At 64.6% G+C, this 115,343-nt stretch carries 95 protein-coding genes, 1 tRNA gene, 4 other RNA genes and 1 riboswitch (2 of these 101 only partly in view); of the genes, 41 read left to right on the forward strand and 59 right to left on the reverse strand.

Annotation, left to right across the window (positions count from 1 at the left end; all coding sequences use genetic code 11):
- From ABQZ00_RS13935 to trxC, 4 genes are all read left to right on the forward strand, one after another.
- Nucleotides 1-253: the 3' portion of a chemotaxis protein CheB gene (locus tag ABQZ00_RS13935; protein ID WP_323517355.1), read on the forward strand. It extends 332 nt beyond the left edge of the window; the window shows 253 of its 585 coding nt (coding positions 333-585); its start codon lies off the left edge, out of view; it ends in the stop codon at nt 251-253.
- Nucleotides 250-1,374 (forward strand): hybrid sensor histidine kinase/response regulator, encoded by a 1,125-nt coding sequence (locus tag ABQZ00_RS13940; protein WP_323538022.1) that lies wholly within the window; start codon nt 250-252, stop codon nt 1,372-1,374. The genes ABQZ00_RS13935 and ABQZ00_RS13940 overlap by 4 nt, the downstream gene beginning before the upstream one ends.
- Nucleotides 1,375-1,761: 387 nt before the next feature.
- Nucleotides 1,762-2,127 carry a DUF1428 domain-containing protein gene (locus ABQZ00_RS13945; protein WP_055845481.1) on the forward strand — a complete coding sequence of 122 codons (366 nt, stop codon included), beginning with the start codon at nt 1,762-1,764 and terminating at the stop codon, nt 2,125-2,127.
- Nucleotides 2,128-2,308: 181 nt separating this feature from the next.
- Nucleotides 2,309-2,755, forward strand: a complete 447-nt coding sequence (gene trxC / locus ABQZ00_RS13950; RefSeq protein WP_323521855.1) for a thioredoxin TrxC — start codon at nt 2,309-2,311, stop codon at nt 2,753-2,755.
- A gap of 94 nt (nt 2,756-2,849) precedes the next feature.
- On the opposite strand, the gene ABQZ00_RS13955 is transcribed toward trxC, so the two are convergent.
- Nucleotides 2,850-5,210 (reverse strand): TonB-dependent receptor, encoded by a 2,361-nt coding sequence (locus tag ABQZ00_RS13955; RefSeq protein ID WP_323538021.1) that lies wholly within the window; start codon nt 5,208-5,210, stop codon nt 2,850-2,852.
- A 288-nt stretch (nt 5,211-5,498) separates the two neighbouring features.
- Here ABQZ00_RS13955 and ABQZ00_RS13960 point away from each other — a divergent pair, with 288 nt between their 5' ends.
- A complete protein-coding gene (locus ABQZ00_RS13960) occupies nt 5,499-7,148 on the forward strand; it encodes a glycoside hydrolase family 43 protein (protein WP_323538348.1) in 1,650 nt (549 codons plus the stop codon).
- Nucleotides 7,149-7,373: 225 nt separating this feature from the next.
- On the opposite strand, the gene ABQZ00_RS13965 is transcribed toward ABQZ00_RS13960, so the two are convergent.
- From ABQZ00_RS13965 to ABQZ00_RS13990, 6 genes are read right to left on the reverse strand one after another with little or no spacing between them, the layout of a single operon-like run.
- Complete coding sequence (locus ABQZ00_RS13965) at nt 7,374-9,329, reverse strand: response regulator (RefSeq protein ID WP_323538020.1); 1,956 nt, start codon at nt 9,327-9,329, stop codon at nt 7,374-7,376.
- Nucleotides 9,319-10,194: a sensor histidine kinase gene (locus tag ABQZ00_RS13970; protein ID WP_323538019.1), complete on the reverse strand. Its 876-nt coding sequence runs from the start codon at nt 10,192-10,194 to the stop codon at nt 9,319-9,321. The genes ABQZ00_RS13965 and ABQZ00_RS13970 overlap by 11 nt, the downstream gene beginning before the upstream one ends.
- Nucleotides 10,191-11,201, reverse strand: coding sequence for an ATP-binding protein (locus ABQZ00_RS13975; protein ID WP_115512249.1), 1,011 nt, complete (start codon nt 11,199-11,201; stop codon nt 10,191-10,193). The genes ABQZ00_RS13970 and ABQZ00_RS13975 overlap by 4 nt, the downstream gene beginning before the upstream one ends.
- Nucleotides 11,192-11,590: an ATP-binding protein gene (locus ABQZ00_RS13980; protein ID WP_115527336.1), complete on the reverse strand. Its 399-nt coding sequence runs from the start codon at nt 11,588-11,590 to the stop codon at nt 11,192-11,194. The genes ABQZ00_RS13975 and ABQZ00_RS13980 overlap by 10 nt, the downstream gene beginning before the upstream one ends.
- Nucleotides 11,590-11,952, reverse strand: coding sequence for an STAS domain-containing protein (locus tag ABQZ00_RS13985; RefSeq protein ID WP_115527335.1), 363 nt, complete (start codon nt 11,950-11,952; stop codon nt 11,590-11,592). Before ABQZ00_RS13985 ends, ABQZ00_RS13980 begins: the two co-directional genes overlap by 1 nt.
- Before the next feature lies 1 nt (nt 11,953).
- Nucleotides 11,954-12,796, reverse strand: coding sequence for an STAS domain-containing protein (locus tag ABQZ00_RS13990; protein ID WP_323538347.1), 843 nt, complete (start codon nt 12,794-12,796; stop codon nt 11,954-11,956).
- A 660-nt stretch (nt 12,797-13,456) separates the two neighbouring features.
- Here ABQZ00_RS13990 and ABQZ00_RS13995 point away from each other — a divergent pair.
- Nucleotides 13,457-14,557 (forward strand): NADH:flavin oxidoreductase/NADH oxidase, encoded by a 1,101-nt coding sequence (locus ABQZ00_RS13995; RefSeq protein ID WP_323538018.1) that lies wholly within the window; start codon nt 13,457-13,459, stop codon nt 14,555-14,557.
- 382 nt (nt 14,558-14,939) lie between these two features.
- Here ABQZ00_RS13995 and ABQZ00_RS14000 read toward each other — a convergent pair whose 3' ends face one another.
- From ABQZ00_RS14000 to ABQZ00_RS14010, 3 genes are all read right to left on the reverse strand, one after another.
- Nucleotides 14,940-17,264, reverse strand: a complete 2,325-nt coding sequence (locus ABQZ00_RS14000) for a tetratricopeptide repeat protein (protein WP_323538017.1) — start codon at nt 17,262-17,264, stop codon at nt 14,940-14,942.
- Nucleotides 17,265-17,288: 24 nt separating this feature from the next.
- Nucleotides 17,289-19,157, reverse strand: coding sequence for an ATP-binding protein (locus ABQZ00_RS14005; RefSeq protein WP_323538016.1), 1,869 nt, complete (start codon nt 19,155-19,157; stop codon nt 17,289-17,291).
- A 223-nt stretch (nt 19,158-19,380) separates the two neighbouring features.
- On the reverse strand, nt 19,381-20,736 hold the full coding sequence (locus tag ABQZ00_RS14010; RefSeq protein ID WP_323538346.1) for a helix-turn-helix transcriptional regulator: 1,356 nt from the start codon (nt 20,734-20,736) through the stop codon (nt 19,381-19,383).
- Between the two features lie 902 nt (nt 20,737-21,638).
- On the opposite strand from ABQZ00_RS14010, the gene ABQZ00_RS14015 reads away from it, so the two are divergent.
- Complete coding sequence (locus ABQZ00_RS14015) at nt 21,639-22,424, forward strand: response regulator transcription factor (RefSeq protein WP_055845518.1); 786 nt, start codon at nt 21,639-21,641, stop codon at nt 22,422-22,424.
- A 708-nt stretch (nt 22,425-23,132) separates the two neighbouring features.
- Here the strand turns inward: ABQZ00_RS14015 and ABQZ00_RS14020 are convergent.
- The 13 genes from ABQZ00_RS14020 to murJ form a co-directional block, all read right to left on the reverse strand.
- Complete coding sequence (locus ABQZ00_RS14020) at nt 23,133-23,519, reverse strand: DUF805 domain-containing protein (protein ID WP_055845522.1); 387 nt, start codon at nt 23,517-23,519, stop codon at nt 23,133-23,135.
- Nucleotides 23,520-23,802: 283 nt separating this feature from the next.
- The gene (gene radA / locus ABQZ00_RS14025) at nt 23,803-25,194 is read right to left on the reverse strand and encodes a DNA repair protein RadA (protein ID WP_115527328.1); all 1,392 of its coding nucleotides are present in this window, start codon (nt 25,192-25,194) and stop codon (nt 23,803-23,805) included.
- 198 nt (nt 25,195-25,392) lie between these two features.
- The gene (locus ABQZ00_RS14030; RefSeq protein WP_323521840.1) at nt 25,393-27,273 is read right to left on the reverse strand and encodes a M61 family metallopeptidase; all 1,881 of its coding nucleotides are present in this window, start codon (nt 27,271-27,273) and stop codon (nt 25,393-25,395) included.
- Between the two features lie 170 nt (nt 27,274-27,443).
- Entirely contained in the window at nt 27,444-27,779 is a 336-nt protein-coding gene (gene cyoD / locus ABQZ00_RS14035; protein ID WP_005989936.1) for a cytochrome o ubiquinol oxidase subunit IV, read from the reverse strand.
- Nucleotides 27,779-28,411, reverse strand: coding sequence for a cytochrome o ubiquinol oxidase subunit III (gene cyoC, locus ABQZ00_RS14040; protein ID WP_181112921.1), 633 nt, complete (start codon nt 28,409-28,411; stop codon nt 27,779-27,781). The genes cyoD and cyoC overlap by 1 nt, the downstream gene beginning before the upstream one ends.
- Nucleotides 28,408-30,408, reverse strand: coding sequence for a cytochrome o ubiquinol oxidase subunit I (cyoB, locus tag ABQZ00_RS14045; RefSeq protein ID WP_055845528.1), 2,001 nt, complete (start codon nt 30,406-30,408; stop codon nt 28,408-28,410). The genes cyoC and cyoB overlap by 4 nt, the downstream gene beginning before the upstream one ends.
- Complete coding sequence (gene cyoA / locus ABQZ00_RS14050) at nt 30,408-31,343, reverse strand: ubiquinol oxidase subunit II (protein WP_115512260.1); 936 nt, start codon at nt 31,341-31,343, stop codon at nt 30,408-30,410. Before cyoA ends, cyoB begins: the two co-directional genes overlap by 1 nt.
- A gap of 360 nt (nt 31,344-31,703) precedes the next feature.
- Nucleotides 31,704-31,779, reverse strand: a tRNA-Thr gene (locus ABQZ00_RS14055).
- A 140-nt stretch (nt 31,780-31,919) separates the two neighbouring features.
- Entirely contained in the window at nt 31,920-32,870 is a 951-nt protein-coding gene (gene ispH, locus ABQZ00_RS14060; protein WP_115528229.1) for a 4-hydroxy-3-methylbut-2-enyl diphosphate reductase, read from the reverse strand.
- A gap of 66 nt (nt 32,871-32,936) precedes the next feature.
- Complete coding sequence (gene lspA / locus ABQZ00_RS14065) at nt 32,937-33,455, reverse strand: signal peptidase II (protein WP_115561604.1); 519 nt, start codon at nt 33,453-33,455, stop codon at nt 32,937-32,939.
- Nucleotides 33,456-33,684: 229 nt separating this feature from the next.
- Nucleotides 33,685-36,516, reverse strand: a complete 2,832-nt coding sequence (gene ileS / locus ABQZ00_RS14070; RefSeq protein WP_323538015.1) for an isoleucine--tRNA ligase — start codon at nt 36,514-36,516, stop codon at nt 33,685-33,687.
- A gap of 6 nt (nt 36,517-36,522) precedes the next feature.
- Nucleotides 36,523-37,611 (reverse strand): bifunctional riboflavin kinase/FAD synthetase, encoded by a 1,089-nt coding sequence (locus ABQZ00_RS14075; RefSeq protein WP_323538014.1) that lies wholly within the window; start codon nt 37,609-37,611, stop codon nt 36,523-36,525.
- 271 nt (nt 37,612-37,882) lie between these two features.
- The gene (gene murJ / locus ABQZ00_RS14080) at nt 37,883-39,487 is read right to left on the reverse strand and encodes a murein biosynthesis integral membrane protein MurJ (protein ID WP_323538345.1); all 1,605 of its coding nucleotides are present in this window, start codon (nt 39,485-39,487) and stop codon (nt 37,883-37,885) included.
- Between the two features lie 116 nt (nt 39,488-39,603).
- Between murJ and rpsT the strand changes: the two genes are divergently transcribed.
- A complete protein-coding gene (rpsT, locus tag ABQZ00_RS14085) occupies nt 39,604-39,873 on the forward strand; it encodes a 30S ribosomal protein S20 (RefSeq protein ID WP_002807888.1) in 270 nt (89 codons plus the stop codon).
- Between the two features lie 91 nt (nt 39,874-39,964).
- Here rpsT and obgE read toward each other — a convergent pair whose 3' ends face one another.
- The 3 genes from obgE to rplU form a co-directional block, all read right to left on the reverse strand.
- Complete coding sequence (obgE, locus tag ABQZ00_RS14090) at nt 39,965-41,014, reverse strand: GTPase ObgE (RefSeq protein ID WP_055845546.1); 1,050 nt, start codon at nt 41,012-41,014, stop codon at nt 39,965-39,967.
- 253 nt (nt 41,015-41,267) lie between these two features.
- The gene (gene rpmA, locus ABQZ00_RS14095; protein WP_002807880.1) at nt 41,268-41,528 is read right to left on the reverse strand and encodes a 50S ribosomal protein L27; all 261 of its coding nucleotides are present in this window, start codon (nt 41,526-41,528) and stop codon (nt 41,268-41,270) included.
- A gap of 12 nt (nt 41,529-41,540) precedes the next feature.
- A complete protein-coding gene (rplU, locus tag ABQZ00_RS14100) occupies nt 41,541-41,861 on the reverse strand; it encodes a 50S ribosomal protein L21 (RefSeq protein WP_005989959.1) in 321 nt (106 codons plus the stop codon).
- A gap of 292 nt (nt 41,862-42,153) precedes the next feature.
- Between rplU and uvrA the strand changes: the two genes are divergently transcribed.
- Together uvrA and ABQZ00_RS14110 are read left to right on the forward strand one after the other, a co-directional pair.
- Entirely contained in the window at nt 42,154-45,120 is a 2,967-nt protein-coding gene (gene uvrA / locus ABQZ00_RS14105; RefSeq protein ID WP_055845551.1) for an excinuclease ABC subunit UvrA, read from the forward strand.
- Nucleotides 45,120-45,524, forward strand: coding sequence for an acyl-CoA thioesterase (locus ABQZ00_RS14110; RefSeq protein WP_323538013.1), 405 nt, complete (start codon nt 45,120-45,122; stop codon nt 45,522-45,524). The genes uvrA and ABQZ00_RS14110 overlap by 1 nt, the downstream gene beginning before the upstream one ends.
- Nucleotides 45,525-45,760: 236 nt before the next feature.
- Here the strand turns inward: ABQZ00_RS14110 and ABQZ00_RS14115 are convergent, their stop codons facing one another.
- Nucleotides 45,761-46,225, reverse strand: coding sequence for a copper chaperone PCu(A)C (locus ABQZ00_RS14115; protein WP_323538012.1), 465 nt, complete (start codon nt 46,223-46,225; stop codon nt 45,761-45,763).
- Between the two features lie 23 nt (nt 46,226-46,248).
- On the opposite strand from ABQZ00_RS14115, the gene ABQZ00_RS14120 reads away from it, so the two are divergent.
- From ABQZ00_RS14120 to ABQZ00_RS14135, 4 genes are all read left to right on the forward strand, one after another.
- Nucleotides 46,249-47,019, forward strand: coding sequence for an enoyl-CoA hydratase/isomerase family protein (locus ABQZ00_RS14120; protein ID WP_323521836.1), 771 nt, complete (start codon nt 46,249-46,251; stop codon nt 47,017-47,019).
- A gap of 59 nt (nt 47,020-47,078) precedes the next feature.
- Nucleotides 47,079-47,984 (forward strand): acyl-CoA thioesterase II, encoded by a 906-nt coding sequence (gene tesB / locus ABQZ00_RS14125; RefSeq protein WP_055845560.1) that lies wholly within the window; start codon nt 47,079-47,081, stop codon nt 47,982-47,984.
- 222 nt (nt 47,985-48,206) lie between these two features.
- Nucleotides 48,207-48,710 (forward strand): putative signal transducing protein, encoded by a 504-nt coding sequence (locus ABQZ00_RS14130; protein WP_115512268.1) that lies wholly within the window; start codon nt 48,207-48,209, stop codon nt 48,708-48,710.
- Nucleotides 48,711-48,804: 94 nt separating this feature from the next.
- Nucleotides 48,805-49,998 (forward strand): RNA polymerase sigma factor, encoded by a 1,194-nt coding sequence (locus ABQZ00_RS14135; protein ID WP_323538011.1) that lies wholly within the window; start codon nt 48,805-48,807, stop codon nt 49,996-49,998.
- A 194-nt stretch (nt 49,999-50,192) separates the two neighbouring features.
- Here the strand turns inward: ABQZ00_RS14135 and ABQZ00_RS14140 are convergent, their stop codons facing one another.
- Entirely contained in the window at nt 50,193-50,792 is a 600-nt protein-coding gene (locus tag ABQZ00_RS14140; RefSeq protein ID WP_323538010.1) for an EF-hand domain-containing protein, read from the reverse strand.
- Between the two features lie 39 nt (nt 50,793-50,831).
- Here ABQZ00_RS14140 and ABQZ00_RS14145 point away from each other — a divergent pair, with 39 nt between their 5' ends.
- On the forward strand, nt 50,832-51,746 hold the full coding sequence (locus tag ABQZ00_RS14145) for an arginyltransferase (protein WP_115527318.1): 915 nt from the start codon (nt 50,832-50,834) through the stop codon (nt 51,744-51,746).
- Nucleotides 51,747-51,797: 51 nt separating this feature from the next.
- Nucleotides 51,798-53,027: an endonuclease/exonuclease/phosphatase family protein gene (locus ABQZ00_RS14150; protein WP_323538009.1), complete on the forward strand. Its 1,230-nt coding sequence runs from the start codon at nt 51,798-51,800 to the stop codon at nt 53,025-53,027.
- 259 nt (nt 53,028-53,286) lie between these two features.
- Here the strand turns inward: ABQZ00_RS14150 and purT are convergent, their stop codons facing one another.
- Nucleotides 53,287-54,489: a formate-dependent phosphoribosylglycinamide formyltransferase gene (purT, locus tag ABQZ00_RS14155; RefSeq protein WP_323538008.1), complete on the reverse strand. Its 1,203-nt coding sequence runs from the start codon at nt 54,487-54,489 to the stop codon at nt 53,287-53,289.
- A 127-nt stretch (nt 54,490-54,616) separates the two neighbouring features.
- Between purT and ABQZ00_RS14160 the strand changes: the two genes are divergently transcribed.
- From ABQZ00_RS14160 to ABQZ00_RS14185, 6 genes are all read left to right on the forward strand, one after another.
- Nucleotides 54,617-55,486 (forward strand): SPFH domain-containing protein, encoded by an 870-nt coding sequence (locus tag ABQZ00_RS14160; protein ID WP_115527315.1) that lies wholly within the window; start codon nt 54,617-54,619, stop codon nt 55,484-55,486.
- A 9-nt stretch (nt 55,487-55,495) separates the two neighbouring features.
- Complete coding sequence (locus ABQZ00_RS14165) at nt 55,496-55,780, forward strand: hypothetical protein (protein ID WP_011036335.1); 285 nt, start codon at nt 55,496-55,498, stop codon at nt 55,778-55,780.
- The gene (locus ABQZ00_RS14170; protein WP_055845582.1) at nt 55,777-55,956 is read left to right on the forward strand and encodes a type II toxin-antitoxin system antitoxin; all 180 of its coding nucleotides are present in this window, start codon (nt 55,777-55,779) and stop codon (nt 55,954-55,956) included. The genes ABQZ00_RS14165 and ABQZ00_RS14170 overlap by 4 nt, the downstream gene beginning before the upstream one ends.
- A 331-nt stretch (nt 55,957-56,287) precedes the next feature.
- A complete protein-coding gene (locus tag ABQZ00_RS14175) occupies nt 56,288-56,740 on the forward strand; it encodes a PH domain-containing protein (RefSeq protein WP_323538007.1) in 453 nt (150 codons plus the stop codon).
- Between the two features lie 15 nt (nt 56,741-56,755).
- Nucleotides 56,756-57,553 carry a M15 family metallopeptidase gene (locus ABQZ00_RS14180; RefSeq protein ID WP_323538006.1) on the forward strand — a complete coding sequence of 266 codons (798 nt, stop codon included), beginning with the start codon at nt 56,756-56,758 and terminating at the stop codon, nt 57,551-57,553.
- 171 nt (nt 57,554-57,724) lie between these two features.
- Entirely contained in the window at nt 57,725-59,158 is a 1,434-nt protein-coding gene (locus ABQZ00_RS14185; protein WP_323538005.1) for an FAD-binding oxidoreductase, read from the forward strand.
- Between the two features lie 101 nt (nt 59,159-59,259).
- Here the strand turns inward: ABQZ00_RS14185 and ABQZ00_RS14190 are convergent, their stop codons facing one another.
- The 8 genes from ABQZ00_RS14190 to ABQZ00_RS14225 all read right to left on the reverse strand — a co-directional run bounded on the left by ABQZ00_RS14190 (nt 59,260) and on the right by ABQZ00_RS14225 (nt 64,246).
- Entirely contained in the window at nt 59,260-59,934 is a 675-nt protein-coding gene (locus tag ABQZ00_RS14190) for a DNA-3-methyladenine glycosylase family protein (RefSeq protein ID WP_311239466.1), read from the reverse strand.
- A gap of 1 nt (nt 59,935) precedes the next feature.
- A complete protein-coding gene (locus ABQZ00_RS14195) occupies nt 59,936-60,307 on the reverse strand; it encodes a DUF423 domain-containing protein (RefSeq protein ID WP_323538004.1) in 372 nt (123 codons plus the stop codon).
- A 96-nt stretch (nt 60,308-60,403) separates the two neighbouring features.
- Nucleotides 60,404-61,588 carry a polyketide cyclase gene (locus ABQZ00_RS14200; RefSeq protein WP_055845596.1) on the reverse strand — a complete coding sequence of 395 codons (1,185 nt, stop codon included), beginning with the start codon at nt 61,586-61,588 and terminating at the stop codon, nt 60,404-60,406.
- Nucleotides 61,589-61,955: 367 nt separating this feature from the next.
- The gene (locus ABQZ00_RS14205; protein ID WP_323538003.1) at nt 61,956-62,099 is read right to left on the reverse strand and encodes a transcriptional regulator; all 144 of its coding nucleotides are present in this window, start codon (nt 62,097-62,099) and stop codon (nt 61,956-61,958) included.
- A 7-nt stretch (nt 62,100-62,106) separates the two neighbouring features.
- Nucleotides 62,107-62,250 (reverse strand): transcriptional regulator, encoded by a 144-nt coding sequence (locus tag ABQZ00_RS23855; RefSeq protein WP_104614158.1) that lies wholly within the window; start codon nt 62,248-62,250, stop codon nt 62,107-62,109.
- 7 nt (nt 62,251-62,257) lie between these two features.
- A complete protein-coding gene (locus tag ABQZ00_RS23860; RefSeq protein ID WP_503064281.1) occupies nt 62,258-62,401 on the reverse strand; it encodes a transcriptional regulator in 144 nt (47 codons plus the stop codon).
- Between the two features lie 7 nt (nt 62,402-62,408).
- Entirely contained in the window at nt 62,409-63,050 is a 642-nt protein-coding gene (locus ABQZ00_RS14220) for a response regulator (RefSeq protein WP_005990002.1), read from the reverse strand.
- Nucleotides 63,050-64,246, reverse strand: coding sequence for a sensor histidine kinase (locus ABQZ00_RS14225; protein WP_115553258.1), 1,197 nt, complete (start codon nt 64,244-64,246; stop codon nt 63,050-63,052). Before ABQZ00_RS14225 ends, ABQZ00_RS14220 begins: the two co-directional genes overlap by 1 nt.
- Nucleotides 64,247-64,477: 231 nt before the next feature.
- On the opposite strand from ABQZ00_RS14225, the gene ABQZ00_RS14230 reads away from it, so the two are divergent.
- From ABQZ00_RS14230 to ABQZ00_RS14250, 5 genes are all read left to right on the forward strand, one after another.
- Nucleotides 64,478-65,077 carry a GNAT family N-acetyltransferase gene (locus tag ABQZ00_RS14230; protein WP_323538002.1) on the forward strand — a complete coding sequence of 200 codons (600 nt, stop codon included), beginning with the start codon at nt 64,478-64,480 and terminating at the stop codon, nt 65,075-65,077.
- 2 nt (nt 65,078-65,079) lie between these two features.
- On the forward strand, nt 65,080-65,826 hold the full coding sequence (minC, locus tag ABQZ00_RS14235) for a septum site-determining protein MinC (RefSeq protein ID WP_323538001.1): 747 nt from the start codon (nt 65,080-65,082) through the stop codon (nt 65,824-65,826).
- Between the two features lie 35 nt (nt 65,827-65,861).
- The gene (gene minD, locus ABQZ00_RS14240) at nt 65,862-66,671 is read left to right on the forward strand and encodes a septum site-determining protein MinD (RefSeq protein WP_055845610.1); all 810 of its coding nucleotides are present in this window, start codon (nt 65,862-65,864) and stop codon (nt 66,669-66,671) included.
- A gap of 2 nt (nt 66,672-66,673) precedes the next feature.
- The gene (minE, locus tag ABQZ00_RS14245; RefSeq protein WP_005994583.1) at nt 66,674-66,931 is read left to right on the forward strand and encodes a cell division topological specificity factor MinE; all 258 of its coding nucleotides are present in this window, start codon (nt 66,674-66,676) and stop codon (nt 66,929-66,931) included.
- A 150-nt stretch (nt 66,932-67,081) separates the two neighbouring features.
- Nucleotides 67,082-67,579, forward strand: coding sequence for a hypothetical protein (locus ABQZ00_RS14250; protein ID WP_323538344.1), 498 nt, complete (start codon nt 67,082-67,084; stop codon nt 67,577-67,579).
- Nucleotides 67,580-67,764: 185 nt separating this feature from the next.
- Here ABQZ00_RS14250 and ABQZ00_RS14255 read toward each other — a convergent pair whose 3' ends face one another.
- Together ABQZ00_RS14255 and ABQZ00_RS14260 are read right to left on the reverse strand one after the other, a co-directional pair.
- Nucleotides 67,765-69,063: a sensor histidine kinase gene (locus ABQZ00_RS14255; protein WP_115527305.1), complete on the reverse strand. Its 1,299-nt coding sequence runs from the start codon at nt 69,061-69,063 to the stop codon at nt 67,765-67,767.
- The gene (locus ABQZ00_RS14260; protein WP_323538000.1) at nt 69,056-69,772 is read right to left on the reverse strand and encodes a response regulator transcription factor; all 717 of its coding nucleotides are present in this window, start codon (nt 69,770-69,772) and stop codon (nt 69,056-69,058) included. Before ABQZ00_RS14260 ends, ABQZ00_RS14255 begins: the two co-directional genes overlap by 8 nt.
- Nucleotides 69,773-69,918: 146 nt before the next feature.
- Here ABQZ00_RS14260 and ABQZ00_RS14265 point away from each other — a divergent pair, with 146 nt between their 5' ends.
- The 7 genes from ABQZ00_RS14265 to ABQZ00_RS14295 all read left to right on the forward strand — a co-directional run bounded on the left by ABQZ00_RS14265 (nt 69,919) and on the right by ABQZ00_RS14295 (nt 78,978).
- Complete coding sequence (locus ABQZ00_RS14265; protein ID WP_323537999.1) at nt 69,919-71,652, forward strand: ArnT family glycosyltransferase; 1,734 nt, start codon at nt 69,919-69,921, stop codon at nt 71,650-71,652.
- Nucleotides 71,653-71,751: 99 nt separating this feature from the next.
- Complete coding sequence (locus ABQZ00_RS14270) at nt 71,752-72,516, forward strand: phosphatase PAP2 family protein (RefSeq protein WP_323537998.1); 765 nt, start codon at nt 71,752-71,754, stop codon at nt 72,514-72,516.
- Entirely contained in the window at nt 72,513-74,174 is a 1,662-nt protein-coding gene (locus ABQZ00_RS14275) for a phosphoethanolamine transferase (protein ID WP_323537997.1), read from the forward strand. Before ABQZ00_RS14270 ends, ABQZ00_RS14275 begins: the two co-directional genes overlap by 4 nt.
- A gap of 136 nt (nt 74,175-74,310) precedes the next feature.
- A complete protein-coding gene (locus ABQZ00_RS14280; RefSeq protein WP_323537996.1) occupies nt 74,311-76,329 on the forward strand; it encodes a M2 family metallopeptidase in 2,019 nt (672 codons plus the stop codon).
- Nucleotides 76,330-76,461: 132 nt separating this feature from the next.
- Entirely contained in the window at nt 76,462-78,396 is a 1,935-nt protein-coding gene (locus ABQZ00_RS14285; RefSeq protein WP_323537995.1) for an XVIPCD domain-containing protein, read from the forward strand.
- A 158-nt stretch (nt 78,397-78,554) separates the two neighbouring features.
- Nucleotides 78,555-78,860, forward strand: a complete 306-nt coding sequence (locus ABQZ00_RS14290) for a hypothetical protein (RefSeq protein ID WP_323537994.1) — start codon at nt 78,555-78,557, stop codon at nt 78,858-78,860.
- Nucleotides 78,861-78,902: 42 nt separating this feature from the next.
- Nucleotides 78,903-78,978: non-coding RNA, sX9 sRNA (locus ABQZ00_RS14295), on the forward strand.
- Nucleotides 78,979-79,093: 115 nt separating this feature from the next.
- Here ABQZ00_RS14295 and ABQZ00_RS14300 read toward each other — a convergent pair.
- A complete protein-coding gene (locus ABQZ00_RS14300) occupies nt 79,094-79,498 on the reverse strand; it encodes a hypothetical protein (protein WP_055845632.1) in 405 nt (134 codons plus the stop codon).
- 16 nt (nt 79,499-79,514) lie between these two features.
- Nucleotides 79,515-80,768: a multidrug effflux MFS transporter gene (locus ABQZ00_RS14305; protein ID WP_115553252.1), complete on the reverse strand. Its 1,254-nt coding sequence runs from the start codon at nt 80,766-80,768 to the stop codon at nt 79,515-79,517.
- A 269-nt stretch (nt 80,769-81,037) separates the two neighbouring features.
- Nucleotides 81,038-81,152: riboswitch (glycine riboswitch) on the forward strand.
- 90 nt (nt 81,153-81,242) lie between these two features.
- Between ABQZ00_RS14305 and gcvP the strand changes: the two genes are divergently transcribed.
- The 4 genes from gcvP to ABQZ00_RS14325 all read left to right on the forward strand — a co-directional run bounded on the left by gcvP (nt 81,243) and on the right by ABQZ00_RS14325 (nt 89,478).
- The gene (gene gcvP, locus ABQZ00_RS14310; RefSeq protein ID WP_323537993.1) at nt 81,243-84,131 is read left to right on the forward strand and encodes an aminomethyl-transferring glycine dehydrogenase; all 2,889 of its coding nucleotides are present in this window, start codon (nt 81,243-81,245) and stop codon (nt 84,129-84,131) included.
- A gap of 377 nt (nt 84,132-84,508) precedes the next feature.
- Entirely contained in the window at nt 84,509-86,179 is a 1,671-nt protein-coding gene (locus ABQZ00_RS14315; protein ID WP_323537992.1) for a carboxylesterase/lipase family protein, read from the forward strand.
- A 115-nt stretch (nt 86,180-86,294) separates the two neighbouring features.
- Entirely contained in the window at nt 86,295-87,149 is an 855-nt protein-coding gene (locus tag ABQZ00_RS14320; RefSeq protein ID WP_323537991.1) for an aldo/keto reductase, read from the forward strand.
- A 223-nt stretch (nt 87,150-87,372) separates the two neighbouring features.
- Nucleotides 87,373-89,478, forward strand: a complete 2,106-nt coding sequence (locus ABQZ00_RS14325) for a catalase (protein WP_323537990.1) — start codon at nt 87,373-87,375, stop codon at nt 89,476-89,478.
- An 899-nt stretch (nt 89,479-90,377) separates the two neighbouring features.
- Here ABQZ00_RS14325 and ABQZ00_RS14330 read toward each other — a convergent pair.
- The 7 genes from ABQZ00_RS14330 to ABQZ00_RS14360 form a co-directional block, all read right to left on the reverse strand.
- Nucleotides 90,378-90,454: non-coding RNA, sX9 sRNA (locus ABQZ00_RS14330), on the reverse strand.
- A 59-nt stretch (nt 90,455-90,513) separates the two neighbouring features.
- Nucleotides 90,514-91,239, reverse strand: coding sequence for a PAS domain-containing protein (locus tag ABQZ00_RS14335; RefSeq protein ID WP_311239934.1), 726 nt, complete (start codon nt 91,237-91,239; stop codon nt 90,514-90,516).
- Between the two features lie 134 nt (nt 91,240-91,373).
- Nucleotides 91,374-91,859 carry a hypothetical protein gene (locus tag ABQZ00_RS14340; RefSeq protein WP_115527293.1) on the reverse strand — a complete coding sequence of 162 codons (486 nt, stop codon included), beginning with the start codon at nt 91,857-91,859 and terminating at the stop codon, nt 91,374-91,376.
- A gap of 365 nt (nt 91,860-92,224) precedes the next feature.
- Nucleotides 92,225-94,360: a S9 family peptidase gene (locus ABQZ00_RS14345; protein ID WP_323537989.1), complete on the reverse strand. Its 2,136-nt coding sequence runs from the start codon at nt 94,358-94,360 to the stop codon at nt 92,225-92,227.
- Nucleotides 94,361-94,839: 479 nt separating this feature from the next.
- Complete coding sequence (locus tag ABQZ00_RS14350) at nt 94,840-95,673, reverse strand: transporter (RefSeq protein ID WP_428849001.1); 834 nt, start codon at nt 95,671-95,673, stop codon at nt 94,840-94,842.
- 548 nt (nt 95,674-96,221) lie between these two features.
- A complete protein-coding gene (locus tag ABQZ00_RS14355; RefSeq protein WP_323515790.1) occupies nt 96,222-98,192 on the reverse strand; it encodes an OPT family oligopeptide transporter in 1,971 nt (656 codons plus the stop codon).
- Nucleotides 98,193-98,491: 299 nt separating this feature from the next.
- Nucleotides 98,492-98,567, reverse strand: a non-coding RNA gene (locus ABQZ00_RS14360) — sX9 sRNA.
- 91 nt (nt 98,568-98,658) lie between these two features.
- On the opposite strand from ABQZ00_RS14360, the gene ABQZ00_RS14365 reads away from it, so the two are divergent.
- Nucleotides 98,659-99,159 (forward strand): DUF3757 domain-containing protein, encoded by a 501-nt coding sequence (locus ABQZ00_RS14365; protein ID WP_323537988.1) that lies wholly within the window; start codon nt 98,659-98,661, stop codon nt 99,157-99,159.
- Between the two features lie 24 nt (nt 99,160-99,183).
- Here ABQZ00_RS14365 and ABQZ00_RS14370 read toward each other — a convergent pair whose 3' ends face one another.
- From ABQZ00_RS14370 to lexA, 5 genes are all read right to left on the reverse strand, one after another.
- On the reverse strand, nt 99,184-100,002 hold the full coding sequence (locus tag ABQZ00_RS14370) for an HDOD domain-containing protein (RefSeq protein WP_055846276.1): 819 nt from the start codon (nt 100,000-100,002) through the stop codon (nt 99,184-99,186).
- 347 nt (nt 100,003-100,349) lie between these two features.
- Nucleotides 100,350-103,601 carry an error-prone DNA polymerase gene (locus ABQZ00_RS14375; RefSeq protein ID WP_323537987.1) on the reverse strand — a complete coding sequence of 1,084 codons (3,252 nt, stop codon included), beginning with the start codon at nt 103,599-103,601 and terminating at the stop codon, nt 100,350-100,352.
- Nucleotides 103,602-103,769: 168 nt separating this feature from the next.
- Nucleotides 103,770-105,188, reverse strand: coding sequence for a Y-family DNA polymerase (locus ABQZ00_RS14380; protein ID WP_323537986.1), 1,419 nt, complete (start codon nt 105,186-105,188; stop codon nt 103,770-103,772).
- Between the two features lie 9 nt (nt 105,189-105,197).
- Nucleotides 105,198-105,848: a translesion DNA synthesis-associated protein ImuA gene (gene imuA / locus ABQZ00_RS14385; RefSeq protein ID WP_323523238.1), complete on the reverse strand. Its 651-nt coding sequence runs from the start codon at nt 105,846-105,848 to the stop codon at nt 105,198-105,200.
- A gap of 1 nt (nt 105,849) precedes the next feature.
- A complete protein-coding gene (gene lexA / locus ABQZ00_RS14390) occupies nt 105,850-106,455 on the reverse strand; it encodes a transcriptional repressor LexA (protein WP_323537985.1) in 606 nt (201 codons plus the stop codon).
- Between the two features lie 158 nt (nt 106,456-106,613).
- Between lexA and ABQZ00_RS14395 the strand changes: the two genes are divergently transcribed.
- Nucleotides 106,614-106,835 (forward strand): AbrB/MazE/SpoVT family DNA-binding domain-containing protein, encoded by a 222-nt coding sequence (locus ABQZ00_RS14395; RefSeq protein WP_055845667.1) that lies wholly within the window; start codon nt 106,614-106,616, stop codon nt 106,833-106,835.
- A gap of 8 nt (nt 106,836-106,843) precedes the next feature.
- Nucleotides 106,844-107,269: a type II toxin-antitoxin system death-on-curing family toxin gene (locus ABQZ00_RS14400; protein WP_055846280.1), complete on the forward strand. Its 426-nt coding sequence runs from the start codon at nt 106,844-106,846 to the stop codon at nt 107,267-107,269.
- A 220-nt stretch (nt 107,270-107,489) separates the two neighbouring features.
- Here ABQZ00_RS14400 and ABQZ00_RS14405 read toward each other — a convergent pair.
- From ABQZ00_RS14405 to ABQZ00_RS14430, 6 genes are all read right to left on the reverse strand, one after another.
- Nucleotides 107,490-107,566, reverse strand: a non-coding RNA gene (locus ABQZ00_RS14405) — sX9 sRNA.
- A 59-nt stretch (nt 107,567-107,625) separates the two neighbouring features.
- The gene (locus ABQZ00_RS14410) at nt 107,626-108,930 is read right to left on the reverse strand and encodes a jacalin-like lectin (protein ID WP_323537984.1); all 1,305 of its coding nucleotides are present in this window, start codon (nt 108,928-108,930) and stop codon (nt 107,626-107,628) included.
- 109 nt (nt 108,931-109,039) lie between these two features.
- Nucleotides 109,040-110,365, reverse strand: coding sequence for a histidine-type phosphatase (locus ABQZ00_RS14415; protein WP_323537983.1), 1,326 nt, complete (start codon nt 110,363-110,365; stop codon nt 109,040-109,042).
- A gap of 272 nt (nt 110,366-110,637) precedes the next feature.
- Nucleotides 110,638-113,538 (reverse strand): TonB-dependent receptor, encoded by a 2,901-nt coding sequence (locus ABQZ00_RS14420; protein ID WP_323537982.1) that lies wholly within the window; start codon nt 113,536-113,538, stop codon nt 110,638-110,640.
- A gap of 343 nt (nt 113,539-113,881) precedes the next feature.
- Nucleotides 113,882-114,985 carry a FecR family protein gene (locus ABQZ00_RS14425; protein ID WP_323537981.1) on the reverse strand — a complete coding sequence of 368 codons (1,104 nt, stop codon included), beginning with the start codon at nt 114,983-114,985 and terminating at the stop codon, nt 113,882-113,884.
- On the reverse strand, nt 114,982-115,343 hold the 3' portion of the coding sequence (locus ABQZ00_RS14430; protein WP_115512300.1) for an RNA polymerase sigma factor. Its footprint extends 163 nt past the window's final position; only the last 362 of its 525 coding nucleotides appear in the window; the start codon falls outside the window, past its right edge; the stop codon is at nt 114,982-114,984. Before ABQZ00_RS14430 ends, ABQZ00_RS14425 begins: the two co-directional genes overlap by 4 nt.

The raw sequence follows: 115,343 nt of genomic DNA on the forward strand, positions 1-115,343 counted from the left end.
GATCGACCCCTTGTTCGAATCGGCTGCGGACGTATTTGCCGAGCGTCTGTTGGCGATTCTGCTCACCGGTGCCAGCAGCGATGGCAGTGCCGGCGTGGCCGCAGTGCGCGCAGCAGGCGGCACCGCCTGGATCCAGCTGCCCGACGATGCCGCGTCTCCGCTGATGCCCGCCTCTGCCCTTGCCCACGCCGGTGCCGATGCGGTGCTGACCCTGCAGGCGATCTGCAACCGACTGGAAGTCTTTCACCCATGAATCTCACCACGACCGGCCTTGCTGCGCACGGCGACGAACCCGCCAAGCTCCTGATCGTGGACGATGTGCCGCAAAATCTGGTGGCGATGGAAGCGCTGCTGCAGCGCGATGGCATCCAGGTGCTGTGTGCATCCTCCGGCGCGCAAGCGCTGGAGCTGCTGCTCGAACACGATGTGGCGCTGGCCCTGCTCGACGTGCAGATGCCGGAAATGGACGGCTTTTCGCTCGCAGAACTGATGCGCGGCTCGCAGCGCACCCGGCATGTCCCGATCATCTTCCTGACCGCATCGCCGAACGATCCGATGCGCGCGTTTCAGGGCTACGAAAGCGGTGCAGTGGATTTTTTGCACAAGCCCATCGAGCCCCACGTGATCCTGAGCAAGGTCAATGTGTTTATCGAGTTGTACCAACAGCGCCGGCTGCTCAAGGCGCGCAATGTCTCGCTGGAACGCGCGCTCACGCTCAACGAAACCATGATGGCGGTGCTCACCCACGATCTGCGCACGCCGCTCTCGGTGATCCTGTTGTGTGCGGACAAACTGAGCCTGGACGTCGATGGCGACGGCTCGGCCGCACGCACGCTCGGGCATCTGGAAACCAGCGCGCGGCGCATGGCGCGCATGGTCGAACAATTGCTGGATTTCTCGCGCCTGCGCACCGACGGGCTATCGATGCAGTTCGGCCCCTGCAATCTGGGCGAAGTGGCGCATAGCGTGGTCGGCGAGGTGGCGCAGGCCAACCCGCTCACCACCATCGATCTTCGCACCGAAGGCGACCTGGACGGCGACGGCGACGGCGATCGGCTGGCGCAGGTGGTGTCCAACCTGGTCGGCAATGCGGTGCTGCATGGCGGCAGTCATCCGGTGCAGGTGCATCTGGACGGCCGCGAGCATGACGTGCTGCGGCTGTCGGTCCGCAACACCGGGCACATCCCCGACAGCCTGATGCCGCGCTTGTTCGAACCATTCAAGGCCAGCTTCCATGCCAGCCAGGGCCTGGGGCTGGGATTGTTCATCGCCGATCAGTTCGTCAAGGCGCATGGCGGCACGCTGCAGGCGCGCAACGAAGCCGGCGACGTGGTGTTCGAAGCCAGACTGCGGCGGCACAACCTGGCTGCATGATGGCAGCACGCGCAGGCGGCCAGGCAACGCACTGGCGGCCTGCGACAACGCATGCGGCCACGCTGCGCTGTGCGGCTTGACGCCCGCGCAATGCCCGGCGCATGCGCCCCCGCGACACCAGCCCATCTGGGCGTTGCAGCATCGCAACCGTACCTGGCGCGCGCATCCAACATGGATCGCAGCGCCCTGTAACGCATCGCCGGACTCAACCGCAGCCGATGGAGGTCATGCGAGCGCAAGCAGTGCCAGTCGCCGAAATGCACCGTATGCTCCGCTCGATGCCCTGGTGCCACGCGCCTGAACACGGCTCTCTACGTTCTTCGATCGCACCAACATCTGTTCGTCATCATCAGGCGCACGCCGTGCGTCATGTCAGCGGAGGCGGTTATGTCGTATGTCGATGGGTTTGTCCTTGCAGTGCCCAAGGCCAACAAGGACACGTTTCAGGAGTACGCCCGCATGGGCGATACGATCATCATGGAGTACGGCGCACTGCGCGTGATGGAGTGCTGGGGCGACGATGTCCAGCAGGGCCAATGGACCGACTTCCAGCGCGCGGTAGCGGCCACCGACGACGAGATCGTGGTGTTTTCGTGGATCGAATGGCCGGACAAGGCCACCCGCGATGCGGGCATGCGCAAGATGATGGACGACCCGCGCATGGACCCGGCCGTCAACCCGATGCCCTTCGATGGCAAACGCATGATCTACGGCGGCTTTGTCCCGATCGTGGCGCTTGGGCAATCGGCCTGAGCGAAGCAGCGCGCGATTGCCCGCGCGCTGTCGCCTGGCCGCCGCACACATCATGCGCGGCGGCCGGCCTCCGACACAGAGCCTTCTGCCGTGGTCGCTACACTGACCACATGCAGCCGCATGTGCCGTCAGTGATGTCCGGGCGTCGCGACTGCATTGCCTGTCCATCGGAGACCACCGCATGACCGACGCACCGCTCCTGATCGCCTGCCCGAACTGCGCCGCCATGAACCGCGTTGCGCGCGCACGCCTGCACGATGCGCCCAACTGCGGCAGTTGCCATCGGCCGCTGTTTCTGAGGGCGCCGGTGACCTTGTCGGCAGCGGATTTCGACAAGCACGCCGTGCGCAGCGAACTGCCGCTGGTGGTGGATTTCTGGGCGCCGTGGTGCGCGCCGTGCCTGAGCATGGCACCGCAATTTGCGGCCGCCGCCGCGATGCTGGAGCCGCAGGTGCGGCTGGCCAAGGTGGATACCGATCTGCATCCTGCGCTGGGCACGCGTTTTGGCATCCGCAGCATCCCCACCCTGCTGGTCATCCGCGGCGGGCATGAGATCGGCCGTCATTCCGGCGCGGTGAGCAGCGCGCAGATCGTCAGCTGGGTGCGCTCGGTGCTGGACGGTCGCTGATAAAAAAAGCCAGCTGCGCATGCACGCAGCTGGCCTTCGTCGATGCAGGCACGGCTGCGACGCGTAACGTCGCAGCCCACCGATCAGCTGGCGATCACTGCCAGTTGACGTTGACCGACACGCCCACGATGCGCGGCTCGTTGTACACCGCCGCCATGTAGTTTTCGATCACGCCCTTGACGTTCTTTTCGTTGGTGATGTTGCGCGCGAATGCCGCCACTTCCCATGCACCGTAGCCGCCGGTGTAGCCCAGCTTGAGGCCACCTTCGAAGTTGCCGTCGGCACGGAACTCGGTGGAGTCGTACAGCACAAAGCTGGTCTCGCCCTGCTTGTTCCAGTCGGTGGACACGAAAAACGCGCCGTCGTTGCCCATCGGAATGTCGTAGCGCGCGGCCAGGTTGAGGTTGTACTTGGGCGCGTTGGGCAGCGGGTTGCCGTCGATCTGCGCGAAGGTGTTGGCACCGACGCGGATGGTGGGGTCGTTGACCGTGCACACCACCACGCCGTTGAGCGCGCAGGCCTGCGCAAACACGCGTTTGTCGTTGATTTCGCTATGCAACAGGCTCAGGCCAGCGGTCAGCGACAGGTTGGAGATCGGGCGCCAATCCAGGTCTGCTTCCAGACCGTAGGCCTTGGCCTTGTCGGCATTGAACAGCACGCCGTTGCCGTCCGAATCGTTGCCGTTGAGCTGGATGTCATCGACGGTGTAGGTGAAGCCGCTGACATTCAGACGTAGCCGGTTCTGGAACAGGCTGCTCTTGATGCCGGCTTCCCACGACAGAATGGTTTCCGAATTAGCGGTGGTGAAATCCGAATTGAACACCGCGCTGCGGCCCTGGATGGTGGGGCCGCGGAAGCCGCGTGCCACGCGTGCATACACGCTCAGGTCCGGGTTGAGTTCATACATCGCGCTCAGGTCCCAGCTGGGCTGGGTGTCGGACATGCGCACATCGCGACGGCCGCGGTAGGTCACCGCGCCGGCAGCGGTGTCGGCGGTCTTGAGCAGACGGGTTTCCTTGGTGTCCTTGGTCTGACGGATGCCGGCGGTCAGCGTCAGCGCATCGGTGGCCTTGTAGCTGAGCTGACCGAAGCCGGCCCACGAGGTATTGGTGTTGCGCAGCCGCACCCAGTTGTTGGGATTGCGCGCAGCAGTGCGCAGGAAATATGCACGCTGATAAAAATCGGTGGTGTCGCGGCCATCGAAATAGAACGCGCCCACCTGCCACTGCAGCGCGTCGTCGCCCTCGCTGGCCAGGCGCAGCTCCTGGGTGTACTGATCCAGATCGCGAATCTGCCCCATCGATTGGCCGAACCCGTTCGGCACGCCATTGACCGGATAATTGACCGCCGCACCGCCATCGGTGTCGCCACGGCTGTAGCCGGAGGTGGTTTCGTAAGCGGTAATCGAGGTCAGCGAGACGCCGCCGAAATCGTAGATCGCCTTGATCGAGCCGCCATCGGTCTTGTAGGCCTGCGGGTTGTCGTTGGCTTCGTCGTAGGCCACGCGATCGCGCGGCACGTCGACCTTGTCGCTGCCGCGCGTCACCGCATTGCGCAAGAAAAGCGTGGAGGTGCCGTCGTAATCGCGCGTGTGCACCGAGCCCAGCAGCGAGAACGCATCGTTGGGCTTCAACAGCACCTGCAGGCGCGCATTGCGGTCGTTGTAGCCGCCCATTGCGTCCTTGCGCGGGGTGCGCGTGCCATCGGCGCTGCTGCCGGCAAAGGTGTTGTCCACCCAGTCGTCGCGGTGCTGGTACAACGCCGACACGCGGAACGACAGCACGTCGTTGATCGGCCCGCCGAAGCCGCCATCCAGCGACACGGTGTTGTAGCTGCCGTAGCTGGCGTCGACGCGGCCGGTGTAGGTATCGCCGGGCTTGACGGTGTCGAACTTGACGATGCCGGCGGTGGTGTTGCGGCCGAACAAAGTGCCCTGCGGGCCGCGCAGCACTTCGACCTGGTCCACGTCGTAGACCGGGTTGGACTTGAGCACCACGTGCTCCAGCACCACGTCGTCCTGGATGATGGAGACCGGCTGCGAGGCACCCAGATAGAAGTCGATATTCCCCAGGCCACGGATATAGAAGCGCGGGAAGATGCGCCCGGTGGTGGTCTCGGCGTAGAAGCCCGGCACGCGGCCGGACAGCGCCAGCAAGGTGTCGTCGCCGCCGGCGGTGTACTCGCGCATCGCCGCGCCTTGCACCACGCCCACCGACACCGGCACCTCTTGCAGGTTCTGCTCGCGGTGCTCGGCGGTGACGGTCACCGCGTCCAGCGCGGTGGGGCTGCCCTCGCCCTGGCTGGCCGGCGCCTGCTGGGCCGATGCGGCAGCGGCCATCGAGGCGAGCAGCAGACCGGCGCAGGCGCGTGCCAGCGGCGTACGTTGCGGTGCACGCGCATCCAGATGCGCAACAACGGACCTCAGCGACGGAGAAACAGACGAGTACAACGACATGCGGGTTGATCCTTGGGTAAAGACGCGAAGATGAGTCCGTTCGGCATGGGTCTGCCAGAAGGGGGCGCCGCATGGCGCCGCGCGCACGATATGTCAGCAATGTTGCAGCGAAGTGGCAGGCGTGCCGATCCGCGCCCATCGGCCACGTTGCGCACAGCCATGCCACCACACGCGTGCGGCATGGCAAAACAGCATGCCCTGGCCGGCGGCGAGCTGTCATGCTGCCGCTAGGCTGGCGCTACGCCAGTAGCGCGCATCGGGGGACCTGTCGTGAAACCAATCGGATGGATGCTGGGCCTGATGGCCGCGGTGAGTTGTCAGCTGGCCTACGCCGGCAGCGCACTGATCACCCAGGTGGATTACCAGGGCGATGACGGCGGCCCGTTGCCGACCGAGGCGCAGTACCGCAATCCGGTGGTGGCCGGGTTTTATCCGGACCCGTCCGCGATCCGGGTCGGCGACGACTTTTATCTGGTCAACTCCACGTTCGGCTATTTTCCCGGCCTGCCGGTGTTCAAGAGCAGCGACCTGGTGCACTGGAACCAGATCGGCAACGCGATCGATCGCGCCGACCAGATCGACTACGGCCGCGACGAACTGACCCGTGGCCTGTTCGCCGCCAGCATCAGCCACCACGACGGCACCTTCTACATCGCCAACACCTGTTTTTACTGCGATGGCGGCAACTTCCTGATCACCGCCACCGATCCGGCCGGGCCGTGGTCCGATCCGATCTGGCTCGACGCCAAGGGCATCGACCCGTCGCTGTTTTTCGATGACGACGGCAGCGCCTGGCTGGTCAACAACGATGTGCCCGCCGGCAAGTTGCGCTACGACGGACACCGCGCCATCTGGCTGCAGCAGCTGGATCTGACCCGCATGAAGCTGGTCGGCACGCGTCAGGCGATCGTGGATTCGGGCTTTCAACCGGCCACCAATCCCGAGCACATCGAGGGCCCGCATCTGTTCCGCCGCGATGGCTATTACTACCTCACCGCGGCCGAAGGCGGCACCGGCGAGCAGCATGCGCAGATGATCTACCGTAGCCGCCAGATCACCGGCCCCTACGAGCCCTGGAGCGGCAATCCGGTGCTGACCCAGCGCGACCTGGACCCGAGCCGCAGCGCACCGATCACCTCCACCGGGCACGCACAGTTCGTCGAGCTCAAGGACGGCAGCTGGTGGGCGATGTTCCTGGGCACCCGCCCGTATCAGGGCAACCACTACGCGCTTGGCCGCGAAACCTTCTTGTTGCCGGTGCAATGGCGCGACGGCTGGCCGCAGGTAGTGCCGCATGGCAGCGCTGTGCCGCCGGTGGCCACGCGCCCGGCACTGCCGAGCGGCACCCAGACCCTGCCCACCAGCGGCCCGATGCAATGGAGCGAGCGCTTCCAGGAAGCGCGCGTGCCGATGCAATGGATGACCATCCACCCGCCCACCCAACCGTGGTACCTGCCCGGCCCGCAGGGGTTGCGCATCACCCCATCGCAGGTCGCGCTGGGCGACATCGGCCGCGGCCAACCTGCGTATCTGGGCCATCGTCTGCAGCATCACCACGCCACGCTGGCGGCCAGTGTCGATGGCAGCGCGCTGGCGGCCGGCGAACAGGCCGGTCTTGCACTCGTGGCCAAGGAGAGCCACTTTCTGGCGGCCATGCTGGTGCGCGATGAGGCTGGCGCGTCGGTGGTGCTATATCGCCGCGCCGGCCTGCAGGACCCAAGCATCGGCACCGTGCTGGCGCGTGCGCCGCTGCCCGATGCAACGCAACCGGTGCAGCTGCGCTTTGCGCTGGACGGCGCGCGTGTGCATGTGGATTACGCGGTGGGCAGCGGCCAGTGGCAGACGCTGCTCGAACAGGGCGACGCCACCCTGCTCAGCACCGAGACGGCCGGCGGCTTTCTGGGCGCCACGTTCGGGCCGTACGCGTATTCGCGTTGACTGCCGGCACGCGTACACCGCACTGCCGCGCAATCAGCTCCATGCAGGGCACGCGAAAACCGGCGCGCTCTGTTGCTTGCGTTATCTGCGCCTGGCGCAGGCCTGATCGAACGCGCTACTGCGGATGCGACTTATCGCATCCAGTGCCGCAACAGCAGCGTCGTGCCGCAGCGTCGTCGTATCCGACGTCGCATCCACCCACACCAACATGCAAATCACTGCGCTTTACGCGCGCGCCAGCACGCTGCTGTCGAGCATCTGCCCCACCGTATTGAGCAGATCGTTGAGGCTGAAGGGCTTGGGCAGCAAGGCCATGCCGTCGGCCAGGAACTCCTGCCGCGTGATCGCGTTTTCGGCGTAGCCGGTGATGAACAGAATCGGCAGCCCCGGGCGCAGCGTGCGGGCTACGTCGGCCATGTCGCGCCCGTTCATGCCCGGCAGGCCGACATCGGACACCAGCAGATCGATCTGCACATCGGTACGTAACTGCTCCAGTGCACCGATGGCATCTTCGGCTTCGGTCACCTCATAGCCGGCGTCGCTGAGCACCTCGCTCACCATCATGCGCACCACGTCGGTGTCGTCCACCAGCAGGATGCGCGCGTTGCGCGCCCGTGGCGTTGTCGGCGCCGGTGCCGGCGGCAACGCGCCCGCAGACAAACCGCGCGGCAACAACAACGCCACCGTGGTGCCCTTGCCGATCGCACTGGTGATACGCGCAGTACCGCCGGATTGGCGCGCAAAGCCGTAGGTCATCGACAACCCAAGGCCGGTCCCTTCGCCGATGGGTTTGGTAGTGAAAAACGGCTCGAACACCTGATTGAGAACGGCCGGTTCGATGCCGCTGCCATTGTCGATGACGTTGACCGCCACGTACTCGCCATCATCCAGTTCCGGGTCGTTGTGCGCGGTGTAGGCCGCGGTCTGCACACAGATCGTGCCCTGCCCGCGCAAGGCGTCGCGGGCGTTGATCACCAGGTTGAGCACCACGTTCTCGAGTTGGTTGGCATCGGCAATGGCCACCAGCGAGGTATCGGCAAGCTCCAGCTCCAGGGCGATGTTCTCGCCGATCGAGCGTTGCAGCATGTCTTCGAGCGAACGCACGCGCAGATTGACGTCGAACGGCTGCGCATCCAGCGATTGCTTGCGCGCAAAGGCGAGCATGCGCTGGGTCAGCGCTGCAGCCCGATGCGCAGAGCCGGTGGCAATTTCGGCAAGACGCGGCACACGTTCGATACGGTTGGATTCCACCGCCAGCTGGATCATGTCCAGGCCGGAAATGATGCTGGTCAACAGATTGTTGAAGTCGTGCGCAATACCGCCGGTGAGCTTGCCCAGCGCTTCCATCTTTTGCGCCTGCAGCAGCTGGATTTCGGTGCGCTGGCGTTCGGCGATCTGGTGCGCCAGTTCGGTGGTGGCGGTATCCAGCTCCTGACGCTGCTCGCGCTCGCGCTCGCGCCGCTCGGTGACGTCTTCCACCATCAGCAGGCCCAGATCCGGCTCGCGGTACGGCGACACCCGCCATTCGGTCTCGCACAGCTTGCCATCGCGCAGGATCGACAGCGTGCCGCTCCAGCGCTCGCGCTGCGCCAATGCGCTGGTCAGCGCCTGCACGATGGCCGTTTGATCCAGCCCCGCAGCGTGGATCGCATCGCCCGGCGTGGCGTCGCCGATCAGGCGCTGAAAGGCCGCGTTGAGTTCATGCGTGTGCAGGGCGGCATCGACCACCGCGATCGGCGCGCTGATGTGCTCGAAGATCTCGCGGAAGCGGGCCTCGCTGACCCGCAATGCTTCTTCGGCATTGCGCGCGCGCAACAGCGTACGCAAGGTGGCGACCAGCACATTGGGGTCGACCGGATGAATCAGGTACGCATCAGCGCCGGCATCCAGGCCGGTGATCATGTCGCCGGTGGCGATCGATGCGGCAGACACGTGTACCACCGGCAACAACGCGGTGCGCGGCTCGGCGCGCAAGCTGCGCACGATGTCGAAGCCGCTCATGTCCGGCAGGTTGACGTCCAGCACCACACCGGCAAAGGTCTGCGTCGCCAGCTTGCTCAGGCCTTCGGCGCCGGTGCCGGCTTCGTCGACCACAAAACGGTGATGCTCGAGCACACGCCGCACCGAATAGCGCGTCACCGCGTTGTCGTCGACGACCAGAATGTGCTGCTTACTGCTCAAGTGCCTTCTCCGCTGCCAGCGTCACCGGCAGGACCACGAAAAATTCCGAGCCTTGCCCGACCACGCTGTTGATGCCCACCCGTCCGCCAAGCAATTCGGCAAACCGCTTGCAGATCGCCAACCCCAGCCCGGTGCCGGTCAGGCGCTTCTGCAGCGGCGAGTCCACCTGCACAAAATCTTCGAACAAAGCATCGTGAAGCTCAGGCGCGATCCCGATACCGGTGTCCTGCACGCTGAAGCGCACGTGCTGGTCGCCTTCCAGCTGCGCCAGCACGCGCACCTGGCCTTGCGGGGTGAATTTGAGCGCATTGGAAATGAAGTTGCGCAGGATCTGCGCCAGCTTCTTGTCGTCGGTGTAGAGCATCGGCAGCACCGGCGGATCTTCGAAGATCAGGTCGGTACCGCTGGCGCCAGTGAGCGGACCGAACATGCCGCGCAATGTCGAAAACAGATCCATCAGACAGAACCAGCCTGGCGAGATGGTGATGCGGCCGGCTTCGATCTTGGCCAGGTCCAGCAGGTCGTCGACCATGTCGGTGAGCTCGCGTGCCGAAGTGCTGACAAAACGCACCTGCTTGACCTGCTCGGCATTGAGCGGCCCATCCATACCGTCTTCCAGCAACCGGGTGATGCTCAGGATCGAACTGAGCGGCGTGCGGAACTCGTGGCTCATGTACGACAAAAACCGGCTCTTGAGCTCGGACACGCCGCGCAGCTGTTCGGCCTGCTGGTCGAGCTCGGCGTACAACGCCAACACGCCCTGGTTGGTTTCTTCCAACTCTTCGCGCAAGGCCTGGTTCTGCTGCCGCAACGCGTGCAGTTCGGCCATCGGGTCGATCGCCGATGCATCATCGGATGAAGTCATTGCATGCCTCCCAACCGCATGACGAACACGCATGCATCGTCGCGGCCGCGCGCGTAATCGCGCAACAGCACCGCAGCAACAATACGCGGGTGGCGCGCCAATAGCGCCGGGTGATCGCGCAAATTCCAGCGCGTTTGCAGGCCATCGCTATGCATCACCAGCAGTTTGCCGGCCGCATTCGGGAAGTCGAACGGCTGCGCCTTGCGAAACTGCACCCCGACGATGCCTGGATGCGAAGGCATGCCGCGCATTCCATCGCCATCACAGAGCGATGCAACGATATTGCCCACACCGGCAAAGCGCACCTGGCCGGTACGGCTGTCGAACTGCATCACTGCCGCCGCACCGCCGCGCGTTCCTGACATGCCGGCATGCAGCTGCGCGATCAGTTCGCCAGGCTCGCCACTGGCCGCCGCCGCAACGCGCGTGCCGACATCGGCAGCATCAGCGGCATCCGGCCCGTGGCCCAGGCCGTCGATCAGCACGACCGTCGCCCGCTGTTCGCGGATCGCCAACTGCCAGGCATCGCCGCAGACCGTTTCGTTGTGCAGCGGCACACGCACCGCGCCATACGGCAGATCCAGTTCGGCGCGTTGTTGCGCGAACAACCGCGCCATCACGATGGCGCCTTTTGAATCCGAATATGCGTCCAGCACCTGCGCCTGACGCTGGATCGCACCCAGACCTGTGCCGGGTGTGCCGACAGTGGAATAGCCATCGCGCAGACCGTCTTCGAGCGCAAACCCGGGGCCATCGTCGATGGCGCAGATTTCCACGCCCATGCCTTCACGCGTAGCCACGCGCGACAACTGCAGGCAGCCGCCACGCCCATGCTTGACCATATTGGTGGCAAGTTCGGTAGCCACCAGGGCGACGCGCCCGCATGCGGCTTCATCGAAGGCCAGCGTCTGCGCCAGCGCCGCTGCTTCGCGACGCGCTTGTCCGACCTGGCTGGTTTCGTCGACGCGAAACGCGCGGGTCAGCTCACCGGCGAGGGTCACTTCCATTTGGTGATGGTGACGCGCGTGCCCTTGCCAGCGGCAGTGTCCAACACAAAATCATCCACAAGGCGACGGCTGCCCGACAGGCCGAGCCCAAGCCCGCTGCCGGAGGTCCAGCCGTCAGTCAGCGCAAGATCCAGATTGGGGATGCCCGGGCCTTCGTCGCGGAAGGTCAGCTGCACGCCCTTGCGGATGCCGCTTTCCAGCAGCGCCCAGTCCATGTCGCCGCCGCGACCGTAGATCACGGTGTTGCGCGCCAATTCGCTGGCCGCGGTGATCAGCTTGGTCTGGTCCACCAGCCGCAGGCCGCACTGCACCGCCAACTTGCGCACGGTCTGCCGGGCCAGCACCACATCCTGTTCGGTGCGTACCGTTTGCGAGCCCGTGGTCGCCATCACGACTCGTGATCGGGTTGCTGCAACAGACGCATGCCGCGTTCGACGTTGAGCGCAGTACGCACCGCTGGCAAGGTCAGTCCCAGTTCCACCAGGGTGATCGCCACCGCCGGTTGCATGCCTACCACCACGGTGCGGGCGCCCATCAGCGTCGCCAGCCCGGAGATGGTGCTGATCATGCGCCCGATGAACGAGTCGACGATATCCAGTGCGGAGATGTCGATCAGCACCCCACGCGCGGAGGTGACGCTGATCTTTTCCGACAAGTCTTCCTGCAGCTGCAGCGCGAGCTGGTCGTGCATGTCCACCTGGATGGTGACCAGCAACAAATCGCCCATCCGCAGGATCGGGATGCGCTCCATGTCAGCTCGCCTTGCTCACGATCACACCGGTGCGCTTGAGCGCCAGCGCCAGCGCGTCGGACAGGTTGGCCTTGGTCACGATGCCCTGCAGATCCAGCCCCAGATGCACGATGGTCTGCGCAATCTGCGGGCGCACGCCGCTGATGATGGCATCGGCGCCCATCAGCCGGATCGCGGTGACGGTCTTGAGCAAATGTTGCGCCACCAGCGTGTCCACGGTCGGCACGCCGGTGATGTCGATGATGGCGATCTCCGAGCCGGTGTCGACGATGCGCTGCAACAGCGATTCCATCACCACCTGGGTGCGCTGTGAATCGAGGGTGCCGATCATCGGCAATGCCAGCACGCCGTCCCACAACTTCACCAGCGGCGTGGACAGCTCCAGCATTTCTTCCTGCTGCCGCACGATGATGTCTTCGCGGGTCTTCTGGAATGCCTTGACGGTGTACAGCCCCAGGCGGTCCAGCAGTTCGGACAGCGCCCACAGCTGCTGGGCGAGGTCTTCCGGCGTGCTGGCGTATTCGCGCTGCACCAGCTCGAACAGCACGCGCTTGAGCGAAAAGATGAAGTTGGCGGTTTCCTGCGAATCGAAGCCGCGGGTGGCGCGGTCGCGCGATAGATTTTCCAGGAAGCGACGCACTTCGCTCCACTCGGCACTGTCCAGACTGCTACCGTCGTCCTTCAAGGAAGCGACCAACAGCCGAAGAAAGTCCGCGCCCTGGGCCTGCAGATCCTGCCGGGAGATGCGCGCATCGTTGCCGAGGCCTGCGTCCAGCCATGCGGCCAACAACGCCGCTTCCTGGTCACGGATCGCGTCGATTGAGCGCTGCTGCAATGCCACCATGAGATCACCCGCCAAAGTTAAGAAGGAGATACTGGGCATGCGGGTTGGCCTGCGCCATGACTGACGCGGCGCCCCCACGCCGATGCGCAGCAGAGTAAAGCAATTCAGATTCGGCAACCAGCAACCAAACCTGTAGCAGTCAGAGGACGCTACTGGCGGCAGTTTGACATTGCAGCGCAAGCGCCGAACGTGCACCGGGACACGTCGTTGGAATCGGGAATCGGGAATCGGGAATCGGCATTAGGGTGCTTGGTGTTGGTCGGGAGTGCGCAGGCGCGGACTGCATGTGTGTGATTGGTTGCTGAGACACGTGACTGAGCAACGGCGAGTACCGGTCTCTTGCAAGCTGCATGTCCCGGGCTGCTACGGTTGCTACGGTTGCTACGGTTGCTACGGTTGCTACGGTTGCTACGGTCGCTGCGCGTTGTCGCGCGGGTCTTGCGTATGCGCGCACGCGCCGGGAGCGCGCACCTGGCGCCATTGCGCCGCGAATCTGCCTTTGCTTCTGCACCCACCACGCCATGGCACTCAAGCAACCGTTACCGGCCTCGGCGGTGTGCCCCCAAGCCGCTGCAACGCGGTGTGCTACTGGCAGTGTTTTGATCCGGCCGTCGGCGTGGTCTGATCGCCAACCGCTTTTCCCAAGGTTCCCTCCCCGCAATGTCGTCGCTTTTTTCGCCCTACCAGCTCAAGGATGTCTCGCTGCGCAATCGCATCGCGATCCCGCCGATGTGCCAATACACCGCCGTCGACGGCTTTACCAACGATTGGCATCAGGTCCACTACGCCAGCATGGCGCGCGGTGGCGCCGGGCTGATCATCGTCGAGGCGACAGGCGTGTCGCCAGAAGGTCGCATTACCCCAGGCTGTCTCGGCTTGTGGAACGACGCGCAGGCCGAAGGACTGGCACGCATTGCCGCCTCGATCACCGCAGCAGGTGCGGTGCCCGGCATCCAGATCGGTCATGCCGGTCGCAAGGCCAGCGCCAACGCACCGTGGGAAGGCGACGACCATATCGCCGACGGCGATGCGCGCGGCTGGGACACGTTGTCGCCGTCCGCAGTCGCCTTCGGTGGCGGCCTGTCCAAACTGCCGCGGGCAATGACGCTGGACGACATCGCCCGCGTACGTGGCGATTTTGTCGCCGCCGCGCAACGTGCACGCGATGCAGGCTTCAAGTGGCTGGAACTGCACTTCGCCCACGGCTATCTGGCGCAGAGTTTCTTCTCGGTGCACGCCAACCACCGTGAGGATCGCTACGGTGGCAGCGCCGAAGGCCGCGCGCGCTTTCTGCTGGAAACGCTGCAGGCCGTGCGCGCGGTGTGGCCGGAACATCTGCCGCTCACTGCACGCTTCGGTGTCATCGAGTTCGACGGCCGCGACGAACAAACCTTGGCCGAAGCGATCGACTTGACCCGCGAGTTCAAGCGCAGTGGCCTGGATCTGTTGAACGTCAGCATGGGCTTCAGCACGCCGAATGCGCAGATTCCGTGGGGCCCGGCGTTGCTGGCACCGATCGCCGAACGCGTCAGCCGCGAGGCGCAATTGCCGGTCGCCTCGTCCTGGAACATCGACGACCCCATCGAAGCCAACCGCGTTGTCGCCGATGGGCAGATGGAGTTGGTGATGGTCGGACGCGCGCACCTGGCCAACCCGCATTGGCCGTACCAGGCGGCACTGGCACTGGGCGAAGCGCGTCCGTCCTGGGTGCTGCCGCCGTCATACGCGCATTGGCTGGAGCGCTACGGCAACCGCAGCTGATCGCATGCGGACTGCGACGTTGCCGCTAACGCGGCAACGTCTTGCTCAAGCGAAGGCGTGCCCCGCCCCGCCACGATCGTTGCAGGCACGGGAGGGAACGCTACCTCGCACGTCCGCGCAGACTGCACGGACGGCGCGCAGAACAGCACGCCAATCCCGAATTCCCAATCTCTGCGGCAACCAGCGACACACCGGTTGCACGACGCATTGGACGGCGCGCTAAGAACCGAAGTGTGACAGTGGCAAAGGACCACGCGCATTGAGCGTTGCACGCGCGAGAACCCACGCACCTTCGCACGTCACCGCAGACCGCATAGACGGCGTGCAACGCAGCACGCCAATCCCGAACTCCTAATCCCCAATCCCTGCGGCGTCAGCCGCTCTAAAGCCCGTAGCGCTCCACAGCCTCCAGATGCGGTCGCGTGTCCTGCTCGCAGGCTTCGGCCAACCGCAGCCAGCACATCGGATGCGACCAGCGCGAGGTCGTGCACCGCAGTACGCGATGCAGTTCCTGCGGCGCAACGTTTTCCGGAAGCGCCACGGTGAACAACACGCCTGGCAGCCCGGACGTCGCATCCTCCGGGTCGAATGCATCCGGGTGCTCCGGGTCGACCACGCGATAGTCGTCGCGACTATGCAGCCACGCCTTCCAGCCGCGCGTCTCCATATCTGCACGCAGCGCTTCGATCACCTCGTCGCCAGGGTGGACGCCGTCCACCAGCCAGCTGCTGCCATAGCCACCTGTCTGCAGCACATGCACCTGCGCATAGGTCGGTACGAACCGCGCACGCTCGGCCTCGTCCTCCGGCGCCGGATACAGCAGCTCCGCATCGAACACGACCCAGTCGCCGACATGCTGACGGCGGTGGGCCGGTGCGTTTTCGATGATGCGCGCGGTCACCGGACCGGTGCGGCGCGCGTAGTACTCGCCCACTTCGCCGTCGTCCACGCACCGCACGATCACCCAGCCCCAGTCTTCTTCGACAACCCCGCTGGTGCTGCTCAGCTCCATGCCGATCGCGGCTGCCGACACCCGCACCGCATCCCAGTCCTGCGCGGCACTGGCGGCGGTCATATGGTCCCAATGCGCCGAACGCGGCTCGTCCATCAGTGCGATCAGTTGCCGGTAGACATCGGCCGCTTCCGCAAAGCGGCCGGTGTTGAGGTACATGCGCGCCAGCAGCCCGCGCGCGCCGTGCGAGCCAGGCGAGAGCTCCAGTAGCGCGGTACAAGCCTGTTCCAGCGCCGGCCAATCACCCAACCGTTGCGCAAGCTGGGCCTCGCACCACAGCGCCGCCACCGGCACCTGCGGGCGATACAGCAACGCCAGTCGGCGCACCCCAGCGTCATCGCCACGGCCAAGCAACAGATTCATCAGGCGGAAGGTGGGGCTTGTTTCGCGGTCGGCATGCCGCTGCACGAAATCCCACAACAGCACGATCGCCTGCTCGTCTGCCGCGCAGGCACTCAATGCCGACGCCGCGGTATCGACCAGCTCGGCATCGTCCGGACGCTCGGTCACCGCCTGCAGCAACCATTGCGCTTCGCGCTCGGGATTGCGCACCGCCTCCTCGCCCTGCGCGTTCAACCAGTCCAGCAACTGCGCCGCAGGTACAGGCGCGTCCTCGCCCGCCGATGCGGATGCGATGCGCGCAGCCCACCCATCCAGCGCCTGCGTGGCGCCACGGTCCTGCCGCAACTTGGGCGCATGCGCGCGCGCCAGTGCAAGATGCCGGCGTGCGGTCCATACCGCACCGCGCTGCAGCGCCAGATCCATCGCGAGCTCGGCGGCCTCGATCAGGATGCGATGCGCACCGACCTGCGCGTAATGATCCAGCATGACCTGCAGGCGGCTGCCCAGATCCCAGGTGTTGCGCTCGGGTGCGCGCGAGGTCAGCACCGCCACCGCGCGCAGCCAATGCAGGCGATAGCGCGGCGCCACTTCGCGCCACGGCAGCAACGCCTCCATCGCTTCGTCATCGCGCTGCAACAGCGCCAGCGCACGTGCCTTCTGCAGACGACGCGGCTGACTGCAGTTAGCCCACTCCGCGCCCTCGCGCGCGGCCTCGACTTCGCGCTGTTCGATCAGCGCCAGGGCTTCAGCTGCACGCCCCAACGACAGCAGGATCGAGATCCGCATGTCCGGCACGCCGTCGTAGATCTGGCCGCCGTGCGCCACGATGGTCTGCGACTGCTGCTCCAGATAGCTCAGCGCCGCGTCGCCGCGGCCGTCGTCGAGCAAGGCGTCGGCTTTTTCGCAGCTCAGGCACTGGTAGCACGACCAACTCGGGTCGATGCGGCCCAGGGTTTCATCGCAGACCTCGATGCGCTCTTCCACCCAGCCCGGGCCATCGATGTTGGCGTAGCACGCCGCCAGATCCTGGGTGACACACACCGATTGCGGGCACTCCACCGCATCGGCGCGATGCGCGCGCTCGAACAGTGCCACCGCATCGCCCAAGGCGCGTTCGCCTTCGCATAGATTGCCGACCCGGTTGCGCATTTCCCAATGGCCGACGAACACCTCCAGCCAGGGGTTGGCCAGCGTCTTGCCCAGCGCACGCGCCTCGGGCAACAACGCTTCAGCACGCTCGATCTGCAGATCGCAGATATGGTCGGTCAGGCGTGTCAGCAGCTGCGCATTCTGCGGCTGCCCGGCTTCGCCCAGGTCGTCCTGCAGCTTCTCCACCCAGTTCCAGATTTCCATTGCGTTGTTCCTTGAGTGCGGCGCTCAGCGCGCCAGCAATTGGGTCACGGCCTCGGCAAGATCGCCGAAGGCCTTGTTGAGATCCGAACCGCCCGACTCCGCGCCACCGGCCTGCGGCTGCGCGCGCCCTTGCGCAGAGACAATCACCTTGAGCGCGCGCAGCAAGCGCGCGGCGACCGCGGCCTGCGGGTTGCCGGCACGTTGTGCGGCCAGCAATGCCTGCAGCGCAGGATTGTCGAGATTGAGATACAACCGCTGGGTCTGGCGCGCTTCGATACGCGCAGTGAACTGCCGCGCCAGCCGCAGCGCTGCAGTGGACACCCGCTTGTCGTTTTCGTCCTGCTCCAGCCGGCGTTTGAGTTCCGCCTCGCGGTCGGGCACCACCACCAGCGGCAGCTCTTCAGGGCTGAAGCGCGCCGGCACCAGCGCTTCGCCATCGCCCAGATGCTGCTCCAGCCACGCCAGTTCGTCGGCCGGCAACGTATCGAGATGGAACAACTGGCGGTTGCCATGCTCGGTGCCCAGCTCGACCAGGCGCACGCCCTTGGCCTGCGCCCACCGACGCAAAAACGGCACTACCGCGTAGCGGTTTCCATACGCCACCGGCACGCCCATCGCGCGGAACAACATTTCTTCGAAACCGCTGTCGCTGTCCAGGATCACATGCACCGCGCCACGCGCCGGTAGCTGCTGGGCCGGCAGATCGCCTTGCGAGGTCGGCACGCGCACATGTTCCAGCAGCAAGTCGAACAGACGCTCATCGCACAGCGCCGCACCCAACAAGGCCTCGTTATGCCGCAACAGAATGCGACGCCAGGCTTCGGGCTGTTGCCGCGCCACCTCCGCCAGGCCCTGCACCAGGGCTTCGGACAAGGCGTGCTGCACCGAGCTATAGACCGTATCGCGCTGCAGATCCTCGCGGCTCGCGGTCGGCGTCAAACGGTTGGATTCGATCACTCCGCCGATGAAACCGGCCCACGGCGGCAGCAATTCGCGCGCATTGTCGTCCAGCAACATGCCGCGCAAAAACACCGACAGATTGCGATTGTCACTGGTGCCGTAGGTGGCCCCGTCCTGCACCCATAACAGGCCGACCGCATCGCTGCCGTCGGCCGCACGCACCGGCATGCAGCACAGCGGTTCGAAATTGCGTTCGAAGCGCGCCGCAAACTCGCGTTGCCGGCGCCATGCCTGCACCGGGTGCAACGGCACTGCGTCGTCCATGCGCCACGGCGGCGGCTCCGGATTGATCGGCTGCGCATCGGCACCGACCCAGATCGGCTCGCGCAACAAGGCGCAGTAGCGCGACAGAATCTCGTGCAGGCGCGCGTCCTGCGCCAACGACAGATACTGGTCGTGCAATTCCAGCACCACCTCGGTGCCCACCTGCGCGCGCGCCGGGATCGGGCTGACTGTGTATTGCTCGGCATTGCTGGAGATATAGCAATGACCCAGCGTCGGGCTCTGGTACGAGGTGGTACGCACGGTGACGCGTCGCGCCAGTACGAAGGCCGACAAAAAACCCAGCCCGAACATCCCGATCAGGCCGCTATCTTCGTGGCCTCCCTGGCGCAGCCCACGGGTGTAACCCACACCCACGGTGGCCAGATAATCGTGAATTTCCTGCTGGGTGAGCCCGGCCCCGGTATCGGTAATGCGCACGATGCCCTGCGCCGGATCGGCATGCACATGGATGCGCGCTTCGCCTTGCCAATAGGGCTGTTCCAGGCGGCGCCGCAGGATCGAGTCGTGCGCGTTTTGCACCAACTCGCGCAGCGCGACCACCGGCGTGGAATACAGATGCTTGCTGAGAACGGACATCAGTCCATTGAGATCGACGCCGGCGCGGCGGATCTGTGAGGCGTCCGTCGCCTCGGAGATATGATCTTGCATGATCGTCGTCGTTTCCTTGGCGGCCACGCCCGTCCTCGGACGCGCCTCCTGGGTGGCAGTGCGAGCCGGCAAGGATAGCCGCAAGCCATCCTGGACGCACGTCTCACTTCGGCTTCTGTGCCAGCGTGCGTACAGCTGCGTACGTCCCGCGACCAGCCCGTATCCAGTCGTCGGAAACGACGCGCCACGGCCCGGCGTACATGCCGGGCCGTGGCGCTGTCGGCTAACGTTGCAGGGTTTCCATCGGCGCTTCATTGAAGTGCTGGCGATAGCCTTTGGCCAGCGCTGAACGACTGCCAACGCCCCAGCGGCTGGCCGCCTGCAACACGCTGCCGCAGCCGCCTTCGGCCAGCAGCTCGTCGCGGATGCTCTGCATGCGATACCGCCGTAGCACCTGGGTCGGCGACAGCCCGGTGGCCGACTTGAACGCCTGCTGCAAGGCACGCCCGGTCACACCGATCTGCGCGGCCACTTCATTGATCGACAGGTCCGAGCGGTGGGCATTGGTGATCATGTAGCCGTAGGCACGGCGGTACTTGGCCGGCAGGCGCGCGGAGATATCGTCGCTGACGTGCGCCGGGGTGCCGCTTTCCAGCAGACGCGGTGCCTGCACTTCGCTGCGCAGGCATTGCACCGCACCCAGCGCGTAGCGGTTGTACAGCAGCAGGGCCTGCTCGGTACGGCCCAGCGCCTGGCTGATCTTGGCCTGGCAGTACTCGAACTCCAGATTCCAGCGCGGCGCGTGATGCCGGCCGGCCCCGGCCAGGGCACGCTCGGCCAGATCGGCGCGGCCTACCGCCAGTGCAGCCAATGCCAGCTCCACCTGCGCATCCTGCCGCGCGCAGGGCGGGCAACCGGTTGCCGCGGCCGGCAGCGCATCGATCTGCGCGTCGAACCCAAAGGTGTCGCCGCCAGCGATCCGCAGCAGGTTGCGCACGTGGCGCATCCGCTGCGCCAGCACCGGCATGCTCTCGGCCAGATCGGCGATACAGGCACGCAGTTCGCTGGGCTCAAAGGCATGCGCGGCGTCTTCCTGGCGCAGCGTGGCCTGCCAGAACACGTGGTCGCTCATGCGGTCGGCACGACGGATGCGCAGCTGCGCAATCATGTCCAGGCGCAGCGCGGTGGCAACGCGCAACCAGCCCGAGGCACCGGTTTCCAGCTCGGACAGCGACTCGCGCGCACGCTCCAGCGTCTGCAGGGCCAACGTGCTCTGGCCGAGGTGAAAGTGGGTCAGCGCCTTGCCAAGCAGACCTTCGCCGCATAAGCAGGCCGGCGTATCGCGGTCCATCGCAAGCTGCGCGAAGCAGTTCAACGCCGCACTCAGACGACGCTGGCTCAGCATCAACCAGGCGGTATTGCGGCACGAGAGCAGCCGCAGCTGCCGCTGTTGGCCGCGCATTGCCTTCAGCGCATGGCGGTATGCATCTTCGGCTTCTTCCTGGTATTCGAGAATCAATAGGGCATCGCCGCTGGCGCCCAGCAGGCTGACCTCATCGTCGGGGCCATCGGGTGTTCCCTGGCCATCACGGCGTTGTTGAAGATGTTGCAGACCTTGCGGCCAGGCACCAACCAGCATCCTGCTTGTATAGGTAGGAAGACGATCTGCGTAAGACAACGCAGAAATCGCTGCGAAGTAGGTTGAAAGGATCATGCCGGGCTCTCTCTTGGGGGGACGAGCAAAAACAAACAATGCGCAGCTCTCACTGGCGCAAACGATTGTATGCAGCGGATCCAATGGAATTTCCCACCTGCAAGCACCGCAAAAATCAAAAAACCTCACTCTGTCTTCCAACGCTTCTGCCGTGCGTTTTGCATATGCGGCATTCTTTTCTGCAGAGCGTGCACATTGTCTAGCGCAGGACATTTCCCACCATCCGAACACGTACGGACGTCGCGCTGCTCCCGGATAGCGCAGCGCCGTCCCGCAACGTCTGCCAACGCACGGTCTGGATGCGGATTCTGGGGTGTTTGAATCGATTTCGGCATGCGCGACAGGCGCACCCTAGTCACGCAGCTGCGGGCACGTCCCGCTCATAACGAAAGTAACTTTCGTGTTACCTGCCCAGATGAACCTATTCCCTAAGCGCGGCGGGTTCGCCGTAATCGCAATACCTTGGTCTAGACCTTTCCAAACCAATTTTCTACTGCCCATCCGGACAAACATGTCCAGACACGGCGCGTGGATATGCATGCATCGGCTTATACATACCCAAGATGTAAGAGCTGCGTTGCGTATAGATGAGCGCAAGCTAAAGCGCACCGACCCAAACCCGAAGAAAAGTGCGTAGCAGTGAAACTTTCTGCCGCTGGAATGGTACATACCATTCGTCCGACCTCGGTCAGACCCTCCCCCCCTTCGCAGCCGGATGGTATGGCAATGCACTTATCTCTCTCTGTGGATTTTGTGGCGACGCCTGCGGCCCGTGATCGGCACCGCACGCACGACTGGTACGTGTGCCGTCATGGGAAGGCTGGCTGATGCACGGTAATCCTCCCGGCAAGCATGGATCGGCTTTCCTGTTGACGCAGGACGCGCGTCTGGCATCGCAGGTCAACGCGAGCCTTGCCCCGCTGGGGCCACAATTTGCAGTGTTTTCCGATGAGCTGGAGCTGTTGCGCTCCTTGCGGCATTCGCCCTGCGAACTACTGATTTTTGATGCGACCTGCGTCGCCTCGGACGATAGCTCGGTCCTGGCCTGGCAGCGCTGCCACAGCGGTCATCCCACGCCGCTGATCGTGCTGGGACGTTTCGACTGCCCTGACGACATCCTGGCCTGGTACCAAGCCGGCGCACAAGAAGTGTTAGCGCTCCCATTCAATTCGTGCGAACTCCAGGTGCGCGCGGCATTGGCGATTGCCCCTGCACCCCAGACCTGCCAGGAATCGCAGCACCTCACCGTCGGCCCGTATCAGCTGATACGCGAAGAAAACACCGTCTATCTGCACGGCAAGCCGATCGTGCTCACCGCGCGCGAGTTCTCGATTGCCTGGATGCTGTTTTCCAGCCCCGGCGTCTGTTTCCGCCGCTGCCAGCTCGCCAAGGCGGTCTGGGGTAGCCATACCGAGTTCACCGATCGCACGATGGAGCAACACATCTACAAGCTGCGCAAGAAATTGCAGCTGTGCAACCACAGTGGAGTGGTGCGCATCAGAACCGTGTATTCGCATGGCTACAAGCTGGAGCTCGCGCTGCAGGAGAGGGACCCGCCAATGCTTGGCAAAAGCGTGGGTTCGAGTACCGGACATCACGCCGCCGCCTGCTGAACGCTGCTCTCGGGATCAGGCCAGACTGATGCAGGTATCGAGGTAACTGCATTGCGGATAGCGACGGTAGTGACATGCATTCTCTAGCGACGGCGTCATGCGGTCTTAGCTGCGATTTTCAGCGTAGTTGAGTTATCCGATTAACTTCATTTTCGAACTATTTAGGCCGACTTGAACAGGAACCGACAGGGGTTCCATCGGCGCAGATAGACTGCAGGCCGCTGCGCTGCTCATGCGCTCTCCCACGCTGGGAATCAGCCAAGTGAGGCGCCTTGCAGGCTTGCCGCCTGGTCCTCTTGCGGAATGCAGCTCGCCCGGTTGCATGCGCAATAAGCACCTGCATTGGCCGAGGTACAACCGATTGCGCTTAGGGCCGCTCCGCTGGAGCAGCTAGCCCAGTGCAGACGCCAAAGGGCAGCTGACAGAACGACTGCGCAACCATCGGGCGGCAACCGGCTCGATGCGGCCACAGCGCGTCGCCGTGATTGCGCCCGGCGATGGCGTGCTCGGTACGCCATGCAATCAGCGCGGCAGCGCAGCCCGTGCTGCAGATCAGCAGGTACCACGCGACATTGCGACTTCTTCGCGCCGTCCAAGCGACCTGACCTGACCACCGCTCGCGACGCTTGCCTGGTCGCTTCAAGCCGCATAAACGACGATGGCGCAGGAATTCCTGCGCCATCGTTCAATCCACTTCGTGCAAAGCGATTACTGCTTCGGGCTCTCGCCGTACTGGTTCGGGCCCGGGGTGCCGTCCAGACACATGAACACGAGGACGACAAAGCCGCCGACGTAGGGGACGAAGCTGATCAGGTAGAACCAACCCGACTTGCCCTGGTCATGCAGACGGCGCACGGTCACTGCAATGCTGGGCACGATCAGCGCCAGCACGAAGATTGCCATGATGGCGCCGACCACCCATGCCAGCGGACCGGGGCCGTTCTCGCCCCCCATCACCGCCGCTGCGATACCAAACATGATGCCCAGCACGACCAGAACGATCACCTGCAGCAGCATGAACATCCAGTATTCCTTGCGACGCGAACGACCTTCGAAGTCGGCGTAACGCTTAAGCGGCAACAACATCCATTCCATCGTGGTTCTCCAGTACGAGCAGTCAGCAGTGTTTGTGATCCGGTGCACAGTGCAACGGGCCGCGCATGGTGCCATAGCCGCACTCTGGTGAAAACGTTTTCTTCACGCCCACATGCAAATTGCCGGGCGCCAGCCGACGGACGGTCGCCGGCTCCGCTGGGGAGCGTCAGGCGATGGCAATGTTCGACGCTGCCTGCTGGCAGCGCCCACTGCGCGAACCCCGCGCTTGGCCGGACAGCCTGCCCCGTCCCTGCCCCAACCCTGACCACGGCGCAGCCGCACCTCAGTCGGCCGCGGCCTCCAGCGCCTGACTCAGCCGCTCCACCGCGATGATCTCCATCCCCTTGATGCTGGCCGTCTTCGGTGCGTTGGCACGCGGCACGATCGCGCGCTTGAAGCCATGGGTGGCGGCTTCCTTCAGACGGTCCTCGCCATTGGGCACAGGACGGATCTCGCCGGACAACCCGACTTCGCCAAAGGCAATCGTCTTCTCGGACAACGGCCGGTCGCGCAGCGAGGACAGCACCGCCAGCAACACCGGCAGATCGGCCGCGGTCTCCTGCACGCGAATGCCGCCGACCACGTTGACGAACACGTCCTGGTCGCCCACCACGATGCCGCCATGCCGATGCAGCACCGCCAGCAACATCGCAAGCCGGTTCTGCTCCAATCCCACCGCCACCCGGCGTGGATTGGACAGTGGCGAGGCATCCACCAGCGCCTGCACCTCCACCATCAGCGGCCGGGTGCCTTCGCGGGTCACCATGACGCAACTGCCGGGCTGCTGGGTACTGCCGCCAGACAGAAAGATCGCCGACGGATTGGAGACCTCCTTGAGGCCCTTCTCGCCCATCGCGAACACGCCCAGCTCGTTGACTGCGCCGAAGCGGTTCTTGAACGCGCGCAGCAGGCGGAACCGGCTGCCGCTTTCGCCTTCGAAATACAGCACCGCATCGACCATGTGCTCGAGCACGCGCGGGCCGGCGATGCCGCCTTCCTTGGTCACATGCCCGACCAGGAACACGGCCGTACCGGTCTCCTTGGCATAGCGCACCAGCCGCGCCGCGCTCTCGCGCACCTGGCTGACCGACCCAGGTGCTGCGGTCAACGATTCGGTCCACAAGGTCTGTACCGAGTCGGCCACGATCAGTTTCGGCCGCGCCACGCTGGCGTGCTGCAGGATGTTTTCGATGCCGGTTTCGGCCAGGGCGTTCAAGCCTTCCAGCGGCAGATCGAGTCGCACCGCTCGCCCGGCTACCTGCGCCAGCGATTCCTCGCCGGTGACGTACAGCACCGGCAGCGTTGAGGCCATGCTGGCCAGCGCCTGCAACAGCAGCGTCGACTTGCCGATCCCCGGGTCGCCGCCGATCAGCACCACCGCACCTTCGACCAGGCCACCGCCCAGCACGCGATCGAACTCGCCGATGCCGGTGGACACGCGCGCCTGTTCGGACTGCTGCACATCCTTGAGCGCAGTGATCTTGGGCGCCTCGGTCTTGCCGGCCCAACCACTGCGACGCGACGCCGCGGGCGAGGCCTTGCCGCCAGGGGTGGCACTTTCCAGCACGATTTCGCTGAGCGTATTCCACACACCGCATTCGGTGCATTGCCCCTGCCATTTGGAGTACTCGGCGCCGCACTCGCCGCAGACATAGGCCGTCTTCGCCTTCGCCATTGTCGTCTTGCCTGTTGTCGTTGATGCGACAGGATAGTGGCTGACGGTCTCAGCATGCGCGACGGCGCTGCATCGCGCGGCCGACATGCGATCGGGGAATTCTGATTCTGCAGCCACAAAAAAGCCGCAGGATCGACGTCCGTCGCCCCTGCGGCTGCGTTGTCGGCATGCGCCTACGCGCGCACATCAGCCATGCACTTACCTGGCCTTGTACAACTCACTCAAACGGTCAGGCGTGCCGGCGATGCGTTCCAGATGCGGATACAGCAGACCACCGTGGTAATCGATGCGCACGGTGTCGTAGCGATCGCCGCGCTTGACCAGCAACTCGATCGGCGCGGTGGTGCCCTTGGCCGCCTTGATCGCGTCCTTGATCACCTCACTGCTGAAGGCGCGGCCGTTGACCGCCATGATCGTGTTGCCTGCGATCAAGCCGGCGTTGAAGGCCGGGCCGTCCCACAGCACATCGCTGATATCGCCCGAGGCTTTCAAAGACAGTCCAAGCGAATAAGTCAGGCTGGCGTCCTTGTCGTCGCTCTCGTCGGCCTTGGTGGCCAGATTCGGCTCCTCGTTGTAGACCAGCTTCCAGCCATTGGCCTCGATGCCGCCGTTCAACGAACCATGCCCGTCCATGCGGCTGCGCAACAGGCTCGCCCAGTCGTAGGCGGCCACGCCGTTGAGCGTGGCGACGATGTCGTCGAAGGTGTATGGATTGACGTCCCAATCGCCGTTCTTCATGCCGAAGAACGCCTTGCCGAAATCGTCGATGGAGCGCTTGTTGTTGGTCAGCGCGCGCAGCTTGCTGTCCACTTCCAGCCACATCATCTGGCCGCCTGAGTAATAGTCCTCGGCCATCTGATAGCTGCGGTATGCCTTGGGACGGCGCATCGACATGGTCGGGTCGTTGGTGGTGTCCTGCACCGTACGCCAGGCCATGCCGGGGCGACCGCGCTCATAGCTCGCCGCCACGCCGGCCAGCATCTCGCGCGCCTGATCCTGCGTCCACAGGCCCGAACGTGCGGACATCACTTCGCCCCAGAACTGGGTCTGGCCCTCGTACAGCCACAGCAGGCTGTCGCCCATTGGCACGTTGAAGTTGGGCGTGGCCAGATCGGCGCCGCGGCGGTACTTGCCGTTCCAGGAATGGTTGAACTCGTGTGCGAGCAGGTCGCGCCCGGTCCAGCTCTTGTCCCACTCGGTGAAATAAGTCGGCACGCCGCTGTTTTCGCTGGAGCGATGATGCTCCAGGCCGATGCCGCCCAACTTCTTGGTCAGCGCCAGCAGGAATTCGTAGTGATCGAAATGCCGCGCGCCGTAGAGCTTGTCCATCTGCTGCACCAGCGAGGCATGCGCCTTGATCTGCTCGGGCTTGGCGTCCAGCGACTTGGCTTCGTCGGCGAATACGTTGAGGTAGACCGGCTGCTTGCCGGCGCTCAGCTCCACGCGCTTGTAATACTTGCCGGCGAACATCGGCGAATCGACCAGATCATCGAAATCGATCGGCTTGAAGGTCACCGTGTCGCCGACGCGGCGCTCGGTTTCCAGCGCCGTGGCATAGCTCCAGCCGGCTGGCAGCGTCACGCTGGCCTGCGCCTTGATGTTGCGTGCGAAAACGCCGGCCGGATACAGCGCCGTAGTGTTCCACTGCAGGTTGAGCATCTCCGGGGTCATCATCACCCGGCCCTGGTTGGGGGCCTGCGGCGAGAGGAACTTGAACTCGGCCACCAGCTCGGTGGCGCCTTGCGGTACGTCCACCTTGAACGCATAGACGTCGAATTGGTCGCGAGTCCATGGCACAACCTTGCCATCGACCTTGATCACCAGACCGGCCAGCTTGTCGATCGGACCGGTGGGCGAGTGGTTGCCGGGAATCCACTGCGGATACAGCAGCGTCATCGGGCCGGGCTTTGCCGGCATTGTGGTCTTGACCTTGAAGATGCGGTGCGCCAGGTCGGTGGCATCGACGTCGATCTTCAAGGTACCGTCGAACGGCACGTCCTGCGGCGGCGCGGTTTGCGCGGCGGCGGGCAACGACAGCGCTGCCAGCAACGACACGGACAACAGGGTGGGCATCTTCATCGCAACTCCGCGGGTGACCTGAAACAGGCAAGCCCACGATGCTAAGCGCCCACCACGGCTTCCCCGTATGCCATTGGTCATGCCGCAGGCAAATTCATGCGCAAAAAAAAGCCGCCAATCGCTGGCGGCCTTCTTCATAACAGCATGACGCGATCCGGCGTGGCGCCGTCTCAATGCATCATGTTGACGTTCATGTTGTGCAGCACCCACAGCGAACCGACGATAACGATGCCGATGATCAGCAGCGAGAACAGGCCCACCTGCACATTGGAGCGCTGCTCGGGTGTGCGATCCATATGCAGGAAGTACACCATGTGTACCAGCATCTGCACCGCGGCCATGACCGAGATCACGACGATGGTGACGCCCTTGGAGAACGCCCCGCTCATCACCATCGCAAACGGGATGACGGTGAGGATGACGGCCATGACGAAGCCGATCAGGTAGGACTTCAAACCGCCGGCATGCGCATCGGCCGCGGTCTCGGTGTGGTGGTGATTGGCCATTACAGCGCTCCCAGCAGATAGACGACGGTGAACACACCGATCCAGATGATGTCCAGGAAGTGCCAGAACAGGCTCAGGCAGGCCAGACGCGTGCTGTTGCGCGCAGTCAGGCCGTTCTTGGAGATCTGGATCACCAGCACTGCCATCCACAACAGGCCCGACGCCACGTGCAAACCGTGGGTTCCGACCAGGGTGAAGAAGGCGGACAGGAACGCGCTGCGCCCCGGGCCGGCACCTTCATGGATCAGGTGATTGAACTCCCAGACTTCCATGCACAGAAAGCCGATACCCAGCAGCGCGGTCACGCCCAGCCAGCCATACAGGCCGGTCATGCTGCGCTTGTGCGCAGAGATCATCGCGAAGCCGAAGCTCAAGCTGCTGAACAACAGCAGGAAGGTTTCCACCAACACGAACTTCAGATCGAACAGCTCCTTGGCGGTCGGCCCGTCCACCGTGGCGCCGGAGAGCACCGCATAGGTGGCGAACAGACCGGCAAACAGCAGGCAGTCGCTCATCAGATAGACCCAGAATCCGAAGACGGTGTTGCCACCGCCGTCGTGATGCTCGTGGTCGTGATCGTGGCCGCCCGCGTGGGCGGCGTGGTCAAGCGTGGTCGAGGAAGCCATGGTCATACCACCTTCGCGGCCTGCGCCGCCTGTTGCTGTTCGAGCAGGGCGAAGCGCGCGTTTTCGATGCGCTCCACTTCATCGGCCGGCACCCAGTAATCGATGTCGTCATCGAAGGTGCGCACGATGAAGCTACCGATCATGCCCACCAGGCCGAGGATGGCCAGCCACCAGATGTGCCAGATCAGACCGAAGCCCATCAGCACGCTGAAGGCACCCATATACACGCCTGCACCGGTATTGCGCGGCATATGGATCGGCTCGTACTTGGACGGACGCACCCAGCCCTTGCCATTCTGCTTGTCGGCCCAGAACTGATCGCGGTCGTCGATGTGCGGCAGCACGGCGAAGTTGTAGAACGGCGGCGGCGAAGAGGTTGCCCACTCCAGCGTACGGCCATCCCACGGATCGCCCGTGTAGTCCATGTGCTCCTTGCGCTTCCACACGCTGTAAACGATCTGCAGCAGATTCAGGAAGATACCCATGCCGATGATCGCAGCACCGGCCGCAGCGACATACAGCCACGGCGCCCACTCGGGATGGTTGTAGGTGCTCATGCGACGGGTCATGCCCATGAAGCCGAGCACGTACAGCGGCATGAAGGCCACGAAGAAGCCGATGATCCAGCACCAGAACGAAGCCTTGCCGATCTTCTCGTTGAGCTTGAAGCCGAACGCCTTCGGGAACCAGTAGGTCAGACCTGCCAGGTAGCCGAACACCACACCGCCGATGATCACGTTATGGAAGTGCGCGATCAGGAACAGGCTGTTGTGCAACACAAAGTCCACGGCCGGAATCGCCAACATCACACCGGTCATGCCGCCGATGGTGAAGGTGATGATGAAGCCGATGGTCCACAGCACCGGCGAGGTCATATGCACGCGACCGCGGAACATGGTGAACAACCAGTTGAAGATTTTCACGCCGGTCGGAATCGAGATGATCATCGTCGTGATGCCGAAGAAGGCATTGACGTTGGCACCGGAGCCCATGGTGAAGAAGTGGTGCAACCACACCACGAACGACAGCACGCCGATGCACGAGGTGGCGTACACCATCGAGGTGTAGCCGAACAAGCGCTTGCGGCTGTAGGTGGCGATCAATTCGGAGAAGATGCCGAACGCCGGCAGGATCAGGATGTAGACCTCCGGGTGACCCCAGATCCAGATCAGGTTGACGTACATCATGGCGTTGCCGCCACCGTCGTTGGTGAAGAAGTGCGTGCCCAGGTAACGGTCGGCACCCAGCAGCGCCAGCGCCACGGTCAGGATCGGGAATGCAGCGATGATCAGGATGTTGGTGATCAACGCAGTCCAGGTGAAGATCGGCATGCGCATCAGGGTCATGCCCGGCGCGCGCATCCGCATGATCGTCACGAAGAAGTTCACGCCGGTCAGCAACGTGCCTAAGCCCGAGACCTGCAACGCCCAGATGTAGTAATCGACACCGACCCCTGGACTGTATTCCAGCCCAGACAACGGCGGATACGCCAGCCAACCGGTCTGCGCGAATTCACCGACGCCGAGCGAGATGTTGATCAACGCTGCGCCGGCCACGAACAGCCAGAAGCTCAGCGAGTTCAGGAACGGAAACGCCACGTCGCGTGCACCGATCTGCAGCGGCACGATCAGGTTCAACAAGCCAGTCATAAACGGCATGGCCATGAAGAAGATCATGATCACGCCATGCGCGGTAAAGATCTGGTCGTAATGGTGCGGAGGCAACACGCCTTCGCCACCGTTACCCGCCAGTGCCTGCTGGGTACGCATCATCGCCGCATCGGCAAAACCGCGCAGCAACATGACCAGCGCCACGATGATGTACATCACGCCGATGCGTTTGTGATCCACCGAGGTGAACCACTCCTTCCACAGGTAGCCCCACAGCTTGTACTTGGTGATGGCGCCCGCGATGAGCAGGCCGAGCAGGCCTGCACCACCCAGCGCGATCATGATGATCGGCTCGTGGTACGGAACCGCCTCGATGGTAAGTTTGCCTAGCATCACTTGTCTCCAGAAGTGCACATGGCGACCGGCTCTGCAGCCGATGCCTCATGGTCGCCATGGCCCTTGCTATGGCCCGGACCATTCATGTATTTGTCGACCAGCGACCGGAACATGCCGTCCTGCACCGACGAGTAGTAGGTGACCGGATACTGTTCTTTGTCGTTGCGATTGGCAGCCAACACCTGATATTCGGCGGCATTCAAGGACGTCGGCGATGCCTTGACCTTGGCCACCCACGCATCGAAGCCGGCCTGATCGACCGCATGCGCCTTGAAGCTCATCTTCGAAAAGCCGTGACCGCTGTAGTTGGTCGACAGGCCGAAGTATTCGCCGGGCTCGTCGGCCACCAGATGCAGCTTGGTTTCCATGCCCGCCATCGCGTAGATCATGGTGCCCAGGTGTGGAATGAAGAACGAGTTCATCACCGTATCGGAGGTGATCTTGAAGTTCAGCGGCGTGTGCACCGGGAACGCGATCTCGTTGACGGTGGCGATGTTCTGATCCGGGTAGATGAACATCCACTTCCAGTCCAGCGACACCGCTTCGATGTTGAGCGGCTTGACGTCCGAATCCAGCGGCCGGTACGGGTCCAGCGCATGCGACGAGCGCCAGGTCAGCACCGCCAGCACCAGGATGATCACGCATGGAATCGACCACACCACCACTTCGATGGCGGTGGAGTGCGACCAATCCGGCTCGTAGCGCGCCTTCGTGTTGGATGCGCGATATTTCCACGCGAACGCAATCGTCATCACGATCACCGGGATGACCACGATCAGCATGAGCACCACGGAGGTGATCAGCAGTTGCTTCTCGTCGTGGCCGATCTGGCCTTTCGGATTGAGGATGGCCGAGTTGCACCCTGCCAACAGCAGGAAGGGCAACATCAGACCTGGACGAAGTAAACGCCCGAGATGTTTCAGCGGAATCATCGGTCGATCCAAGTGCGAAGGAACGCCAGCCGCGCGCATCGTCTCCGGCAAGGGAGATGTCCGACGATGCCCTTCCCTGTTGAAGGCGGGCCCGCGCAGACCGAAGACACGAGTTAGCGCGCTAATTTTAGTCTTTGCTGCACCTGCACGAAACCCATTGGCAATGATCTGCCGCAATAAATGCGCGCAAAATCGTGCGACATGTTGTCGCAGCGCAGCGTAAGCCAGGATGGGTGCCGTGATGGCCGTCGTTGCGGCCTGCAATCGCACTGAAATGCATGCGACAACTGGGTGAAATTGCGCCTGCAGAGGCCAAAAACGCAACTGGGCCGGCCAAGGGCCGACCCAGTGCTGAAGCGATGGTGCCGGAAATAGGAATCGAACCTACGACCTACGCATTACGAATGCGCCGCTCTACCAACTGAGCTATTCCGGCGAGCCGTGCATTGTAGGAGCGGAGCCGGGGGCTGGTCAATCGCCCCAGGGGCTGGCGGCTACCGTGGCCGGCGCCAGTGACGTGGCGGTACCCAAACGCTGCTCACTCTGCCGCGGGCAACATTGGCCACCGCCGCGCAGTCAGCTGACCAGACGCAGCCGCAGTTCCTTGGGCAGTGCGAACACCATCGATTCGGGCTCACCTTCCAGTTCGGACACGCTACCCGCACCCAGCTCGCGCAACCGGGCCAGCACGCCATCGACCAGTACCTGCGGCGCAGACGCACCGGCGGTGAGGCCAATATTCTGCTTGCCGACGATCCAGGCCGGATCGATCTCGCTGGCGTTGTCGATCAAGTACGACTCCACCCCGTCACGGCGGGCGAGTTCGCTCAGCCGGTTGGAATTGGAGCTATTGGGCGAGCCGACCACCAGCACCAGATCGCACTGCCGCGCCAGATCGCGTACCGCGTCCTGGCGGTTCTGGGTGGCGTAGCAGATGTCGTCGTGCCGCGGCCCCTGCATCGCCGGGTAGCGTGCGCGCAGCGCCTCGATGATGCCCATGGTGTCGTCGACCGACAGCGTGGTCTGGGTGGTGTACGCCAGATTTTCCGGCTGATTGATCTGCAGCGTGGCGACCTGATCGATGTCTTCCACCAGATAGATCGTGCCCGGGCCGCGCTCGCGGCTCCACTGCCCCATGGTGCCTTCTACTTCCGGATGCCCGGCATGGCCGATCAGCACCACATCGCGGCCGGCCCGGCAGTGCCGCGCGACCTCGAAATGCACCTTGGTCACCAGTGGGCAGGTGGCGTCGAACACCTTCAAGCCACGGCGCTCAGCCTCCTGGCGCACCGCCTGCGAGACGCCGTGTGCGCTGAAGATCACCGTGGCGTTATCGGGCACCTCGTCGAGCTCTTCGACGAAAATCGCGCCGCGTTGCTTCAGGTCGTCGACCACAAAGCGGTTGTGCACGACTTCATGGCGCACATAGATCGGCGCGCCCAGCGTCTCGATCGCGCGCTTGACGATCTCGATCGCACGGTCGACACCGGCACAAAAACCACGGGGATTGGCGAGCAGGACATCCATGGCGAGCATTCTACGGGAATGGAGAAAGAGGGGTCGGACCAAGCGGGGCGCGTCGGCAACCGGGCTTCAGGGGCGATTCCCGATTCCCGGCTCGCGCTTGCCGCCCTTGTCGAACAGCCCGAACACGGCAATCCCGATGGCACCGCCCACGATGGCCGAGTCGGCGATATTGAATGACGGCCAGGTATGGCTGCCGATGTACCACTGAATGAAATCGACCACGTGGCCGTGCATCAGCCGGTCGATCACATTGCCGATCGCCCCGCCGATCACCAGCGCATACGGCAGCGCGCTGCGCCATTCGCCGCGCGCGGTGCGCGACAGCCAGAACGCCAGCAGGCCGCTGATGCCCACCGCCAACGCGGTGAAGAACCACAGCTGCCAGCCGCCGGCATCGCTCAAGAAGCTGAAGGCTGCACCGGTGTTATAGGTGCGGTACCAGTTCCAGAAGCCGTCGATGACCGGCACCGGGGTGTACTCGGGCAGGCTGGACAGCACCCAGGCCTTGCTCCACTGGTCCAGGCCGATTACGACGGCCGACAGCACGAGCCAGATCAAGGCAGAGGGTTTGGGTCTTGCGGTCATGGAATCACCTTAACTGTTGCTACTCCCGGGTTCGGGAGAAGCTGCCCGGCGGGCAAATCGGCAAGCAACGCCGAATGCGCCATCGCGGCCCTCATCCGGCGCTGCGCGCCACCTTCTCCCGCTTGCGGGAGAAGGAATAATTGGAACGGACTCCCGCTTGCGGGAGAAGGTGTATTGAAACGGACTCCCGCTCGCGGGAGAAGCAATCACGACATCAGAACCAGCGACGCTAGAACCAGCGACGCTCTTCGCCAGGGCCTTCGATATTGCTGACGCAACGGCTGCACAGTTCCGGGTGACGCGCATCGCTGCCCACGCTGGCCTGGTGATGCCAGCAGCGCACGCACTTGGCCTTGGTGGTCGGCTGCGCGCTGACGAAGATGTCGTCGGTACTGGCCGCGGTCACGGTGACGTCGCCACTGATGAACAAAAAGCGCAGCTCCTCGGCCAACGGCTGCCAGCGCGCGGCGGTCTGCGCATCGGCGGCCACCGTGATCTCCGCTTCCAGCGCCGCACCGATGGCGCCATTGGCACGCATCGGCTCCAGCACCTTGGACACCTGCTCGCGCAGGGCCAGCAACTTGTCGACATCCGCACTGGTCAGCGCGGCAGCGGCAGGCAGCGGCGCCAGCCCGTCGTACCAGGTAGCGAACAACACGTTGCCGACATGCTCGCCCGGCAGATACGCCCACAACTCTTCGGCAGTAAAGGTCAGCACCGGCGCCACCCAGCGCACGAACGCTTCGGCTACGTGATACATCGCGCTCTGCGCCGAGCGGCGACCGCGCGCGTCTTCGGCCATCGTGTACAGACGGTCCTTGGTGACGTCCAGGTACAACGAGCCCAGGTCCACGCTGCAGAAATTCAGCAGCGCCTGCACGATCTCGGCGAAGTCGTAGCGCGCGTACGCGGCGACGATCTTTTCCTGCAGCTCATGCGCGCGATGCACGATCCAGCGGTCCAGCAGCACCATGTCGTCCAGCGCCACCAGATGCTGCAGCGGGTCGAAGCCATGCAGATTGCCGAGCAGGAAGCGCGCGGTATTGCGCAGGCGGCGATACGCATCGGCATTGCGCTTGAGGATCTCCTGCGACAGCGACATTTCGTTGCTGTAATCGGCCGATGCGATCCACAGGCGCAGGATGTCCGCGCCGAGGGTCTTCATGATCTCCTGCGGTTCGATGCCGTTGCCGGACGACTTGGACATCTTGCGGCCGTGCTCGTCCACGGTGAAGCCATGGGTGAGGCACTGCTTGTAGGGCGCCGCCTTGTCCATCGCCACGCCGCTCAGCAGCGAGGACTGGAACCAGCCGCGGTGCTGGTCGGAGCCTTCCAGATACAGGTCGGCCGGCTTGGGCAGGCCGCGGTCCACCAACACTGCCTCATGGGTCACGCCGGAGTCGAACCACACATCCAGGATGTCGGTGATCTTGTCGTAGTCGGCCGCTTCATCGCCCAGCAGTTCGGCCGCGTCCAGCGTGTACCACACGTCCACGCCGCCCAGCTCTACGCGGTCGGCCACTTGGCGCAGCAGTTCGGTGCTGCGCGGATGCGGCTCGCCGGTTTCGCGATGCACGAACAAGGCGATCGGCACGCCCCAGGTGCGCTGGCGCGAGATGGTCCAATCCGGGCGGCCTTCGACCATGCCGGCGATGCGCGCCTGGCCCCAGGCCGGGTACCAGGTCACCTGCTCGATGGCCTTGAGCGCATCGGCACGCAGATTGGCCTGCTCCATCGAGATGAACCACTGCGGCGTGGCGCGGAACGCGATCGGCGTCTTGTGGCGCCAGCAATGCGGGTAGCTGTGCTCCATCTTGCTGGCCGCCAGCAACACGCCGGTGTCGCGCAGCGCCTCGATGATGACGTCGTTGGCCTTCCAGATATGCAGACCGGCCAGCACGGTGTCGCCCAGCGGCGGCGTGGAGGGCAGATACACGCCACGCCCGTCCACCGGATTGATCTGCGCGGCGCTGTAGCGCTCCAGCAGGCCGTACTGCTTGGACACCTGATAGTCCTCCTGACCATGACCGGGCGCGGTATGCACGGCGCCGGTACCCTCCTCGGCAGAGACGTGCTCGCCCAGCAGCAGCGGGATCTCGCGCTCGGCATAGAACGGGTGATTGAGGAGCATCTGGTCGAGCACGGCGCCCTTGGCATGGCCATGCACTGTCACGTCGTCCACGCCATAGCGCGCCAGCACCCTGGCCGCCAGGGCCTCGGCCACCACCAGCCAGCGCGGCTGACCGCGATCGGCCGGGCCTTCGACCAGCACGTAATCGAGCTCCGCACCCAGGCTCACTGCCAGCGATGCCGGCAGCGTCCACGGCGTGGTGGTCCAGATCGGCACCGCCACGCTGGTGCCTGCCGGAAGGCTGGCGCCGAACGCAGCAGCGACCGCCGCCGGATCGCGTGCCGGATAGGCCACATCCACCGTCGGCGACACCTTGTCGGCGTATTCGATCTCGGCCTCGGCCAGTGCCGAGCCGCAATCGAAGCACCAATGCACCGGCTTGACGCCGCGGGTCAGATGGCCGTTATCGACCACCTTGGCCAGCGCGCGGATTTCGTTGGCTTCGAAGCGGAAATCCAGCGTCTTGTACGGGTTGTCCCAATCCCCGACCACGCCCAGGCGCTTGAAGTCGCGCCGCTGCAGATCGATCTGCTCGGTCGCGTATTCGCGGCACTTCTGACGGAACTCGGCCGCATCGAGCTTGACGCCGACCTTGCCGTACTTCTTTTCGATCGCAATCTCGATCGGCAGGCCATGGCAATCCCAGCCCGGGATATACGGCGCATCGAAGCCAGCCAGATACTTCGACTTGACGATGATGTCCTTGAGGATCTTGTTGACCGCGTGGCCCAGATGGATCTGGCCATTGGCATACGGCGGGCCGTCGTGCAGCACGAACAACGGGCGCCCTGCCGCGTTGGCGCGCAGCTGCGCATACAGCCCCTCGCGCTCCCAGCGGTCCAGCATCGCCGGCTCACGCTTGGGCAGGTCGCCGCGCATCGGAAATTCCGTCGCAGGCAGATGGAGAGTGGCTTTGTAGTCGTGGGTCACAGGAATCTACCGTTGCGCTGCGTGAGGTGATGTACGGGGATGGTGCGAGGGAGTGGCAGCGGCGGCGTCTGCGTCTGCAGAGCGGTGCGAAGAACTGCCGTGTTGCCCCTCAATGGAAAGACCGGCGGAGCGTGCAACGCTCTCATCGGTAGCAGGCAGTCGCGAGGGGCTCGCTTTGAGCACGGCGCGCGCCTGCTCGGCATCGCGGTGCATCTGCACGGTGAGCGCATCGAGCCCATCGAACTTTTCTTCGTCGCGCAGCTTGGCGACGAATTCGACTTCGATATGCCGGCCATACAAATCGCCCTGAAAATCGAACAGGTGCGCTTCCAGCAATGGCTCCACGCCGGCCACGGTGGGCCGCGTTCCGAAGCTGGACACCGATGGCCACGGCCGCTCGGCTACGCCATGTACCCAGGTCGCGTAGATGCCCGACAACGCCGGGGTGCGCGGAAAACGCAGATTGGCAGTCGGGTAGCCCAGCGTGCGCCCCAGTTGCTTGCCGCGCACTACCCGCCCACCGATGGCATACGGGCGGCCGAGCAATTCGCCGGCAGGCACGAACTCGCCGGCACCCAGCAGCTCGCGAATGCGCGTGGCAGAAATCCGTTCGCCATGCAGGTGCACCGGCGTGATTTCGCCAGCCACAAATCCATGCTGCTCACCCAACGCACGCAGCAAGGTGATATCGCCGCCACGCCGATGACCGAAACGGAATTCCGGGCCGATCCACACTTCGCGTGCACACAGCCGGCCAACCAGCCCCAGGCGTACGAAATCTTCTGCACGCATGGACGACAAGCGGCCGTCGAAACGAATCAGGCCAACGCTGTCGGCACCGAAGTCGTACAGGCCTTCGATCTTGGCGCGCGCCAGGGTCAGGCGCGGCGGCGGCGCGGCCGGGGCGAAAAACTCGCGCGGCAGCGGCTCGAAGCTCAACGCTACCGCTGGCAAGCCCAGCGCACGCGCACGCGCGACGGCGTGCTGCACCAACGTCCGATGCCCCAGGTGCAGGCCATCGAAGGCGCCGATGCAGACCACGCTTCCGTTCGGGAACAGCGTCCCGCCCTCGACGTCTCTAAACAGCCTGCTCATTCCTCGATCCAAACAGATGCCAGCCTTGCGGCCGGCCCTCGCTGATACATAACTTGTAAGTATAGCCGTGCCTGTCAAGCCGCATGGCTCGCACCGAGCGAGCGCAGCGTTACCAACACGCGCGGCCTAGGCAGGCTGCGGCTGGCAATCGGTCCCTGGCCGCACCGTCGGCAGAGACCGGCGCGGACCTGCCACGGCTGTGCGGCCCTTGCCGACTGCAGACACTGGCGGCACTCGCCAGCAGGCCATTGCAGCGTTCGACATCCACGACTCAGTTCTCGCGCAGATGCCGCGGCCGCAAGCCCAACGCCAGTTGCGCGACCACATAGGTCAGCCCGCCACTGCCGACCAGCACCGCCAACCAACCGATACGATCCCACTTCTCCATCACGGTGAACGATGGCAGCCACCACAGCAGGCCCAACAGCACTGTCACCATCGCCGCGCATCCCAGCAGCAGGCGTGCTACATAGCCGCCCCACCCTGGCCGGCGCTGGTACACGCCGGACTTGCCGAGCCAGTACCACAGCAAAGCCAGGTTGAGATAACTCGACAGCGCGCTCGCTATGCCCAGCGCCAGGTGCAGACCCGGCTGCTTGCCCAGCGCCTGCATGACGCCCTGCGCCTTGAGCTCGGGCGGCACCATGATCTGGTAGACCACCGCCAGCAACGCGAAATTGAACACCATGTTGGCGATCAGCGCCGCCACGCCGGCACGCACCGGGGTGCGGGTGTCCTGCCGCGCGTAGAACGCCGGCAGCACCACCTTGAGCATGGCGTAGGCTGGCAGACCGAAGCTCAGGCCGTAGACCGACATCGCGGTCATCCGCGTATCGAAGGCCGTGAACTGCCGATACTGGAACAAGGTCGCCACCAGCGGCTCGGCCAGCAGCAGCAAGCCGAGCATTGCCGGCATCGCGATCAACAGCGTGGTGCGGAAGCCCCAGTCCAGCGCACCGGAAAACGCCGCGCGGTCGGTCTTGACGTGATGGCGCGCCAGCGCCGGCAGGATCACCGTGCCCAGCGCCACCCCGAACACGCCCAGCGGCAATTCCAGAAAGCGGTCGGCCAGCGACAGCCACGACTGCGAGCCATCAGTCAGCTTGGCCGCGATGACGGTGTCCAGCAGCAGGTTGATCTGCGCGATCGATGAGCCGAACAGGGTCGGCACCATCAGGGTCAGCACCTTGCGCACGCCTGGATGTCGCCAGCCCCAGCGCGGCAGGGTCAGCAGATTGATGCCTTTCAGCGAAGGCAGCTGGAACAGCAACTGCAGCATGCCTGCCGCCAGCACCGCCCAGCCCAGCGCGATGATCTGCTTCTCCGGCGTGCCACCCAGCTTCGGCGCCAGCCACACGGCGCCGGCGATCATGCACAGGTTGAGGATCACCGGGGTCAGCGCCGGCATGGCGAACTTCTGGAAACTGTTCAGTGCCCCGCCCGCCAGCGCGGTCAGCGAGACGAATAGCAGGAACGGGAAGGTCAGACGGAACAGATCCACCAGCAGGCCATGCTTGGCCGGGTCGGTATAGACCCCACTGGAAAACAGCGTGGCCAGCGCCGGCGCGAAGATCAGCGCCAGCGCGGTGACCAGCAGCAGCGCTCCACCCAGGGTACCGGCCACGCGCGCCATCAACTCGCGCAGTTCGGCGTGCGGGCGGGTTTCCTTGACCTCGGTGAACACCGGCACGAAAGCGGTGGCAAAGGACCCCTCGGCAAAGAGCCGGCGCAGGAAATTGGGGACCCGGAAGGCCACCCAGAACGCATCGGTCACCGCATTGGTGCCGAAGGTGGTGGTTATGACCTGGTCGCGCACCAGCCCCAGCACCCGCGACACCATGGTCATACTGCTGAATGAGAGCAGGCCTCTCAACATGCCAGGCTTGCTCACGCTGCATCCCTCTTGACAACTGACTTGACGTACATATCTAGGTCCATCATACTTTCGCGCTTGCTTTTTCCACCATACCGATTCTTCAGGAACCCACCACCGTGGCCAATATCAAGTCCGCCAAGAAGCGCGCCAAGCAGACCGTTGTGCGCAATGAGCGCAACACCGGACAGCGCTCGATGCTGCGCACCGCCGTCAAGAAGGTGATCAAGGCCCTTGACGCCAACGATGCTGCAGGCGCCGAAGCTGCTTTCGCCGTTGCTCAGCCCATCCTCGACCGTTTCAGCGCCCGTGGCCTGATTCACAAGAACAAGGCTGCGCGTCACAAGAGCCGTCTGACCGCTCGCATCAAGGCCATCAAGGCCGCGTAAGCGATCAGCTGCGACGTTACCGGAAGCCTGGCTTCCGGTAGCACAGAAAAACCCGGCCTCGGCCGGGTTTTTTGTGTGCCTGTCCGTGCACTCAGCCCGCATTGCGCGCCTCGAGTTCGTCCTCGCGCTGGCGGTCGAAGAATGCCATGACGTCCTTCATGATCGGGAAGGTGCCATCGCGACCCAGCGCGGACACCAGGTACCACGGCGCGGTCCAGCCCAGCTCGGCCACGATGGTTTCGGCAGCGGCACGCGCCTCGTCCTCGAACATCAGGTCGGCCTTGTTGAGCACCAGCCAACGCGGCTTCTTCAACAGCTCGGGGTCGTGGCGCTCCAGCTCACGCTCGATGGTGCGCACCTGATCAACCGGCGACACATCCACACCGCCATCCATCGGCGAAATATCCACCAGATGCAGCAACAGGCGCGTGCGCTGCAGATGGCGCAGGAACTGCGTACCCAGGCCGGCGCCATCGGCTGCACCTTCGATCAGGCCCGGCACGTCGGCGATCACAAAGCTGCGGTAGGCCTCGACGCTGACCACACCCAGATTCGGATACAGCGTCGTGAACGGATAGTCGGCCACCTTCGGCGTTGCCGAGGACACCGCGCGGATCAGCGTGCTCTTGCCGGCATTCGGGAAACCCAGCAGGCCGACGTCGGCCAGCAGCTTGAGCTCCAGCTTGAGCAGGCGCTCTTCGCCCTCTTCACCGGTGGTGGACTGGCGCGGCGCGCGGTTGACCGAGCTTTTGAAATGCATGTTGCCCAGGCCGCCCTTGCCGCCCTTGGCGACCAGCAGGCGATCGCCGTGCTGGGTCAGGTCGCCGATCACTTCATCGGTCTGCACATTGACAACCATGGTACCGACCGGCACCACGATGACGCGATCTTCGCCACCCTTGCCATAGGCCTGGCGGCCCATGCCGTTCTCGCCGCGCTGCGCCTTGAAGGTGCGCTCATGACGGAAATCGACCAGGGTGTTGACGTTCTCGTCGGAGACGATCCAGACGCTGCCACCGGCACCGCCGTCGCCACCGTCGGGCCCGCCAAGCGGAATGAACTTCTCGCGGCGAAAGCCGACACAGCCATTGCCGCCATTACCGGCGGTCACCAGGATTTCTGCTTCGTCGACTAACTTCATGAGCTTACAACCGGGAATTGGGAATAGGGAGTGGGGAATCGGCCAAAGAAAAGCGGCGTGACTCCTGCCAGCGAGCACACTCACCGGCACGACGGCAGAGAGCGAAACGGAGTTAGGAGCCGGCTTTTCCGATTCCCCATTCCCCATTCCCGATTCTCAGCCGTCAAACGAAAAACCCCGCCGAAGCGGGGCTCTCCGTGTCGTTCGCAACCGCGCTGGCGCGGCTACGAACTGGCCTGCATGGAGCGGGCGATTACGCCTCGGCAACCACGCTGACGGTACGACGCTTCTTCGCACCCTTGACCGAGAACTCTACCTTGCCGTTGACCAACGCAAACAGCGTGTGGTCGCGACCCAGGCCGACGCCGGCGCCCGGATGGAACTGGGTGCCGCGCTGACGCACGATGATGTTGCCGGCGTCGATGGCCTGGCCACCAAAGATCTTCACGCCGAGGTACTTCGGGTTGGAATCGCGACCGTTGCGCGAGGAACCTACGCCTTTTTTATGTGCCATGACTGGTTCTCCTTACTTCTTGTCGCCACCGGCGATGCCGGTGATCTCGATTTCGGTGTAGTACTGACGGTGTCCCTGACGCTTCATGTGGTGCTTGCGGCGACGGAACTTGATGATGCGCACCTTGTCGGCGCGGCCATGGGCCACGACCTTGGCGGTGACCGAGGCGCCCTTCAGCGCATCGCCCAGCTTGATGCCATCGCTATCGCCCAGCATCAGGATGGTGTCGAACTTGATCTCGTTGCCTGCTTCGACTTCGAGCTTTTCCACGCGGAGCGTTTCGCCCTGCGCGACGCGGTATTGCTTACCGCCGGTTACCAGAACTGCGTACATGACCAGGTTTTCCTCTGTAGTTATTATGGTCGCACTGACGTGCCCTAGGGCAGACAGGAGCGGGATTGTACTGGCTTAGCCGGTTTCGGGTCAACCTGCAAGCAGGTCAACCGCCGCGCACCGGAATCGGGCGGGTGCAACGCATCATCCGGTCGCCACAACGGCCCGGTCAGACTGGCATTTGGGGCAATTGCCCTCACCTAGGTCGGCGGGTAGGCTGATCGACTGCCACTCATTCCTGCTGAGCACGCTCGCACCACTGCCGGTTCGCCGGCCCGACATCGGATCCCCCATGGCGATGGATTTCATCCGCATCCGCGGCGCGCGGACGCACAACCTCAAGAACATCGACCTCGACCTGCCTCGCGACAAACTGATCGTGATCACCGGCCTGTCCGGCTCGGGCAAGTCGTCGTTGGCGTTCGACACCATTTATGCGGAGGGCCAGCGCCGCTACGTCGAGTCGCTGTCGGCGTATGCGCGCCAGTTCCTCAGCGTGATGGAAAAGCCGGACCTGGACCATATCGAAGGGCTGTCCCCGGCGATTTCGATCGAACAGAAGTCCACCTCGCACAACCCGCGCTCCACCGTGGGCACGATCACCGAGATCTACGACTACCTGCGCCTGCTGTATGCACGCGTCGGTCAGCCGCGCTGCCCGGATCACGGCTTCCCGCTGGAAGCGCAGACCGTCAGCCAGATGGTCGACCACATGCTCACCCAGGATCAGGAACAGCGCTACATGCTGCTGGCGCCGGTGATCCGCGACCGCAAGGGCGAGCATGCGCAGGTGTTCGAACAACTGCGTGCGCAGGGCTTCGTGCGCGTGCGCGTGGACGGCGAGCTGTACGAGATCGATGCGGTGCCGGCACTGGCGCTGCGCCAGAAGCACACCATCGAAGCGGTGATCGACCGTTTCCGTCCGCGCGAAGACATCAAGCAGCGGCTGGCGGAAAGTTTCGAAACCGCGCTCAAGCTCGGCGAAGGCATGGTGGCGGTGCAGTCGCTGGACGACCCGGCCGCAGCCCCGCATCTGTTCTCGTCCAAGTACAGCTGCCCGGTCTGCGATTACTCGCTGCCGGAGCTGGAACCGCGGCTGTTTTCGTTCAACGCACCGGTGGGCGCTTGCCCCAGTTGCGATGGTCTGGGCGTGGCCGAATTCTTCGACCCGGACCGGGTGGTGGTGCATCCGGAACTGTCGTTGTCTGCGGGTGCGGTACGCGGCTGGGATCGGCGCAATGCCTACTACTTCCAGTTGATCGCCTCGCTGGCCAAGCACTACAAGTTCGACGTGGATGCGGTGTGGAACACGCTGCCGGCCAAGGTGCGCCAGGCAGTCTTGTTCGGCAGCGGCGATGAGGTGATCAGCTTCACCTACTTCACCGATGCGGGCGGGCGCACCACGCGCAAGCATCGCTTCGAAGGCATCCTGCCGAATCTGGAACGGCGCTACCGCGAAACCGAATCGCCGGCTGTGCGCGAAGAGTTGACCAAGTACGTCAGCCAGCAGCCCTGCCCTGCCTGCAACGGCACACGCCTGAATCGCGCTGCGCGCAACGTGTTTGTGGCCGACCGCCCGTTGCCGGAGTTGGTGGTGCTGCCGGTCAACGAAGCACTGAACTTTTTCCGTGGACTGTCGCTGCCGGGTTGGCGCGGCGAGATCGCCAGCAAGATCGTCAAGGAGATCGCCGAGCGCCTGGGCTTCCTGGTCGATGTCGGCCTGGATTACCTCACCCTCGAGCGCAAGGCCGACACTTTGTCCGGCGGCGAAGCGCAGCGCATTCGTCTGGCCAGCCAGATCGGCGCCGGCCTGGTCGGGGTGATGTACGTGCTCGATGAGCCGTCGATCGGCCTGCATCAGCGCGACAACGAACGCCTGCTCGGCACGCTGACGCGGCTGCGTGACCTGGGCAATACGGTAATCGTGGTCGAGCATGACGAAGACGCGATTCGACTGGCCGATCACGTGCTGGACATCGGCCCCGGCGCCGGCGTGCACGGTGGCGAAATCTGCGCACAGGGCACGCTGCAGGACATTCTGGATTCGCCACGCTCGCTGACCGGCCAATACCTGTCCGGCAAGCGCCGCATCGAAATTCCCAAGCAGCGCCACAAGCCCAACCCGAAGATGATGCTGCATCTGCGCGGGGCGACCGGCAACAACCTCAAGAATGTCGATCTGGAGATTCCGGCAGGCCTGTTGACCTGCATCACCGGCGTGTCCGGATCGGGTAAGTCGACCCTGATCAACGACACCTTGTTCACGCTGGCCGCCAACGAGATCAACGGCGCCTCGCATACGGTGGCACCGCATCGCGAAGTGGAAAATCTGGACCTGTTCGACAAGGTCGTGGATATCGACCAGTCGCCGATCGGACGCACGCCGCGCTCCAATCCGGCGACGTATACCGGCATGTTCACCCCGCTGCGCGAGCTGTTCGCACAGGTGCCCGAATCGCGTGCGCGCGGCTATTCGCCGGGACGTTTCAGCTTCAACGTGCGTGGCGGCCGCTGCGAGGCGTGCCAGGGCGACGGCATGATCAAGGTGGAGATGCACTTCCTGCCCGACGTGTACGTGCCCTGCGATGTCTGCCACGGCAAGCGCTACAACCGCGAGACGCTGGAGATCCGTTACAAGGGTTTCAACATCAGCGACGTGTTGCAGATGACCGTCGAAGACGCGCTGCGCCTGTTCGAGCCGGTGCCGTCGATCGCGCGCAAGCTGGAAACGCTGATCGATGTGGGGCTGAGCTACATCAAGCTCGGCCAGAGCGCGACCACGTTGTCCGGCGGTGAAGCGCAGCGTGTGAAGCTATCCAAGGAACTGTCGCGCCGCGATACCGGGCGCACCTTGTACATCCTCGACGAACCGACCACCGGCCTGCATTTCCACGACATCGAAGCGCTGCTCGGCGTGCTGCACAAGCTGCGCGACGAGGGCAACACGGTGGTGGTGATCGAACACAATCTGGATGTGATCAAGACCGCCGACTGGATCGTGGATCTGGGCCCGGAAGGCGGCCATCGTGGTGGCACCATCCTGGTGTCCGGCACACCGGAAGACGTGGCCGCGCACGAGGCGTCCTACACCGGGCAGTTCCTGGCCAAGATGCTGCCGTCGGTCAAGGCACGCGAAACCCGCCCGGCCGCAATGGCCAACAAGCCGGATGCGCGCCCACCGCGCAAGGTCAAACCGGAGAAGGTGGCCAAGGTCGCCAAGTCCGCCACCAAGAAAACTGCAAAGAAGAAGGCAAGCTGATGAGCGAACACAAGATCCTGGCACGCATCCCGATCAGCGTGCGTTGGCGCGACATGGACAGCATGGGCCACGTCAACAACGCCAAGTACATTTCGTATCTGGAAGAAGCGCGCGTGCGCTGGATGCTGGGCGTACAAGGCGTCTCGATGACCGACCGCATCGCGCCGGTCGTTGCCGCCACCAACGTCAACTACAAACGCCCGCTGGTGTGGCCCAACGACATCACGGTGGAATTATTCGTCGAGCGCCTGGGCAGCAGCAGCATCACCATCGGCCATCGCATCGTCGACCAGAAGGACGAGGGCGTGCTGTATTCGGATGGCAACGTGGTGGTGGTGTGGATCGATACGCAGACCGGCAAGAGCGCGGCACTGCCGGATCCGGTACGCGCAGCGAGCAGCTGACGCAGACTTGCTCAGATGCAGGTTAGTGATGCACGGCGGCTTCGTTAGCGGGGCCGCCGTTTTTTTGGTGGCGTCCACGGCTGCGAGTGATTGCAAGCCTTGGGGCTCTGGATGCGATGTGGGCGCGTACGATTTCGTCGGCGCCTGGCTTTACTTCGCACCGCACTGACGCATTGCAAGCACAAAGCGCAGGTTGCTGTGCAGCGCCCGATCCGCAACTCGGGGCGAGACGGTTACTACTTCGGCGCGCGCGTCCGTGCCTGTAGCGTGGCCTGTACTTGCCGGCCATCCTGCAAGATAAATAGCACCGGCAACTGTGCGCCCTCCTTCAGCGGCGCCTGCGCCTGCATCAGCATCAGGTGCAACCCGCCTGGCGCCAGCGTTACCACCGCGCCAGGCAACAACAACAGCTCCGGCACGGCACGCATGCGGCTGACCCCATCGGTCTGCAGGGTCTGGTGCAGCGACACCTCGCCAAAGGCGGCGCTCTTGATCCCGGTCATCCGCACTGCATGCGGGCAGTCGTTGTGAAAGCTGCCAAATCCTGCCGCCATGCCCATACCACCGGGCGGCGGAATCCGCACCCAACCGTCCTTGAAGGTCGGCATGCATTGCGCAGATGCGCCTGCACTGACCAGTAGCGCCACTGCGCCAATGACGCTGCGCCGCACGCGCCGCCTGCTGTCACTGCCGTCTATCATGGCCCGACCTCCAGGAGCCCCGAATGAGCATCCAGATCTTAGACCACGGCCGAATTCGTGAAATCCGTCTGGCGCGCCCGCCGGTCAATGCACTGGATACCGCGCTCTGCCAGGCACTGAGCGCGGCCGTGCAGCAGCTGGAAGCCACGGTCGACGGCGTGGTGCTATCGGGCAGCGCACGCATTTTTTCCGGTGGCATGGATGTACCGCACCTGCTGTCGCATGGCACCGACCGCGCTGCACTGCTGGCCAGCTGGACCGCCTTCTTCGATGCAGCGCAAGCACTGGCCAACTGCCCGGTGCCGGTGGTCGCGGCAATCGGCGGCCATGCACCGGCCGGTGGCTGCGTGCTGGCGCTGTGCTGCGACTACCGGGTGATGGCGCGCAGCGCCGATACCGCCCGGCCGTACACCATCGGCCTGAACGAAGTGCAAGTGGGGTTGGCGGCGCCGGAAGGTATCCAGCGGCTGTTGCGCCGCGTGGTCGGTGCGCATCGTGCCGAACGCTTGTTGATTTCCGGCCAGTTGCTACCAGCCGAACAAGCCGCCCAGATCGGCTTGGTGGACGAGCTGGTCGACGGCGAACTGGTCACCGCGCGCGCGGTGGCGTGGCTGCAGGAGCTGCAACAGTTGCCGCGTCAGCCAATGCTGGCCACGCGTGCAGTGGCAAGGGCGGATTTGCGCGCGGCGCTGGCGCCGGAGCTGATCCAGCTGGAGCGCTTCGTCGATGGCTGGTACGCGCCAGATGCGCAGGCCGCATTGCGTGGCTTGGTCGAACGCCTGCAAAAGGCCTGAACGGTGGTACGCAGGCGGCCCGCTATAATCGTGGTCCGTCGCACGCCCAGGCCAGCCCCTTGTCCGCCACCGCCGAACCCGTCGTCTCCGAACTGATCAGCCTGCTATCGCTGGAGCGCCTGGAAGACAATTTGTTTCGCGGCCAAAGCCGCGACATCGGCACCAAGTACGTGTTCGGTGGACAGGTACTGGGCCAGGCCCTGTCGGCCGCGCAGGCCACGGTGGAAAACGGCCGCCAGGCGCATTCGCTGCATGCCTATTTTCTGCGTGCCGGCAATATCGACCACCCGATCGTCTACGACGTCGACCGCACCCGCGATGGCGGCAGTTTCTCGGTCCGCCGGGTCACTGCGATCCAGCACGGCAAGGTGATCTTTTTCTGCGCGGCCTCGTTTCAGGAACACGAAGACGGTGCCGAGCATCAGTCGGTGATGCCAGTGGTGCCGCCGCCGGAAGACATCGAACCGGCCGCACCTCTTGCGCCGGAGGTGCTGGCGAACCTGCCGGCAAAGGTGCAGCGCTGGCTCTCGCGCGGTGGCCCGTTCGAGTTTCGCCACGTATTTCCGCGCGACGAACTCAAGCCGCCCAAGCGCCCACCGTTCCAGCAGATGTGGCTGCGTCTGAACGACCCGATCGGCGACGATGTCGGCCTGCACCAGGTGCTGCTGGCCTACGCCTCGGATTTTCAGTTGCTGGGCACCTCCACCTTTCCGCATGGCATCAGTTATTACACGCCGAATGTGCAGATGGCCTCGCTCGACCATGCGCTGTGGTTCCACCGCCCTTTCCGCACCGACGACTGGTTGCTGTACTCGTTGGACAGCCCCACTGCGCAAGGCTCACGCGGCCTGGCACGTGGGCAGTTTTTCACCCGCGATGGCGTGCTGGTCGCCAGCACCACGCAGGAAGGCCTGATCCGCGTGGTGCCCGAGGGCAGCGCGATTGCCGTGCCGGCCAAGGGCTAGGCGCAGATGGGTGGCGCTACCGTGTCGCGGACTCATCAATCGATGGCGCAGGTGGCGGGCATGCGGCCGGTTCGCCGCGTAGCACGCAAGTGACGCGCCGGCCAGCTCACCGGCGCGCGTGCGGCTCCTTAGTTGCAGCCATCACCCACATCTTTCTTTTCATCTTGAACCGGCGCAGCACTGGCGCCATTTGTTCGGGACCCAACGGCGGTTTCCACCAGCATGCGCAAGATCTTCAGCAGTCAACGTATCGAAACCGCCGAGGGCGTGGCCAATCTATTGCGCAACGCCGGCATCGATGTGCGCATGAGCAATGGCCGCTCGTATGAGAGCAAGCGCACCGGGCAGTTCAGCTACCTGGAGCAAGGCAACGCGCAGGCGTATCCCACCGTGTGGATCGTGCACGCCGACGACCAGCCGCGCGCGCGCGACCTGCTGCGCGATGCACGCCTGCTCGACACCACACGCCGCGATCTGCCGAATGTGGAATACACCTTCCGCGAAGGCGAAAACGGCTCCAGCACCACCGCGCGCAGTTGGGCCTGGCGTATCCGTCTGGTGCTGCTGTTGGTGATCGGCGCGGTTGCGATGTTCGTGGTGATGCGCCATCGCAATGCGCCGGCGCCAGTGGCTCAGCCGGCATCGCAGCAAGCGACGCCGGCCACCGCGACACCGCCTGCGGCAGAGGATGAAGAAGTGCGCGTGCGGATCCAGCCGGTACGCTGAGCAGCTGACGTCAGCACCTGCATCAACCGGCATCGCAGCAGTCACATCCGCCGCTCCCATGCGTCATGCTGGGACCAGGACATGGATTGCGCCGATGCACACCGACACGCTGGACCTGATGTTGCAACGCGAACTGCCGCATGCCGCGGCCGGCTGCCAGCAGGCATACGGCCGCATCGTGCGCGCCTGCCAGAACACGGTAACCGCCATCGCGCTGGCGATCACCCGCGATATCGCCGCCAGCGAGGACATCGCCCAGGAAGCCTTTCTGCGCGCCTGGCAGCGGCTGGCGCAACTGCATCAGCCGGCCAGCTTCCTGCCGTGGCTGCGGCAGATTACCCGCAACCTGGCGCGCGACTGGCTGCGCGCCAACCGGCACCGTGCGCTCAACGGCGAAGCGGCCGACCTCGCCATCGCGATGGCAGCCGACCCGGCCCCCTCGCCCGCAGACCGCCTGCTGCAGGTGGAAGAAGAGATCGCCGCACTCGACATCATTTCTGCATTGCCCGAAGAAAGCCGCGAAACGCTGCTGCTGTACTACCGCGAAGGCCAGAGCTCGCAGCAGGTGGCCTCGCTGCTCGGTCTGAGCGATGCGGCCGTGCGTAAGCGCCTGTCGCGCGCACGTGCCAGCGTGCGCGGCGAGCTGCTGCGCCGGTTCGGCGAGTTCGCCCGTGGCAGCGCGCCCAGCGTTGCCTTCGCCACCGCCGTCACCTCGGCAACGATGCTGGCAGCGCCGGGAACCGCGAGCGCGGCCATCGCATTGGGCGGCATCGGTGGCGCGAGCAAACTGGGCATGGGCGGATTGACCGGCTCTGCCGTCAGCGGTGGCAGCGCGGCGGGCGCACTGAGCGTCTGGCTCGGCATGCCGGCGCTGTTCGCTGCTGGCGCCGTGCTGGTTGCTGGATTCGGCACGTACTGGTCGTGCTGGTATCTGCTGCGCTTTGCGCAGACCGCCGCCGAGGCAGCCGCGATTCGTCGTTTCATGCGCATCGCCACGCTGACCTCGGTGCTGGTGGTGGGCGGCACGCTGCTGTTGAAACATCTGGATACGGGCGCCTGGGCATCGCTGCTGATGCTCTTCGCGGGCATGGCGGTGCTCAACTATCAATCCCTCCGGGTGCTGCCACGCGTCATGCGCCCCATGCTGGAACGCGATGCGCAACGACGCCGCGCCACGCGGGCACCGCTGCTGTATCGCTGCATGTTCAGTCCAGGCGCGACGCTGGTGAGCACCGCGGCCCTCATGCTGCCCATCGTGCAGCACTACATGAAGCTGGGCATGCTCTGATTCTGGCGTAACGTCACCGGCGCAAGCACCAATCGCGAACACTCCGATCAACAAAAAACGGCCTCCTGCTTGCGCGGGAGGACGTTGGTCGATCGGCGCCTTGTTGCGTGTTGCTGTTTACCTGCTGCGTATGACGACAGCGCTGCCGCGTTCGCAGCACGGCGACCGGGTAACGCTCCAGCCACTACAGGAACTCAGTTGCCCGCGGCAGGCTTGGCCGGCATCGGACGCTTGCCGTGATCGCCACGGTCGCCGTGCTCACCCGGGCCACGCGGACCATGCTCGCCGCGCATCTTGGATGCGGCGTCGAACTCGGCCTTGCTCAGCTTGCCGTCCTTGTCGGTGTCGGCCTTGGCAAACCACGCATCGCGATGCTGCTGCATGCGTAGCTCACGGTCGGCGCGATCGACAAAGCCGTCCTTGTTGACGTCCATCTGATCGAAGCGCGCGGCAAACTTCGGGTCGGCCTTGGCTTCCTCGCGACTGATGCGGCCGTCCTTGTTGGTGTCGAATTTAGCCATCCACTCGCCACTTCCCTCGCGACCCGGACCGCGATGACGCGGGCGCTCATCGCGTGAAAGCTTGCCGTCCTTGTTGGTGTCCAACGTGTCGAACTGCGCAGCCAGCTTGGGGTCAGCGGCGGCTTCGCTACGATCGATGACGCCATCGTTATTGCTGTCGAGCTTGCCAGGACGCGGCGCATCGCCGGCAGCAGGCGGAGTGGCGGCGAACACGACGCCGGTGGACAGCGCAGCCAGCACGGCCAGGGCGAGGAAAGGTTTGCGAGACGTCATGAGAAACTCCTGATTGTGGGAACCACACGCGGCACCTGCATGGGCCGCATCGCGTGGGTGGCGCATCCGGAGAGGCCGTGCGCTGCCACCAACACCCACATCAACGAGCCATCGGCGCACACGTTGACGCGCACACCTGGCGTATTCATCCGGCGGACAGTCGCCGCTGTTGCGACGCACAGGCGCTATCCTGCGCGCATGGCCATCCACGCCGACACCCACGACGACCTGCGCCTGTTCCAGACCGGCGAGCATGCCTGCGGCTACTGGCCCGAGCGTCGTGCGCGCGATCTGGTGCTGGACCCACATGACCCGCGCCTGGGCACGATCTATCCGCAGGCATTGGCATGGGGGTTTCGTCGCTCCGGCGACCTGGTGTACCGGCCGCATTGCGAACGCTGCCGCGCGTGCGTGCCGGTGCGCATTGCAGTGGATGCATTTCGACCCGATCGCAGTCAACGCCGTTGCCTTGCGCGCAATCAGGATCTGGTCGTGCGCGTGGTCGCAGCCGAACGCACCGACGAGCAACTCGCCCTGTATCGCCAGTACCTCAAATCCCGGCATCCCGGTGGCGGCATGGACGAGCATGGCGGCACCGAATTCGATCAGTTCCTGATCGGCGGCTGGTCGCATGGGCGGTTTCTGGAGATTCGCGAACCGGCGGTGGCGCATGCACCGGGGCGGCTGCTCGCCGTTGCGGTCACCGACGTCACCGAACATGCGTTGTCTGCGGTCTACACGTTCTACGCGCCGGAGGCGGCCGCGCGCGGCCTGGGCACTTTCGCGATCCTGCAGCAGATTCAATGGGCTCAGCGCGAGCGACGCGCGCATGTGTATCTTGGTTACTGGATCGACGGCCATGCAAAGATGAATTACAAGCGCCGTTTCAGCGCACTGGAAGCCTACGACGGCCGTCAGTGGCGCGGATTACCCGCGACCGCATCGGCGCCGTGAATCGCAGCGCGCGACATCGGCCTGTCGCATCCGGCATGCGAGAATCGCGCGATGATCAGACCTCTTTTGTTGCTTGCGCTGACCGCGCTCTGCGCTGCCTGTACCCATCGCACGCCGGCATTGGCCGCTACCTCCGATAGCGCCACCGGCGACCCTGTGCCGACACAGCTGCGCATCGCCACCTACAACACCTCGTTGTACTCAGACGAGGCCGGCGGCCTGGTGCGCGAACTGCAGGGCGACAGCGCGCATGCACGCAAGATCGCCGCGGTGCTGCAGCGCGTGCGCCCGGATCTGGTGTTGCTCAACGAATTCGATTTCGACCCGGACCACCGCGCTGCCGATCTGTTCCAGCAGCGCTACCTGCAGATCGCCCAGCCAGGCGGCGGCGAGCCGTTGCGTTATCCGTATCGGTATCTGGCACCGGTCAATACCGGCGTGCCGAGCGGCCTGGATCTGGACAGCAACGGCACCGTCGGTGGCGATGGCCGCTCGCGTGGTAACGATGCCTGGGGCTATGGGCTGCATCCTGGTCAGTACGGGATGCTGGTGCTGTCGCGGTATCCGATCGATGCGCAGTCTGTGCGCAGTTTTCAATTGCTGAAATGGAGCGCACTACCGGGCGCATTGCGGCCGCTGGATCCGGGCACCGGGCGTTCGTTCTATAGCGACGCGATCTGGTCGCAGCTGCGCCTGTCGTCAAAATCGCATTGGGACATGCCGGTGCGCACGCCGCTCGGTGTCGTGCATGCGCTGGTGTCGCACCCGACGCCACCGGTGTTCGATGGCGCGGAAAAGCGCAACGCCGCACGTAACCACGACGAGCTCGCGCTGTGGCGTGCGTACCTGGACAACGCCGCCGACAGCAAGCGCTGGCTGTGCGATGACAAGGGGATCTGCGGCGGGCTGGCGGCCGATGCGCACTTTGTGATCCTGGGCGATTTGAACAACGATCCGATCGATGGCGCAGGCCGCCACGACGCGATCCGCGCACTGATCAATCATCCGAGCGTGCTGCAGTACCCCACCCCGCGCAGCGACGGCGGTGCGGAAAAGACCGCCGAATACGCCGCGCAAGGCATCGTGCACACCGGCGACCCGCACCAGGTCACCGGTGACTTCGGCCCGCAAGCCGGCACCATGCGCCTGGACTACGTGCTGCCATCGCACCAGTTCACCCTGATCGGCAGCGGCATCTTCTGGCCGGCCAGCACCGCCCCGGAAGCAGCAATTGCCGATGGCAGCGACCATCATGCGGTGTGGGTGGATGTTGGTTTGTAGCCGGGATGAGGGAGTTGGGATTGGTAACGTCACGTTCTGGAATCTGCCGTACTTCCCAAGCCTGCGATGAAAGGTCCATGGACGCAGGCATTGCTTGCGCTGGCGTTGTAGAGAGCTGACGACAGCTGCACTTCGGCGAGTGACTGCTCGCACAGCTGCCATCGCTGTTGATGGCAAGCGCGTCGACACATGCTTGCAGCTGGTGTTCCGAAAGAAGTGCAGCACCAAGCTGCACTCTTTCAATCAAGCGAAGCGATGCTCAGTCTTGCAGCTGAATCGTCAACGCCGCAGCCGCTAAGCGCGCTTTCTCGCGTGCCGCATCGATACTCTCAGCACGCGCCAACGTGACGCCGACACGGCGGTGGCCGTCTACGCGCGGTTTGCCGAACAGGCGCAGCGCGGTGTCCGGGTCGCGCAATGCATCGGCAACGTTGTCGAACACCGGCACGCCATTGCCGTGCGCAAGCAGCGCGCAGGAAGCAGACGGGCCGCTCTGACGGATGACGCCGCCGTTTTCAGCACCGACCGGCAGGCCGAGGATTGCGCGGGCGTGCAGCGCGAATTCGCTCAATTCCTGCGACACCAGCGTTACCAGGCCGGTGTCGTGCGGGCGCGGCGAGACTTCGCTGAACCACACGTCGTCGCCCTTGACGAACAACTCCACGCCGAACAAGCCCCAGCCGCCCAGATCGTCGGTGATGGCTTTCGCAATCTCCTGCGAGCGCTGCAAGGCGGCAGCCGACATCGGTTGCGGCTGCCAGCTTTCGCGGTAGTCGCCATCCTGCTGCCAGTGGCCGATCGGGTCGCAGTACGAGGTGCCGCCCGCGTGCCGCACGGTCAACAAGGTGATCTCGTAATCGAAATCGATGAAGCCTTCGACGATGCAGCGCCCGGCGCCGGCACGTCCACCGGTCTGCGCGTAGTCCCATGCCGCATCGATGTCGGCCTCGCTGCGCAAGGTGCTCTGGCCTTTGCCCGAGGACGACATCACCGGCTTGACCACGCACGGCAGGCCCACCGCGGCGATCGCATCGCGGTACTCGGCAGCGGTGTCGACAAAGCGATACGGCGAGGTCGGCAGGCCCAGGGTTTCGGCAGCCAGGCGGCGGATGCCTTCGCGGTCCATGGTGAGGCGTGCGGCGCGCGCGGTGGGAATCACGCGCTGGCCCTGATCGCGCTCCAGCGCCACCAGGGTTTCGGTATGGATGGCTTCGATCTCCGGCACGATCAGGTGCGGCTGCTCGGCGGCGATCAGCGCGCGCAACGCGGCAGGATCGAGCATGTCCAGCACGTGCGAGCGGTGCGCCACCTGCATCGCCGGTGCATTGGCATAGCGATCGGCCGCGATCACTTCCACCCCGAAGCGCTGCAGTTCGATCGCCACTTCCTTACCCAGTTCGCCCGACCCCAGCAGCAGCACCCGGGTGGCGGAAGGCGATAACGGCGTGCCGAGAGTAGTCATGAGCGCGGGTCCAGATCGGAAGGGGGCGGCCATTCTAACTGGGCCTTCCGCTCGAACGCTGCCCGCAAATCTTGCATCACTTGATATCACTTTGATATCTTTATTCCAAACTCAAGGACATCCGCTCATGAAAGAGAAGCCGATCAACTCACTGCCTGGCATCCCCGTCATCATCGCCGTCGGTGCGGCGTTCGCAGCCAGCGCCTGGATGCTGCTTACCGTGGCGGCCTCGGCCGAGGCGATTCCGCTCGCGTTGATCGCCACCATCGTGGTGGTTGCCGTCGGCATCTTTTTTCTGGCCGGGCTGTACACCCTGGAACCCAACCAGGCCGCCGTGCTCAGCCTGTTCGGCAAGTATGTGGGCACGGTCAAGGACCCTGGCCTGCGGTGGAACAGCCCCTTTTACGCCAAGCGCCGGGTCAGCCAGCGCGTGCGCAATTTCGAAAGCGGCCGGCTCAAGGTCAACGAACTGGATGGCAGCCCGATCGAAATTGCTGCTGTGATCGTGTGGCAGGTCATGGACGCGTCGGAGGCGGTGTACAACGTCGACGACTACGAAAGCTTCGTGCATATACAGTCCGAAGCGGCGCTGCGCGCCATGGCCACCAGCTATCCCTACGATCAGCACGAAGATGGTCAGATTTCGTTGCGCAGCCATCCGGCCGAAATCAGTGAGCAGCTCAAGCGGCATCTCGACGAGCGCCTGACCCAGGCCGGCGTGGATGTGATCGAAGCGCGCATCAGCCACCTCGCCTATGCACCGGAAATCGCGCAAGCCATGCTGCAGCGCCAGCAAGCCAATGCAGTGATCGCCGCACGCACGCGTATCGTGGCGGGTGCCGTGGGCATGGTGGAGATGGCACTGGCCGAGTTGCAGAAAAACGGCGTGGTGCAGCTGGACGAAGAGCGCAAGGCGCATATGGTCAGCAACCTGCTCACCGTGTTGTGTTCTGATCGCGGCACCCAACCGGTGGTCAACGCCGGCTCGCTCTATTGAGGTGAAACAATGAATGTCATGGTGCCGCTGGTGGTCGCTCTGTCCGGTTTGCCCGCACTGGCGATCGCCGCCTCCATCGGTGCGGACGATGACGACCGCGCACGCGGTCTGGGCCTGCGCTGGGCGCTGATCAGCCTGGTGATCCTGATCGGCGCTGCCTGCCTGTACTGGGCCGGCGACAACCGCGCCGGTATCTATGCGGTGGTGATCGGCATGATCATCGGCGTCAACGTATTGATCGTCTCGATGGTCATGCACCTGCGCCGCCACAGCGGCCGCGGTGAGCGCGAGTGAGCGAAAAGAAGGCCTACCCGCTACGCATCAACGCCGATGTACTGGCTGCTGTGCAGCGCTGGTCCGATGACGAACTACGCAGCCTCAACGCGCAGATCGAATACGTGCTGCGCGATGCGCTACGCAAGGCAGGGCGCTTGCCGAAGCCGCAGGGCGACAAGGAACCGCAGACATGAGCAGGCGCTGCAACGGGCGAAGCGTCGCCGCATCGCTGTCATATCTCCACGCCGTCAACGGCGATGACATCCAGGTCGCGGTGGCCCTACCAAACAACCCCGGCATGCTCGCTGTCAGGCGCCCACACGTATCGCCAAGTGTCACGCCGCAGGTGCCGATCAAGGAAGCCCGATGACGACGTGATCCGGTCAACGCCACGACAACTTTGCACAGCACACGGCACACACCGGTCACCGCCAGCCACCGCACCGACGCGAGTACGCCGTCGCTCCGGTCGCGCCCTACGGGCTTGCGCTGTGGCTATGGCTTCCGTTGCTGGCTGTCGCGTGCGTGATCGTCGTGGTACATGCGGACAATGTCCGTCATGGGCATCCTGCCGCCCTGTACGCCCACCTGGCACTGCTGCTGGCAATCGCAGTGAGCTGCACCGCCGTGCATGCGCGACGCGGTATCCGGCTACAGGACGATCGCTTGATCGTGCGCTCGACACTGTTCACCAAGCAGGTTTCCGTCGACCAGATGCGGCTGGACACGGCGCGCGTGGTCGATCTGGCCGAGCACCCTGCCTTCAAGCCAGGCCGAAAGTCGTTGGGCTTTGGCTATCCCGGTTTCCATTCCGGGCACTACCGCAGCAGACAGGCAGGCCCGGGGTTCTATCTGATCACCCAATCGGCCCGCGTGCTGACCCTCCCACTCAAGGACGGCAGCGTAGTCGTGCTCAGTCCCGAACAGCCGCGCCAGCTGCTACAGGATCTACAGCAACTGGCCGCGCAACGCGCTTAGCCCTACCCTGTCGCGATGCGCCCAAGACTGTCCCTGCTGCTCAACACCACCGCCATCGAACTGGTGCCGGCCGCGATCATGCGCGCGCGCAGCAATGCCGATGCGCGCGTACTGGCGCAGGCCGACTGGCTACTGCGGCGCAAACGCGATGGGCGCTATCTGGCCGCGCAGCTGCCACACGGGCTAATGCCGCTGGTGCCGCGACTGGCGCGCGAACCTGGCCTGGACGAGGCACTGGACCGGCTGCAGGGCGCCACTGCGCATTCCAGCCAAGGCCACGCGGGCGTCCTGGCGGTCGACGGCTTGCAGCATCGCCTGACCCAGCTTGGACTTGTTGCAGATGACTATGTAGAACAGACCGGCCTGCGCCTGATCGCCGAACCTGCAACGTTGCAGTTCGCCGGGCGCGATCGCTTCGGCCGGCCGCTCTGGCTCAGCGCAGGTGCCGTGCGTGCGTGGCATCAGATGCGTGCGGCTGCGCTGCGTGCGGACATCGTGCTCGATGCGATCTCCGGCTACCGCAGCCACGATTACCAACTGGGCATCTTCGAACGCAAGTTCGCACGCGGGCTGACGCTGGAGCAGATTCTGGCGGTCAATGCCGCACCGGGCTTCAGCGAACATCACAGCGGCGATGCGCTCGACATCGGCACTCCGGGCGAACCACCGGCCGAGGAATCGTTCGAGGCCACCACCGCGTTTGCGTGGCTGCGCAGTCACGCGCCGCACTTCGGCTACCGCCTGAGTTATCCGCGCGACAACCCGCACGGCATCGTCTACGAACCCTGGCATTGGCGCTGGCACTCGCCATGAAGCCTGCCGCACGCTGTGTCGTCGCAATGACAGGTCCAACGCGTGAGCGCGCGCGCTGCATCGCCATCACCTCCATAGCCTGCCGATCCCCCAGGCTGTGGTCTGACGCAACACTCGGCCGGCTGCCGCCCGCCGCCATCTGATTCCCAACCCTGCTGGAAACATCCGCTTATGGACGAGCACATCGATAGACAGCGCCGCACCGCCACCGCCGCACTCCTCGGCGCCGGCGTTGCGCTGACCATGCCGGGATGCGGCAAGAGCCCCGACACATCGCTGCAGATCTCCGATATTGCCGGCATCGATCGCACCACGGTCGCACGCATCGCGCGGCCGCGCAGCGTGGACGAGGTGGTCAGCCTGCTACGCGGCAGTACCGGTCCGGTATCCATCGGTGGCGCGCGTTACAGCATGGGCGGACAAATCTCTTCGCCCTCTTCGCTGCACCTGGACCTGCGCGAGCTGGTCGGCCTAGTGCATCTGGATGTCGCTGCCCGACGCATCCGCGTGCGTAGCGGCATGCGTTGGCGGGACGTGCAAAACCTGATCGATCCACATGATCTGGCAATCGCGGTGATGCAGAGCTACAGCAACTTCAGCGTCGGTGGCTCGATCGGGGTCAATTGCCATGGCCGCTACCTGCACGCAGGGCCGATTGCGCACACGGTGCATGCCTTGCAGCTGGTTGACGCAGATGGCCAGATACACGAACTCAACCGCACGAACACTCCGGAGCTGTTCTCCGCTGTCATTGGCGGCTACGGCGGGCTCGGCGTGGTCACCGAAGTGGAGTTGTCGCTGACACTCAACGACATGCTGGAGCGGCGGGTGGAACAAGTGGCGTTGGACGACTACCCCGCCTTCTTCGCCGACCGTATCGCCGCCGACCCACTGGCGGTGATGCACAATGCCGACCTGACGCCGCCGTACTTTGATCGCCCATTGGCAGTGACATGGGTCAGCAGCGATGCCGCACCAACCGATGCCAGGCGCCTGATTCCGCGCGACCTGGACTACAGCCGCGAACAGAATCTGATCTGGGCTGCATCGGAACTGCCGCTGAGCAAGCCGCTGCGCGAGCGCTATCAGACCGCGCCGCTGTTGCAGACGCCGGTAGTGATGCGTCGCAATTGCCAGGCCAGCCTGGATGCGCGTTCGCTGGAACCGCGCACGCGGCGCATGTCCACCTACCTGCTGCAGGAATATTTCGTGCCGGTGCCTGCATTTACTGCATTCGCGCGCGACATGGCCGCAATCCTGCGCCGCAACGATGTCAACGCACTCAATATCTCGATCCGCCACTCGCCTGCCGATACGGTGTCGATGTTGCGCTGGGCACCGCAGCCGGTGTTTTCCTTCGTGCTCTATTACAAGCAGCGCAGCGGCAGCTCGCCTGACAAGGCAACGGTGGCCTGGACCCGGCAGTTGATCGATGCAGCGCTGGCGCATGGCGGCCGCTACTACCTACCCTACCGGTTGCATGCCAGCCAGCAGCAATTTTCCGCCGCTTACCCGGAAGCCGGGTCTTTTGCGAGCGTCAAAAGGAACATCGATCCAGAGCGTCGCTTCCGCAACCACTTGTGGGACAAGTACCTGCCTGGGTGAGTAACGCCGGGAACCGGCCATTACCGGCGCCCAGGACGCCCCTGATAACGCCCCCCGCCCGCTCGCGCCGGCGTGCGCGCTTGTACATCCACCAGGTGCACCTATTCCTGCGAGCGCGGGGTCGGCACTTTCGCCGCGACGCTGAAGTCGGCGATCTTCCATAGATAAAACGCGGCGTAAGTGCGGTATGGGCCCCAGCGTTGCCCGCGCTCGGCAAGTTCCTTCGGGGTGGGCATCTGCTCTTGTTTGTCTACGCGCTGGGCGCCCTTGCGCACACCCAGGTCGTCGATGGGCAGCAGGTCCGGGCGGCCCAGGCGGAACATCAACATCATTTCCACCGTCCAGCGGCCGATGCCGCGTACCGGCACCAGTGCTTCGACGATGGCGTCGTCTTCCATGAAGGCGAGCCGGCGTAACGAGGGGATTTCTCCATCCAGCTCACGCCGCGCCAGATCGCGCAGTGCCAGCGCCTTGTTGCCGGAGACACCGCAGGCGCGCAGCGCCGCATCGTCCACGCGCCCCAGGGTGTCGGCATGCAGACGGCTCGATCCGATCGCCACCTCCACCCGCGCCACGATCGTGGATGCGGCCTTGCCGCTGAGTTGCTGAAACAAGATGGCACGCGCCAACGCGTCCACCGGGTCGAACGGTTTGCGCCAACCTGGCTGCGGAGCGATGGGGCCGATGCGCTTCATCCACGCGCCCAACGCACGGTCGCGCCGGCTCAACTGCGCGAACGCCGCCTCCACATCGAATCCGCGGGCATGCCGTGGCATCTCAACGCCTCAACGCGCCGATCGCCAACACCACCCAGCCCAGAATCAAGCCGACCCCGCCGATCGGTGCAAGGCTGGTCGGCCAGTGCAGCAAGGCGCCGCCAACCAGGCTGCCGGCAAACAGCAAGGTGCCGAGCAACAACAGATACAACCCGACGCGCGCGAGCGCACGCGTTTCGGTGGCGCCCAGCACGACCAGTACGGCGCCGTGCCCAAATGCGTACAGCGATGCCAACTGCAGCCGCGACTGCACCAGCGCGTCGGTCACGCCGTGCGAGGCGTAGGCCGACAGCCCCACCGCGATGGCGGCCAGCAAGCCGCCGCAAAAGGCCAGCAACGAGGGATGTTTCTTGCGACGTTCGATTAAAGACATGCGGGCAGTTTCCGTTGCGGCGCCGTGGCGCAAAAAAAAACGCGCCGCAAGACTGCGGCGCGTTTTCGTCTGGATCAGATCATCGTGGTGAAACGATTACTTGATGGCCCAGTAGACGTCATAGGTACCGTCCTGCGTAAACGACTTGTCCACGCCGCCCTTCCAGGACTCGTACGGACGTTCGGTCACGTCGTTGCCGCCGGTGGCAGACCAGGCACGCAGGGAGCTGCGGACGGCATCCAGGCCGGCCATATGGCCTGCGTAGGTAGCAAATGCCGAACGGTGCGCCTTGGTGCGCTCGTACTTCACCGGGGCTTCGGACGGGATGTTGAGCTTCAGCTCTTCACCCGTTGCGGCAACCGGTGTCGCATCGACAGGTGCAGCAGCTGCTGCGGCATCGTCCTTCTTGGCGTCGGTCTTGGCGGTGTCAGTCTTGGCATCGGCCTTCGGCGCGCCACCGGCACGCTTGCGGACCGGCTGCACGACGTCGAACGCGTACTTGTCGCTGGCAAAGTCGGTGGTGACGATCCGAACCGGACCAGCAGCTTCCAGACCATTGGCGTCCATCACGCGCTTGATCCACTCCTGGTTGTCCTTGATCGACTTCTTGATCGTCTCGTTATCACGATCGATGTTGCCTGCGGTGACGACCAACAGGTCCTCGGCCGGCACATCGACGATCTTGAGATCGCTCAACACCGGCTTGCCGTCCAGCTGCGCGCGGTAGTCGAAGTTCGGCACGGTGGCCAATGCAGTTGCCAGACGCGACAGGCCCAGCTTCAGGTCGTCGCCCACGTGGCGGCTGACATACAAGCCCGCATAACGACCGAACAGGTTCCAGCCGTACTTGACGCTGTAATCCTGGGTGATCTTGACGTTCTTGTTGTTCTTGCCGGTCGGAGCCAGAGTGAAATTGGTGACCTTGTCGTAGCCCTTGGTGGGATCTTCGATCGCGATCTCAACACGCTCGTTCTTGACGGTGTTTTTAATTTCCCAGCTGCCGCTGCCGATATAGCCCTCGGTGGAGCTGTATTCGACGCGTGCACCCTTGCCCTCTTCCGGGCCGGCCAGCTTCAGCTGGATCTTCGGGTCACGCAGCACAAGCGGGTTCCAATCCTTGAAACGACGGAAGCTGTTCACGGTGTCGTAAACAATCGTCATTCTGCGGTTGGTCTCAACACTCTCGGACATCTGCCGCTCCGAGGGCAACACCAAGCCCACCACGACAAACAAGCCAGCCACGATCCCCAAGGCGATCAGGAACTCGATAATACGGGTCATTCAGGAGGTCTCCGGGGCCGATCCCACGGCCGGGTTGAGTGAAGCGAAGCCACCATCCTAGCAGGCTTCGAGAAAGATGTTCAGTTGTGCGACGGGTAGCGCGGTCTTGCGGTGTCATTTAGCGCACGCGGCGCTGTTGCGGAACTGCGCAATCCCAGTCTGTACAAGGGTTTGCGCCAATTGCGCGCAGTCATCATGCACATCGCGCGCTGCGTGCGTGTGATGCCGCATTAGCCAAAGGCATTGAGGGGTGTGTCACCGCCCCACTCGGCGCAACGCAACCGCATAAAAATGCATGCAGGACGGCGATACCGCATCGCGCAGCAATCGCCGTGCAGGGCGGCATTGAGTTACGACGGCAATGCTGTCAGACCAGCGGCAGCTCGAATGCCTTGAGCACCGCACAGGTGCGGTCGCGCGCGCCCAACTTGGACAGGGTGAGCAGGCCCTGCCTGCAAGCCGCAGGCTTGCGCGCCCGCGAACGCCCGGCGCGCTGCGCCGGGCGGGACATCCTGCCGTCAGACCAGTTGCAGCTCGAATGCCTTGAGCACCGCGCGGGTGCGGTCGCGCACGCCCAGTTTGGACAGGGTGAGCAGGCGCTGCCTGCAAGCCGCAGGCTTGCGCGCCCGCGAACGCCCGGCGCGCTGCGCCGGGCGGGACATCCTGCTGTCAGACCAGCTGCAGCTCGAACGCCTTGAGTACCGCGCGGGTGCGGTCGCGCACGCCCAACTTGGACAGGGTGAGCAGGCGCTGCCTGCAAGCCGCAGGCTTGCGCGCCCGCGAACGCCCGGCGCGCTGCACCGGGCGGGACATCCTGCTGTCAGACCAGCTGCAGCTCGAATGCCTTGAGTACGGCGCGGGTGCGGTCGCGCACGCCCAACTTGGACAGGATGTTGGACACGTGATTCTTGATGGTGCCCTCGGCCACGCCCAGCGAATTGGCGATTTCCTTGTTGGAAAAGCCGCTCGCCATCAGCCGCAAGATCTCGGTCTCGCGATCGGTGAGCGGATCGGGCCGGTCCAGGCTGACGAACTCGTTACGCATGTGCTCCAGGCCCGAGAGCAGGCGCTGGGTGACCGCCGGCTGCACCAGCGAGCCGCCGTCGGCCACGGTGCGGATCGCGCCGACCAGCTGTTCCAGCGACACGTCCTTGAGCAGGTAGCCCTTGGCGCCAGCCTTGAGCCCGGCCAGCACCAGCTGGTCGTCGTCGAAGGTGGTCAGGATGATGGTCGGCGGCAGGGTGCCGTTGCGCGAGAGCATCTGCAGGGCTTCCAGGCCGGACATCACCGGCATGCGCATGTCCATCAGCACCACGTCCGGCTGGATCTGCGGAATCTGCTCCACCGCCTGCTTGCCGTCCGAGGCCTCGGCCACCACCTCGATGCCGTTGTCCAGCGCCAGCAGCGAGCGGATCCCCTGGCGCACCAGGGTTTGGTCGTCGACCAGGCACACACGGATCATCAGAACACTCCTTGAGTAACGGCCGCAGGCATCAGTGCCGGCGCGCCTGGAACGCAGATGCGCAGGCCGAAGCCGTCGCCGCGCCGGGTTTGGATTTCCAGCTTGCCACCATACTGGTTGAGCCGTTCACGCATGCCGCGCAGTCCGTTGCCGGGCGCCACCGCATCGGCGCCATGGCCGTCATCGCGGGCGTCGATCAGCACGGTATCCGCATCGCGCCGTACCTGGATCCACAGATTGCGCGCGCCAGCGTGGCGCACCGCGTTGGTGATGATTTCCTGGGTGCAGCGCAGCAGCACGTGCGCCCGCTCGGGGTCGTCCAGGGTCAGCGGCTGGGCGATATCCAGATGAATGTCCAGCGAGGGGACCTGGGTCACCAGCGGGCGCAGCGCCGCTTCCAGATCGATGGCGCCGCTGTCGCGCAAATGGCTGACCGCCTCGCGCACATCGGTGAGCAGCAGCTTGGCCAGGGTGTGCGCCTGACGCACGTGTTCCTGCGCCTGGCCCTCGGTGATGTGGCCGGCCACTTCCAGGTTGAGGCTGAGCGCGGTGAGATGGTGGCCGAGCAGATCGTGCAGCTCGCGCGAGATGCGGGTGCGCTCGTTGATGCGTGCGCTTTCGGCCAGCAGCGCGCGGGTGGCGCGCAGTTCGGCGTTGAGCCGGCGCTGTTCTTCGCGTGCATCGGTCTGCTGGCGCGCCACCAGACTGGTCACGAAAATGAACATCGAGAAACCGCCGTACAACAACGACTGCATCAGCGCAGCGAACAAAGTGAAATCCGGGCGCAAGTAATAGAAGACCGGCAGCACAGCCAGCTGGCTGAGCACCAACCAAGCCACGCCAATGCGCAGCGGCAGCAACCACGGGATCACACCGGCGGCCACCATCATCAGGATGCTGCCCAGCCCGGTTCCGCTTAGATAGCTGACCGCCAGCGCGAAGATCGTGAGCAGTAGCAGGATCAGCCGATCGTACCAATGGGCGTGTCCGCCACCGCTCAAGCCACGGGTCAGCCAGAAGTAGCTGGCGCCAAAGCCGACGAAAACCGTCGACATCAGCAGACCTTCCGCCGCACTGCGGTGGTCGCCCTCTTCGGCAGCGGGCCAATACGTGTACACCAACGGCATGGCGATCATCGCCCAGGTGAACAGGCCGGCGAAGCGCAGGACGCGCGTATGACTGAGGTATCCCAACATGCTGGCATCTTAGGCCCAAGCGCCGCCGCTGCCCTCTTGCCGGAAGTCATGCATGCACGTGTTCGCCTGCAAGCACCCGCCCGCCAGGCCGAATTTGCGCATGCGCGTTGCCCTGCGCGAAGGCGACTTGCGCGCCGGGGCGCACGCGGCGGGTCGCCGCTTCAGGCCACGCATGTAATAATCCGACGCAGATCCGATTTCGGATCGAGAGCGTTACCCCACGGAGTCCCAATGTCGATCGTCATCCGCGACGTGCGCGAGCACGAGCTCGATTCCGTCCTGGCCCTGAACAACAATGCCGGACTGGCGATCCTGCCGCTGGATTCAAACAAGCTGCAACGCTTCTACGAACAGGCCGAATATTTCCGCGTCGCCGAGCGCGACGGCAACCTGGCCGGTTTCCTGGTCGGGTTCGGGAGCGGCAGTACCCATGACAGCAGCAATTTCGCCTGGTTCCGGGACCGTCATCCGGAATTTTTCTATATCGACCGCATCGTGGTCGCCAGCCGCCGTCGCGGCGGTGGCGTCGGGCGGGCGTTCTATGCCGATGTGCAGAGCTACACCGAGCTGCGCTACCCGCAGCTGGCTTGCGAGGTGTTCCTGGACCACGGCGCCGATGCGGCGTTGCTGTTCCATGGCAGCTTCGGCTTCCGCGAGGTCGGCCAGAACACCATGCCCGACGTGGAGGTGCGCGCGAGCATGCTGATGAAAGACATGAGCAGCTATCCGTGGGTCAAGGAGACCTATGGCGGCAAGTTGCCCGAAGAATTGCCGTGGGTCGGCCGGCCGCGGCATGCCGCCGCCACCGACAACTCATCGACGGGGAGCTGAGCGTGTCGAGTGTGAATGTGGATTTTGAACAGGCCGGCGAACTCAAGATTGGTCAGGTGGGCATTGCCAACCTGCGCGTGCGGACCCTGGATGTGCCGCGCCTGGTGCAGGAAATGCACGAGCGCGTGACCCGCGCGCCCAAGCTGTTCGGGCGGGCGGCGGTGATCCTGGATTTCGGCGGCCTGTCGCAGGTGCCGGACGTGGCCACCGCCAAGGCGCTGCTGGATGGCCTGCGCGATGCCGGCGTGCTGCCGGTGGCGCTGGCTTACGGCACCAGCGAGATCGACCTGCTGTCGCAGCAACTCGGCGTGCCGCTATTGGCCAAGTTCCGCGCGCAATACGAGCCGACCGCGGTCAGCCCACCGCCTCCACCGCCGCCGGCGGCACGCGCCGAACCCGCAGCGCCGGCCGCGCGCCCGGCGCCGGGCCGCATGCAACGCAATGCGGTGCGTTCGGGCCAGCAGCTGTACGCGGAAAACTGCGACCTGACCGTACTCAATACGGTCGGCGCCGGGGCGGAGGTCATCGCCGACGGCAGCATCCATATCTACGGTACCCTGCGTGGCCGCGCTCTGGCCGGCGCGCAGGGCAACCCGGACGCGCGCATCTTCTGCCGCGACTTCCACGCCGAACTGGTCGCCATCGCTGGCCACTACAAGGTGCTGGACGATGTTCCCATGGACCTGCGTGGCAAGGCCGTCCAGGTCTGGCTGGAGCAGGATCAGATCAAGATCGCTGCGCTTGATTGACGCGGCCCAACCACAGAAATATTCGGAGAAATCCTTTGGCTGAAATCATCGTAGTCACCTCCGGCAAGGGCGGCGTCGGCAAGACCACCACCAGCGCGAGCCTGGCCTGCGGGCTGGCACGGCGCGGCAAGAAGGTCGCCGTCATCGACTTCGACGTCGGTCTGCGCAACCTGGACCTGATCATGGGCTGCGAGCGGCGCGTGGTGTACGACTTCGTCAACGTCGTGCATGGCGAAGCCACGCTCAAGCAGTCGCTGATCAAGGACAAGCGCTTCGACAACCTGTACGTGTTGGCTGCCTCGCAGACCCGCGACAAGGATGCGCTGACCCAGGACGGCGTGGAGAAGGTGCTCAAGGACCTGGCCGCCGACGGCTTCGAGTACATCGTCTGCGATTCGCCGGCCGGCATCGAAAAAGGCGCGTTCCTGTCGATGTATTTCGCCGACCGCGCCGTAGTGGTGGTGAACCCGGAAGTGTCCTCGGTGCGCGACTCCGACCGCATCATCGGCCTGCTCGATTCCAAGACCCGCAAGGCCGAAGAAGGCAAGACGGTGCCGGCGTTCCTGTTGCTGACCCGCTATAGCCCGGGCCGCGTGGAAGGCGGCGAGATGCTCAGCATCACCGACGTGGAAGAAGTGCTGGGGCTCAAGGCCATCGGTGTGATTCCCGAGTCCGGCGACGTGCTCAACGCCTCCAACAAGGGCGAGCCGGTGATCCTGGATGGCGAGTCCCCGGCCGGCCAGGCCTACGACGACGCGGTCGCCCGCATCATGGGCGAAGAGCGCCCGATGCGATTCATATCCGTGGAGAAGAAAGGCTTCTTCAGCAAGCTGTTCGGAGGCTAAGCATGGGCCTGCTCGATTTTCTCAAGAGCAAGAAGAACACCGCCGAGACGGCCAAGAACCGCCTGCAGATCATCATTGCGCAGGAGCGCAACCACCGTGGCGGGCCGGATTACCTGCCGCTGCTGCAGCGCGAATTGCTGGAAGTGATCAAGAAGTACGTCAACATCGATGCCGATGCGGTGCGGGTGGATCTGGTCAAGGACGGCGAGCACGACGTGCTGGATATTTCAGTCGCCCTGCCGGAAGACGGCGACAAGTAAGGCGGTCATTGCCGCCAGCGTGCAGCCCGTAGACGCTTACGCGCTGTGTGGCGGTCGCCGCATCGCCCTCCTGACGGTACCGTGTTCGCACGGTGCCGTTTTGGTTTCTGCCCCACTGCGCGCCATTGCGGCGCGCCCGACCGCGAGCCACTGCGCGTGATTCCACATCCTGCTTCCGCATCCGATGCTTCCGCTGTGCTGTGCGTGGCCGATATCGGCCTGGACGCAGCGGCAGCCTTACTTAGCCGGTATGGCCTGCGCCTGCATCGCGTGGACGCTGACGCACCGATTCCAGGCAGTTTCTGGGGCGAACCGGAAGCGGGCATCATCGGCTGCGATGTCTATGTGCGCGACGACACGCCGGTGCATTCGATGCTGCATGAAGCCGGGCACCTGATCGTGCTGCCTGCCGACAAACGCGCCGCCGTACATACCGATGCCACCGATTCGGTGGATGAGGAAGACGCCACCTGTTACCTGCAGATTCTGCTGGCCGACCAGTTACCGGGTGTGGGCAGTACGCGATTGATGGCCGACATGGATGCCTGGGGCTATACCTACCGACTGGGGTCCACCCGTGCCTGGTTCGAGCAGGATGCGGAGAACGCGCGCAGCTGGTTGCACGAACGCGGGCTGCTGCCGGTCTGAGCTGGCTGCATGATGGTGCGGTGCGCGCTGTGGCGCCCGGCAAGGGACAAGATGCTTGCATGGCTTGGGGTGCAGGCTGAGGACTATTGCCTGTGCCTGCAGATCACCGTGCGCGATCAACATGCCGTCGCAGCGTGCGCTGTGCGCTGCACCGTCTTGCGATGCAGGCAGTGCGCACGCTGAGGCTATGCGTGTGTGGGCTCGATCGCCGCCACGGCACCAAACAGATCCAGCGTCGCGACGGTGCCCTGCCCTGCATCGGATTCCAGGCTCAGTTTCCAGCCCAGGTGCTCGCACAGCCGCCCGATCAGTTCCAGACCGATGCCGTTGCCCTGCCGTGCATTGCCGCGCGCCAGGCGTGCGTAGATCGCGCTGATCTCTTCCGGCGTCATGCCGTGGCCCGGGTCGGCGATGCGTACCATGCCGGGCGCCGAGAGCGTGATGCGGATAATGCCGCGGTCGCTGTTTTCGATCGCATTGCGCAGCAGATTGCCGATGGCGGTCTGCACGATGGCGACCGGGGCGGTGAGGCTGCACGGCGGCAACGGGTCGATGACCAGCTGCAGATCCTTGTCTGCGCACAGATGCGCGTGGTCGGCGACGATGTCCGGAATCAGATGATCCAGCCGCAACGTATCGCTGCTGCCCACCAGCCGGCTCGGGTCTTTCGCCAGCACCAGCAACAAGGTGATCAGTTGCTCTACCGATGCGCTGGTCTGTGCGATGCGCTGCAATTGATGGCGCACCGCCGGCGGCGTGCCGGGTTGCTCCAAGGCCAGTTCCACCGCATTGCCGATCACCGCGATCGGCGTGCGCAGCTCGTGGCTGGCGCTGTCGATGAAGGCGCGTTCGCGCTCGACGAACTGGCCGTTGCGCTCCAGATAATCGTTGAGCGCATCGGCGATGACGTACAACTCGGCGCTGCCCTGCGCACCCACGGCAATCTGTTGCGCACGGCGTTCCGGACGCAGCGCACCGATGTCGCGGGCCAGCTTCACCAACGGGCTCACCAATCGGGCCATTGCGTAAGCACCCATCAGCAAGGTGATGCCGATCAGCGCGATACCGGCGGCTAGCATCCAGCGGGTGAGGAATTTTTCCAGCGCTTCGAAGTCGGTGATATCCAGCACCAGCACGAGGCGACCCGCATGCGGCGTGTCGCGCACCATCAACGCGCTCGGGCGGCCGTCGACGTCACGCTCATGCAGGCCGGGATGCAAGGTGCGTAACACCGGCGGCACGGGCTTGCTGCCATCGAGACGATACAACCGCAAGGTGTCCGAATCCTGCCAGTGGTAACCGGGACTTTGCGCGCTGCTGTCCAGGATGCTGTCCAGTTCCGAGTTGAGCAGCGAGCGCCACACGCCATGCTCGGCGCGCTCGTGCAGGTATTGCGCGGTGCCGAACACCGCCAACGTCATCAGCAAGGTGTAGCCGAACAACCACACCATGACCCGACGTCCCAACGGGCGCGGCTTAGCCATCGGCGCGATCGCTGCTCGCCGGTTCGCTGGCGCCATCGAGTTCTGCCAAACGGTAGCCAAGCCGTGGCAGGGTATGGATGAGCTTCTGCGCGAACGGGCCGTCCACGCTGCGGCGCAATTCGTAGATATGCGAGCGCAGCATGTCGCCGTCGGGCGGGTCGTCGCCCCACAACGATTGTTCCAGGCGCTGCCGGGTGACGGCGGCCGGGCTGGCCTGCATCAACACTTCCAGCAATTTGCGGCAGGCCGGGTACAGGTGCAGCACCTGCCCGTCGCGGGTGGCCTCTAGAGTGGCCAGATCCAGGCGCAGATCGGCTACCTGCAACAGCTTGCCGCGACGACGGCCATGTGCACGCGCAAGCAAGGCCTCGATGCGCACTTCGAGCTCGGGCAGCGCGAACGGCTTGGTCAGGTAATCGTCCGCCCCGGCGCGGAAGCCGGCGATCTTGTCCGGCAATTCGTCGCGCGCGGTCAGCATGATCACCGGCAGTTCGGACTGATGCTGCTCGCGCAGGCGGCGCAACACCTCCGGCCCGTCCATGCGCGGCATCATCCAGTCCAGCACCAGCACGTCGTACTGCTGGGTGGTGGCCAGATGCAGGCCGGTGACGCCATCGGGCGCTGCGTCCAGGGTGTGCCCGCGCGCTTCGAAATAGTCGAACAGGTTGGCAACCATGTTGCGGTTGTCTTCGATGACCAGCAGCCGCATGGCGGTTTCCAGAACAGCCCGACAGGGACGATGTGCGCATCCTAACCGAGCCGAGCCGAACCCGACCGCTCCAGGCGGCTCGGCGCGCGTTCCGACAAAATTCCGACCTGCTTGCCAGCTATCGTTCGGCCCCTTTTAATCGGGGCATGCACGTGTCGCCTGCCAGCTCTGCCTCTCTCCCTCGTCGGCGTGCGTTGCTTGCCGCGTTGCTGCTGATCGTCGTCAGCCTGGTGGCCGGGCTCGGGCTACGCCAACCCAATCCGCCGGACGAGCCGCGCTTTGTGCTGGCCGCACGCACCATGGTCGAAAGCGGCCATTGGCTGCTGCCGCACCGTGGCAGCGAGCTGTACGCGGAAAAGCCGCCGGTGTTCATGTGGCTGCAGGCGGCGAGTTATGAGCTGGTGCCGCACTGGTCTGTCGCGTTTCTGTTGCCCTCGCTGCTGGCCGCGCTGGCAACGCTGTGGCTGACCTGGGACATGACGCGCCGGCTGTGGAACCGGCGCGTGGCCGGCTACGCGGTGCTGGCGTTATTTGCGGTGCTGCAGTTCGGCCTGATGGCCAAGCGTGCGCAGATCGACATGGTGCTGGTGGCGCTGACCACGCTGTCGCTGTGGGGGCTGCTGCGGCATGTGCTGCGCGGGCCGGACTGGCGCGCGTGGACGCTGGGGTTGTTTGCCGCCGGCGTCGGCACGGTGACCAAGGGCGTCGGCTTCCTGCCGCTGCTGCTGTTGCTGCCATGGATGGCGCTGCCGCGCCGGCACTGGAGCGTGCTGCCGGCGCGTGCGCAGGCCGGGCGCAGCTGGCTGCTGGTACTGCCGGCGTTTTTGGCTGGCACCGCAGTCTGGCTGGGGCCGCTGGGCATCGCGCTGCTGCACAGCGACGCCCCGCAATTGCACGCTTACGCGCATGAGCTGCTGTTCAAGCAGACCGGCACGCGCTACGCGCACGCCTGGCATCACGTCAAACCGTTCTGGTACTACCTGCAAGTGATCGCCACGCTGTGGCTGCCGGGCTGCCTGTTGTTGCCGTGGCTGCTGCCGGCGTGGTGGCGGCGGCTGCGTCGCAGCGACCCGCGCTATGTGCTGCTGCTGGCGTGGAGCGTGCTGGTGCTGCTGTTCTTCAGTGCCAGCCCGGGCAAGCGCGAGGTCTACATCTTTCCAATGCTGCCCGCGCTGTGCGTGGCAGCAGCGCCGTTGCTGGCCGGGCTGCTGCGCCGTCGCGGTGTCCGCGTGCTGCTCACCGGCTATGTGCTGCTGCTCGCACTTGCCGGCCTGGTCCTGGGTGCCGGCATTGCGCTGCATCTGCACTGGGCCGAAAACACCGCGCTGAAGCGCGGCATGGAGCTGGCCTCGTTGCAGTCGGTGGGATTTTGGCTGATCGGCCTTGGCATCGTCGGCATGGCGGCGCTGGCGTGGTCGCGCGGTCGTCGCGCTGGCACCGCGGTGGTGGTCATGACGGCGGCGCTGTGGAGCGTGTACGGCCTGGGCTTGATGCCCGCGCTGGACCCTTACAGTTCATCCGCGCGGCTGATGCAGCGCGTCGGCCAGCGTGTCGGCCCGGATGCGGAGCTGGGCATGCTGGCCTGGCGCGAACAGAACCTGCTGCAAGCCGACCGCGCGGTGACCGACTTCGGCTTCAAGGCGAGTTGGCAGCAGCAATGGGACAAGGCAGGCCCGTGGCTTGCGCAGGCGCCAGAAAAACGTTGGTTGTTCGTGCTCAAGCAGGCTGTACCGGCGTGCATCGATCCGGCGCAACGCATCGATATCGGCGAATCCAATCGCAATCAATGGCAATTGGTGCCGGGCACCGCGTGGCACGCCGGTTGCATCACCACGGCGTCCGACAGCGAACAAACCGGTAGCGATGGCGACACAGACTGAACGCTTGGTGTCGGGTTAACGGCTGGGCAACTTCAGTCCGACCGCTCTCCGACATCCGGGTTTCGAAGATGCCGGGCAATGACACAGGCCGACATCTCGATGAGCACGCTTCCCGTCCACGCGCCAGTTTTGGCGCACACCGCCCGTGATGTGCAGGCGCGCTTCTTCGTTCGCCATCTGTGGATGCCGCTGGCGGCTGTGCTGTTGGTCAGCGCGTTGTTGATGGGCGCGGGCGGCGACCAATGGATTGCCGATGCGCTGTATCGACTGGAAGGCGGCCACTGGCTGCTCAAGGACCACTGGGTTACCAGTGGCGTGATTCATCGCATCGGCAGAGGGTTGAGTACCTCTGCGGGTGTCAGCGTCGTGATTCTGGCGGTGGCTGCCTGGTGCAGGCCGCGTTTGCGCGTGCTGCGTTGGCCGCTCACCTATCTGGCCGCATCGATCGCGTTGTCGACCTCGCTGGTGTCGTTGCTCAAGTCGTGGACCGCAATGGATTGCCCGTGGGATCTGAGCCGATATGGCGGCACGCAGGCGATGATCGGCTTGTTCGAATCGCGCCAGGGCATTGCCGCGTCCGGTTGTTTTCCGGCGGGCCATGCCAGTGCCGGGTATGCGTGGGTCGCACTGTATTTCTGTGCGTTGTCGCTGCGTCCTGCGTGGCGCTTCCCAGGTTTGTTTATAGGGTTGGCGGCAGGTCTCATTTTCGGCGTTGCGCAGCAACTGCGCGGCGCGCATTTCCTCTCGCACGATGTATGGTCGCTGGCAGTGTGCTGGCTGACAGCATTGGGGTTGTACTGCGTGATGCTGGCTCGGCCACATCGCACGTCTGATTCGATGTTGCCATCGGGGGATGCAGCATGAGCACCTGGTTACCGGAACCGCGCGGGCGCACCAGCACGCGCGCGCTGACATGGAGTACCCGGCCGATCGTGTCGACCGAAGCGCTGGTGTTGCTGTCGAGCGTGTTTTTCGCGTTGGTCTGCAATCAGCTGTTCTGGCGCACAGCAATGGCTACGCACCCGGGAAGTATCGGGTTTGCCATTTCGTTGATGGCGCTGCTGGTCGCCGTGCACGCGCTGTTGTTGGGTCTGCTGGTGTGGCGCTGGAACGCCAAACCGCTGTTGACCCTGCTGCTGTTCACCACTGCGCTGGCTGCGCACTACATGGACAGCTACAACGTCTATCTGGATGCGGACATGCTGCGCAACGTGCTGCATACCGACCACAAGGAATCGCGCGAGCTGCTCACGCCGGGGCTGATTTTTCCGCTGGTGTGCTACTTCCTGATTCCCACCGTGCTGCTGTGGCGTACGCGCTTGCGTGCACGCAGCACGGGCAAGACGTTGCTGGTGCGGGTGGGATTCTTGCTGGCGGTGGCGGTGGTGGGTGCCGCCGGCACCATGCTGTCGTCGCAGGATATTTCGGCGTTGATGCGCAATCACCGCGAAGTGCGTTACCTGGCCACGCCGATCAACTACATCGTCGCACTGCGCCAGAACCTCAAGTCCGATTCGCCGATCAAGCATGCGCCCAAGCAGCCGATCGAACACGATGCGATCGCCACGCCGCGTGCTGCTGGCAGCCGCCCGCGTCTGTTGCTGCTGGTGCTGGGCGAAACCGCACGTGCGCAGAATTGGGGCCTCAGCGGCTATGCGCGGCAGACCACGCCGGAGCTGGCGCAGGCGGGCGTGATCAATTTCCCGGACATGCATTCGTGCGGCACCAGCACCGAAGTGTCGGTGCCCTGCATGTTCTCGCCGTTCGGCCGCCGCGATTACAACGAAGACATGATCCGCGGCCACCAGTCGTTCCTGCACGTGCTTGAACACGCCGGCATCTCCACGCTGTGGCGCGACAATCAGTCCGGCTGCAAGGGCGTGTGCGAGGGGCTGGAGATCCAGAAGCTGGACGACGCCACCACGCCGGAGCTGTGCGCCGACGGCCGTTGCATGGACGAAATCCTGTTGCGCGATCTGGCGGCGCAAGTGCGTGCCAAGCCCGGCGACCGCGTGGTGGTGCTGCATCAACTCGGCAGCCACGGGCCCAGCTATTTCGAACGCTACCCGGCGCAGTTCGAGCGCTTCAAGCCGGTGTGCAAGACCGCCGACCTGGGCAGCTGCAGCCGCCAGAGCATCGTCAACGCCTACGACAACTCCATCGGCTATACCGATCATTTCCTCAATCAGGCCATCCATGCATTGCGTGGCTTGTCCGACTACGACACCGCGATGATCTATCTCTCCGATCACGGTGAATCGCTGGGCGAGAAGGGCCTGTATCTGCATGGCGTGCCGTATGCCATCGCACCGAAGGAGCAGACCCACGTGCCGATGGTGATGTGGTTCTCGCCGGAGTTTGCGCGCGACCGTGGTCTGGATGAGGCCTGCCTGCGCCATCGCGCCGGGCAATACACCGATCAGGACGCGCTGTTCCCCTCGGTGCTGGGCCTGATGCAGGTCAAGACCAGCGTGTATGCACGCGAACGCGACGTGTTTGCGCAGTGCACGGGGAAAGGCTGAGCGTTCGGCACCGCCAACAGCGGGATCGATTGCCGCTGCGTGGCATCCGCACCGGCACTGCTTGCCCATGAAGGACCGCTTGCCCTGAAGCCTCGCGCGCTCTAGCCTTCGCCGGACTTCACTGCAAGGACCACCCGTGAATCCTCGTCTGCTGTTGCTGGCATTGGCTGTGGCCGCCGGCACGTTATCGCTGTCGGCCTGCCGCAAGGACGCCCCGCCGCCAGCCAAACCGGCCGCGACCAACACCGCGCCTGCCGAAAGCGCCGACCAGTTCGTTGCGCGCATCAGCGCCGAGTACAAGGCCGCCTACCCGGAAGTCACTGCCGCGCAGTGGCTGTCGTCGACCTACATCAACGGCGACTCGCAGCTGCTGGCCGCCAAGGCCAACGAGCGTTCGCTGGCGCAGCTGGATCGCTGGATCGAGCAATCCAAGCAGTACGTCGGCACACCGATGTCGGCAGACAGCGCACGCGCACTGCAGCTGCTCAAACTGATGAGCGCCCTACCCGCACCGCGCGACCCGGCCAAACTGGCTGAGCTCACCCGCATCGCCGCCAAGATGGAAGGCGACTACGGCGCCGGGAGTTACTGCGTGGGCGATGGCGAACAACGCCGCTGCCGCCAGCTCGGTGAGCTGGAACAAGTGCTGGCCAGCAGCCGCGACTACACCGAACAACTCGATGCCTGGCAGGGCTGGCATAGCACCGCCCAGCCGATGCGCAAGGACTACCAGCGCTTTGTCGAGCTGGCCAACGAAGGCGCGCGCGGCAACGGCTTTGCCGATGTCGGGGTGATGTGGCGCAGCGGCTACGACATGCCGCCGGCGCAGTTGGCCAGCGAGACCGACCGATTGTGGGAGCAAGTCAAACCGCTGTATGCGCAGCTGCAGTGCTACGCGCGCGGCAAGCTCGATACGCAGTACGGCAAGGACAAGGGCGAAGTGGCCGGCGGCCTGTTGCCGGCGCATTTGATGGGCAATATGTGGCAGCAGGACTGGAGCAATCTGTGGGATCTGCTGCAGCCCTACCCCGGCGCCGGCGATCTGGACATTACCTCCGCGCTGGAAAAACAGTACCAGGGCAATCTGAGCGCGGTACTGGCGCGTAACACCGGCGGCGACGGCGGGACGGCGGCACGCTTCAATGCCGAGCGCGAGGCGCAACTGCGCACCGCCAAACAGATGACCGAGCGCGCGCAGGATTTCTACACCTCGCTGGGCATGCCCAAGCTTCCCGAGGCCTATTGGCAACGCTCGCAGTTCATCAAGCCGCTGGACCGCGATGTGGTCTGTCATGCCAGCGCGTGGGACATGAACATGGGCGGCGAGCCGACCCAGAACATCGGCGCCGATGTGCGTACCAAGATGTGCATCAAGCCCACCGAAGAAGACTTCACCACCATTTATCACGAGCTCGGCCACATCTATTACGACCTGGCCTACAACCCGCTGCCACCGCTGTTTCAGAACGGCGCCAACGACGGCTTCCACGAAGCGATCGGCGACACCATCGTGCTGGCGATGACGCCGAAGTACCTGCAGTCGATCGGCATGGTCGGCGAACAGCAGGCCGGGCGCGAAGCGTTGATCAACTCGCAGATGCGCATGGCCTTGAGCAAGGTCGCCTTCCTGCCGTTCGGCTTGATGATCGACCGCTGGCGCTGGGGCGTGTTCGATGGCTCGATTCCGCCGGAGCGCTACAACCAGGCCTGGTGGGAACTCAAAGCCAAGTACCAGGGCGTGGCGCCGGTGACCGCACGCGGCGAAGACTTCTTCGATGCCGGCGCCAAATATCACGTGCCGGGCAATACGCCGTACACGCGCTATTTTCTGGCGCATATCCTGCAGTTTCAGTTCTACAAGGGCCTGTGCGATGCGGCCGGGCATCAAGGTCCGCTGTATGAGTGCAGCTTCTACGGCAACAAGGATGCAGGGCAGAAATTCTGGTCGATGTTGCAACGTGGATCGAGCCAGCCCTGGCAGACCACGCTGAAGGAGCTCACCGGCAGCGAGAAACTCGACGCCGGCCCGATGCTGGACTACTTCGCACCGATGAGCGAATGGCTCAAGCAGCAGAATCAGGGCCAATTGTGCGGCTGGCAGGCAACCGCGCCTGCTGCCGCGAGCAACGCGCCTGCGCCTGCCGCATTGCGCTGACGCGCCGCTTTGCCTGCGGCATGCGGCGGCCATCACCCAGGCCGCCGCATAACATTCCTTTGATAAACGCCTAAAACGCTGCCGATATACTGCGCGCCCGCTGCACAGGCGCAGCATGCAGGAAGCATCCCAATGAGCAACGCCTCCACCGGCCCGGACGCGCGCGATGTGGACCGCAACAAGCAGGTCATCGACGACGCGAACGATCGCGCATTCAACCCGACCTATAGCAGCTCCAACAGCGAATACGCGGCGAAAGTTGGGAGCAGCACCGTCTCGGTCAACCCGGCAGAACAGTCGGCCAAGTATGCGCAGACCAGCGAGCAGAACAGCGGCAACCCGACGCAGCCGTTAGGCCAGACCAGCCTGCGTGGCGGCGGCTCGCTGAGCGCAGGAAGTCTCAGCGATGCCGACGCAAAGACCACCACTTTCAGCCTGGAAGCCGACGCGCAGACCGGCCAGCAGCAACGTCTGCAATCCACGCTCGGCGACAGCAAGCTGAGCATCGAGGCCGGCGCCAGTGCCGGGCAGCGCATGCGCTACGCACTGACGCTGCCCGGTGTGGACCAGCCGCTGGAGGCCGCCAGACAGGTGAATCCGCTGCAGCCGGAGAGCCTTCCGATCGGCGCGCGCGCGGTGATGGACACCCAAACCTTTGTGCAAAGCGAATCTTCGGCGAGTCTGCGAGGGCTCACCACGCAGAGCAAGATCACCGAAGCCAGCGGCCGCAGCTACATGATCGAACGCGTCGACGAGCGTCACGTGCGTGTGGTGACCGGACCGAACGCGGCCATCGAGGCGGTGAATGCACTTGGCGTCAAAGCCGGACCGGCGCAAGCCCTGATCGGGCGCGCCGACTCCCTGGGCCAGTCGCAAGTGAACAGCGCGCAGTTCGATCTGGCCGATCCGCGTGCGCGCGCGGCCATGGGCGAGTTCGTACGCGAAGGCAAGCTTGCACCGGGCGTGCCCGGCGTCGATGAGATGCAGACGCTGGAGCGCATCAATTTCAGTTCGCAGCAGCGTCTGCAGCTGGAACTGGGCCCGCTCAGCGCCGATGTTGCCGGCAACCGCAACCAAGGCAGCCAGGTGCGCATCAGCACACCGGGCCAGGACGGCTACACCGTGGTGCAACAGTTGCAATACGGCGACAACGTGCCGCTGACGATCGTGCGCCACTACGACGGCAACGCTACAGAACGCGTGGAGCAGCGCAGCTACCGTTTCGAGATCGATGGCGATGTGGCGGCGCCGGGCTTGTTGCAGCGCCTGGGCGGGCGCAACGAGGCCAGTGAGGAAAAGGCGATCGCGCAGGCGCTTAACAGCGCGTTGAGCGGCGAGATGACAGGCACCGGCGCGATCGCGCCAGGGCAGAAGACCACGCTGGAATTCAGCGAGGCGCAGATGCAGGCGCTGCTGGAACAGACGCGCACCAGCGCCGACGCCAGCAAGATCGGCGGCAGCGCGCTGACCTCACTGGTCGGCGACAGCAACGCCCCGGCGCAGTCGCCCGAGCAGTTTGCGATCGCGATGGCCCGCAATGTGGGTGGATCGCCTTATGGGTTCGCCGAGCGGCTGCAGCGTATCGCCGACGGCGCCGACGGGAAATACGACGGCCAGCTGCAGCGTGTGGATGCCACCGTGCTGCCGCGACCGGCGGACGTCGCCCAGGTGCTGCCGGATCCGCGCGATCCAGCGCATGCGGATCATGCCTTGCTGCAGCAATGCACGGCGGCAGTGGAGCGCTTGCAGGCGACACCCGGCCCCGCGGCCGGCATGGACAGCGAACGCCTGGCCATGGGGTCTGTGGTGGCCGCACGCGAGAATGGCTTGCAGCGGGTCGATCACGTGGTGCTCGGCAACGATCCGGCGCGTGGCTTCGTGGTGCAGGGAGCACTCGACTCGCCAGCGCATCTACGGGGCAGCTTCGATGCCAAGGCCGCGCAGGAAGAGCCCGTGGCCACCAGTCTGCAGCGCCTGCAGGCGCTGGAACCCGGCACGGAGCGCGATGCTGCTGCGCAGGCGCAGGTGTTGCAGCAGGAGACGCAGCGGCAGGCACAGGCGCGCTGAGGCAGTGCGCTGGTCGGTCGCACGTGATTGCGCAGGTCGACAGACTTCGATCACGCGCGACCAGCCGCCGTGTCGGCGTAGCGTGCTGGATCGGGAGTTAACGCCGGCTCGCGCGCACCTGATGCTGCGCGCCACGTGATGGGCCATCTGTGGCGCCAATGATCGCACTCCAGCGTTTTCGATGGATCGCGATCTGCGCCAGTGCGAGCGGATGCATCGCGGCGGCTGCGGCGCTGCTGCTGTTCCTGCGGCACCTGGTGATCGCGTTTTGCTGGAATGCGCCTGGGCTGACCGCCTCGGCCATCAGCACTTACTTGCATCGTTCTTTTGCCTGCATCGCGCGTTGGCGCCTGACCACTGACACCGCACTGTTGGTGATGACGATGGTGACCGTGCTGCTCGCCTGCGGTTGGATGCTTTGCCGCCTACTGCGGCGCGGCGCCCAAGAGCAGGTAACAAAATGACTCCATAGCCGCCAAGCGCGCGCGGCCGGTGCTCGGTGCGGGATGTACCACGCGTACACGCCGGTTCTGAGAGCGCCGTCCACGCTCACCTGACACTGCTCGCCACGTTCTGTTAGCCACTCTAAGCAGCAGACAAGCGATGGAGGTGACGCTCGCGCCCGTGCAGTGGACACCACAGGCGAGTGATCCGTTCGCAACTCCACGCGCCAGCGAAGGCGCCCAGCGAAGGTACTTCAGTTGAGCTTCGCGCCACCCTGCAAGCGCTCGCTCAACCGGGCCTTGAACTGCTCGAATTCCATACCATCGGCCTGGGCCTCGGCATGCGCGGCATCTTTCAGCGCGTCCGAGTAGGTCAGGCGCACGGGGGTGCCCTGGCGTTCGTGCAGTTCGGCGGCGCGCATGATCAGCGTCAACACCTGCGCGGCGCTGGTGCTTTCGCCAGCGATGCGGCCGTCCATGCCCAGCACCCATTCGCCGTCGCGGCGGACGATGCCGGCCAGCAGCGTGCGTTGCTGGTCGCGCAGTTCGGCATGCGCTTCGATCGGCGATTCGGCCGTGGCCTTGGCGGCGGCCTGGTTGCGCTGGCGCTCGGTTGCACGCTTGCGGGCATCGCGGCGCAACTTGGAATCGGTGGACATGCAGGCTCCTGTAGGGTCAAAGATGGTTGGCCGGCTCCAGAGGCACTGCCTCGGTGGCCTGGCGGTGCCGCAGACGGCGGCCGCTGCGGCGCTCCCAGCGCCAGAATAGCCAGCCCAGCAGGAAAAAACCGGTCATGCCGATCGCCAGATGCCGCGGGTGTTCACTGAGCAGCGGCGACAGCACGCCGGCCACCACCGTGTTGGTCATGAGCTGGGTGAAAGCCTGCAGCGACGACGCCAGGCCGCGCTGCTGCGGGTACATGTCCAGCACCGCCAGCGCCAGGATCGGGAAGATCAACGCCATGCCGACACCGGCCAGAAAGATCGGCAGCACCGCCCATGGCAGCGCGATCTGCGCCACCGACAAGGTATAGCCCAGGTTGGCGAGCGCGGCCACGCCGCAGCAGATGAAGCCGATGCGGATCTGCCGCACCGGGTTCATCCGGCCGGCCATGCGCCCGGACAAAAACGAGCCCAGCGTCATGCCGCCGATGGTGGGAATGAATAACCAGGCAAAGTCGCCTTCGCCCAGATGCAGGTGCTGCATGATCAGCACCGGCGCCGAAGCGATGTACAAAAAAATGCCGGCGAAGTTGAACGCGCCGGCCGCCGCCAGGCGCTGGAAGCGCGGGTTGAAGCCGATCCGCACGTAGTCGTGCAGCAAGCGCTTGAGCTGCAGCGGCGTGCGCGCTTCCACCGGGTGGGTTTCCGGCAGCCAGAGCATGGTCGCGATCAGCAGCACCAGCCCGAACACCATCAGAAACCAGAAGATCAGCGGCCAGCCGGCGCCGCTGAGCAGGATCCAGCCGCCGATGATCGGCGCGATGGCCGGCGCGATGCCGAAGATCATCGAGACCTGGCTCATCAGCCGTTGCGCGTCCGGGCCATGGAACAGGTCGCGGATCACCGCACGGCCGACGATCATGCCCACGCCGGCCGACAGGCCCTGCAACGCGCGGAAGGCCAGCAGCGTGGGCAGATCCTGCGACAGCGCGCAGCCGATCGAGCCGGCGATGAATAGCACCAGCCCGCCCAGGATCACCCGCTTGCGGCCCCAGGCGTCTGAGAGCGGCCCATGCGCGATGCTCATCACCCCGTAAGCCAGCAGGTAGACGCTGATGGTCTGCTGGATCGCCACCTGGTCCACCGCCAGGCTGCGGCTGAGCCGCGAGAACGCCGGGAAGATGGTGTCGATGGAGAACGGGCCGAACATCGCCAGCCCGGCGAGCAGCAGCGCCATGCGACGGGTGGAGGGCGTGGTGGGGGTCATGCAGGAATCCGAAACGTGGTGCATCGGGGGACGCACGCCGGCATCCGCGAGTTGCGGCGCCGGGATGAGCACAAGGGAGAAGATGATAGGCGCTCGCCGTTGCAAGGTTAAGCAGACGCAAGTGCGGCAGCCAAGGTGCGATCGGCCCGGCGGGTGCGCCAGGTGGCGTAGCCCCACGCTATAATCGGCCCGGCAACACGGTGGGAGAAGCGGCACTGCCGCTGCCGAAGGCGCAACAGCCCGTAATCGCTCAGGCCCGATACCATCCGCAGTACAACTCTGGAGAGACCGGCCGATGCCGGCGCCGAAGGGGCACGGAACGCAGGCAGGCCAATGGCCAGGCCGCGTTTTTAAACTCTCAGGCAAAAGGACAGAGGGGCGCGAGGAAGACCGTCTCTGCGGCGGGTCGTGGTGCGCTGTGCGCGCCGGGCCGGCTGGGAGACGTGTCGACCATTCGTCTGCCCCCTGACCCGGATGCCCGCCATGTCCCAGACCTCGTCTTCCCTGCGCGACCTCGAACACCACAGCGCGTTCGTCGAACGCCACATCGGCCCCAATGACGCAGAAATCGCGCAGATGCTGGACGTGGTCGGCCACGCCTCGCTGGATGCGCTGACCGACGCCATCGTGCCGGGCAACATCAAGTCGCCGGCTGCGCTGGCGCTGCCCGAGTCGATCACCGAAGAAGAAGCGCTGGCCAAGATCCGCGCCATCGCCAGCAAGAATCAGGTGCAGCGCACCTTTATCGGCCAGGGCTATTACGGCACCCACACACCCAAGGTCATTCTGCGCAACATCCTGGAAAACCCGGCGTGGTACACCGCGTATACGCCGTACCAGGCAGAGATTTCGCAGGGCCGCATGGAAGCGTTGATCAACTTCCAGACCCTGTGCGCGGATCTGACCGGCATGCAGATCGCCAACGCCTCGCTGCTGGACGAAGCCACCGCTGCGGCCGAAGCGATGACGCTGGCCAAGCGTTCGGCCAAATCCAAATCCGACATCTTTTTCGTACACGACGCGGTGCATCCGCAGACGCTGGAACTGTTGCGCACGCGCGCCGAGCCGCTGGGCATCGTGTTGCGCGTCGGCACCCCGGACGAAGCCTTGCAGGCCGAGTGCTTCGGCGTGCTGCTGCAGTATCCGGACAGCTTCGGCCGGCTTCACTTCGACACCATCGGCGGCCACGCCGCGCTGGCCGATGCGGTGCATGCGCAGGGCGGGCTGGTGGCGGTGGCCACCGATCTGCTCGCCCTGACCCTGATCGCCGCGCCCGGCGAATGGGGCGCGGACATCGTGGTCGGCAATTCGCAGCGTTTTGGCGTGCCGTTCGGATTTGGCGGCCCGCATGCGGCCTTCATGGCCTGCCGCGACGCGTACAAGCGCTCGATGCCGGGCCGCTTGATCGGCGTATCGATCGATGCCGCCGGCAACCCCGCATATCGCTTGACCCTGCAGACGCGCGAACAGCACATCCGCCGCGAAAAGGCCACTTCCAACATCTGCACCGCGCAGGTGCTGCTGGCGGTGATGGCCTCGATGTACGCCGTCTACCACGGCCCCGATGGCCTGACCCGCATTGCCCGTCGCACCCATCGCCTGGCCGCGATCCTGGCTGCCGCGCTGCGTAGCGCTGGCGTGAGCGTCGGCGAGCATTTCTTCGACACGCTGCACGTCAAGGCGATCGATGCCGATGCCATCCATGCACGTGCGCGTGCGGCCGGCATCAACCTGCGTGCCATCGACAGCGAAACGGTGGGCATCAGCCTGGACGAAACCAGCACGCGCGCCGATGTGGTGGCGCTGGCGCAGTTGTTCGGTGCCCAGGCGGACATCGATGCACTGGACGCAGCCACCGCCGATGCGTTGCCGCAAGGCCTGCTGCGCACCAGCCCGTTCATGACACACCCGGTATTCAATACTCACCACAGCGAACACGAACTGCTGCGTTACATGCGCTCGCTGGCCGACAAGGATCTGGCGATGGATCGCACCATGATCCCGCTGGGTAGCTGCACCATGAAGCTCAACGCCACCGCCGAAATGATCCCGGTGACCTGGCCGGAATTCGGCGCGATCCATCCGCTGGCGCCGGCAGAACAATCGGCCGGCTATGCGCAGCTGATCGAGGAACTTGAAGCGATGCTGGTCGAGTGCACTGGCTACGACGCGGTGAGCCTGCAGCCCAACTCCGGCGCGCAGGGCGAATACGCCGGCCTGCTGGCGATCCGCGCCTATCACCGTTCGCGTGGCGAGGCGCATCGCGACATCTGCCTGATTCCCGAATCGGCGCATGGCACCAACCCGGCCTCCGCACAGATGTGCGGCATGACGGTGGTGGTCACCAAGTGCGATGCCAACGGCAATGTCGATGTCGAAGACATCCGCGCCAAGGCGGAGAAGTATTCCGATCGTCTGGCCGCGCTGATGATCACCTACCCGTCCACACATGGCGTGTTCGAAGAAGACGTGGTGGCGATCTGCGAAGCGGTGCATGCGCATGGCGGCCAGGTCTACACCGACGGCGCCAACATGAATGCCCTGGTCGGCGTGGCCAAGCCCGGCAAGTGGGGCTCGGATGTGTCGCACCTCAACCTGCACAAGACCTTCTGCATCCCGCACGGCGGCGGCGGCCCGGGCGTGGGCCCGTGTGCGGTCAAATCGCATCTGGCGCCGTTTTTGCCGCGCACGCTGGGCGGCGAAGGCGATGTGGGCATGGTCAGCGCGGCCAGCTATGGCTCGGCTTCGATCCTGCCGATCAGCTGGATGTACGTGACCATGATGGGCAGTGGCGGCTTGCGCAAGGCCACGCAGGTGGCATTGCTCAACGCCAACTACATCGCCAAGCGGCTGGCACCGCATTACAAGACGCTGTACACAGGCCGTAATGGCCTGGTGGCGCACGAGTGCATCCTGGATGTGCGGCCGCTGGAAAAGACCAGCGGCATCGGCGCCGAAGACATCGCCAAGCGTTTGATCGACTTCGGCTTCCACGCGCCGACGCTGAGCTTCCCGGTCGCCGGCACCTTGATGGTGGAGCCGACCGAAAGCGAATCGCAGCACGAACTGGACCGTTTCATCGACGCGATGATCCAGATCCGCGAAGAGATCAGCGCCATCGAAGACGGCCGCCTGGACCGCGACGACAACCCGCTCAAGCACGCCCCGCACACCGCCACGCAGGTGTCGGCCAGCGAGTGGACCCATGCCTACCCGCGCGAGCTGGCCGCCTTCCCGCTGCCGAGCCTCAAGCAGCAGAAGTACTGGCCGCCGGTGGCGCGCGTGGACAACGTCTATGGCGACAAGAACGTGATGTGCGCCTGCATCCCGGTGGATGCGTACAAGGAAGACGCCGAGGTCTGAGTGGCATGACAGACGCGGTAACCATCACACCCGGCTGGTGAAACAGCCGGTTTTTTTTTTGCGTCATGCGATGCGAGCCAGATGCGCGAGAGGGGCAACATTCATGGCGACTGCACGCCGGTTGCAGCACGACCAATGACCGCGCGGTCTCCACATGCTGACAGCGACACGCTCGCTACCAGAGCCGCTGCTGGAGCTACCGCCCTGTATTGCAACTGCACTTGGAAAGAGTGTGCGTCTGCATTGTTTTGCTTAAGAGCCATCGCCGATCGCAGCTACCAACGGATGCCACGCGCGCACTGCGCGCGCGTTTGCCTCGCCTACACATGCGCTGGGCATGATGGCGAACGCCCTCCCCTTATGGCAGAACCTTGCGCATGCTTGCACTGAAACATCTTGGCACCTTGCTGTTGGCAGCCACCCTGCTACTCGGCTGCGCGCCACGTCGCCCCGGCGAGGTACCGGCGCTGGTGCATGCGCCCGATGCGCGTGCCGAGCTGGTACAGACCGATGCGGGCGTGGTGCGCGGTGTGGCCAGCGCACACGGCAAGGCGTTTTTGGGCGTGCCGTTCGCCGCGCCGCCGGTAGGCGCGTTGCGCTTCCGTGCACCGCAACCGGCAGCGGCCTGGAAGGATGTTCGCGATGCCACGCAGGTCGGGCCCGCCTGCCTGCCGCGGTATCGCTTCGGGCAAAAGCAGGTCTCCGAAGACTGCCTTACGCTGAACATCTACGCACCGCCCGGGCCTGCGCCGACACACCCGCGCGCGGTCATGGTGTGGATCTACGGTGGAGCATTGGAGCTGGGCAGCAATACCGACTACGACCTGAGTGCATTGGCAGCGCGGCAGAATGTCATCGTGGTGGCACCCAACTATCGGCTGGGGGTCTTCGGATTCTTCGCGCACCCGAGTCTGCGTGGCGAAGGCGAAGGCGCGTATGCGCTACTCGATCAACAGGCCGCGTTGCGCTGGGTGCAACGCAATATCGCTGCATTCGGCGGCGATGCGCATAACCTCACCGTGTTCGGTGAATCCGCCGGCGCGTGGAGCATCTGTTACCAGCTCGCGTCGCCAGGCGCGCGTGGCCTGTTTCAGCGCGCGATTCTGCAGAGCGGTAGCTGTCTTGCATCCGATTCGAGCGTGACGCGTGCCGAGGCCGAGCGCGGCGGTACGCGCATGGCACAGACGCTTGGCTGCGAGCGGGCAAGCGATGTGGCCGCGTGTCTGCGCGACCTTCCTGCCGAGGCGTTGGCCGATGCAACACCGCAGCGCCGCGGCTTGACCGGCAGCGATGCGTGGGCGCCGATGGCCGGCGGCGATGTACTGCCGGTAATGCCCGCCGAAGCGATTGCCAACGCGCAGCATGCGCAAGTCCCGGTCCTGATCGGCAACAACCGCGATGAGGGACGCCTGTTCGCCCAACTGCTGTCCTACATCGGCAAGCTCACGCTGCGCAGCGGTTATGAAGCGCGCATCCAGCGCATGTATGCGGCGCCAGCACCGATCATGGCGCACTACGCGGATGTCGCGACGCAGTCGCGCTGGGAAGCCTTTGCCGACATCGTCACCGACGGCGGCTTCGCCTGCCCCACGCGCCGGCTTGGGCAAGCCTTGCGCACGCATGCCGCGGTGTATGCGTATGAGTTCGACGATCCGCAGGCGCCATACGGCCTGTGGCGCTTGCCGTTTTCGCGTCCATTGGGCGCGTTTCACGCCTCCGAACTGGTGTATCTGTTTCAACGCGCCTGGGTGCTCAGTGGCGACCCGCAGTTCAATGCCGCGCAACAGGCGTTTTCCGACACTTTGCAGGACTATTGGGGCGCGTTTGCCCGTACTGGCGACCCCAATGGTGGCGGGCGACCGCCGTGGCCGCGCTTCGATGGCGACACACCGTTGACGGTGTCGCCACACAGGATCGGCGCTACGCCCGACTTCGTACAGCGGCACCGCTGCGCGTTCTGGGATGCACAGGCGCAGGCCGCTGCAGCTCCACTGCCTGCGCGTTTGCAACAGCATCAGCAGGACCTCACACGCGATGATCAACGATGAGCGTGTCCTAGACGAGGCCGCAGCTGCATCCAGACACGCCGATGACGCAGATGCCGCTGGCCCCACGTGCCGGCCTTCGCTCAGTTACATGCAATCACCGTTACGGGAGTGCTCCATGTCCACATCCACGTCATCCCCCTGCCCTGAGGTGCTGCTGCGCACTGGGCGCCGCGTCGCAGCGCTTGGCCTGGGTTCCTGGAACCTGGGCCAGGGCCGGCATCCGCCGCAGCAGGAGATCGAAGCACTGCAGACCGGCCAGCAGCTGGGCATGCGGCTGATCGACACCGCCGAGATGTACGGCAACGGCCGTTCCGAGCAGTTGATCGGCCAGGCCATCGACAGCGCACAATCGCCGTATCTGGTGTCGAAGGTGTTGCCGAGCAATGCAAGCGCACGTGGCATCGCACGCGCCTGCGAAGCCAGCCTGCAGCGGCTTGGCGTGCGCACCCTGGATCTGTATCTGCTGCACTGGCGCGGCGGGAGCGATCTTGCCGAAGTGGTCGCTGCGTTCGAAGCTTTGCGCGACGCCGGCAAGATTCGCGATTGGGGCGTGTCGAATTTCGATGTGGACGACATGCAGGATCTGTGGCTTATCGATGGCGGGCAGCGCTGCCTGGTCAATCAAGTGCTGTATCACGCCGGCAGCCGCGGGATCGAATTCGATCTACTGCCGTGGTGCGCCGAGCATGAGGTCACGGTGATGGCGTACTCGCCACTGGGTAGCCGCGCATTGCTCGATCACCCCGTATTGCATGCCATCGGTGCACGACGTGGCGTGGCCGCCACCGCGGTGGCATTGGCGTGGGCGATCCGCAGCGGCCAGGTCATCGCCATTCCCGAATCGGGTACGCCTGCGCACGTGAGCGCGAACGCCGCGGCGTGCACTTTGCAACTGGACGCGCAGGATCTTGCAACGCTGGATAGCGCGTTCCCGCCGCCCATGCGCAAACAGCCGCTGGATCTGCTGTAGTTCCGACACCACACGCAAGCACATGCATACCGCGCATGCGGCGGCGTTCGCATCATGCGTGTGGTTGAGTTGGCATTGCAGAGCGCGCGGTAGCGCACGCTTTGCGTTGCGCGACGTGTGTGTGTGTGAGTGTTCGTTCGCATGTAGACACACTCGTTTAACAGCGCCACTCCCAGGCTCGGCTGGATCGCTAGCATCCCAGCCCGCCAACGTGGAGTCCCCCATGGCCAAGTCCCCAAGTAAAGCCGCACAGGTTTCTTCTGTCGGCAGTTCCGCCAGCGCGCAGGAACTGCGCGGCACTGGTGACGAACTGCATCAGAAAGCCGGCGGCTCGCATCCGCAATTGACCACCAACCAGGGCATCCCGGTTGGCGACAACCAGAACTCGCTACGCGCCACGCCGCGCGGGCCGACGTTGCTGGAAGACTTCATCCTGCGCGAGAAGATCACCCACTTCGATCACGAGCGCATCCCCGAGCGCATCGTGCATGCACGCGGCAGCGCCGCGCATGGCTATTTCGAGTTGACCAAATCGCTGAGTCAATACACCACAGCCAAGATCTTCACCGAAGTGGGCGAAAAGACGCCGTTGTTTACGCGCTTTTCTACCGTTGCAGGCGGTGCCGGCTCGGTGGACACGCCGCGCGATGTGCGCGGGTTTGCGGTGAAGTTCTACACCAAGGAAGGCAATTGGGATCTGGTGGGCAACAACATCCCGGTGTTCTTCATCCAGGACGCGATGAAGTTCCCGGACCTGATCCATGCGGTGAAGATGGAGCCGGACCGCGGCTTTCCGCAGGCTGCCAGCGCGCATGACACGTTCTGGGATTTCATTTCGCTCACCCCCGAATCGATGCACATGATCATGTGGGCGATGAGCGACCGCACCATCCCACGCTCGCTGCGCATGATCGAAGGCTTCGGCATTCACAGCTTCCGCTTCCTCAACGCGGCCGGCGACAGCACCTTCGTCAAATTTCATTGGCGCCCGAAGCTGGGCCTGCAATCGACCATCTGGGACGAGGCCGTGAAGCTGGCCGGTGCCGACCCGGATTTCCAGCGCCGCGATCTGTTCGAGTCGATTCAAAACGGCGACTTCCCCGAGTGGGAGCTTGGCGTGCAGCTGTTTACCGAAGCGGAGGCCGAGGCGTTTCCGTTCGACCATCTGGATTCGACCAAGGTCATTCCGGAAGAACTGGTGCCGCTGCAGATCGTCGGCCGCATGGTGCTGGACCGCTGGCCGGACAATTTCTTTGCCGAAACCGAACAGGTGGCGTACTGCCCGGCCAACATCGTTCCGGGCATCGATTTCAGCAACGACCCGTTGCTGCAAGGCCGGCTGTTCTCGTATCTGGATACGCAGTTGAGCCGCCTGGGCGGGCCGAATTTCCATCAGATCCCGATCAACGCACCCAAGTGTCCGTTCGCCAACAATCAGCGCGATGGGCATATGCAGATGGGCGTGCCGAAGGGCCGCGTCGCCTACGAACCCAGCTCGCTGCAGGCCGATGCGCCGCGCGAAGCGCTGCGTGGATTCCCCAGCCATGCAACGCCTGCCGAAGATGGCGCAAAGGGCCGCGTGCGCGCAGAGAGTTTTGCCGATCATTACAGTCAGGCACGCTTGTTCTACCGCAGCCAGAGCGCACCGGAACAGGCGCATCTGGCATCGGCGCTGGTGTTTGAACTATCCAAGGTCGACACCGCGCACGTGCGCGAGGCCATCGTGGGTCATCTGCGTCATGTCGATCCGGCACTGGCGCAGCGCGTGGCTGACGGCATGGGCATGAGCAAACTGCCGCCCGCACCTCCGGCAGCGGTTGCGCCCACCGACATGCCGTTGTCGCCTGCGCTGCAATTGATCGGCAAGATGAAGGACACCTTGCAGGGCCGCACGGTGGGCATTCTGATCCATGACGGCTCGGATGCCGCAGCGATCAAGGCCGTGCGCAAGGCCGCTGAAGCAGCCGGCGCCACAGTAAAAATCGTCGCGCCCAAACGCGGTGGCGCCAAGCTCAGCGATGGCAAGCAGTTGGCTGCGGATGGCCAGCTGGCCGGCACGCCGTCGATCGTGTTCGATGCCGTGGCAGTGCTGCTGTCGTCGGAAGCTGCGAAGTTGCTGACCAACGAATCGGCGGCATTGGACTTCGTCAGCAACGCCTGGGCGCATCTGAAGGCGATTGCCTTCGACGACGGCGCGCAACTGCTGCTCAAGGCCGGCAATGTCGGCAAGGATGCAGGCATTGTCCCCGCAGCCGATACCAAGGCCTTCATCACCGCAGCAAAGACCCGCCAGTGGGCGCGCGAGCCGAAGGTGCGCATGTTGGCGTAAGCGGATTCGCACAGCCTGCGCAGGCTTGGGCGCGAGCGACGTTTACGTCGTTTCGCGCCCAAGTCGCGTATGCACACAGCAATTTTTCCCCAGCAGTAGACCAAGGTCTCCGACAGGGCAGCCAGCTTTTGATTCAGCCACTCACCAACGTGCTGGCGCAGTGCCCTCGTCGCTTGCAGGTCTTGCCGCCAAGGAGCCTGCAGGAACGGATTCATGGCATGTCCCGCAAGCGGCGAGAGCACCGTGCGCTCGACTCACTGAGAGCTTTGGCTTAGGTAGCTGATCGCGCCCAAGCGCTGCATGGTTTGAAGTCTCGATTGCTTCGGGTGTGTTGCCCTGGGTCCTGGACACTGCGGATAGATCAGGCGCAAAGCAGCTGATCTGCGGCCTGGCTGCAAGGCCCTTGCCCGCCCACCATCGCGGGACACGCCGTGAATCCATCCCTGGAGGCTCTTATGCTGCATCCCTGCCGCATAAGGTCCCGCAACGGTGAGCGGGCAAGGACCCGTCGAGATGGTCGGTGTGCATGGTCAAGAGAAGATCATGACGCGTGCTGTTCGGATAATGGAGCGCCCGACAAACGTCTCCCATCGCAAGCCAACCAACCGGCGGGCGTTCAACAAAGCCACCTGCAACCTTCCTGGCGCGGTGCCCTCACCGCTTGCGGGACCCTTGGCGGCATGGATGCCGCCAACGAGCCTCAATGGACGGATTCACGGCGTGTCCCGCAAGCGGTGAGGGCACCGCGCGCTCGACTTACACGGCTGTTACCCGTCTCCACTAAACGACGCCGAAATTCGAGCTCGATCGACTCACGCAGCTCTCCGCAAGCAGCAAGACAAGCGCGTGCTCGAGCAAGTCCGCTGTTGAGCAGTCGTTTTGTCAGATGCGCTAAGAGTGGCTAACAAAACGTAGCCAGCAGTCGTCAGGTGGGTGTGGACGGCGCGCTCAGAACCGGAGTGTACGAGTGGTACATGCCGCACCGAGCACCGGCCGCGCCCGCCTGGCGGCTGCACAGTCGTGCAGGTAGCTGCTCTAAGACGGTTCGGCAGGAAACGGCGTCGTGCTCGCCAGCGCACGATACTCGCGCGGCGTCATACCCACCGCTTGCTTGAACTGTCGCGCAAACGCGCTCTGATCGCTGAAGCCGCAGGCATGGCCGATTTCGGTCAGGCTCTTTTTTCCGTGCAGTAAATGCATGGCCATCTGCAAACGCAACTTGGCCAGCACCTGCTGCGGGGTTAGCTGGAATACCTTGCGGAACGAGCGTTGCAGCTTGGACATCGAAAACCCGGTGATCTCCACCAATGCCTGCATGCGCACGTTTTGCGCGTAATTGGCGTTGAGGTACGCCAGCGCAAGCCTGAGTTTTTCGTACTGCGATTCGTGTCCGTCCTGCGGGCCGAGATCGCGCGAGATACCGATGATGCCCTGTACCTTGCCGTCGACCAGCAGCGGACGTTTGCAGGTGAGGCACCAGCCCGGCTCGCGGTTGGCGAACAGATGCAGTTCCAGCAGGTTGTCGATCACCTCACCCGCCAGCACCTGTTCGTCCTGATTGGCGTAGTTGGCGCCAAGACCGCTCGGGTAGACCTCGGCGACACGCTTGCCGATCAGTTCCTTGCGCGATTTCAGGCCCAGGCGCCGCAGCATGGTCTGGTTGACGTGGGTGTAGCGACCCTCGCGGTCCTTGACGAAAAACAGCACGTCCGGCACGGCATCGAACAACGCTTCCAGATCGGCAGGGTCGATGCTCTTCATGCGAGAGGATTCATGCAGTGCGAGGGACTCGGGGCCAGGAGAGGCGCAGCGGTGCAGTGACGCATCAGCGTCTGCACACACCACCGGTGCGCAACGTCATGATACGCCGCGCCTGTCGCTCGGTTTGCAGGCGCTCAGCGCGGCTGTTCGGCCACGGTGGCGGTGACTGCAGCCCGGCCGTCCTTGGGAGCGTCGATGGAAGCACTGGTGGCGCCCATGCGATCGGCCGGCGTGCGCCGCGCTGCCCAGGTCTGCACCACTGCCGCACCCGATTGCGACCCCACCTGTACGCGCAGACGCGCACCGGCTGTGGGCGCCACGAATTCGATTTCGCAATCGCCTGCGGCCATGCAGCTGTCCGCTGCCAGCGGGTCGACCGGCTGCCAGCCCTGCTCGGCAATCGCCTGCGAAAACGCGCGATAGCTCATGCCCGGCTTGAGGGTCGCCGGCAACGGCACCAGCAGCTCGCTATTGGCGGCGTCTGTCGCGCTGGCAGTCACAGGCGCAGTGGCCACCGGCGCACGTGCAGGCACAGCCGCCGTGGGCCGCGGTGCGGCGCTCCAGGCAGGGCTGAAAATGAGGGCAAGCCCTAGCAAGGCCGGGCGGACGAACGTGCGCATGCAAAAGATCCTTGCGATCCTGGCAGGGATTGGGAAAGTTAAAGAAGCGCTATTTTGACACGTCGACATGACGCCCGGGCGATGATGCCGGCGCCCGATCAGCCGCCATTTCATCGCCGGTTATCCAACGGCACACCGCAAGCGCACTCGACTACGTGGTTATCGGCGGCACACTGTGTTACTTGAGCGAGCGCGACAACAACGCGCATTTCCAGCTGGCTTGCGCAACACCATGCGTCTCCGCGCGATGTGCAGTTGCCGAATCTTCGATCGCCCTCAGCACTCGCCTGCTGCCGACCGAAGAACGCGACGCAAAAAAAAAACGGCACGCCGCTGCAAGGCGGCGTGCCGTTTTTTCTAATGCATTACTGCCCGATATGCTGCTTCAACCAGCCGTTGACGGTGTCGTGCCACAGGATGCTGTTGTCCGGCTTGAGCACCCAGTGGTTCTCGTCAGGGAAGTACAGGAACTTGGAATCGATGCCCTTGCGCTGCAGTGCGGTGAAGGCAGCCAGGCCTTGTTCGACCGGGATGCGGAAGTCCTGCTGGCCATGGATCACCAGCATCGGCACCTTCCACTTGTCTACGTGCAGCACCGGGTTGAACTTCTCGTAGCCGGCCGGGTTCTGCCATGGCGTGCCGCCGTTTTCCCACTCGGAAAACCACAACTCTTCGGTGGCGTAGCCCATGGTGCGGTTGTCGAATACGCCGTCGTGATCGACCAGGCACTTCCACGGGTGGTTCCCGTCTTTATCAAGCCACGTCCCTGCCATCCAATAGACCATGTAGCCGCCATAGCTGGCACCTAGCGCACAGGCCTTGTCGCCGTTGAGGAAGCCGTACTGCTTCTGCGCGGCAGTCCAGCCTTTTTGCAAGTCTTCCAGCGGGCGGTCGCCCCAATGCTGGCTGATCGCATCGGTAAATTCCTGGCCGTAACCGGTGGAGCCGTGGAAGTCGATCATCACCACCGCATAGCCCTGGCCGGCGTAGGTCTGTGGGTTCCAGCGGTTGCTCCAGCCATTGCCGAAGCTGCCCTGCGGGCCGCCGTGGATCAGGAACGCCACCGGGTAGGTCTTGCCTTCCTGATAGTTGTACGGCTTGACCACATAGCCGTGCACGGTGTCGTTGTTCCAGCCCTTGAACTGGAACTGCTCGTAATCGCCAAACTGCACGTCGGGCAATTGCTCGCCAGCGGTCTGGGTGATGGCACGCAGGTTCTGGCCCTGCACATCGCTGACGAAGATCTGATCGCCGCTCTTGAGCGAGTTGCGGGTAAACGCCAGCGTGCTGCCAGCCAGCGTCGGTGCATGCACGCTGCCCTCGCCCACCAGCTTGGTCGCGTCGCCACTGGCGATGTCGATCTTGAACAGCGGGTGTTCGCCCAAGTCGTCGGCACTGGTGTAGATGCTGCCGCCGTTATCGCCCAGCACGATTTCGCCGGCCGAGCGATCCCACTTCGGCGCGATCTCGCGCGTCTTGCCGCTGGCCACGTCCATCGCCATCAGGCCGAAGCGGTCGGCCTCGAAACCGGGGCGCTTCATCGCGCGGTAGTACAGCGTCTTGCCATCGGCACTAAATACCGGGCCGGCATCCCAGGCGGGGTTGGCGGCGGTCAGATTGACCGGCGCGGATTTGCCGGCCGCATCCAGGCGATACAGGTCGAAGTTGGTCTGCCACGGCTCGTCGTTGCCGGTCGGCTTGGTGGCGGCCTTGGCGTTCTTACCGGCCTCTGGGCCATGCGGTTGCGGGATACGCACGCTGGCGACCACGCTGGCACCATCGGGCGACCAGGTGTAATCGTCGTTGCCGCCGAACGGCTTGGACGGCGCATCGCCGGCCAGCGTGGCACTGATCGCCGAGGCGCCGACTACCGGTTTGGCGCCGGTTGCGGGCAGCTCGGAGACGAACAAGGTGTTGCGACGGCCATCGTTCCAGGTGTCCCAATGGCGCACGAACAGCTGGTCGTACACCACGCCGCTGGCCTTGGCATTCTTCACGCTGGCGAGCTTTTTCTTGGTGCAGTCCAGGTCAGAACCGCAGTCCTGAAACACGCCCGCACTGAAGGCGATGCGCTTGCCGTCTGGCGAGAGCTTGTAGCTGTCCAGGTCCACCGCAAACGCAGTGAGCTGCTGCGGAGTGCCGCCGGCCAGCGGCTGCGCGTACAGCTGCTGGATACCGGATTTGCTGCTGAGGAAGTACACCGTTTTGCCATCGGGCGACAGCGCCGGGCTGTTGACGTTCCAGCCTTCCGGGGTGAGCCGCTTGGGCGGCGACAAATCGCGGGTACGCAGGTTGCGCATCCACAGGCCGGTGGCAGGCTTGCCATTGGCGGTCTTGGCCTGGCGCTTGGCGAACACCACCACGCCGCCATCGGGGCTGAGCGTGGGCGAGGACACCCGATCCAGCGCGACCATGTCGCGCACATCGAAACCGCGCGCGGCGGCAAGGGTTGGCAAGGCGGCCAATAGACACAGGGGCAGCAAGGCGTGACGCAGCTTCATCGAGAGTTCCTGCAACGGCAAAACGTCGATGGTAGGCGTTGCTGCAGCGCACGCGCAAAGGCTTGCGCTTGCGCCTGCCTGCGCGGTTGCGTGGGCGTCGCCTCGTGGATGGAATTGCGCCCCTCAATACGGCGACCAGAACCTGAGGCACGTACTGTCGAACGCGGATGGCCGGCGCGTGTGGCGGCATGCCTCATGCGGCCAGCAAGGCTGATCACACCGCCCAGGTCCGCTTAAGGAATGCGCACTGTGTTGGACAGATGATTGCAACAGTGTGCCCACCGGTCGTCGCTACGCCGAGGCAAGCTTCCCATGCGGCGACAGTAGCTCAGCGTTGCTCACGTATCCGCAACGCTTGGCGTGCGGCGAATGGACGTTGCGAGGCGCCAGTCGACCTGACGCCTCGCAACGTTGACCATTCTCTACAAGGCGGGGTGTGCATGCACGACAGCACACCCTGCCCTGGCTCACCACACGACTCAGAAGCGGTGTGCCATGCCCACATACACCTGCGCGTCCGGGGTACGGTCGTTGAGCCCGAAGTTCGCACCCACGTCCAGTTGCAATAGCGGATTGATCAGATACGCCGCCGCGATATCGGCCGAATACTGTTCGATGGTCTCGGCCGGGTCGCGATTGATCGAAGACCACACTTCCACTGCCATCGATAACTTCGGCGTCAGCGGGCGGGCCAGGTTGATCGCATTGACGATGGCGACATGCTTGCCGCTGCCATCGCTGTCGGCCAGCCAATCCACCTCCGGGCCGAAGGTCAGCGAGAAACTATTGGGCAATACGAAATTGATCGGCAACGCGACGCCACCTTCCCACTCGTCGTTGCCCAGACCGGTGCGGGCGGTCGGCGCCTTGACGAACGGCAGCACCGCGACGGTGGCGGTGTCGCTTTCGTAGAAACGCGCCTTCATGCGTAGATAGATGTCGCCACCGCCGCTCAGGCTGCTGCGTGCGCCAGTGGCGCGATCGGTGGTTTTGACCTGCAGCTGCGGCGCCCAGTTGAGCTGCAGATCGATCCGGTCGCTGACGCCGTATTTGAGCGTGGGATTGGTGAACACCGAGGTTTCGATGCGTGTGCCGGGCTGGCTGTCGCGGGTGTAGCTACCGATGTCGGTTTCCAGCTGCCAGGCGCCGGTCGGCACGGTACAGGTGGAATTGGCCTTGGTCGGCCGATCGGTGCACAGCGCCGGTTCGGTGGCGTCTTGTGCCTGCGCTTGCGTCGCCAGGCCGCACAGCACGCCGGCCATGGCGATGGTCAGCAGGGGGATGCGCCGTACACGGGACGGGAAACGGGGAATAACAGTCAGCATTGCAGGAACTCCATGGCAGAGCGCTGGACCGATGACACGACAGGCCAGCAGTGAGGGAGGGGGAATGCGCGTGGAGAGGTGGATCGACTGCATGACGCTGAAACATCGGCGTCTGCTCGATCCTATCGAACTGTCGAGCTCGCCAGACAAAAAGCGACCGCAACCGCACCTTGGAAGCGGCGCAGTGTGATTGGGCTAACGTTTTTGTCGGCAGCAGCGGCGGCGCGATGGCCTAGGGCGCGGAGATCAGCGGGATCGATCGAGGCATGCGGCAGCCGTAACGCATCATCCGTGCGGGAGATGGAACGATACGGAGCGGCGGCATAAAGGCGCTATGCATGAGCGCTGGACCTGGCATAAAGCCGGCGCAAAGACGGGCTGCAGACAAGTGAAGTGCCGTCACGGACGGTCGACGGGGTCTGCAGCGGCGATGCGTGGGGATGGTGCAGATGGCAGCGGCGTGCGCTGCGGGCAGGTCGCCTTGCGCGCCTGCCAGAACGGCGCATGCATCGCATGCGCCGTGTCTGTCGCCAGGCTCAGGCCGCCTGTTCGCCGCGCTTGCCGACGCGATACAGCAGCCAGCCGACCACGGCGAGGATGGCCAGGCCAACCCACTGATTGAGCTGCAAGGCAGCTGGCAGTGCCAGCACATCGGCGCGGCTGGACAGCACGATCGGCACCGCGATGGCGATGCCCATCAGCGCTTCGCCGGTGATCAGGCCGGCGGCAAACAGCACGCCCGGACGATGCACCCGGTCGCGGCCGTCTTCGTCATCGGCGCGGATGTTGTGGAAGCGCTCGACCAGATGCGCGATCAGGCCACCGACAAAGATCGGCACCATTAGCTCCAGCGGCAGGTAGATACCGATCGCCGCGGCCAGCACCGGCACGCGGAAGCGCTTTCCGGTGGCCTTCAACCATTCGTCCAATGCGATGATCGCCGCGCCCACCACCGCTCCGATGGCGATCATGGTCCACGGCAACTGGCCGCCGAACAGGCCCTTGGCGACCGAGGCCATCAAGGTGGCCTGCGGCGCGCCCAGCGAGTTAGGGTGCTGCGGAGTGGCCGGGCCGATGCCATACGCCTGCGCCAGCAAGTTCAGTACCGGCGCCATGATCAAGGCACACGAAAACGCACCGATGCCGAGCATCAGCTGCTGCTTCCACGGCGTGGCGCCGACCAGATAACCGGCCTTGAGATCCTGCAGGTTGTCGCCGCCCACCGCTGCCGCGCAGCACACCACCGCACCGATCATGATGGCCGCCACCGCGCCCAGCGGTGCGGCGCCGATGCCCACCGGCACCAGCCCGTCCTTACCCAGCAACAGCACCAGCACCGCCGAGGCGAACAGGATGGTGGAGATGGTGATGCCCGACACCGGGTTGTTGGATGAGCCGATCAAGCCGGCCAGATACCCGGACACCGACACGAACAGAAAGCCGGCCACGATCATGATGATGGTCATCGGAATCGACACATGCCACTGCTGCACGATGGCCTGATACAGGCCAAGCAGCGGCAAGGTGCACAGCACCAGTGCCACCAGCATCCACTTCATCGGCAGATCGCGCTCGGTTTCGGCGACCACGCCGCCCCCGCTCTTGCGCGCAGCGGCAAAGCCGCTCTTGACGCCGGAAAACAGCGATTTACGCAGCGAGAACAAGGTCCACACGCCGCCGATCAGCATCGCACCGACGCCGAGGTAGCGGATCTTGGCGCCCCAGATGCCGAAGGCCGCATCGGCCGCCGGTGCACCGACCAGGCTCTGCGCCAGGGCCGGGTCCGAGCCCATGAAGAACTGCTGATACAGCGGGATGGCGATGTGCCAGGAAAGGATGGAACCGGACAACACCACGATGCCGACGTTCAAGCCGACGATGTAGCCCACGCCCAGCAATGCCGGCGACAGGTTGGTGCCCAGATACCCCACCAGGCGGCTGCTGCCCAGGTAGGTGGCCTGCGCCCAGGTGTCCGGGATCACCCGCAAGCCGCTGGCGGCAGCAAGTTTGACCAGCGCGCCGATGGCACCGGAGGCGGCCAGGATCTTCAGGCCCGGGCCGGGGTTTTCGCCGGCCTTGAGCACTTCGGCGGCTGCCTTGCCTTCGGGGAACGGCAGCGGGTCTTCGACGATCATCGAGCGCCGCAGCGGCACCGAGAACAGCACGCCCAGCAGCCCGCCCATGCCGGCGATGCCCAGCACCCACCAGTACTTGAAGTCCGGCCAGTAGCCCATGATCACCAGCGCGGGGATGGTGAAGATCACCCCGGCGGCGATCGACGAACCGGCCGAGGCACCGGTCTGGACGATGTTGTTCTCCAGAATGGTGCCGCCCCCCAACAAGCGCAGCACGCCCATCGACACCACCGCTGCCGGGATGGCCGTGGCGATGGTCAAACCGGCAAACAGGCCGAGGTAGGCGTTGGCGGCCGAAAGCACCACCGCCAGCACGATGGCCAGCACGATGGCGCGAAAGGTGAGCTGGCGCGGTTGCGCGTCTTGGCTCATTGGGCATTCCCCTGTGGGCAAAAAATCCGTACCACGCTAGCGCCTGCGCCGATGCGAGTCCAGCTGCGGCGCGGCGTGACAGTGCGGCTGCCATGGCCTGTGGTGCGACGGGTTGACCGCGGTGCGGCTCCATCGGTGCGTTTACGTCAGCATCAATGCGCTTTAAACCTCACCAAGATCGTGACGACCACGCATCCTTGTTACATCGCCGCGCACTACGGGGAACGCATCCCCGTGTTCAGTCTTTTTTGTTTGTGCTGAGTAAAGCCCATGGGCAAGCGCCATACACACACAAGAGCGGCTAACAACGCGTAGCGAACAGGCGTCAGGTGGATGTGGACGGCGCGGAGGAACCGGCGTGTACGAGGGGACCATGCCGCACCGAGCACCCGCCACGCCCGCCTGGCAGCCGCACAGTCGTTTTGTTAGCTGCTCTAAGACCGCCATGTAACCAGAGGTGCAGACCATGCAACATCCACTGACCGCCGCCCTGATGACCGGCATGCTGCTGTCGTTATCGTCAGCCGCCACCTTCGCCACACCAACCGCCGAGCACGGCGCGCAATGCCCTGACCCGGCAGAGGTGCGTTACGAGGCGGGCCGCTATCGCGCCAACGTACGACTCGGGGTGGCGTCAGGAAGCGGGGCCTGGTCCAGCACACTACAAGCCAACAATGGCAAGCCGCGGCACCTGGCCTCGGTGCTCTATTACGGCGAGTCACCCGAGACAGCGTCCAGCATGGGCGTGCTGGTCAACTGCACTTACTCCATGCGCGGCGGCAAGGAAGTGGACCTGGCGTATTTCGACAGTCGCACGCCACAGATGCAACGCAACCTGTTCGTCACCCCCAGACACCCTACGCACTGGCAACTCGATCAGCCGCCGGTAGCAGGAACAGTCCAGTTCTACACATGCACTCGGAGTGCAGAGGACTGCGCGTTCGAACCGCTGCGTCTGGAGGAATGACGCAGCGGCACGCACTGTCCAGCGTCAGTGCAGCAGTTCGGCGAATGCGCGATCGGCCTCGATGACGTCCGGCAAGGTGGCGAACAAGCCCTCCAGGTCGACGCCGTCCATCAGTGGTGCGCGCAGCGCGTCCAATGCCTGCGGAGTGGCACCGCCGTGCGCGTGCAGCGCGTCGGAAACCTGCACCGCCTGGGCCACCAGCAACGGCATCCGTGCGCCTTCGGGCGCGGCGGCCGGGCGAACCTGGTAGGCGATGGCTTCCTGGATCACCACCGGCAATTGCCAGCGACGCACCAACTCGGCGCCCACTTCCGGGTAGCCGAAGCCCAGTTGCAGGGTTTCTTCGGCGGCATGGCCGGCAGATGAGGTGTCGTGATTGATGCGACTGGCGTAATCCGGTGCGCCGGACTGGATCAGCAGTTCGCCGATGTTGTGCATCATCCCGCAGGTGAAGGCGGTTTCCGGGTCCAGGCCGTGCTGGCGCGCCAGCAGGCGGCAGATGCCGGCCACCTCGAAACTATGCCGCCAGAAGGCCTTGAGATCGAAGCCCGGGCCGGCGCGGAAGGCACCGGTCATGGCCGAGGCCAGCACCAGGGTGCGCAGCGTGTTGAAGCCCAAGCGCATCGCGGCGTCTTCCACGCTGGTGGAATCGCGCAAGCCGTGGAATCGCGCCGAATTGGCCAGGCGCAACACCTTGGCAGCGATCACCGGATCGCGCTCGATGGTGTGCGCCAGTGCATCGATATCGGTTTGCGGATCGTCGAATTGACGGATCAGGTCCTGCGCCACCTTGGGCACGGTGGGCAAGGTGTGCAACTGGTCGAACAACGCCTCCAACTTCATGATCGCCTCGTGGGTGAACGGATAAGCCAGCGCGGTTGCGCAGACCTGCATGGTGTAGCACAGACCCGTTGGCTGTCGGTGACCGAGGCCGGGCTTATTTATGCATGCGTGTGGATTTTTGCGCTTGAGGCGGCATCCCGCACGACGCCGGGCGGTGATCACGGCCGCCAGCGAACTCGACAGTGATGCGCAGGCGATTGCGCGGATGCCAGTAGGAATGCGGTTTGGCTGTGAATCATTGGGGGTGACAGGCGCGCAGCGCTGCACGGTTGTACTGCGCGCAGCTGCAGCAGGTGCATGGACATGACGCATCGTTGCATTGTCGCTGCGTGCTTGCTTCGGCAGCGCTAATGAAAGTCGCGCGATGGCAGCTGCATCTCGCCGAGCAGATCGCTGAGGTCGTACACGTCGCCGGCAATCAGATGCTCCACATCGTCCACGCGCTCCCAGCGCCCACGCACGGCGAGCAGGCGCGATTCGAGCAATGCGCGGCGTCGGCGCAGCGCCAGATGCGACCAGACGATGACGTTGATCATGCCGTGTTCGTCTTCCAGGGTGACGAAGATGGTGCCCTTGGCAGTGGCTGGGCGCTGCCGCTGAGTGACCAGCCCGGCCACATGCACGCCGCTGCCGTGGCGACGGCCCTGCAGGTCGCGCAGACCCAGGATGCGCCGTTGCTGCATCTGCGGGCGCAGCAGCGCCATCGGATGCAGGCGCAGGCTCAGGCCGACCGAGCGGTAGTCGGCCAGGATTTCTTCGCCCATCCGTGGCGCTGCGAACTCCACCGCGCGTTCTTCCGGACTGCCGGGCAGCAAGGGCCGGCGTGCTTCCACACCAGCCATCGCCCAGCGCGCGGCGTTGCGATTGCCGACCAGGCTTTGCAAGGCACCGGCTTCGGCCAAGGCCAGGCGCGCCTTTTCGTCGAGTGTCGCGCGCAGGCACAGGTCGCCGATGTCGGTGAAGGCGCGTTGCGTGCGTGCGGCGACAATCCGATTGGCCACCACTTCCGATAAGCCAGCGACCTGGCGCATGCCCAGCCGGATCGCCGGTTGTTCGCCAGGGTCTGCATCGCTGCACCAGGCCCGGCCGCCCACCAAGGTGTTGTCCCAGTCGCTGTGCAGCACGTCCACCGGCAAGACCTCCACGCGCGCGCGCTCGGGGCTGCCGCGGCGTGCGTCCTGCACGATCTGGCTGGCCGAATAAAACCCCATCGGCTGCGCATTGAGCAGCCCGCAGGCAAATGCCGCCGGTTCGTGGCGTTTGAGCCAACAGCTGGCGTAGACAAGCTTGGCGAACGAGGCGGCGTGACTCTGCGGAAACCCGTAGGAGCCGAAGCCTTTGATCTGTTCGAAGATCTGGTCGATGAAGCTGGAGGCGTAGCCTTTGCCCTGCATGCGCTCGCGCACCCGCGCGCGATGCTGTTCCATGTCGCCACCGCGTCGCCAGGCGGCCATCGATCTGCGCAGATTATCGGCTTCGCTTTCGGTGTAATCGGCCGCATGCATCAGCAGCTCCATCACCTGCTCCTGGAACAGCGGCACGCCGAGGGTCGGCTTGAGGATGTCTTCCACCTCCGGCGAGGGATAGTTGACCTCTTCGCGGCCCTGTCGCCGGCGCAGATACGGATGCACCATATCGCCCTGAATCGGCCCGGGCCGCACGATCGCCACTTCGATCACCAGGTCGTAGAACACCGCAGGCTTGAGCCGCGGCAACATCGCCATCTGCGCGCGCGATTCGATCTGGAACACGCCCACGGTGTCGGCGCGCTGGATCATCTTGTAGGTGGGCGCATCCTCGCCCGGTAGCGTGGCGATGCTGTAATCGCGCCCACGCTGCCCGCGTACCAGGTCCAGCGTCTTGCGGATGCAGGTCAGCATGCCCAGCGCCAGGCAATCGACCTTGAGCAGCTTCATGGTTTCCAGATCGTCCTTGTCCCACTGGATGATGGTGCGGTCGGCCATTGCGGCGTTTTCCACCGGCACCAGCATCGATAAAGGCTCATCGGAAATCACGAAGCCGCCGACATGCTGCGACAGATGACGCGGGTGATCGCGCAGGTGCTCGGTGACCGCAAGAATCTTGTTGATCAGCGGGTTGGCCAGATCGAAACCGGCCTCTTCGATGCGTTGTTCCATCGGCGTGTCGCCATTGCCCCAGCCATAGCAATTGGCCAGCAAGGCGATCTGATCCGGTGGCAGGCCGAACGCCTTGGCCACATCGCGCACCGCGCTCTTGCCGCGGTAGCAAATCACCGTCGCTGCCAGCGCCGCGCGTTCACGCCCGTATTTGCTGTAGACGTACTGCAGCACTTCTTCGCGGCGCTCGTGCTCGAAGTCCACGTCGATGTCCGGTGGCTCGTCGCGTTTTTCGGAGAGGAAGCGCGCCATCAGCAGACGGGTTTCGTCGGGATTGACTGCGGTGATTCCCAGCGCATAGCACACCGCCGAATTGGCCGAGGAGCCACGCCCCTGGCAAAGAATGTGCTCTGACCGCGCAAACCGCACTACATCCTGCACGGTAAGAAAAAACGCCTCGTAGTTTTTCTTGGCAATCAACGCCAATTCTTTTTCGATGTCTTCGCGCACCTTGGCCGACACTCCCTCCGGCCACCGCTCACGCATGCCGGCTTCGGTGAGCTGGCGCAGATAACTGGCGGGAGTATGGCCTTCGGGCACCAGTTCGCGCGGATAAGCGTAGTTGAGGGTGGAAATATCGAAGGTGCAGCGTGCGGCCAACGCCACCGTGGCTTGCAACAACGCACCCGGATAGATGTTGCCCAAGGCGCGCCGCGTGCGCAGGTGGCGCTCGCCATTGCGGAACAGATGCGCGCCGCACTCGGCCAGCGGGGTGGTGTGGCGGATGGCGGTCAAGGTGTCCTGCACGATGCGCTCGCGGCGCTGCGCCATGTGCACATCGCCGCTGGCCAAGGCGGTCATGCCCAGTTGCTGCGCCAACTGTTGCAAGGCAAGCAGACGCGCCGCGTCGTCCTGCTCGCGATGCAGTTCCACAGCCAGAAACGCGCGCTCGCCGAACACCTGCTGCAACCAGGCACCCTGCTCTGCCTGTGGCTGCGCGCCAGGCAACCACAGCGCAAAGACACCGGGCACAACATCGCGGAACTGCGCCTGCACCTCCGCATGCCCCAAACGATAGTCGCCCTTGCCCGCCGCGCGTCGTGCGGTGGTGATCAAGCTGCACAACTGCGGATAGCCCTGCGCATGCTCCACCAACAGCACAAAGCGGGTGCCATCGACGAGGGTGAATTCACTGCCGACGATCAGCCGCACGCCGGTGGCGCGCGCCGCTTCCAGGCCACGCACGATGCCGGCCAGCGAACATTCGTCGGTGATGGCCAGTGCGCTGTACCCGCAGTGTTGCGCACGCACGAACAACTGCTCGGCACTGGAGGCGCCACGCAAAAACGAAAAGTCCGACAGACAATGCAGCTCGGCATAGGCAGGCAGGCCATCGGCGAGCTGCGCATGGGTGATGTCGTCGTTGGCCGCGCGCAGCCGTGCTGCCACATTCCAGGCGCGCGGCATGCGCCCGCCCGGCGTGTCGCGGTCCACGCCATCGACAGCGTCATCCCAGCTCATGCGCGCATCCCTTCAAGCATCGCGCTGCCAGCGCAGCGTCTTTGCAATGCGCGGCAGATCGTTGGGTTACAGCAGCCCTTCGCGTCATGCTGCATCGGACGCTTGCGGTAGCGCTGCGATGACCCGCCAGGCATCCCACGCTGCGCTCTGGCAGTGGCATGCGCCGGATCACGCAAACCACCCATGCAGCATCCAGCCTTGGACATGGCCAGGCGCGGCAAAGACCCAGCCGCGTCGGCCGCGTGCGGTCTCCACCACGTAGTAATCGCGACGCGCCTCGTCGTCGTCCCACCAGCCGCTTTCCAGCCGCTCGGGTCCGGAGACGATGCGCAGGTGCGGATCGTGCAGAGGCACCGGCTGCGGCAGCAACCAGGTGGGGCGCGGCGGACGTGGCGGCGCTGCGGTTTCGCGTACCGCATCGCCGATGGCACGACGCCAGGCGCGTTCCGGACGCGGGTCATCGGCCGGCAGCACGCGATACACCGCCTCATCGCCCAGGCGCGCACGCAGCCGTTCGCGCAGTTGCGGCCAGTCCACCGACTGCTGCGCACGTTGGTCGAACAAGTCGCGCATCGCCGGCACGAACGGCGGCAGCTGGCGCGCCAACAGCCGCATTGCCACCACTGGCCGTGGAATTTCCACCCGCTCCAGCCGGTTGCGGGCCAGCTCGAACAACAGCGTTGGCGCACGCTCCGGTGTCAGCAGACCGATCTCGACATCGGTGGCGCCTTGTTCGTGTTCCAGACGCAGCAAAAAGCGTTGCACGCCGCCATCGCGAATGGACAGATAGGTGCACAGATCGCCGATCAACCTGCGCAGCGGAAACAGCAAGGCCGGATGGGTTTCTACCTCGTAGCCCAGCTCCACGCGTTGGTCGAAGTGGTCCGGGGGCGCGTAGTACTCCAGCGTGTCATCGGCGTTGCCGTAGAGCCGGTCCAGATGATCGAGCAGGCCCGCACCGAAGCGCCGCCGCAGCCCGTCGCGCGGCAAGCCACGTACCGCGGCGAGCGTGCGCACGCCCATATGCTGCAGGCGCTCGCCGGCATCACCGGGCAAGGCGGCACGGCGCACCGGCACCTTGTCGAGGGTGCTGTGCAAGGCCGGCAATTGGGTCACCACCATGCCATCGCGCAACCCGGCCAGCACGCGCGCCGCGCGTGGCGTGGGTGCCAGCGCAAGCCGGTGCTGGAATCCCAATGCCTGTAACTCGTCGCGCAGGCGGCGCTCGAAACGTGGCCACGGGCCGAACAAGCGAAAACTCGCGCCCGCCTCCAGCACGATGGCGCGCGACCATTGCTGGCTCACCAACGAACTGTGCCGGTACGCCCAGGCCGCAAGAAAGCGTTGCGTGCGCGCTTCGTTCTGCGCGTCGTAATCGATCGTGCGTACCTGCGCCATCAAGGCATGCGCCGCAGACAGGCGCATGCCCGGTTTCAATCCCGCAGCGGCAGCGGCGGCATTGACCGAATGCAGGCTGCGCAGCTGCGCCGGCCCCTGCACCAGCACCAGCGGCGCCTGCGGCTCTTCAAGCCGCCGCAGAACGGCGTCCAGTGCCAGCTGCGGCAATAAGATGCAGGCCCACAACATGCGCGCGCCTCAATGCGCCAGCCGCAACGGCTGCGAGGGCACTTGGCCGCCGCGGCACTTGCGCACCTGCCAGGCATCGCGCTCGGGCAGAAATTCCAGCCGCAAGGCCGCCGGCGATGCATTGATCGCGTGGCGACGATCGCGCAACGCAAACGCGCAGCAATTGCCGCTGTCGGCCGCGACCTGCAGCCGCCGCAAGGCACGCGCATCGCCGGTCTGCGGCCAGCCCAACACCGCCGCGCAGGCGCCGCTGCGCAGGCATTGTTCGAACGCCCACAAGGCGTCGCGCGGCTCGGCCTGCACCACTTCCAGATGCTCCAGCACCACCCCGCCCGCCTGCCAGGCCGGCGCATACGGAATGAAGGGCGGCGCCACCAGCACCACCCGGCTGCTGGCGCCGGTCATCCGCGCCAGCGTGGGCAACAACAAGGCGATCTCGCCGATGCCATGTGCGGGCAACAGCAACTCGGTAAGCGCCCGCCGCGGCCAGCCGCCATCGGGCAGCAGCGCATCCAATGCAGCATGCCCGGTGGATTCGCCGCCATTGGCCGTGGCGGTGCCGTGGCCTGCACGCCATACCGTGCGCGCGGCCAGCAAGGCATCCAGCGGCATGGCCAGCGCGGCATTGCCGTGGTGTCGCAGCTGCACGGGCTCGCTCATCTCAACCCTGCCGGATCAGGCCGCAGTACAGTCCTTCGATCGCGAAGTCGGCGTCGGCCGCCACCACGATCGGCGCATGCGCGCGGTTGCGCGGCAGCAGCCGGATGCGCTCGGCGCCGCGCTCCAGGCGTTTGATGGTGATTTCGCCATCCACCCGCGCCACCACGATCTGCCCATCGCGCGCATCGTTGCTGCGATGCACGCCGACCAGGTCGCCATCCAGGATGCCGTCGTCGATCATCGAATCGCCCTGCACTTGCAGCAGGTAATCCGGACGCAGCGAAAACAGCGTGCGGTCCAGCCACAGCTGCCGCTCCAGCCCGATATCCGCCCCGATCGGCACACCGGCCGCCACCCGACCCAGCACCGGCAAGGCCAGCAAGGCATCGCGCCCGGCCCCGCCTGGCACGCGGATGCCGCGCTTCTGGTTGGGCAGCAATTCGATCAACCCGGCCTCGGCCAGTGCCTGCACGTGCTTTTGCGCGGCATTGCGCGAGGCAAAGCCGAACGCCTGCGCAATCTCGGCCAGGCTGGGCGACACGCCGGCCTGGGCCCGCTGCTGCAGGAAGGCCAGCACCGCAGCACGTTTGGGGGACAAGGGCGTCATGGAGAACAAGGACTGTGCGGGACAAGGTGTATATTTGTACACTTATCGGTCGCAGCAGGCGAGATTGGCTGGTGCAGGTTGCTGAGCCGCTCAGCACGGCTGCTTGCGAGCGTACGATCAAGGAGTTATAACTTACGTAATAACGCGAAAGGGCTGCCATGAAACTCAAGATCACTGCCATCGGCAACTCCGCCGGCGTCATCCTGCCCAAGGATCTGCTTGCGCGTTTGCGTCTGGGCAAAGGCGACGAGCTGTATGCGCTGGAAACGCCCGACGGCATCAAGCTGACCGCCTTCGACCCCACCCTGGCCGCGCAAATGGAAGTGGCCGAGCAAGTGATGCGCGAGGATCGTCAGGTGCTCAACAAGCTGGCCAAATGAACACGCGCATGGTCGTGTGGATCACGCGCGGACTTGCCTCGGCCATCCATGAGCGTCAATTGAGCGAACACGGCGGCGCTGCTGGCGTGCGCGACGAGGCATTACTGGATTCGGCACTGGCACGTCCGCAACAGCTATTTTCCTACGGCGATCCCCCACCGGACCTGGTGGAGTTGACCGCAAGCCTGGCCTATGGGCTGGCGCGCAATCACCCCTTCGTCGATGGCAACAAGCGCACTGCCCATGTCTGCTATCGCGTGTTCCTGATGCTCAATGGTGCCGAGCTCATGGCGTCGCAGGAAGAGAAGTATGTCGCCATGATGGGATTAGCAGATGGCGCGTGGAGCGAAGCCGAATTTGCTCACTGGTTGCGCCCACGTGTGCGCTTGCGTGCGGACACGCAGGTGCATGAGCCGCAGGGTCAGTACGGTTGATGCGTTGTCGGCGCCATGCGGGTCGCATGCGATGGGTGTACTGACCTTCCCTACAGCTGCGACGTTTTGCATGCACAACTGTATCTCTCTACACAACGACAGCGACGCCGCGACCCATCGCCTGCGGCATCGCTTGGCAGCTTGCGCATCGTGGCCATCCATGGCCGTGCATCGCTAAGTTGCAACTGCGTGATGTCTGCCTGACAACGCGCCGAAGAGCGGCTCAAAAAACGTAGCGAGCAGTCGCCAGGTGGGCGTGGACAGCGCGCTCAGAAGCGGGGTGTACGCGTGGTACATGCCGCACCAAGCACCGGCCGCGCCCGCCTGGCGGTGAGCACAGTCGTTCTGTTGGCGACTCAATCCTTCGCATACACCACACCCAACTGATCGATCTCGTCGCCGGCACGGCCGGTGAAACCGGCGATGTGCCAGCCGTTGGGAGCGGTCAGCGTATAGCGCTCGCTGCTCGGGGTGCCCACCTGTACGCTGCGGCCGGTGTTGGTGCGCAGGCTCAGCGAAAACACGCGGGTGCTGTCGTTGTACTTGCCCACACTGAAGGTGGCCGAAGACAGCGTTTCGTTGGCACCCAGCGACAAGGTCGTTGCCTGCCCGCCACTGCCGCCATGCGCCAGCAGTTTGCCGCTGTCCAGGATCACACCCACGCCATCCAGGCGCTCACCGCCGCGCAAGGTCACGCCACTGAGTCGGCGAGCGCCGGGATTGCCGGCCAGGTCGTTGAACGGAATGCCATGCGGGCCACCGAACTGGTCGCTGGTGCGCAGTTGATCGCCCACCGCCCAACCGAACTGCGTATACACCGGATAATGATCGGACAAGGGCTTGCCGGCGCTGTCATAGAAGCCGCCAGCATCGAGCTGATAGCGATTGGCCACCAGGGTCAGTTGCGGTGCATCGCGGTACAACATCTTGTCGACCACCTCGCAGCTATTGGTGGGCGGCGTGCCGCAGAGCAGCGGCGTGGCGCCGGCCGCCGGTGCGCTGCCCTTGATCAATTCCACCCACGCATCGGTGAGCCCATTGGAGGCGATCAGCTCGCGGATGTTGTCGTCGCTGCGGGTGTAGCGCGTGTTGGAATCCATCATCACCAACAACGCGTTACCGGCCGACCAGGTCTGGATGAACTGCGAGAGCTGGCCGATATTGGCGCGACGTGCGGACAGATCGCCCGCTTCGACACCGGCATTGGGGTGCGCGTTGTAGACGTCCAGCAACACGCCATCGGCCAGGCGGACGCGCATGTAACTGAAACCTTTCGGGGTCAGGCAGTCGGTGCCGTTGCACTGCTTCCACTTGACCCGCGTGAAGTCGCTGAAGGGATAGTTGCTGAGCGTATTGAGCCCATCGCCCAACGCGGCGCCACCACTGGTGGCGGTGCGATACGGATGCGCATCGCCGGCGTACAGCGCGGCATGGTAGTTGAAGTCTTCCTGCACATGGACCAGGCCGTAAGGCGCCAGTTTTGGTGCCAGCAGTGCGGTGTTGGTGGCCGGCGTTCCGCTGGACAGCCCTTCGGGCAGACCGGCGACGTTGTAGGTCAGCACGTCGAGCACGCCGACGGTTGTTTGTGCCCGGGCAGTGCTGGCGCAGGCAAGGCTTAGAGCGATTCCGAGACTGACGAGTGTGCCTAAATGCTGGAGCATGGATCACCTCTTGCAGAAAGGAAAAAACCGCTGGCACGGCGGCCAGAAAAGCGGCGTCCACGACGCCGATGCGACCACGTGCGACGGCCATCGGCCGGCGCACGCAGCGTCATTCGCTCAGGTACTGCGGGTCGATCGCCGCGTCGATCAATGTCGCCAAGGTCGGTAGCGGGCAGTCGTACTCCGGCGTGGCATTGCTGCAGCCGGGAATGAAGACCGGCGAAGACGGCGGTGGCGCCTGCGCTGTGAGCGCGCGGCGTTCGCGCAGTTGCGCCAGGGTCTGCGCGGTGTAGCGCACGCGGATCACGCGTTGCCCGTCGGCACGCCGCCAACGCTCAAGCACCAACGCACCACCGGGCACGGTCTGGTCGGGCTGATACCCCGGCAGCTGCCAATGCAGATCGAACATGCCGGCCAGCAAGGTCAGCGTGCCGTCGTGACCGGACAGCACCACCAGCCGTGCATCCCCACCCATCGGCGTGGCGAGCGCGGTATTGGCGTGTGCACCGCGATTGGGATCGCTGCCTTGCTGCAAGGTTGCCAGCAGCCGCGCCGCCAATGGCGAACTGGCCATACGCGCCACCGTCGGCGCACGCAGGCGCAACGCGAACTCGGCCTGATGCGGCGCAAATGCGCGCAGCAGGCTGGCTTCGTCCAGGCCTTGCCAGCCCAGTGCGGCAAAGTCCTGGCCGTCGGCCCAGCCCATCAACAGGCTCTCGCTGATGCCCGATGCGGCCGGTGCCGGACCTTCGACTTCGGCGATGCCGTCATGTGCATCGCCCATGCGTGCGGGCACTGCATCCAGGCGTCGCTTGCCCGCACCGGCCTGCGCCGGGCACGGCCGTTGCGCGCACTGCAACAGCAGTTGTTGCAAGGTGTCGATCGCATCGTGCTGGGCCGCATTCCAGCCCGCGACATCGCCGCCGATACGGCCGGCGATGGCAGCGCGCATCACGTCGGCGGCAGCGGGTTGGCGCAACGCCGGCGTGCCATCGAACAACGGATCGGACGCGCCATCGGCAACGTGGTGCACCGTGTTCGTGCACCCCGGCGTGAGCGTGCTTGCCAGCGCCTGTGCCGAGGCGATGGTGCGCTGGGTGCGATTTGCCCAGTAATACACGCTGTCGCAGCCATCGCCATCGAACAGGCCGAGCGGTGCGTAATGCGCGCGATAGTAGCTACCGAACAATGCTTCCAGACGTGCGCCGTTCTCGGTCAGGTGACCGGCCGGCACGCCGAAGCGTGGCCAGGGACGTGCGGAATAACGGCCCAATGCTTCCGGGCTGGACATCGCCGCACGCACGCCGTGGCGTTTGAGGATGACGACTTTTTCAAGCGTGTCCGGCACTGCGGCGGCATGCACGGTTCCTAGTGGAACCAGCGCAGCAACGACAGCAGCAAAAAATCCGAAACACAGACGCGGTAGCGATGACATGCATTCGATCTCGATCGTGGCGCGCCCCGTATGACGCGATAGGGCGTGGCGTGCAGTGGCAACCACGCCACCGCGGGCGCCGTTGCTGGTGCAGAGGACGTCTTGCTGGAAGGCGCCCGGTTGTGGCCTCAGTCGTTGCCGGCAACGCTGGATCGGCGATCGGAACGGCTGCGCCACCAGGCGGCTGCAGCATGTGGCGCTGCACCCGTGCCAGATCGAGCGCAGCGTCCTCAGCCCACTCATCCATGCTCACCGGCTTGCCCTGGCCCCACTCAAAAACGCGCGCGCACCCCCAACGACCAGGTGCGGCCGTAGTCGGTATAGCCACCGAACAGGTGATCGCCGACAAACTGGCGCTGCACTTCGCCGGTGAGGTTGATCGCATTGACGAACACCGACAGCGTGTCGTTGACCTTGTAAGCCACGTTGGCATCCAGGCTGCCGAACTTGTCGCTGTTGAGCGTGGCCACATTGGCGGTGCCGACGGCATTGAGAATCTCGTCGCTCCAGCTGTAACTGACACGCGCCATCAACGGGCCTTTCTCGTAGAACAGCACGGCGTTGTAGGTATTCTTGGCCACGCCTTCCAGGCTGTCGGTAAAGCTGCCGCTACCGTCGTGATAGGTCGCCTTGCTGTCGGTCCAGGTGTAGTTGAGCTGCATGCCCAGGCCATCCAGCGGCGACGGCAAGCCGGTAAACACCTGCTGATACGCCACCTCTGCACCCTGCACCATCGCCTTGCTGCCGTTGGTCTTGGACGACAGCAGGTAGGTCTGGCCCTGGTAGACCAGGTTGGACATCTGGGTCTGGATGAAGCTGGAAATATCCTTGTAGAACAGCCCCCCGGTCAGCGCCGAGGTTCCATCGATATACCACTCGAAGGTCAGGTCGTACTGCCATGCTTCGAACGGCTGCAGCGCGGGATTGCCGCCACTGGCGGTGAGGATTTCGCCACTGGAATTGAAAGTGAGTTTGGACGACAGGTCGGTGAGATCCGGGCGTGTGATCACCTTCGCTGCGGAGGTGCGCAACACCATGTCATCGCGCACGTCCCAGGCCGCGTTGAACGACGGCAGCACGTTGGTATAGCTGCGCTCGAAATGCACTGGCTGGGCCGTGCCGTTGACATCGGCATGACCATCGGTGGCCTGCTCGGTGCGCACCACGCGCGCACCGAAGTTGCCGCGCAGCTCGCGGCCGGCCAGATCGGTGCCGAAATCGGTCATGGCGTAGGCCGAAGCGATCTTTTCCTGCACCTCATAGGAATTCTGCAGATCCGCGCTGTTGGGCGTATTGCGCAGATCGGCGCTGGTGGGCCAATTGCCCCAGAACGCGGACTCGACCGGTGCCAGCCACTGCCGCGGCAGGTTGCCGTTGGCGTCGGCCAGCATGTCGCTCACCGGCAGCGCGGTGAAGTTGCTGGCCGGGAAGCGCACCCCGGCGATGCTGTTGAGCAGCAGGTCGGCACGGTCGTAGGTGCGTGAGCGCTCCCGATATTTGGCGCCTACCTTGATGTCGCGGAAGACGCTGCCGTCGAGCGTACGCTTGGCATCGAACTGCAGTGCGTCTTCCTTGTCGCGCGCATCGATCTGCCGCCATTCCAGGCGGCGTCCTGCCACGGTGGCCGGATTGGTGGGATCGAAGCCGTTGGTGAAGCTCCAATCGGGCACGTTATCGCCGTCGGCTTGCGGCATGTCCACGCGCATCGACAAGTTGGTGCCGCTGCGCAGGCGTGTGCGTCGGATCGGGTCCGAATCGTAGCTGTGCGCCTGCGAGTGGAAGGCCACCGCGCCCAGCGTCCATTGGTCGCCGCTCCAGGTGCTGGACAGGCGCGCACTGCGATTGTCGTCGGTGATGCCGGAGGTCTCGCGCGAAATCTGCACCTGGCCATTGCGGTAATCGAAGCCGGTGATGCCGCCGTTTTCAACGCGCAGATTGCTCATCCTGGACAGGTTGTCGAAGCCGACACCCATGCTGTATTCGTCGTAATGCACCGTCTGCTTGGCGTAGAGCAGATCCAGCGTGGTTTCCCATTGCGCGCTGGGCTTCCATTGCAGCGACGCCGCAACGCCGGTGCGTTCGCGCTCTTCCAGTTCCAGCGTCGGGCGCAGACCGGTCGGCACGTAATTGGCACCAGGCACGCCCGGCACACCGCTGCGGTAGTAGTCCCAGCTCACCTCGTTGACGCGGTCCTGGCGCAGCGTACGTTGCGCATAGGCGCCAGAGATCAGCATGCCGAAGGTGCCTTCGGCATTGACCCAGTTGAACAGGCCGGACACGCGCGGATCGTTGGCATGGGTGCGTTGCGCCTGGCTCGATTCCAGCGACACATTGGCCAGCGTCTTGCCCAGTTCCAATGGGCGGAACGTGCGCACATTGACGATGCCGCCGATGGCGCCTTCATCCAGATCCGCGGTGGGGCTCTTGATCACGTCCAACCCGGATACCAGTTCGGCCGGCAGCGTGTCGTAGCGAAACTGCCGCCCGGTCTGGCCGGAGGTGCGCACGTTTTCGTTGACCGCCATGGTCTGGCCGTTGAGCGTGGTGACCTGAAAGTTCGGGCCCAGGCCGCGTACGCGCACGTACACGCCTTCGCCGCGGTCACGCACGATCGACACGCCAGGCACCCGCTGCAGCGCTTCGGCCACGTTTTGTGCCGGCAACTTGCCGATGTCCTCTGCCGCAATCACATCCACCACGCTGTCGGCATAGCGCTTCTGCCGCAACGCGGCGCTGAGGCTGCCGGCATAACTGCCGAGTACCTGGATGCTGTCCAGCTCCTGCACCGGTGCGCCTGCGCGTGGTACTGGCGCGTTCGCCACTGCCGCCGACGTCGGGGACACCTGCGGCTGCGCGCCAGGCGCGTCCTGGGCTGTTTCGATGGTCACCGTGGTCGGATTGAGATAGCGATAGCGCAGGCCGGTACCGGCAAGTAATTGCTGCAAGGCCTGCTCCGGCGCGATGCCGGCAGTGGTGGCACGGGTCTGCGGGTTGCCGGCAACGCCTGCGGCATACACGAATTGCAGGCCGGTCTGACGCGACAAGGCATTGAGTGCACGTGCCAACGGCTGGGCGGGAATCGCATCGACCGACACGGCCACCGGCGTGGTCTGGGCACCGGCAGTACCGGCATGCAACGCGAGAGCAATCGAAAGAACCAACGTACGACGCATCGTGGAATCCAGTAGGGGAGGAAGCAATGCGCAGCGCCACGCACAGGCGGGAATGCTGCGTTGTACCCGGACTACGAGGGACGACAGCGACGATCGGGCACCGGTTTTTGATGAATTTTCTGTGACACGTGCGTGGTGGCAGCGCGCATGCACGCAAGTGCACGACGCTGAGTGAGCGATACGGGTGCATCTGCGCGTGTGCGCAGCGCTAGCCAGTCTTGAAAGGGACATGGCTGCTGTCAGAGCGCGGCATGCACACGATGCCGCCCAGCCGGGCGCGCCTGGCTCGGGGATGTCAGCTGGGCCACGACGGTGCCATTGGTGCCATGCACCGCCGCTGTCGTCAGTGCGCAGCAGCGCCCTGCGCTGGTCGGCTGCTCACGCGCAACACGCCCGGCGCAGCGACCACGCGCAGGTTGGGTTGGTCGTCGAGAAACGCGCGCAGCGAGGCGACATCGTCGCCGCGCAGGTTACCGGTGAGCCGCAACGCGCCGGCGGCGGCATCGTCGATGAGCAGGCGGGTGCGATTGAGCCGATTGAAATCCTCCGCCACAGTGGTCAGCGGTGCATCGCGGAACACGATGCGCCGCTGCCACCACGCATGCATCGCGGCGACATCCTCGTTGGACACGTCGACCCGGCCGGACACAGCGTCGATCCGTGCGCTCTGCCCGGCGCCCAGGTCCGCCAGCATCGGCTGCTGCTTGCGGTCATCGCGCCACACGTGCACGCGGCCCTCGGTGACTTCGATGCGTGCCTGCTGCCGATACAACGCAATATCGAAGGTGGTGCCGATATCTTCCACACGCAGACGGCCCGCATACACCTGCAACCGACGGGGGTCCTGGGCCACTTCAAAGCTGGCCTGACCCTGCAGCAATTGCAGGCGACGACTCCACGGCGTCATGGTCGCGCGCACGCTGCTCAGCGCGTTCAGATGCACCACGCTGCGATCGGCCAATTGCACGCGGCGCTGCTCGCCATGCGCGGTGGCATAGGTCTGCGTGCGCGGCCACGCCCAGCCGGTCAAGACCGCCACACCGCACACCGCTGCGGCCAAACCCAGGCTCCAGCCGCGGACACGCGCACTGCGTTGACCATCGGTGCGGCCCGGCGGCGGCGCATGTCGAGGCTGTTGTGGGAGTGGTTGTGGCAATCGCGACGGCAACGGCAACACGATCACATTGCGCGACGCTGCAGCCGCACGCGTGCGGCGATCGCCATCGAGCAAGGCATCCACATCCAGCTGCATGCCACGCAAGGCATCGCCTAGCTCACCGGCCACACGCAGCACGGCCATGTACTCGCGCACATGCAGCGGCGATGCGGTCAGCCATTGCATGAAGCTGGCTTGCTGCAACGCATCCAGCGCCTGCATGCGTTGCAGTGCATGCCAGTGCGCGGCCTCGCTCGCAGCCCTGCGGGTGGCCCAAAGACGCGTACTCACCAGCTCTCCCCGCTGTCGGCAACCGCCTGCCTGCACGCCGACAAACCACGTACCACATGTTTCTTGACCATATGTGCAGACACGCCCATGCGCTCGGCGATCTGCTTGTAGCTGAGCCCATCGCGGTACTGCATCACCAGCACCGCGCAGGTGCGCTCGGGCAAGGTGGCCAACAAGGCCTGCAATCGTTGTTGGCGCTGCTGACGGTGCGCGGCGTCTTCCACATCCTCGCCTGCGGCCAGCAACTGCGAAAACTGTTCCATTTCTTCGATCTGCAACGGCGCCTGCTTGCGGCGCACCGCCTGCTCGCGCGCAAGATTCAGCGCCACCGTGTACAGATAGGCTTCCGGATTGGCGA

The organism is Xanthomonas sp. WHRI 10204, from assembly GCF_040202875.1.
Classification (GTDB): Bacteria; Pseudomonadota; Gammaproteobacteria; order Xanthomonadales; family Xanthomonadaceae; genus Xanthomonas.

Excerpts from the sequence above, each read along its gene's own strand:
- ABQZ00_RS14000 (WP_323538017.1), bottom strand. The coding sequence starts at position 17,264 with ATGGAAATCTGGAACTGGGTGGAGAAGCTGCAGGACGACCTGGGCGAA.
- ABQZ00_RS13945 (WP_055845481.1), top strand. The coding sequence starts at position 1,762 with ATGTCGTATGTCGATGGGTTTGTCCTTGCAGTGCCCAAGGCCAACAAG.
- ABQZ00_RS14275 (WP_323537997.1), top strand. The coding sequence starts at position 72,513 with ATGAGCACCTGGTTACCGGAACCGCGCGGGCGCACCAGCACGCGCGCG.
- ABQZ00_RS14130 (WP_115512268.1), top strand. The coding sequence starts at position 48,207 with ATGCGCAAGATCTTCAGCAGTCAACGTATCGAAACCGCCGAGGGCGTG.
- ABQZ00_RS14395 (WP_055845667.1), top strand. The coding sequence starts at position 106,614 with ATGAAACTCAAGATCACTGCCATCGGCAACTCCGCCGGCGTCATCCTG.
- ABQZ00_RS14415 (WP_323537983.1), bottom strand. The coding sequence starts at position 110,365 with ATGTCATCGCTACCGCGTCTGTGTTTCGGATTTTTTGCTGCTGTCGTT.
- murJ (WP_323538345.1), bottom strand. The coding sequence starts at position 39,487 with ATGTTGAGAGGCCTGCTCTCATTCAGCAGTATGACCATGGTGTCGCGG.
- ispH (WP_115528229.1), bottom strand. The coding sequence starts at position 32,870 with ATGGATGTCCTGCTCGCCAATCCCCGTGGTTTTTGTGCCGGTGTCGAC.
- ABQZ00_RS14180 (WP_323538006.1), top strand. The coding sequence starts at position 56,756 with ATGCGCCCAAGACTGTCCCTGCTGCTCAACACCACCGCCATCGAACTG.
- imuA (WP_323523238.1), bottom strand. The coding sequence starts at position 105,848 with ATGAGCGAGCCCGTGCAGCTGCGACACCACGGCAATGCCGCGCTGGCC.
- ABQZ00_RS14200 (WP_055845596.1), bottom strand. The coding sequence starts at position 61,588 with ATGACCCGTATTATCGAGTTCCTGATCGCCTTGGGGATCGTGGCTGGC.
- lexA (WP_323537985.1), bottom strand. The coding sequence starts at position 106,455 with ATGACGCCCTTGTCCCCCAAACGTGCTGCGGTGCTGGCCTTCCTGCAG.
- rpmA (WP_002807880.1), bottom strand. The coding sequence starts at position 41,528 with ATGGCACATAAAAAAGGCGTAGGTTCCTCGCGCAACGGTCGCGATTCC.
- minE (WP_005994583.1), top strand. The coding sequence starts at position 66,674 with ATGGGCCTGCTCGATTTTCTCAAGAGCAAGAAGAACACCGCCGAGACG.
- ABQZ00_RS14135 (WP_323538011.1), top strand. The coding sequence starts at position 48,805 with ATGCACACCGACACGCTGGACCTGATGTTGCAACGCGAACTGCCGCAT.
- cyoD (WP_005989936.1), bottom strand. The coding sequence starts at position 27,779 with ATGGCCAATCACCACCACACCGAGACCGCGGCCGATGCGCATGCCGGC.
- ABQZ00_RS14400 (WP_055846280.1), top strand. The coding sequence starts at position 106,844 with ATGGTCGTGTGGATCACGCGCGGACTTGCCTCGGCCATCCATGAGCGT.
- radA (WP_115527328.1), bottom strand. The coding sequence starts at position 25,194 with ATGGCGAAGGCGAAGACGGCCTATGTCTGCGGCGAGTGCGGCGCCGAG.
- ABQZ00_RS14320 (WP_323537991.1), top strand. The coding sequence starts at position 86,295 with ATGTCCACATCCACGTCATCCCCCTGCCCTGAGGTGCTGCTGCGCACT.
- ABQZ00_RS14260 (WP_323538000.1), bottom strand. The coding sequence starts at position 69,772 with ATGCGGCTGCTGGTCATCGAAGACAACCGCAACATGGTTGCCAACCTG.
- ABQZ00_RS14005 (WP_323538016.1), bottom strand. The coding sequence starts at position 19,157 with ATGCAAGATCATATCTCCGAGGCGACGGACGCCTCACAGATCCGCCGC.
- ABQZ00_RS14375 (WP_323537987.1), bottom strand. The coding sequence starts at position 103,601 with ATGAGCTGGGATGACGCTGTCGATGGCGTGGACCGCGACACGCCGGGC.
- ABQZ00_RS14370 (WP_055846276.1), bottom strand. The coding sequence starts at position 100,002 with ATGAAGTTGGAGGCGTTGTTCGACCAGTTGCACACCTTGCCCACCGTG.
- gcvP (WP_323537993.1), top strand. The coding sequence starts at position 81,243 with ATGCCCGCCATGTCCCAGACCTCGTCTTCCCTGCGCGACCTCGAACAC.
- ABQZ00_RS14265 (WP_323537999.1), top strand. The coding sequence starts at position 69,919 with ATGCACGTGTCGCCTGCCAGCTCTGCCTCTCTCCCTCGTCGGCGTGCG.
- ABQZ00_RS13955 (WP_323538021.1), bottom strand. The coding sequence starts at position 5,210 with ATGTCGTTGTACTCGTCTGTTTCTCCGTCGCTGAGGTCCGTTGTTGCG.
- ABQZ00_RS14015 (WP_055845518.1), top strand. The coding sequence starts at position 21,639 with ATGCACGGTAATCCTCCCGGCAAGCATGGATCGGCTTTCCTGTTGACG.
- cyoA (WP_115512260.1), bottom strand. The coding sequence starts at position 31,343 with ATGATTCCGCTGAAACATCTCGGGCGTTTACTTCGTCCAGGTCTGATG.
- ABQZ00_RS14355 (WP_323515790.1), bottom strand. The coding sequence starts at position 98,192 with ATGAGCCAAGACGCGCAACCGCGCCAGCTCACCTTTCGCGCCATCGTG.
- ABQZ00_RS14030 (WP_323521840.1), bottom strand. The coding sequence starts at position 27,273 with ATGAAGATGCCCACCCTGTTGTCCGTGTCGTTGCTGGCAGCGCTGTCG.
- ABQZ00_RS23860 (WP_503064281.1), bottom strand. The coding sequence starts at position 62,401 with ATGTCCCGCCCGGTGCAGCGCGCCGGGCGTTCGCGGGCGCGCAAGCCT.
- lspA (WP_115561604.1), bottom strand. The coding sequence starts at position 33,455 with ATGACCGCAAGACCCAAACCCTCTGCCTTGATCTGGCTCGTGCTGTCG.
- cyoB (WP_055845528.1), bottom strand. The coding sequence starts at position 30,408 with ATGCTAGGCAAACTTACCATCGAGGCGGTTCCGTACCACGAGCCGATC.
- rplU (WP_005989959.1), bottom strand. The coding sequence starts at position 41,861 with ATGTACGCAGTTCTGGTAACCGGCGGTAAGCAATACCGCGTCGCGCAG.
- ABQZ00_RS14345 (WP_323537989.1), bottom strand. The coding sequence starts at position 94,360 with ATGAAGCTGCGTCACGCCTTGCTGCCCCTGTGTCTATTGGCCGCCTTG.
- ABQZ00_RS13960 (WP_323538348.1), top strand. The coding sequence starts at position 5,499 with ATGCTGGGCCTGATGGCCGCGGTGAGTTGTCAGCTGGCCTACGCCGGC.
- ABQZ00_RS14185 (WP_323538005.1), top strand. The coding sequence starts at position 57,725 with ATGGACGAGCACATCGATAGACAGCGCCGCACCGCCACCGCCGCACTC.
- ABQZ00_RS14225 (WP_115553258.1), bottom strand. The coding sequence starts at position 64,246 with ATGTTGGGATACCTCAGTCATACGCGCGTCCTGCGCTTCGCCGGCCTG.
- ABQZ00_RS14110 (WP_323538013.1), top strand. The coding sequence starts at position 45,120 with ATGAGCGAACACAAGATCCTGGCACGCATCCCGATCAGCGTGCGTTGG.
- ABQZ00_RS13975 (WP_115512249.1), bottom strand. The coding sequence starts at position 11,201 with ATGGAAGTGACCCTCGCCGGTGAGCTGACCCGCGCGTTTCGCGTCGAC.
- ABQZ00_RS14255 (WP_115527305.1), bottom strand. The coding sequence starts at position 69,063 with ATGGCTAAGCCGCGCCCGTTGGGACGTCGGGTCATGGTGTGGTTGTTC.
- ABQZ00_RS14380 (WP_323537986.1), bottom strand. The coding sequence starts at position 105,188 with ATGTTGTGGGCCTGCATCTTATTGCCGCAGCTGGCACTGGACGCCGTT.
- purT (WP_323538008.1), bottom strand. The coding sequence starts at position 54,489 with ATGACTACTCTCGGCACGCCGTTATCGCCTTCCGCCACCCGGGTGCTG.
- ABQZ00_RS14270 (WP_323537998.1), top strand. The coding sequence starts at position 71,752 with ATGAGCACGCTTCCCGTCCACGCGCCAGTTTTGGCGCACACCGCCCGT.
- ABQZ00_RS14230 (WP_323538002.1), top strand. The coding sequence starts at position 64,478 with ATGTCGATCGTCATCCGCGACGTGCGCGAGCACGAGCTCGATTCCGTC.
- cyoC (WP_181112921.1), bottom strand. The coding sequence starts at position 28,411 with ATGACCATGGCTTCCTCGACCACGCTTGACCACGCCGCCCACGCGGGC.
- trxC (WP_323521855.1), top strand. The coding sequence starts at position 2,309 with ATGACCGACGCACCGCTCCTGATCGCCTGCCCGAACTGCGCCGCCATG.
- ABQZ00_RS14325 (WP_323537990.1), top strand. The coding sequence starts at position 87,373 with ATGGCCAAGTCCCCAAGTAAAGCCGCACAGGTTTCTTCTGTCGGCAGT.
- ABQZ00_RS14150 (WP_323538009.1), top strand. The coding sequence starts at position 51,798 with ATGATCAGACCTCTTTTGTTGCTTGCGCTGACCGCGCTCTGCGCTGCC.
- ABQZ00_RS13940 (WP_323538022.1), top strand. The coding sequence starts at position 250 with ATGAATCTCACCACGACCGGCCTTGCTGCGCACGGCGACGAACCCGCC.
- ABQZ00_RS13995 (WP_323538018.1), top strand. The coding sequence starts at position 13,457 with ATGTCGTCGCTTTTTTCGCCCTACCAGCTCAAGGATGTCTCGCTGCGC.
- ABQZ00_RS14020 (WP_055845522.1), bottom strand. The coding sequence starts at position 23,519 with ATGGAATGGATGTTGTTGCCGCTTAAGCGTTACGCCGACTTCGAAGGT.
- ABQZ00_RS14195 (WP_323538004.1), bottom strand. The coding sequence starts at position 60,307 with ATGTCTTTAATCGAACGTCGCAAGAAACATCCCTCGTTGCTGGCCTTT.
- ABQZ00_RS14075 (WP_323538014.1), bottom strand. The coding sequence starts at position 37,611 with ATGAGCAGGCTGTTTAGAGACGTCGAGGGCGGGACGCTGTTCCCGAAC.
- ABQZ00_RS14165 (WP_011036335.1), top strand. The coding sequence starts at position 55,496 with ATGAATGTCATGGTGCCGCTGGTGGTCGCTCTGTCCGGTTTGCCCGCA.
- ABQZ00_RS13990 (WP_323538347.1), bottom strand. The coding sequence starts at position 12,796 with ATGGTGGCATTGCAGCAGCGCTCAATCGACGCGATCCGTGACCAGGAA.
- ABQZ00_RS14305 (WP_115553252.1), bottom strand. The coding sequence starts at position 80,768 with ATGACCCCCACCACGCCCTCCACCCGTCGCATGGCGCTGCTGCTCGCC.
- ABQZ00_RS14115 (WP_323538012.1), bottom strand. The coding sequence starts at position 46,225 with ATGATAGACGGCAGTGACAGCAGGCGGCGCGTGCGGCGCAGCGTCATT.
- ABQZ00_RS14160 (WP_115527315.1), top strand. The coding sequence starts at position 54,617 with ATGAAAGAGAAGCCGATCAACTCACTGCCTGGCATCCCCGTCATCATC.
- ABQZ00_RS14340 (WP_115527293.1), bottom strand. The coding sequence starts at position 91,859 with ATGCGCACGTTCGTCCGCCCGGCCTTGCTAGGGCTTGCCCTCATTTTC.
- ABQZ00_RS14010 (WP_323538346.1), bottom strand. The coding sequence starts at position 20,736 with ATGCTGGTTGGTGCCTGGCCGCAAGGTCTGCAACATCTTCAACAACGC.
- ABQZ00_RS13980 (WP_115527336.1), bottom strand. The coding sequence starts at position 11,590 with ATGGCGACCACGGGCTCGCAAACGGTACGCACCGAACAGGATGTGGTG.
- ABQZ00_RS14365 (WP_323537988.1), top strand. The coding sequence starts at position 98,659 with ATGCAACATCCACTGACCGCCGCCCTGATGACCGGCATGCTGCTGTCG.
- ABQZ00_RS23855 (WP_104614158.1), bottom strand. The coding sequence starts at position 62,250 with ATGTCCCGCCCGGCGCAGCGCGCCGGGCGTTCGCGGGCGCGCAAGCCT.
- ABQZ00_RS13985 (WP_115527335.1), bottom strand. The coding sequence starts at position 11,952 with ATGGAGCGCATCCCGATCCTGCGGATGGGCGATTTGTTGCTGGTCACC.
- ABQZ00_RS14140 (WP_323538010.1), bottom strand. The coding sequence starts at position 50,792 with ATGACGTCTCGCAAACCTTTCCTCGCCCTGGCCGTGCTGGCTGCGCTG.
- ABQZ00_RS14300 (WP_055845632.1), bottom strand. The coding sequence starts at position 79,498 with ATGTCCACCGATTCCAAGTTGCGCCGCGATGCCCGCAAGCGTGCAACC.
- ABQZ00_RS14190 (WP_311239466.1), bottom strand. The coding sequence starts at position 59,934 with ATGCCACGGCATGCCCGCGGATTCGATGTGGAGGCGGCGTTCGCGCAG.
- ABQZ00_RS14290 (WP_323537994.1), top strand. The coding sequence starts at position 78,555 with ATGATCGCACTCCAGCGTTTTCGATGGATCGCGATCTGCGCCAGTGCG.
- ABQZ00_RS14410 (WP_323537984.1), bottom strand. The coding sequence starts at position 108,930 with ATGCTCCAGCATTTAGGCACACTCGTCAGTCTCGGAATCGCTCTAAGC.
- ABQZ00_RS14285 (WP_323537995.1), top strand. The coding sequence starts at position 76,462 with ATGAGCAACGCCTCCACCGGCCCGGACGCGCGCGATGTGGACCGCAAC.
- ABQZ00_RS14220 (WP_005990002.1), bottom strand. The coding sequence starts at position 63,050 with ATGATCCGTGTGTGCCTGGTCGACGACCAAACCCTGGTGCGCCAGGGG.
- ABQZ00_RS14145 (WP_115527318.1), top strand. The coding sequence starts at position 50,832 with ATGGGCCGCATCGCGTGGGTGGCGCATCCGGAGAGGCCGTGCGCTGCC.
- ABQZ00_RS14120 (WP_323521836.1), top strand. The coding sequence starts at position 46,249 with ATGAGCATCCAGATCTTAGACCACGGCCGAATTCGTGAAATCCGTCTG.
- ABQZ00_RS13970 (WP_323538019.1), bottom strand. The coding sequence starts at position 10,194 with ATGACTTCATCCGATGATGCATCGGCGATCGACCCGATGGCCGAACTG.
- obgE (WP_055845546.1), bottom strand. The coding sequence starts at position 41,014 with ATGAAGTTAGTCGACGAAGCAGAAATCCTGGTGACCGCCGGTAATGGC.
- ABQZ00_RS14335 (WP_311239934.1), bottom strand. The coding sequence starts at position 91,239 with ATGAAGAGCATCGACCCTGCCGATCTGGAAGCGTTGTTCGATGCCGTG.
- ABQZ00_RS14420 (WP_323537982.1), bottom strand. The coding sequence starts at position 113,538 with ATGCGTCGTACGTTGGTTCTTTCGATTGCTCTCGCGTTGCATGCCGGT.
- uvrA (WP_055845551.1), top strand. The coding sequence starts at position 42,154 with ATGGCGATGGATTTCATCCGCATCCGCGGCGCGCGGACGCACAACCTC.
- ABQZ00_RS14315 (WP_323537992.1), top strand. The coding sequence starts at position 84,509 with ATGCTTGCACTGAAACATCTTGGCACCTTGCTGTTGGCAGCCACCCTG.
- ABQZ00_RS14205 (WP_323538003.1), bottom strand. The coding sequence starts at position 62,099 with ATGTCCCGCCCGGCGCAGCGCGCCGGGCGTTCGCGGGCGCGCAAGCCT.